Origin of the sequence: Olsenella profusa DSM 13989 (genome assembly GCF_030811115.1) — a bacterium.
GTDB lineage: Bacteria > Actinomycetota > Coriobacteriia > Coriobacteriales > Atopobiaceae > Olsenella_F > Olsenella_F profusa.
In genome coordinates, this window is record NZ_JAUSQK010000001.1 from 1373501 (window position 1) to 1488843 (window position 115343).

The window sequence follows — 115343 nt, forward strand, 5'->3', positions numbered from 1 at the left end:
CGTTGCGCTCACCACGATGCTCGCGGCTCTCGATGCCGTGTACCTCATCTTCGTGGTCGTGCAGTTCCAGGAGCTGTTTGGCGGCCCTGAGATGGTGGGTGCCACCGGTGCGTATGCCAGCTATGCGCGCCAGGGGTTCTTCGAGCTGGTGGGCGTCTCCGCCATCAACCTCGCCGTGGCGCTGGCATGCGTGTGGTGGCTGCGCGGCGGCAGGCGTCCCGTCGTCCTGCTGGTGCTGCAGTGTGGCCTGCTCGCTGCCATTGCCGTCATGCTGGCCTCCTCGGCGCTGAGGATGGGGCTGTACGTCGAGCGCTACGGTCTCACGATGCTGCGGGCCCTCACGTACGTGGGCATGGTGTCCATCCTCATGCTGGGCGTCTTCACGGCCGTGCGCCTGTTCCGACCGCAGTTCCGCCTGTACAGGTGGTCCCTGGCGACGCTGCTCGTCATCTGGCTGGCCTTTGGCCTCTCCGTGCCCGCCGCCCGCATCGCGGAGTTCGACGTCAACGGCTACCTCGATGGCTCCATCGAGGAGATCGACATCGACTATCTGTATGACCTCGGCCCCGACGCGTCTGACGCCCTCGACCACCTTGCCGAGGAACGGCCGGGGCAGGCCACCTTTGGCGCTGTGACCTAAAGGGGTCTCGCAGCCGGGGCCTCGGAATGCGCCTGTCCTCTCGTGTGGGTGCGATTCTCCACCCCTGTGGGTGCCAGTCGGTTCGTGTGGGTGCGATTCTCCCGCACGCGGCCCACAGAACCGCAGGTCGCCGGAGGCCCGCCCGGGAGAAAGGCATCCACACGCGGCATATGGCACCCACATGATGGGAGATGATGGGGGAGTCGCACCCACATGCAGCGGAAAGCGCCCACAGACGAGCGAACGGCACCCCCGCGATGCCCGCGGGCTATCGTTCGCTGTCGCCCGTATTGGGTAGACTGGATGGGCATACAGCGGGCGCCGCCCGGTGGCGCCCCCACTCGGAATTCCGTCACAAGAGGTACCCATGGCATCAGAGTCCATCGTCATCCGCGGCGCACGCGAGCACAACCTGCGTGACGTCGACGTCACCATCCCGCGCGACAGGCTCGTCGTCATCACGGGGCTCTCGGGCTCGGGCAAGTCGAGCCTGGCCTTCGACACCATCTACGCCGAGGGCCAACGCCGCTACGTGGAGAGCCTCTCCTCCTATGCCCGCATGTTCCTGGGCCAGATGGACAAGCCCGACCTCGACAGCATCGACGGCCTCTCCCCGGCCGTCTCCATCGACCAGAAGACCACGAGCAAGAACCCCCGCTCCACCGTGGGCACCGTGACGGAGGTCTATGACTACCTGCGTCTGCTCTTCGCGCGCATCGGCGTGCCCCACTGTCCGGAGTGCGGGCGGCCCATCGAGCGCCAGACCACCGATCAGGTGGCGGACAAGGTCCTGGCCCATGCGCAGGGCAGGCGTGCCCTCGTGCTCGCGCCGGTGGTGCTGGGCCGCAAGGGCGAGTTCTCCAAGCTCTTCGAGGACCTCGCCAAGGAGGGCTTCTCGCGTGTCCGCGTGGATGGTGACGTGCGCGAGCTGGGCACAGGCGAGATCAGGCTCGACAAGAAGTTCAAGCACACCATAGAGGTCGTGGTCGACCGCATCGTGGTGCGCGAGAACAGCCTGGGTCGCATCGCCGAGGCCGTGGAGACGGCCACGCGCATCGCCGAGGGCCGGGTGGCCTTCTACCTGCTGCCCGATCGTGACGCCCCCGAGGGCACGGAGGGCGAGCTGCTCTCCTACTCGCTGGCGCTGGCCTGCCCCGAGCACGGACACTCCATCGACGACCTCCAGCCGCGCGACTTCTCGTTCAACGCCCCGTATGGCGCCTGCCCCGACTGCGACGGCATCGGCACCCGCCGCATCGTGGACGCCGAGGCGCTCATCGAGGATCCCACGCTCTCCGTGACGGGTGGCGTCTTTGGCGCCATCTTCGGCCACTCCAACTACTATCCGCAGATCCTTGCCGCCGTCTGCAGGCATCTGGGCGAGAGCCCCGACACCCCCTGGCAGGACCTCAGGAAGAGGACCCAGCGGGCCCTGCTTGACGGTCTGGGTGACGCCAAGGTTCGCGTCGACTACCACACGCGGGACGGGCGTGACACCCACTGGTTCACCAAGTTCTCCGGCGTGCGCTCCGTGCTCTTCGAGAAGTACCAGGAGACCACGAGCGAGACCATGAGGACGCATCTCGAGCGCTACATCCGCGTGGTGCCCTGCCCCAGCTGCCACGGGGCGCGCCTCAAACCCGAATACCTGGCCGTCACCGTGGGAGACAAGAACATCCAGGAGGTCTGCGACCTCTCCTGCGCCGATGCGCTCGCCTTCTTCAACGGCCTCGTGCTCACGGAGCGCCAGCAGCTCATCGGTGCCGCCATCGTCAAGGAGATCGTCGCCCGCCTGCGCTTCATGGTCAACGTGGGCCTCGACTACCTCACGCTCAGCCGTGCGGCCGCCACGCTCTCGGGCGGCGAGGCACAGCGCATCCGCCTGGCCACGCAGATCGGCGCCGGCCTCATGGGCGTGCTCTACATCCTGGACGAGCCCTCCATCGGCCTGCACCAGCGTGACAACGACCGCCTCATCGAGACGCTGGGGCGCCTGCGCGACCAGGGCAACACCGTGATCGTGGTGGAGCACGACGAGGACACCATCCGCTCGGCGGACTACGTGATCGACATGGGGCCGGGCGCGGGCGAGCTGGGCGGCGACATCGTGGCCGCCGGCACGCCGGAGGAGATCATGGCCAACCCCGACTCCCTCACGGGCGCCTACCTCACGGGCAGGCGCATGATCGAGCTGCCCGAGAGGCGCCGCACCCCGCGCCGTGGCTCCGTCAGGCTGACGGGGGCGCGGGCCAACAACCTCAAGAACGTCTCCATCAAGGTGGAGCTGGGCACCCTCACCGTGGTCACGGGCGTCTCGGGCTCGGGCAAGAGCTCGCTCGTCACGGACACGCTGGCACCCGCCCTCACCAACGCCGTGCATCACTCCAAGCGCCCCGTGGGCCCCTATCGCAAGCTCGAGGGCCTTGTGGACAAGGACGGCCGCAGGATCGTGGACAAGGTCATCGACATCGACCAGAGCCCCATCGGCCGCACGCCGCGCTCCAACCCGGCTACCTACATCGGCCTATGGGACGACCTGCGCAGCCTCTTCGCCTCCGTGCCCGAGAGCCGCGCGCGCGGCTACAGCCCGGGACGCTTCTCGTTCAACGTGCCGGGTGGCCGCTGCGAGGCCTGCAAGGGCGACGGCCAGATCAAGATCGAGATGAACTTCCTGCCCGACATCTACGTGCCGTGCGAGGTGTGCGGCGGCAAGCGCTACAACCGCGAGACCCTGGAGGTCACCTACCATGGCAGATCCATCTCGGACGTGCTGGACATGACGGTCACGGAGGCGCTCGCGTTCTTTGGGAGCATCCCGCGCATCAAGAACAAGCTGCAGACCCTCTACGACGTGGGCTTGGGCTACATCCATCTGGGCCAGAGCGCCACGACGCTCTCGGGCGGCGAGGCCCAGCGCGTGAAGCTCGCCAAGGAGCTGCACCGCCAGCAGACGGGCAGGACCTTCTACATCCTGGACGAGCCCACCACCGGGCTGCACTTCGAGGACGTGCGCCTGCTCGTGCAGGTGCTCGAGAAGCTCGTGGACGCGGGCAACACCGTGCTCGTGATCGAGCACAACCTCGACGTCATCAAGATGGCCGACCGCATCATCGACCTCGGTCCCGAGGGCGGCGAGGGCGGCGGCACCGTCGTGGCCTACGGCACGCCCGAGAAGGTGGCCGAGGTGCCGGAGAGCTACACCGGCCACTACCTGGCGCCCATCCTCGCGCGCGACCGTGCGCGGCAGGGGAGGGGCTAGCCCGTGCCCAGGAGGGAGAGGATAGCCAAGACCAACGCCATGCGCGAGCTGGAGCGTGGTGGGGTGTCCTACACGGCCCACGAGCATGAGGAGGGAGACCTCTCGCGCGGCCTAGGCCTGCGCATGGCCGAGGAGGCGGGCGAGGATCCCGCCAGCCAGTTCAAGACGCTCGTGTGCGTGGCGCCGGGCGGCGGCCATGTGGTGTGCTGCCTGCCCGTGGGCGAGGAGCTCGACTTCAAGAAGGCCGCGGCGGCAGCGGGCGAGAAGTCGCTCTCGCTGCTGCCCACCAGGGAGCTGGAGGCAACGACGGGCTACGTGCGTGGTGGCTGCACGCCCGTGGGCATGAGGAGGCGGTTCCCCACCCTCATCGACGAGACGGCGCAGCTCTTCGAGCGCATCGGCATATCGGGCGGCAGGCGCGGCCTGGGCCTGCGCGTGAATCCGGAGGAGCTGGCGGCTCTCATCGGCGCGACGTTTGCGGACGTCTGCCGGTAGCGAGACCTCCTCAGAGGTGGTGTGTTAGAGATGCTCGCATGGGCTACGACTTGGAATTCCCACGCTGCTTGAGGGCGGTCATGAGGTAGAGGATTACGTTGAGAGCGAGCAGCCCGATGACGCTTGCCATGTCTGGTAGCGCTCCCGGAGTACCAGACAGATAGCGATCAACACTGTTTTTTACCAGTACAAAGTTCATGGGCAGCGTGCAAAGGGGTTGGTCTGTACAATAGGGAATCGCATCCTGATACCAAGAGATACTTCCGCATGTAAGTCAAGCGACCTGGCGGCGAGTATATGGAATGACTCATGCACGGCAATGATTATCCAGGAGAGTACCGTCAAAATAAGCAAGTTCACGGCGCCGCTCTGGGTTACTAAGACGGTTTCATACGTAGGAAAAGGAATGATCCCGAGCACATATGATCCGACGGCCATGGCTAGAAGGGCTATAAAAAGAATATACGCAGGTGTGCAAAAAGGGATGCCTGCATAGTTACTCTGGATATGATCGAACACGTTACTCTTCACCTGTGGTCGGTCAAGAATCTGAGCATCTCTCAAAGTCTTGAGAAACGCGTCTATATCTATGTCTGCACCGAGCCTTTCGAGCGTATGGTCATGAATCTCCGGGATGCTCCGCGTGCCGTCCATCATGGAGACAACTTCGACGCCAATCTCTGGTACTTGTACAAACTTCTGGCCATTCCCAAGGAGGAATACTCCATTCTCTTCCTCAGTGATGATGAGAGATCTCAGGTCTGGATATGTCATTAACACGTTATCTTGTGTCATATTCGTTCACCTACGAACGCCCGAATGATGCCATCAGCAATGCGCTCCACGTCCGATATGCTGACTGTGCTCGCAGCGGGCGCGAGATGGGCCAGTTCGGCGAAGCACTGTGCGCTGCCACCAATCTCTCTTCCGAGAGCGCGCGCCATCTGGGCATATTGAGTTGCTATCGAGAATACGAGTCCGAAATAGCGATCAACCGCCTCGTCTCTGGGCCACTCTTGCATTTGATTGCAAACCGAATGTACGTAGGCGCTATCGCTTGTGCGTCGTTCCCAGAATTCTCTAGGTGACGAAAGGAGCAGGTCAGTGGTTGTACCAGCATTCTTGCGCGGGAAAACTGTGCAGAGATCGTCTTCGAAGTGAGACCATAGAACTTTTAGACGCGCTGCGAACTCATCCGGCATACCGGGGACAAGGGTGGCGTCAAGTGAAAAGAGTGGCAGCTCGATTACTAGTGATTGGCAGGATTTATCTACATATTCAAAACTCGCAGATCCATTTGTGTAGTCTGAGCCGAAGTCACCAACACTCTTGAGGAAATCAATCTCATGCTCAGCGAGAGGTAAGGTGAACACGCCTTTGGCGAGGCGATTGCAGTAGGGAACGGGTGTATGTCGTAGGACCTCAAGGCCGGAGTCAGCAAGGACCCCGGCAATAGCCAGTGCGAGGGATGGGTCAGGACCACCTGCATAGGCATAGGCTGCCCCGACGGTTCCGTTGTGCAATGAGATGAGTCCGTCCGGATGGACATGGTCGATGAGCCGAGCCACGGCAGCCGTTTCCGGTAGCATCGTCTCGTGCTCATAGTCGTTGTAAGAGAGGGGAAAGTCCCATTCCACCTGGTACTTTGTTGCCGCCCTGAACCAGCCTTCGACCATACCAGTAAGCGTTAGGCCATTTGGTTGCGACCACCAAAGCTCGTTCATGTGCGCGCCGTCAACATCCCAGACTGGCACCAGCCACCAAGTGTCCCTGCCTGTTCCAGCCACTATTGCTGCTGTTTCGAGTAAATGGGGGATCACAACCTGCGAGAGTGGCTCATTGGGATGTGGGAAGCCGAGAATCAACAGCTTCCTGGGCGGGCCATCGATGGCGTAGGCGACGATTTCCCGCCCTTGAGAGCTCGTGCCGATTCGCACTCTTCGTATGGCTAGCCCGAAGCCAGCGGCAGTCCTCTCTATATCCGCCAGGTAATCATCGACGGTTTCGAGTCGCATCCTTCTCCTCCCTTGACGAGCAGACGGGGCATGTGTCCATCCGTTGCCATCTCTGTCGAGTTGTCGTATACGTGGCCATATCAAGCATGAGTGACGTACCCATGAGAGAGCATGGAGCATATCCTGACACGTACCTGATGACTTCGTCGCTCGTGATGGCTCCGATCGAAAGGCATAGAGGTCCATAGGACGGAATCTTGCGACCTGCATTCATTGCTATATCATCGACCTCACCGTTTTGCTCAAGGATACATTGGTAGCAAGCGGTTTCCCCCGATACGACAAGAGGGCCTGCGATGCCGACATGTTCGCTGAAACCAGCGAAGATGAATGACGTGCCCGTGCTGACGCACAAGCGATTGACCATCTCCCTAGCGCTTCGTACCGGTCGATCTATTGTGGAGACAACAATATCAGAATCATGAACCGTTTCGGCCAAGAAGCCATCCGTCTTGACTGTTGTCATCAATGCTGAGATGGTAATAGATGGGTTAATGCGCTTCAGCGCATCAGTAGCAGCCTCGACCTTAGGCCTGCCGATATCTGCGTAGGAAAAGAGAGTTTGCCGAATGAGGTTACTTTCCTCAACTTGGTCGTCATCGATAATTGTCGGTCTTCCGACCCCAGCGCGAGCAAGCGTCTCTGCGATAATTGATCCGATGCCTCCAATCCCAAGGATAGTGACATGTGAATGCATGATGGCGCTTAGCATATTTGGCACTCGCAGATAATTGCCCTGCATCGCGAAGTAAAGCGCCTCACGCATAAGCCGACTATTATCGAGAACTCGCGAAGCGGCATCCGCATCGATAAGGTACCCAACATCAAGTAGTTGTTGGATAAGCGACTCTACATTGTCTACGGGCATTCCAAAAGTACTACTCAGGGTAGATGCAACAGCTTTCCTGTCGGCAGGTATCAAGAAATGCGAAAGAATGCCAAGTACTTGAAAGGGCGCATTCTCTATCTTCGTGCCCGTTCCAGGATGATTGCCCAATCGGATATCGTTCGTTTTAGAATTCAGATAGAGTGGTCTAAACTGGTTTATCACACATCTCATTTTCGTTATCCCATAGTAAGAAGCCCGGGATTCCCGCGCGAAAAACAATGGAAATCCCGGACTCACTGTTGATCTAGCAGTGCTGATCAACATGGCAGGTCGTTGAGACCTCCTCTACTGGCTTCACCTCAATGGTAGTCATGACGTCACCTCCTCTGCTTGTATATTGATGGGTTAGGGGGGTTAGCTTTTCGGGGAGGGAGATTCAACCAGGGGGTTGTATCCGAGAGCGAAATAGCAGACTGGGCGATGACAAGCAGTGATTGAATGCCCTCAGACAGGATGTCTTTGGCGCATCGAGCAAGGCATTTCGGATGCGTTACCCTCTGACGCCGTCGGCCTTCGGGCTACTTTGCTGCGCTAGAGTAGCGTCATTGAAATCGCGTCACGAAGGCAGAATAAATGCCGAACCCATGGCTTCCGACTTTTCCCTGCGAGGGGACGGGGATGCAGATTTGGTGGCCTTGGATGTGACCCCCGGACGAAAGGGAAGCAAGTGCTCGTAGGAACCCCCCGTGGCTTTCGTGACATCCTGCCGACGGAGGCACTCGCACGTGAGCGCATCACAGACACCGTTCGTGCCTGCTTCGGCGAGCGGGGTTACCTGCCCATAGAGACGCCCCTGCTCGAGGATCGCGGCTCGCTCGAGGGCGGTGGCAGGCTCGCCGATTCCCTCTTCCAGCTCTTCGACACCGACCGTAGCCTGCTGGTGCTGCGGCCCGACCTCACGTTGCCCGTCGCACGCCTGGTGGCCACCCGCTTCGACGACAGCCAGCTTCCGCTGCGCCTGCGCTACTGCGCGCCGGTCGTGCGCGAGGAGTCCTCGCTCAAGGGCCAGCCGCGTCAGTTCACGCAGCTGGGCGTGGAGCGCTTTGGCACACGGGACGAGGAGCCCGAGGTCGAGACGGTCTCGCTGCTCGCCGAGACCCTCGGTCGACTCGATGTCCCGGCCTGGCGCATCGTCTGTGGCTCCGTCTCCCCGCTGACGGCGCTGCTTGCCGCGTGCTCGCCCTCGCAGGAGTTCACGGGGCAGGTCCTGCGCCTGGTGCACGAGTCGGACCTCGTGGGGCTGGACGACCTCGTCGCCCACACCGACGCGCTGCGCCCGCAGGCGGCCTGCGCCCTTGCCCGGATCGTGCGCCTCGAAGGTGGCGTCGAGGTCATCGACCAGATTGACGCCCTGCTCGACGAGGCGTCCGTGCCCGTGCGGGGCCGTGGCACCTCCGAGCTGCGCGCCCTGGTCAACGGCCTGGCGGAGCTTGTGGAGGCGGGCCGTCTGAGCCTTGACTTCTCCATCATCAACTCGTTCGACTACTACACGGGCATCATCTTCAAGGCCTATTCCGAGGGCATCGCCGCCTCGATCGCCTCGGGGGGTCGCTACGATGCCGTCCTGGCCAACCTCGACCGCTCCGGTGTCTCCGCCTGCGGCTTCATGTGCTCGCTCGAGCGCCTGCAGGAGATCCTGGGCGAGCAGGGAGCGTCGGGTGTGGTGACGCCGGGCGTGCGCCTGGACGCGCGCCCCCTGCGTATCGCCGTTCCCAAGGGGTCCCTCAAGGATGACACGATCCGCGTGCTCGAGGCGGCAGGTCTGCCCGTGGCGGATCTGCGCGACGTTGGCCGCAAGCTCGTCATCCGCGAGGGCGACTACGAGTACGTCATCGTGCGCGCCCAGGATGCGCCCATCTTCGTGGCGCATGGCGGCGCGGACTGCGGCATCTGCGGCAACGACTCCATCATCGAGGCGGGTGTCGACCTGCTCCAGCTTGTCGATTTGGGCTTTGGCGCCTGTCGCTTCGTGGTGGCCGAGCCCCGCGCCAAGGCGGGCGAGGCGGACCGTGCCTATGGGTGGCGCGGCACCGTGCGGGTGGCCACCAAGTACCCGCGCATCACGCGGCGCTACTACGACGCGCTGGGCCAACAGGTTGACATCGTGCAGCTGCATGGCAACATCGAGCTCGGCCCCATCGTGGGCATGACCGACCGCATCGTGGACATCACGGCCACGGGCACCACGCTCGCGGAGAACGACCTCGTCGTCGTGGACGACGTCATGGAATGCGCGGCGCGCTTCTTTGCGGGGCCGGCGGCCTACCGCTGTGACGCCCGCATTCGTGACCTCGCCCGCCGCCTCAAGGCGGTGACCCAACCCTAGGAGCCTCACATGAGAACCATCACCCTCGGGCCGGGACAGGCCCTCACGCAAGACGACCTCCAGCGCTCGGGAGCCCTCCCGCGCGAGATCATGGACGCCGCGCAGGCCATCGTGGATGGCGTGCGGGCCCGGGGTGATGACGCCGTGCGGACCTACTGCGAGCGCTTTGACGGCGCCTGCCCCCAGGGCTTCCTCGTGCCGGACGAGCTCGTCCAGGGCGCGCCCGGCATGGTGGACCCCGCGTTCCTTGCGGCGCTCGAGCGGGCGCATGCGCAGATCCGCGACTTCCACGAGCGCGAGCGCGAGCAGTCCTGGTTCACCACGCGTGCCGACGGCACCATCCTCGGCGTGAAGGTGACGCCGGTGCCGAGCGTGGCCGTCTACGTGCCGGGGGGCCGCGCGCAGTACCCCTCCACCGTGCTCATGGACACCGTGCCCGCCAAGGTCGCCGGCGTGCCGCGCGTGGTGATGGTCACCCCACCGCAGCGTGACGGCAGCCTCTCGGCCTATACGCTGGCCGCCGCCGCGGTCGCGGGGGTCGACGAGGTCTATGCCGTGGGCGGCGCCCAGGCCATCGCCGCCGTCGCGTACGGCACGCAGTCCATTCCCAAGGTCGCCAAGATCGTAGGGCCGGGCAACGCCTATGTGGCGGCCGCCAAGCGCTACGTCTCGGGCGACGTGGGCATCGACATGGTCGCCGGCCCCTCCGAGGTGTGCGTGCTCGCGGACGGGACGGCGGACCCCGCCCTCGTGGCGGCCGACCTCATGGCCCAGGCCGAGCACGACCCCTTGGCCACCTGCTACCTGGTGTGCGACGCGCCCGAGCTCGTCGCCCAGGTGGAGGATGCCATCGAGCTGCTCGTGGGCCAGAGCCCGCGCGAGGAGATCACCCGTGCGTCGCTTGCGCACGGCCTGGTGGTCTCGACGACGAGCCTCGACGCCGCCGTCGACGCCGTCAACCTCATCGCCCCGGAGCACCTCGAGCTCCACTGTGCGGATGCCTTCGGCCTGGTGGGCAGGATCGAGAACGCGGGCGCCATCTTCGTGGGCCCTTGGAGCTCGGAGCCCCTGGGCGACTACGTTGCCGGCCCCAACCACACGCTGCCGACGGGCGGCACCGCGCTCTTCTCCAACCCCCTGGGCGTGTACGACTTCCAGAAGCGCTCGAGCGTCATCTCCTACAGTCCCGAGGGGCTGGCGGCCGATGGCCCTGCCGTGCAGACGCTGGCCCAGGCCGAGGGCCTCTGGGCGCACGCCCTCTCCGTGGGTCTGCGCCGCAAGCTGGTGGGGGAGGGCGCGCGGACCTTCGCCGACCCCCATGCCGCCTGTGAGGACGCCGGCGCCACGGCCTGGCCGCACGTGCTCGACGTGCCGGGCGTGCCCAAGCTGTTCGGTCACGAGGCATAGCCATGGCCGTGCGGATCCCCCCAGACGTGCGCGGCCTCATGCGCCCCTCCGCCGCGGCCCTCGAGCCCTATGACCCGGCCTTCTCGCCGGCGCGCATCAACCTCTCGGCCAACGAGAACACCTATGGCATGCCTGCCGAGGTGCGTGCCGAGGTGAGTGAGGCCCTGGCCGCCGTCGCCACCAACCGCTATCCGTACCCGCTCTCCGACGAGCTCCGCGCGGAGCTGGCACTGTGGCATGGCGTCACGCCCGGGCAGGTCTGTGTGGGCAATGGTGGCGACGAGCTGCTCTTCAACCTGCTGCTCGCCTTTGGCGGCGCGGGCCATGCGCTGGTCAGTTGCCCGCCCACGTTCTCCGTCTACCGCCTCTATGCCGAGCTCTTGGAGACGCCCGTCATGGACGTGCCGCGCGATGCCGAGACGTTCGTGCCTGATGTCGACGGGCTGGTCGAAGCCGCCCGCACGGCACGCCTCGTGTTCGTGACCTCGCCCAACAACCCCACGGGCGACCTCGTCCCTGCCGGGTGCATCGAGCGGCTATGCGAGGCCTGTCCCGGCATCGTGCTCGCGGACGAGGCGTACATCGAGTTTGCGGGTGAGGGCACCTCCGTGGAGGGGCTGCTTGCGGCGTACCCCAACCTCGTGGTGCTGCACACGCTCTCCAAGGCCTTCTGCCTGGCCGGCGCGCGCATCGGCTACGTGCTGGGCAGTCCCTCCATCATCGCCGCGCTGCAGGCCGTGCGCCAGCCCTACTCCGTGAACGTCCTCTCGCAGGCCGCGGCCCTCACCGTGGTGCGCAATCGGGAGGCCTTCGAACCCATCATCGGACGCATCGTCTCCGAGCGCGGGCGGCTCTCCACGGCCCTGGCCGCGCTGCCGGACGTGCGGGTGTGGCCCAGCTCTGCCAACTTCCTGTGCGTCCGCCTGCCCGGCGCACATGAGGCGCGCGCCCGCCTGCGCGACGAGTTCTCCATCCTCGTGCGCGACTTCTCCCAGGCCCCAGGGCTTGCCGACTGCCTGCGCATCACCGTGGGCATGCCGCAGGAGAACGACGCCGTCATCGATTCCCTGTCCGTCATCACTGGGAGGTAGCCATGAGCAGAAGCGCGACGGTGAGCCGCACGACCGGAGAGACCGACATAACGGTGTCGCTTGACCTGGATGGCAGTGGCACCTGTGACATCTCCACGGGCGTGGGCTTCTTCGATCACATGCTTACGGCCTTTGGCCGTCACAGCCTGTGCGACCTCACGGTGCATGCCGAGGGCGACACCTGGGTGGATGACCACCACACCGTCGAGGACGTGGGCATCGTGACGGGTCAGGCCCTCGCCCGGGCGCTGGGGGACAAGGCGGGCATTGCGCGCTTTGCCGACGCCTGCGTGCCCATGGACGAGGCGCTCGTGCTGGCGGCCGTGGACGTCTCCGGTCGCGGCGAGCTCTTCTGGGACGTGCCCATCGCCACGCAGAAGGTGGGCACGTTCGATACCGAGCTGGGACGCGAGTTCTTTGCGGGCCTTGCGCGCGATGCCGGTGTGACCCTGCACCTGCGCGAGCTTGCCGGCGAGAACGCCCATCACGTCCTGGAATGCACGTTCAAGGCGGCCGCACGTGCCCTGCGCCTCGCCTGCCAGGTGGATCCGCGCGTGAGTGGCGTGCCCTCGACGAAGGGGAGCCTCTGATGCGCGACGAGATCGTGGTGGTGGACTATCATCGCGGCAACCTGCAGAGCATGGTGCGCGGCCTCGATGCGGCGGGCGGCATGGTTGCGGTGAGCGATGATCCCGCGCGCATCGCCGCCGCATCCGGCGTGGTGCTTCCCGGCGTGGGCGCCTTCGAGGACGCCATGCTGTACCTGCGCGAGAGTGGCGAGGCGGATGCGGTGCTCGCCTCCATCGGGCGCGGCGTCCCCTTCCTGGGCGTGTGCCTGGGCATGCAGCTACTCGTTGCCAAGGGGGACGAGCGCTCTGCCGCCGATGGCGCGCCCTCATGCTGGGGCGGCCGCTGGGTGCCGGGGCTGGGCGTCCTCGAGGGATCCGTCACCAGGCTGGAGTCCGCATGGCTCAAGGTGCCCCATGTCGGGTGGGACCAGCTCCATCTGAGCGCGCTGGGCGTGCAGTGCCCCCTGCTCGTGGACGTGCCCGAGGGCGCCAACGTCTACTTCACGCATTCGTATGCGCTCGATGACGACATCCCGCAGGACGTCATCTGTGGCACGACGCACTACGTGCGAAGCTTCGCCTCCGTCGTGTGGCGGGACAACGTCTTTGGGGTGCAGTTCCATCCCGAGAAGTCCTCGGGGACGGGCATACGGGTCCTCTCCAACTTCGTCCGCATCGTGAACGGATAGGGGGAGCCGTGATCCTGTTTCCCGCGATAGATCTCGTTGCCGGGCAGGTGGTGCGCCTGCGGTGTGGCGAGCGCAGCCAGATGGACGTCTACGCCAGCGACCCCGTCGCCGTGGCGCGCGACTTCGCGCGTGCCGGTGCCCACTGGATCCACGTGGTGGACCTCTCCGCGACCTTCGGGGAGGACGGGCGGGCGCTCGCCGCCAACCGTCGCGCCATCGAGGGCATCTGCGGCGTGGAGGGCATCTCCGTGGACGTGGGCGGAGGCGTGCGCAGCCTTGAGGCCGTGGAGCGCCTCGCCGATCTCGGGGCCAGGCGCATCGCGATGGGCACGGCCCTCGTGCGCGACCGCACGCTGGCGCGCGAGGCGGCGGCCCGCTTTGGGGACCTGCTCGTCGCCGATGTGGCAGCCCAGGGCGGCGTCGTGCGCGTGAATGGCTGGCGCGATGGCACGGGCATCTCTGCGGACGAACTCGTACGCGACTTGGCGGACATGGGCTTTCGGCGCCTCGTGTTCACGGATGTGGCGCGCGATGGCATGCAGGTGGGCGTCGATGCGGCGGCGTATGCGCACGTCGCCGCAGTCGCAGGCTTTCCCGTGGTGGCCTCGGGGGGCATCGCGCGCCTGGACGACATCCGCGCGCTCGCCGCGCTGGGGTCCTCGGCCGTCGAGGGGGCCATCTGTGGGCGTGCCCTGTACGAGGGGAACTTCACGCTCTCCGAGGCTTTGGCCGCGGCGGGCCACAAGGAGGAGACATGCTCACCAAGCGCGTGATACCCTGCCTGGACGTCCGCGACGGACGCGTGGTGAAGGGCGTGAACTTCGTTGACCTGCGCGACGCAGGCGATCCTGTGGAGTTGGCGAGCGCCTATGACCGCGAGGGCGCCGACGAGGTGGTGTTCCTGGACATCACGGCCACCTCTGACGACCGCTCCACCACCATCGACCTCGCCTCCCGTGCGGCGCAGGAGCTGCACATCCCCTACACCGTGGGCGGTGGCTTCCGCGATGTGGCGGGCATGAACCAGATGATCTCCGCAGGCGCCGACAAGGTCTCCGTCAACTCCGCCGCCGTGCGTGATCCGTCGCTCATCAGCGCGGCCGCCGCGGCCTTTGGCAGCCAGGCCGTCATCTGTGCCATCGATGCGCGCCGTGTCGAGGGTGCGGGCGACCGGTGGGAGGTCTACCTCGCTGGCGGTCGCACGCCCACCGGCATCGATGCCGTCGCCTGGGCAGAGGAGGCCTGCCGTCGCGGTGCGGGTGAGATCCTGCTCACGAGCATGGATCGCGATGGCACGAAGGAGGGGTTCGATCTGGCCCTCACGCGTGCGGTGGCCCGTGCGGTGAGCATCCCCGTCATCGCCTCGGGTGGTGTGGGCACGCTCGAGCACTTTGCCGAGGGCGTCATCGTGGGCGAGGCCGATGCGGTACTGGCCGCGAGCGTGTTCCACTTTGGCACGTTCTCGATTCGCCAGGTGAAGGAATACCTGGCGAGCCAGGGCATCCCCGTGCGGCTGGACTTCTAGGAGGGCATATGGAGCAGGTCGCGCTTGACGAGGTGGCGCTCGCGTTCGACGAGCGCGGACTCATCACCGTGGTCGTGCAGCAGGAGGGCACGGGCGAGGTGCTCATGGTGGCATGGGCAAGCGAGGAGGCGCTGCGGCGCACGCTTGCCACGGGCACGAGCTGGTTCTGGAGCCGCAGCCGCCAGGAGCTCTGGAACAAGGGGGCCACCAGCGGCAACGTGCAGCAGGTGAGGCACGTGCTCGTGGACTGCGATGCGGATACGCTCATCTATGTGGTTGACTCCCCGGGTCCCGCCTGCCACACCGGACGGCGCAGCTGCTTCTTCCGTGAGCTCGTTGTGGACGAGGAGGGCTAGGCATGGGCGTACGCACGGCACACGTCGAGAACGGCAGCATCGGAGAGACGCTGGAGTCCCTTGCGGCGACGCTGCATGGCCGCTGGGACCACGATCCCCAGGGGTCATATACCGCCCGCCTCCTCACGGGCGAGGAGGACGAGCTGCTCAAGAAGCTTGCCGAGGAGGCGAGCGAGGTCATCATGGCCTGCAAGGACGATGACCACGACCACATCCGCTACGAGATGGGCGACCTCGTCTACCACCTGCTGGTGACGGCCGAGCGCTGGCACGTCTCCCTGCCCGAGCTGGCCGGCGAGCTCGATGCCCGCATGAGGTAGCGGGCCAGCGCGTGGCGGTGCGTCCGCGGTGACGGGTCCCTCTTCCTGTGGGTGCCAATCGCTACGTGTGGGTGCCTTTCTCTCCCTGTGGGTGCCAATCGCATGGTGTCGTCGCTGTCGACCTGGGACTTTGTCGGCGCCCTTCGGGAGAAAGGCACCCACACGGCTCAATCAGCACCCACATGCAAGCGAAAGGCACCCACACGCTTGCCGTTGCGGCACAGGGATGCCCACAGGATGGGGGTGGACGCCCCTGTCCCATGGCGTCCCCCTCAAGCTCACGTTGAGGGTGAGGGCTCGTCCCGCTCTTCCGCCTGGTTCATGGAAGCGTCACAAGCATATGAGTGTGCAGGTACAGACGATGTACCGGCCGCACCATCCACGTGCCGCTCGTTCCTAAATCCCAGGCAGTCAAGGCTGCGGGGGTATACTGCTCGCACCACATCTGACCCTGTCAACTCCCCACCAAAGGAGGGTAACGTGAAGGGACTATGGTACAAGGCACCGCTTGCCGTGCTCCTCTCGGCAAGCATGGTTCTCACGTCACCGGGCGTCAGCGCCTCCGCAGAGACCTCCGCGGAGCTGCAGACCAAGCTCGATGCGGCCAAGCAGCAGCTCGAGGATTTGAACGACCAGGCCGAGCAGGCCTCCGAGGCGGTCAACGAGACCGAGGCAAAGCTCGAGGACACCAAGAGTCAGATTGAGGACACCAAGGGCAAGATCGACGATGAGCAGGCGGAGCTGGACAAGGTCCAAGGCACCCTCTCCGCACTGGTGGTGAACGACTACAAGGGCGGCAGCGTCAGCATCCTTGACATCGTCGTCAACTCCTCAAGCGTGCAGGACCTCGTGAGCAACATCTTCTATGCCAATAGGGTCTCCGAGAGCCAGCGCAGCTCCATTCAGGATGCCAAGGCCATCCAAAATGAGCTCCAGAACCAGAAGGACCAGCTCGACCAGCAGGAATCCGAGCAGAGCCAACTGCTTGAGTCCCAGAAGTCCCAGCAAGCAGACCTGGAGCAGAAGACCAGGGATGCCCAGGGGTACGTCGACTCCCTGAGCGAGGAGGTGCAGCAGGCCCTCGCCGCCGAGCAGGCCGCCGCCCAGAGGCAGGCCGAGGAGGAGGCCGCCGCCGCAGCCCGGGCTGCTGCCAACAACGGTGGCTCCTACGTTGACGACAGCGCTCCCAATGGCTCAGCGACCGACGAAGGCGGCACCAACACCACCACGAACACCTCGACCCCCGGCAGCAATGGCTCCACCCCCGCACCTCCCAGCAACAGCAACAGCTCCGGGTGGCGCAACACCGTCGTGTCCGCCGCGTACTCCATGGTGGGCGGCACCTACGTCTATGGGGCCTACAGCCCCGGCAGCCGCACATTCGATTGCTCCGGCCTTGTGGCCTACTGCTATGCGCAGGCAGGCTACAACCTGCCGCACTACTCCGAGGCACAGCATTCCTACTGCACCAAGCCCATCTCCCAGGCCCAGCCGGGCGACATCGTCTGGAAGCCTGGCCATGTGGGCATCTACATCGGAGACGGCAAGACCATCGAAGCCAGGGATCCCCAGCTTGGCATCACGTTTGGCACGGTCGGTAGGTTCAGCGCCTGCGGCTCGCCAGCTGCCTAGCCAGGAAACGGGGAGCGTGAATGGCGCAGGAGGATAGCGAGTTCGCCTCGTCGAGCGAGCGGCAGGATGGGAACGCCAAGGCCAGCCAGGTCGGCCGCTCCGCGGCGATGATGAGCGTGCTCGTCATCATCAGCCGTCTGACGGGGTTCTTCCGCACCTGGGGCCAGGCCTATGCCCTGGGTGTCACGGTGACGGCAAGCTGCTACTCGGTGGCCAACAACCTGCCCAACCAGCTTTATGAGCTCGTGGTGGGTGGCATGCTCGTGACGGCGTTCCTGCCCGTCTACCTCTCCGTCAAGAAGCGCCTGGGTACCAAGGGGGCCAGTGACTACACCTCCAACCTCGTGACGCTCGTCCTCGTCATCATGGGCGCGGTCACGGTGCTGGGCCTGGTCTTCGCCTATCAGGTGGTCTTCACGCAGTCGTTCTCGGCAAACAGTGACTTCGACTCCGACCTGGCCGTCTACTTCTTCCGCTTCTTCGTCATCGAGGTCGTGCTGTACTCGCTCGACTCCATCTTCTCGGGCGTCCTCAACGCGGAGCGCGACTACTTCTGGAGCAGTGCCGCCCCCATCTTCAACAACTTCGTGACCACGGCGTCGTTCTTCGCCTACGCCTTCCTGGTGCCCACGAACCCGCGGCTTGCGCTCCTGATCCTTGCGGTGGGCAACCCCCTGGGCGTCCTCGTCCAGGCGACCGTCCAGCTCCCGATGCTGTGCAGGCACGGCATCCACCTGCGCCTGCACATAGACCTACATGATCCGGCCATCAAGGACACGCTCTCCATCGGCATCCCGTCGCTGCTTGTCATGGTCTGCTCGTTCGTGACGGTCTCCGTGCAGACGAGCTCCGCCCTCTCCGTCACGGCGGAGGGTGCCTCCATCTCGTACTATGCGCGCCTGTGGTACACGCTGCCCTACGCCATCCTGGCGGTGCCCATCACCACGGCCATGTTCACGGAGCTCTCCGACGACGTCGCCCGTGGCGACATGGCCTCCTATCGGCATGGCATCACCTCGGGCACCAGCAACATCATGTTCTTCATGGTGCCCTTCGCCCTGTATCTCATTGAGTTCTCCGTCGTCCTCATCACCATCCTGGCGGCGGGAAGGTTCACGCAGCCGCAGATTGTGCTCACGGCGCAGTACCTGTCAGCACTCGCCGTGAGCCTGCCCGTCTATGCCGTCTGCATGTATCTGCAGAAGGTGTGCTCGTCCCTGCGCAGGATGGGGCTCTATGCGGCGGCCAACGTCGTGGCGGCCGTCGTGCAGGTGCTGGCCTGCATCTACCTCACACCGTTCACGGGCCTGTGGATGGTGGCGTTCTCGTCGTTTCTGTACTTCACGGCGGTCGATGTGGTGACGTTCGCGATGCTCAGGCACGAGCTGGGCCATGTGGGGCTCAGGGGCATCGCCGTCTCCACGCTGCGGTCGCTCGTCTTTGGCGCCCTGGGCGTTGCCGCCAGCTATGTGCTGCTCACCTTCACGCCGCTCGCGCATCTGGCGGACACGCCCTCCATCATGCACGCCCTCCTCTCCGTGGTGATCGGTGGCCTCACGGCGCTCTTCGTCACCTATGGGGCGGCAATCCTGTTCAAGGTGCCCGAGACGGCCGCCATCAGGCGCCTGGGCGGCCGCCTGCTGCACCGCTGACGGGACGCCGTCGACATGGCTGGCGCGTGGCACCACGACGAGCTTGGTGATGACGCCCCCTGTCCTGAGCCGGTCCGTGAACCGGTAGGTGGCCGCAGGTGGGATGATGGCATCCGCATCGCCCAGGATGACCTGGATGGGAGGCAGGGACGAGAGGTCCGCCTGCCCGAGGTTGGCAAGTGGGCTCAGGGACGCCGTGCGTGTGGCCTCGGTCATGCCCTGCTCGCCGAGATAGGAGCGTGCCGAGAGGGCCGAGAGGCCTCTGCCGATGGATTGTCGTTGGACGCGAAGCTCTCGAGGTCGACGATGGGGTAACTCACGGAGATGGAAGCGAGGGGGCGAGTGGGTAGCTCGCCGTGTCCGCGGCATCGCCCTGGGCGTCTGCCACCCCATCCACCTGTTCAAACTCCGTCGTGCGCTTGAGGGCGACCTCAAGGGTGAGGTTGCCGCCGGCAGGGTCGCCCACCAGGGACACCCGCGAGCCATCGCCACCAAACTGAGCAGCATGCCGTTGCGTCCACGCGAGCGCCTGGGCGACCTCGCGCTCGTTGACGTCCGCCGTGTGGTGCGTCGCTGGAGAGGTCATAGGCGATGGGCATCATAGAAGGACCCTATGGTTCCCAGGTAGGGGATGGTGGGGACGGCCACGTCCATCACGAGGACGCAGACCAGTGTCGTTGCGGGCGTCAGGAGAACCTTGAGGGCCATATGAGCAGCTGCCTCGACGTCTTCATGCCATCAGGACGTGGGCAGTGTACCCAGCATCCCCCGGTTGCTTCACATGACGGAACGGCACCCCGGGTCACGCATGACTCGGGGTGCCAACAGGTACGCTTGCTTGCCGTTGGTTGCGCCTAGTTGCCCTGCAACCTATGCACGACCTCGGCGAACTCGTCCTCCTTCTGGCGAGGGCTGCGCTTGTCCTCGCCTCTTGACGTCATCATGTTCGCCACCAGGCCACCGACGAGCCCGAAGGCAGACCCTGCCGCGGTGCGTCCCAGAGGGGCAAACTGAAGGCGGTACTTGTTGCCGTTCATCCTGATGACGTTACCGTTGAAGCCCTTGAGCTTTGCCTCCACCTGCATGATGGGCGCATGGTCGAACTCGTTGCCCTTGTTGTCGTACAGGACGAGCGTGGATGCGGCGTCGATGCCCATGAAGCCATTGGTCGCGCGCTGCCTGAGTCCCTGGACGATGTGCATGCCTCCACACCAGAACTGCCAGGTACCCTCGTTTTCGGCCATGATGTTCCTCCCAGGTTCGTTGGTCCTCGGTCAGGGACGGCATCTCGCTCTCGTGAGCCCTGCCACCCCCACATTGCCGCCATGCAGCGCATTCTGAACACCTGGGCCCGCATCTGGAACCCTCCCACAGCCATCGAAACACGGGGGAAATATTTGTGGAGAATGCAACATCTTGCTTGGGGTCGTCTGATGGGTGGCAGCCAGCCTCAGGGGCATGCGGGCCAGTCCCTGCCATCCTGCCTGCAGACCGCTCCTCACGTATGGGCTTGTCTGTGATGGCGCTGACCTGCTCCGCCCGCCTGGTTGTCCGTCGGTTGCGCCCGTGCTAGCATGGCCGCAACCGAAGGGAACCCTCCAATGGCTACGCTGCTCGAGGCACAGGATCTGTCCTTTTCCTATGGCAGGAAGACGGTATGGGAGGGTCTCGGCCTGTCGCTTGTCAGCGGGGAGGTCGTGTCCCTGCGCGGCGTCAACGGTTCGGGGAAGTCGACCCTCCTGCGCTGCCTTGCGGGACAGCTGCGGCCGCGCGAGGGCGAGGTTTGCTTCCTGGGGCGGGCGCTGTTCTCGTTGGAGCAAGAGGATTTGGCCGGCCTCTCCCTGGTGCCGGATGTGCCTGCGCTCTATGATGACCTCACTGGTCACGAGCACCTGGAGCTGGTCGCGCGCGCCAACGGGGACGAGGGGGCGGAGCGGCGTGGGCATGTCCTTGCGGGGAGGTTCCACATGACAGACGCGCTGGGTGCGCTTCCCTCGGCGCTTTCGCGCGGCATGCGCTACAAGCTCGCCCTCACGCTCGTCCTTGCCATGCGTCCGCAGGCGCTTCTGTTGGATGAGCCGTTTGCCCCCATCGATGACGATGCGGCAGGGGTGCTTGGCAGGGAGTTGTCCGCGCTTGCGGAAGCGGGCTCTGCCGTGCTCCTGAGCGTCCATGGGGACGTGCCTGCCTGTTCCCCCACCCGTACGCTTCGGTTGGGCACGGACGGCCTCAGCGAGGAGACGCCCTGATGGACGGCCGTATCGAGGCCACGCTTCGCGTGCGGGCGCGCCATGTGTGCCGCAACCTTGACTGGCTGCTCTGGGTGGCCGGCACGAGCGTTGGTGACTCAAAGAGACTCATGGGCGCAGGATACCTGGCATACATCCTGGCGTTTGGTATCCTATGGGCGCTGTTCTCGTGGGCTGCGCTGGAACACTTCCTTGCGGGACTGCTGGCGCAGGTGCCCGTCTCGCTTGTGCGCGCACCGCTTGCGGTCGTGTTGGTCGCCTGGTGCACGGTGGCGCTCGTTTGCGCGCTGAGGGCGCTTTGGAGGTCTCCCTTCCGCCTGAGTGCGGCAGACGTCTCGTGGCTCTCGGGAAGCAGACCCGCGCTCGCAACCATGGTCTTCTCGGACGTCACCCTCAGGTGCGTGGGCACCTGCCTGGTCGGTGTGCTGGCGGGGCTTCTCGCCACAAGCGGCATGGGGGCCCTCATGCGCAGGGAGGCTGCACTGTCCTCCGCGCTCGCGGGCCTCTGTGCGGCGCTCCTTCCCTGCGTCGTCGCCGAGGCCAGGCTTGCGCGGGGGAGACGGGACGTTTCTGTCGTCGTCGCGCCTGCGTCGGCCGTCGTTGCCGTGTGCGTGATGGGCATCGCCGTGGCGCCACCCTGGGGGTTCGCCAGAGCGACGGTGCCCCTTCTCCTCCTGGCGTGCCTGCTCATCGTGACCCTCGCGCTGCTGGGGCGTAGGGTCTGCATGCCTGCCCTCGCGTGCGAGGCGGTGCTCGGCACGGAGTCCGACGCAAGCAGGTGGCTGCGCCTCACGAACCGCGACAGGTATCGGGAACTGACCAGGGATGCGCGCCTCGCACGGAGGAGATGGCTTCCCACCTTGCCGCTGGGCCATCGTGGCTGGCGGACGCTCGCGTCGCGTGCCGCCCTCGTGCACCTGCGCCGCTTCGAGGGACTGGGGGACATCCTGCTCTATGCGGGTGTCTCCGTGCCCCTGTTGTGCGCGTTGTGCTTGGGGACGCTGGACGGCCAGCTGATGGTTCCCTGCGCGGCGGCGGTGACCCTCAACTATCGCGCGGCGCGCGAGCTCGTGCGCGTCTTCTGCGCGGACGAGGACAACCGCCTCGTGCGTCCGCTCCTGCCCTTTGGGTCCCTGCAGCTCCTCGTGGCGGACTCCCTGCCGGCGTTGTCACTGGCGATTCTGATGTCATGCCTCGTGTGCGCCGTGACGCTAGGATCTCAGGGACTCCAGGCATGTGTCATCGCCGCTCTCCTTGATGTCGCAACGGTCGTGTGCGGCGGGCTCTCACGCGTGGTGCTCCCCGTGGTGTACAGGCGCGTGAGCTTCGAGCTCGCATTCCTTGCGATGGTCGTCGTGGCGTGCCTCGTCTCGCTCACGGGGGCATGGACGTTCGTCGCCGCGGTGCTCGCGGCCCTTGTCCTTGCGGGCGGCGTGGCCATCGCCCTCGGGCGCGATGCCGGCGTGTGAGGGTGATGGCCGCGTTAGGACTTCCCTTGCTTCGCTTGATTGATGATTCTTCCTAAGGATTTTGCAAGCGAGCGGATACGTCGGTACTCACCTTCGGAGCACACAAAGAGCACGTAGGCATCACTATCTATATCCATGTTCGCTATGAGCAGTGACTTCTCTGAAAGTTCAGGGAGGTCGAGGCAAGCGTTTCCCTCCCACCAGTCGGCAAGTCCAACGTCTCCTTGGCCGGATGTACCTACCACCGAGGCAAAGTCTATGCCTTCTGCGGCGGCACGTCGTGTCAAGCCGACAAGGGGCAGGAATTCATCTGCGGGCTGCTTCCAGTCACAAAGGCAGACACACCCATTGCGTTCAAGGATGTCCACCAGCACCATCCAGTGGTCGTGCGCAAAGCGATTTACATCGTTCTCGTCTTCGAGGCCCCAGTCATACAGATGGTCGACATGCACCGTGCCATATGCGTCTGGTTCCTCGAAACTCCCGGAGAACTCGCTCATGGCGTTTGTGTCTCCGCCAGAGATGATGCGGGCGATGCGCAGGTAGGACTTCTTGTCTTCAAGCCAAGCCATATGGGCATGGTCTATTGCCGTGCTCACCTCGTGACAGGTCTCCCAGTCAAACTCCATGCGGAAGATGTCGCGGTCGACGCCAATGACATCTAACACATCCTGATAGTAGGAGGACTCATAGTAGCGATCGACGAAGTCAAGTGTGCTTTGACGAATGTCGCTACGGGCGAGGGTGAAGTCCGTGGTATCGCGGATGTAGTCGATGGGTGAGAGCTCATCTCCACGCACGAGCGCCTGGTTCTCCTCATCCTGGGGATCATCTGCCATTCCGTCGGGCGTCAACGCATCGTGACATATGAGCCAGTAGACAAAGTAGCCTATGAGCAGACCGGCGGAGACCCATACGCGTGCCTCGTCCTTGCTGGTCATGGTATCTATCGTCTTGTGATGCGCCCTACAGTACGCTTGAGCACAGCTGTCATAATGCCATTCGGCCTTGTCGCATTCAAAGTACTTCCAGGCATACCTGTGCACATGAGTGCCGTCGGTAACGGGGGCTGCTGACATGGTTGGCTTTGCCGGCAGCCGTGTCACCTCCTCTCCCTTGCGTTCTCTCGTCACTCGCACCCCGTGTGGGTATGTGTGCATGAGGAACAGGATTGGCATCGATAGGGAAGCGATGAGCATGAAGAATGTGGCAATCTTGCAGGCTTGGTAGACTGTGCCGAGTGGCGTTGGCTTGATCACGCCGTTCATGCCTGCATAGAGTTCGTTCATATAAAGATAGGCAGGAATCTGCTCTCCTGGGAAGTAGTGGGAGGCATGACCCGTATTGCGAAGCTCGTAGTTGCTGCCGTTGTACCTCACGATGACGGTACTGGTGTAATCGTTTATCCAGCAAAATGAGACCTGGGTCTCCTGCGCGCTGACGACAGTGACCGTAACCGTGCGGTAGTCCGAGCTAGAGGGACTTGCTGGGGAATCTAACATAGTGTTCAGGATGATGAGGAGGGCAAGGGCGATCCAGGAAAGGATCCACACCCTCTTGATTCTCCGCAGGGTGCTCTCACTCCGCGCGCGTGCCCTTGCCTTGGCCGTCATGACGAATGTTCCTCTCACTTTTGGTTTCGGCATCATGTGGTAACGGATGAAGCGCGTGCTGGCAAATCTGGGATTCTCTGAGATCTCCTCATGTCATGGCGCGTCCATTGCAATCAGCTGTGGCCCGTCAGGCGGACGTGGAGTCTGTGCGGCCTACATCTTGATGTCCCCGCCGGCCTGGCGGGCCCACTGGTACAGGTTCACGCAGCGGTCGGCCAGGATGTCCAGGGAATCGTACAGGTAAGGCGGGCGCTCGGGCAGGTCCTGGTAGATGACGGAAAGTTCGGTGCAGCCCACCACCACGGCGTCGCACCCGCTCTCGTGGAGCCGTCGGGCGATGCCTAGGAACGCGTCCACGTCATAGGGCGCGTTGGCCTTCACGCAGTCATAGATGAGGTGCATGACGATCGTGCGATCCTCATCGGTGGGGGCCAGGGTCTTGAGGCCCATGCGTTCGAAGTAGCTCTGGAACACGCCCGATTCGATGGTGCCGTCCGTGGCCATGAGGCCTATGGTGGCCCCATGGCTCACCTGTGCCGCGATGTTGTGTGCCGTCTCCTGCATGATGTTGACCACGGGAATGGTGACGGCCTCGACGATGGCGTCATAGAAGTAGTGTGCCGTGTTGCAGGCTATGGCGATGTAGTCCGCCCCGGCATCCTCAAGCCAGCGGGCGACCTTGGCCATCTCGGGCTGTGGGTTGGGCTTGTCGTGGTCGAGGATGTGGGCCGTGCGGTCGGGAATCTGCGGGTCGTTGAAGACGATCATGGGCATCTGCTCCTGGTCGGTCCTCGCAGGGGTCTTCTTGATGAGAGCCTCCATGAAGTAGGCCGTGGCCAGGGGTCCCACGCCGCCTATGATGCCAAGAATGGGCTTGTTCATGCGCCCTCCGCCGTCTGTCTTGTCTGTGGTAGGCGTCCATTCTACCGCCCCTGTCGCGGTCGCGTTGCTACCATGGTTCCGTTTTTGTGGTGACGCCCCGGCCATGTCCCATGTGAGGGCCGGGAGGATGTGGAGGGGTTCCCCGTATGAGACCGGTCGTTTCCCGTGAGGAGGAGCTTCCCATGAGGCTCCAACCCGTGATCCTCGGCGCGGACTTTGCCGCCTACGCCTACATCCGCTGCTTCTGGGACGCCTATCGCGTGAAGCCCATCGAGCTGGGCTCCGATGACATCAAGTCCATCTCGCGCAGCAAGTTCTCCACGTACCGCACCGTCGCGGGGCTGGATCGGGAGGACGTCCTCCTCGAGACGCTCGAGACCCTGGGAAGCCGGCTCGTCGAGGCAGGCAAGCTGCCCTTCCTCGTGGGGTGCGGCGACTTCTACGCCCGCATCGTCTCCAAGAACAAGCCCCTCCTCGAGCAGTGGTACTACGTGCCCTACATCGACTTCGATCTGCTCGACACCATCACGCAGAAGGAGAACTTCTACCGGATCTGCGATGAGGTGGGCATCCCCTATCCCAAGACGCGCTTCCTCGACTGCGCGGACCCTGCCGCCCAGGTGGATGACTCCGGCTTCACGTACCCGCTCGTGGCCAAGCCCTCCAACTCGGCCGCCTACCACTATGCGGAGATTCCCAACAAGAAGAAGGTCTTCTTCGTCAGGGACCGTGCGGAGCTCGAGGCCATCTTCGGGAGCCTCCAGTCATCCGGCTACGACAAGAGCCTCATCGTGCAGGAGCTCATCGGCGGGGACGACACGCAGGAGCGCATCCTCTCCATCTACACCGATGCCAACCAGGATCCCATCTTTGCCGTGGGAGGCCGCGTCGTGCTGCAGGACCACGCCCCCACTGCCATCGGCAACCCCGCCGTCATCATTCCCGAGCGCGACCAGCAGGTGATGGACGATGCCGTCACGTTCATGCGCCGCGTGGGCTATCACGGCATGGCCAACTTCGACGTCAAGTACGATGCCACCGACGGCCGGTTCAAGTTCTTCGAGATCAACACCCGCCCGGGTCGCAGCTCGCTCTTTCCCTACCTCGCGGGCGTCAACTTTGCCAAGGTGCAGGTGGATGACATCGTCCTGCACAAGCACCTGGACTTCGTCGCGGGCGACAGGCCCTTCGCCTATGTGACCGTGCCACCCCAGGTGGTGCGCGACTACGTGAGCGACGAGGCCATCAGGCGGCAGGTGCTTGCCGCCTTCAAGGATGGCACCGCCTGCTTCGCCCTGCACTGGAGCAAGGACTCCCTGTGCCAGAGGTTCTGGGCGAACGTCAACTATTATCACCAGATCGGCAAGTTCAGGCGGTACTTCCAGGCCGACGAGGAGCGTCGCGGCGCGTAGGGCGGGCATCGGTGGGTGTGCCCAGCGGGGTGAGGATGGCCCGCGGCAACTTGCGCTGCGTGCATGCGGGCCTGCAAAAGGGGTAGCCTTACGGGCATGAGCATCAAGGACCCCACAACGCACGTCCCCGACTTCGACCTCGCGGCTCCGCGTCCCGAGGACGGTGGGCTGCCCTCCATTGCCGAGCAGGTGGCGCAGGTGCCCACCGACCCCGGCTGCTACCTGTGGAAGGACGCCAAGGGTGACGTCATCTACGTGGGGAAGGCCAAGAACCTGCGCAGCCGCATGCTGCAGTACGTGAACCTCACGGACGACCGCGCCAAGATACCCCTCATGATGCAGGTGGTGCGCAGCTTCGACTACCTCGTGGTGGGCTCCGAGCACGAGGCCCTCGTGCTGGAGCGCAACCTCATCGAGCAGTACCATCCCTACTTCAACGTGGACTTCAAGGACGACAAGAGCTATCCCTATATCGCCCTCACGATGGGTGACGTGTACCCGGCCATCAAGTACACCCGCGAGCGCCACCGCAAGGGCACGCGCTACTTCGGTCCCTACACCGATGCCCAGGCCGCCCGCGAGACCATCGACACCCTGCGTAAGGCCGTGCCCATCTGCATCGCCACCTGCGCGGAGTGGAAGCGCTGCCGTCGCTACCTCAAGGGCCATCCCACGGATGCGGCCGTCGCCAACATGGTGTTCGCCGACCGCGGCCGCCCCTGCTTCGACTACCATGTGGAGCGTGGCCCCGGTGTGTGCTGTGGTGCCATCAGCACCGTGGACTATGCCAAGCACGTCCGTCAGGTGGAGCAGTTCCTCGCGGGCAGGCGCGCCGCCATCGTGGGCGAGCTCGAGGGCCAGATGCGCGACGCCGCGGCCAACCTGGAGTTCGAGCGGGCCGGACGCATCAAGCGCCGCCTCGAGGTGATCGAGGGTCTCGACGACCACCAGGAGGTCATGTTCTCCTCGGACGTGAGCCTGGACCTCATCGGTTTCTACCGCGAGGAGACCATCAGCTGCGCCTGCGTCTTCGTGGTGCGCGAGGGCCGCACGGTGCGCTCCAGCGAGTTCATCCTCAACAAGGGCGCCGACGTGGACGAGGTGGAGCTCGCCGCGGGCTTCCTCAAGCGCTACTACGACGAGACGGCCGACATCCCCGCCGAGGTGGACGTGGCCCAGGCTCTGCCCGATGCGGAGCTTCTGGGCGAGTGGCTCACGGAGAAGCGCGGCCACATGTGCCACCTGCATGTGCCCCAGCGCGGCGAGAAGGCGCACCTCCTGGACATGGCCAAGCGCAACGCCCACCATGCGCTCAACCGCTACATGGTGCGCACGGGCTACGCCGACGAGCGCACCAACAAGGCCCTGCTCCAGCTGGAGAGTGCCCTGGCGCTCGACCGCCCGCCCCTGCGCATCGAGTGCTTCGACATCTCCACCCTGCACGGCGCCTTCACGGTGGCCTCCATGGTGGTCTTCACCAACGGCCGGCCCGACAAGGGCCAGTATCGCCGCTTCAGGATCAGGACCGACCTGGACGAGGCCAACGACTTCGTGTCCATGAGCGAGGTGCTGGGGCGGCGCTATGGCCCCAAGAACATGGTCGATGCCGAGTTTGCGAAGGCCGCACCCGACCTGTTGGTGGTGGATGGCGGCAAGCCACAGCTCACGGCTGCCATCGAGCAGCTCGAGGCGCTGGGGCTGGACATCCCCTGCTGCGGCCTCGCCAAGTCCGACGAGGAGGTCTTCGTCCCCTGGGACGAGACGCCCGTGGTGCTGCCCACGGGTTCGCCCTCGCTCTACCTCATCAAGCAGGTGCGCGACGAGAGCCACCGCTTTGCCATCACCTTCCACCGTGAGCTGCGCACCAAGGCGCAGAGCGTCTCCATCCTGGATGACGTGCCGGGCGTGGGGGCCAAGCGCAAGCGTACCCTCATGCGCCACTTTGGCTCCATGAGGCGGCTGCGTGCGGCGAGCATGGAGGACATCGCCGAGGTCAAGGGCGTGCCCGAGGCTGTCGCGCGCGAGGTGTACGACACGCTGCGTGCCTGGGACGAGGAGCGCGACGAGGCGGGCAGGCAGGCGCTACGGGAGCAGGCATAGCCTCCGCACCCTTCCGTTTGGTTCGCCTGCCCATGGTTTGGGATGCGTCGGACCGTCCCTGTTGCAGCTCCCGTAGGGAAACGGGGCCCGGCCTCGTCCGTCACCCCCGCGCTGGGCGCCTTTGGGCGGATGGCTCCTTGACAGGATTGGTGCTTACTCATATATATTCCAAATACGGGCGACGCGACCATACCCCATTGGAGCAAGCGCATGGCACGTGAGACGTTGCATATGGAGATGCAGATCGATGGGTGCTCGCGGCGCATGCGGAAGGTCGAGGAGGCGCTCGAGGAGCTGAGGGCCTTTCGCTGGGAGTTGTCACAGTCGCATGAGAACTTCCATCGTTGGGTGGCTCAGACGGATGCCAGTGCCCTGCGCGCCAGCGAGCTCGCGGGCGTTCGCATGGGCGCCCGCTATGCGCAGCGCGTGCACGATGCCTTGCATGACGAGCTCATGCCGGGCATAGGGCACGGCTTTGAGGGCATCGCCTGCGAGGTGGATGGTGCCGAGCGGCGACTTTCTGACGAGCTTGAGAGGCTGCACGCACAGCGGATGGACCTCATGCACGCACTCGATGCGCAGGCACAGGGGAGGCCCCGATGAACCTCAAGGTCTCCGATGCGGAGTTCTCCCTCGCAACCGACCGGATGACCGCTGGTGTCGAGAGTCTGGTCGATATCTCCAGGGACTACGTGGCCATCGTGGAGGAGCTTACGAGCAGGGGCATCAGCTCGGAGCGCTTCTCGCAGGCGACGGCGTCGGTGCTGCCCATCATGAGCGAGTCGGTGGTGGCCCTGCAGGAGGCGATCGGGCCGCTCGTGGAGAGGACGAACGGGTACATCGATGCACTTGATGCCGATGATGCCGACTTCGACTGAGAGGGGGAGATGTGGCAACGAGTGGACAGATCGCCGTTGCGCCAGAGCGCATAGACAATGCCGTGGGACGGCTCCGAGCGCTCGCCGACGAGGCGGCGGGGGTGCGTCCCTCCCTCACCTTCGAGGCGTCGAGCGGTGGGGGAGCGGATGCGCTCATGGCTTTGGGCCAGGAGATGGATGCCTATGCGCAGGCGCTCTCGGCAGCCATCGGCAGGACGGCGGACTTCCTCGCGTCCGCGCGCGACGAGTTCGTCACGACGGACGAAGAGCTTGGTCGTCAGATGGGGGGCGAGTGAGGTGGCGCGCCGCGCGGCCGCGCTCGCCCTGGCCGCGGCGCTCGCCCTCCCGGGGTGCCCCGGGGGAGGTTGCGCGCTGCCCGGGGGGTGCCGGGGGGCCGGCGGCTACGAGAGGGGGGCGGACATGGGCACCCAGGAGGTGAGCCAGCGCGACGTGGAGGTGGCGCGCCGGCTGGGCGCCCCCGACTACGTGATCGGCGCGCTCGAGCGGGGCGAGTGGCCCTCCCACAACTCGATGTCGTACGTCCGCAGCGCCGAGGCCGCCGAGGACTACCTCGCCCTGCGCTACGCCCTGCGCTTCGAGGCGACCAGGGTGATCGTGGACAAGTCCCTGTTCGTGCCGGGGCAGAGCTACGCCACGTGCCGGGCGGCCGAGGGCCCCTTCGAGGGCGAGGACGTGAAGGTCTCCTGGTGGCCCGGCAGGTCGGGGGACAAGGGCTGGGAGGACGACTACCTCTACGTGTCCCTGCACGGGGAGTGGGAGGCGCGCGTGCGCTCCCTCGCCGAGCCCCTGACGGAGGGCCAGCCGGAGGGGACGATGGTGTGCAAGGCCCTGATGTACGACACGCCAACCGCCCCAACCGTGCGGGGCACCACGCTGGACGAGGTGCGGGCGGACGTCGACGGGTTTGTGAGCATCTACATCTCCGAGAACTCTTCGCTGACCGAGGAGGAGCTCTCCGAGCTCCACGACAGGCTCGTGGACGTTCTGCGGCCGACGGGCATGAGAATTAAGGTCATCACGCGCAAGGTCGCTGACCCCCTGGGCGGCCGGCCCTTCACGGAGGATTTTGCTTATCACGGAAAGAACTTCACGTGGGTACGTGAGACCTATGTGAACAATGTCGGGGCGCTCGAGGGAGGCGAGTGAGGTGGCGCGCCGCGCGGCCGCGCTCGCCCTGGCCGCGGCGCTCGCCCTCCCGGCGTGCCCCGGGGGAGGCTGCGCGCTGCCCGGGGGGTGCCGGGGGGCCGGCGGCTACGAGAGGGGGGCGGACATGGGCACCCAGGAGGTGAGCCAGCGCGACGTGGAGGTGGCGCGCCGGCTGGGCGCCCCCGACTACGTGATCGGCGCGCTCGAGCGGGGCGAGTGGCCCTCCCACAACTCGATGTCGTACGTCCGCAGCGCCGAGGCCGCCGAGGACTACCTCGCCCTGCGCTACGCCCTGCGCTTCGAGGCGACCAGTGTGCTCGTGGACAAGTCCCTGTTCGTGCCGGGGCAGAGCTACGCCACGTGCCGGGCGGCCGAGGGCCCCTTCGAGGGCGAGGACGTGAAGGTCTCCTGGTGGCCCGGCAGGTCGGGGGACAAGGGCTGGGAGGACGACTACCTCTACGTGTCCCTGCACGGGGAGTGGGAGGCGCGCGTGCGCTCCCTCGCCGAGCCCCTGACGGAGGGCCAGCCGGAGGGGACGATGGTGTGCAGTGTGGGAATGCACGACAACATGATCCCCTCCGATGTGCGGGGCACCACGCTGGACGAGGTGCGGGCGGACGTCGACGGGTTTGTGAGTGTCTTCATTTCGGCGGACTCCCCCCTTACCGAGAAGGAGCTCTCCGAGCTCCACGACAGGCTCGTGACGAGTCTACGCTCCTTAGGAATGAGAATGGATGTTTTTACGTGCAAGGTCACTGACCCCCTGGACGGCCGGCCCTTCACGGAGGATTTCGTTAGCAACAACAAAGGGCGCACATGGGAGAGAACGTCTTATGTGAAGCCAGGGGGTGAGTGAGGTGGCACTTGGCCCTAACGAGCTCGCCCAGCTGAACATGCTTATATACCAGCCAGGATTTAACCAAGCGTATAATAGTTTACGGAAAGACTCTCCTGAGAGTACTCCTACGCTTGGGCAAGTCCTTGATGCGATGGCACAGAATGCTGGTCAAGGCGACCAGCACGACGAATGGACGAGCGACGAGCAGTACCGCAACCTCATCGAGTGCCTGCGCAATGGCGGGGCCGCCAACATGACGGTAGCCGATGTGACGCAGCCCGGCACTGAGGTGGGAGGCGCCCGGCAGACGAGCCGCCACATGACGCTCACGGACGAGGACGGCAACATGTACGTCGTCTTCCAGGGGACGGACGGCGGCAAGGGAGAGTGGGCGGACAACTTCTATGGCCTCACCGAGTCGGACACAGAGAGCCAGGAGGCGGCCGCTGCCTATGTGGCCGAGATGCTGAGGCGGCATAACCCTACGGGAAAGGTCGTCGTGAGCGGTCACTCCAAGGGCGGAAACTCCGCCATGTACGTGGCCATCGTCAACCCGCGTGTCGATGATGCCTACTCCTTCGATGGGCAGGGGTTCGGCCCCGGCTTCCTGGGGGAGCATGCGGAGGACATCGCCCGCAACAGGCACAAGATCCACGCCTACAACTACTGCGGCGACTTCATCAGCGCCCTGCTCTATGTCATTGCGGGCGACGTCCACTTCGTCTTTGGCGCCAGCCCGCCCGATAGGATCGACAGCATCTGGGATATCATCACGAAGCTGCATGGCTTCGCCTCGAGCCATGCCCCCTCGCGCCTCTTCTCGGATGACAAGTGCTTCACCATGCGCGATGGGGCCTGGCCAACGAAGTACTGGCGCGCCATCAACCAGCTTACCATCTGGATTGCCAATAACGTGCCGAGGGGGATGCAGCATAAGCTCGTCGAGTTCCTGGGGCAGCTCATGGCACCGAATGCAGATGCGGCCGCCCTCATGGCGCAGAACCCGCGTCTCATGGGTGCGCTGGCCTGCGTGCTCGCAAGCTGTCCGGCGACGGCGGAGGCCCTGGCAGACGCGGGTCCGCTTGCCGACCTCATTGCGAAGTTCGTGAAGGGGGTGATTGACGCCGCGCAGTTTGCGCAGATGCTGGGAGATCTCCTCGGTGTCGAGATCACCCCTGAGTGGGTCGATGAGTTTCTCGAGGGATACGAGGGCATGCAGAAGGACGTCCAGGATGGTGTCCGTGCCGCGGAGGCGTCGGAGATCAAGCAGGTGGACATACGCGACTGGTCGGATGAGCGCATGGAGGAGCTGCTCGCCATCGTCGCGGAGGTGGACGCGGAGCCATGGTGGGACTTCTCGCGGTGGGATGTCTGGTATCGCATCGAGGATCTTACGGGACACCTCAACATCGACGAGTACCGCGATGACATGGAGACCTACATGCGCAAGCAGATGGACATGAACGGCGTGTCTGCCGAACGCATACGTCAGGCATTTGCTGCCGCACAGGCGCATGACGGCGAGTACGCCCGCGTGGTGTCAGACATGACGCCCGCCGTGCAGGGTGCGGCCAAGCGTCTGGGAGACATCCTCAAGGGATAGACACGGTCCTGCCGCCCACGCATGCCGCCCATCGCTCATGTCGCTCGTTTGAAGACAGGCGTCCGTCCTTGTCTGGCGTGTCTGCCTTCGTATATCATTCGTTTGTTTCTACCACGTTCAGAAGGAGACGTGCATGTCCGGACACTCTAAGTGGGCCACTACCAAGCACAAGAAGGCCGCCATCGACGCCAAGCGCTCCGCGCTCTTCTCCAAGCATTCGCGTAACATCACCGTTGCCGCGCGCAACGGTGGCGACCCCAACCCGGACAACAACGCCTCCCTCGCCGCCGCCGTGGCGCGTGCTCGCATGGTCTCCATGCCCAATGCCAAGATCCAGGCCGCCATCGACAAGGCCTTTGGCACCGGGGCGGATGCCGTCGTGTACAAGGAGGTCACCTACGAGGGCTACGGCCCCGCGGGTGTGGCCCTCTATGTGGAGTGTCTGACGGACAACCTCAACCGCACCGCGGCCGACGTGCGCTCCGCCTTCACGCATGCGGGTGGCAACCTGGGCACCACCGGCTCCGTCGCGTTCCAGTTCGAGCGCAGGGGTTCCATCGCCGTGGAGAAGGTCATCAAGAGCGACGACAAGAAGGTCCCCGACAAGGAGAATGCCGCCGACGAGGACGAGTTCATGATGGCCGTCGCCGAGGCCGGGGGCGAGGACTACGAGGATGCGGGCGACCAGTGGATCGTCTACACCGCCTATGACAGGATGCAGGACGTCCAGAAGGCCCTTGAGGTGCAGGGCATCGACGTCAAGGGCTCCGAGCTCACCATGGTGCCCACCACACCGACCGAGCTGGGGCTTGCTGACGCCAAGAAGGTCCAGCGCCTCATCGACCGCCTCGAGGAGCTCGATGACGTCCAGAACGTTTACAGCACCATGAGCGTCTCCGATGAGGTGGCCGCCCAGCTCGACGAGGAGTAGGCTCTTTACCTGCGCCTGTGCGCATCTGGCAACCAGTTGCGGCGACCTACGGGTCGCCGCACTCGTATGGGGTGCCGCGCGCCCCGCCCATGCACGTCTCAGCCGAAAGGTGACCATCACCCATGAGCAGAAGACCGGACATGACCCAGGCAGAGGCCGAGAAGGTCCTCGACCTTCCCGAGCGCTATGGCACAGACGAGCTGCGTCAGGCCTTCAAGGCGCTCGCACAGGAGTACCATCCCGACAACGCGGCCCGAAACGGCATCTCACAGCAGTTTGCCCAGCAGCGCATGATCGAGGTCAATCGTGCCTACGCCACGCTCAAGCGTCTCTTTGACGCCAATCCCTCCCAGACGATTCATCGTGACCTGGTGAGTGGGGCCGCCCACAACAGGGGTGTGGGCGTGCACGTCGCGCCCTCCGGGGACCGTTCCGTGGAGACGCAGCTGGATGACTCGCTGTTTTGGGACGAGAACGGCAACCCCCGTAGCGCCGTCATGGAGAACGAGGCCAATGTCGCTGTCGACGCGCCCGGCCACGGCCTGCGCCGCACGCTGCTGGGGCCCGCGCTGCTGCGGCTCGTGTTCATCACCCTCCTCGGTCTGGTGTGGTGGCGCACGTTTCCGCTGCTGCCCGACAACCGCGCCAACTTTGACATGAGCCCCACGGCTCCGCTCTCCAGCTTGGTAGAGGTGCTGGTGGCAGCGGTCTATCCCAGCTACTTCCTGCTCTACGAGATCTTTGCCGGGGGCTTCTCCGGTGCCGTGCGCGAGATCGTCAACGGCATCGTCTCCAACGTCACGCGCGTGCATGTGGAGGTGCGCCGCAAGGGCAGCTATCGCTCGTCGCTCTCGGGGTTCGTGCGCAACCAGGTGTATGGCCTGCTGGAGCTTCCGTTGGCGGCACTGTCTGCGGTGCGCGGCATGGATGTCGCGGGGACGAGCCAGATCGTCCGCTTCGTCGCCGCTGGCGTGTTGGTCGTGGATGCGCTTCTGGGCTTCTTTGGCACGGGCATCGTGGTGAGTGCGGCGCGCTGGCTCTCCGATCTCATCGAGAAGCACTACGTGACCATGCGTATGGACATGCTCAAGCGCTGCGGCCAATGGGCTAGCGCCCGGCACGGCCGCTAGCCGCGGTGTCCGAGGCCCATGAGCTCGATGCATGCAGGACCCGTCCCATCTTCTGGGGACGTGTGCCTTGTTGCCACCCACCTGCGCTATCCTATACGATGACGGGGATGGAAGGAGTCGCATGGGCATCTTCAAGCGCATATGCATGCTGATCTTCAGCCTGGCAGGGCTCGTGTCGCTGACATGCCTCTCGCTGCCGTGGGTTGGTCCTTGGACGCTCACGATGACGCGCATGCTCCGCGAGTACTGGTACTATGCCACGCTCGAGGTTCTGGTGGTCATCACGGGTGTCGGCCTGCTCGTCTGCCTGCTGGTGGCCCTCCTCACGCGCAATCGCAAGGTCGTGGTGGTGGGCAGGGCCGGGGCCGACGAGATCGCAATCACCCGGGATGCCATCGCAAGCCAGGCCACGCACGTCATCGAGGAGGACGGTACGCTGCGCGCCCGCCGTGTGGCCGTGCGTGCCAAGAGGTATGGCCATGTGTGCGTGTCCTGTCGCGTGCAGCCGCTCCGTACCATCGATACCGTCACCGAGGGCGTTGCCCTGCACGATCGCATCGTGGAGGGCCTTAGGACCGTCTGCGGCGACAACGTGGACAGGGTGGGGATCGAGTTCGTTAACGCCAACGAATACGCCGCCCTCGATTCCCTCGACGAGCAGGCCTCGCACGCCGAGGCGGACGAGGCGGCAGCGCCCGCAGAGGCTCCTGCGGCTCCCACACCGGCAGCGCCCGTCGCGAGCGGCCAGGCCCCGGCGCAGCCAGACACGTCAGAGATCACGCTGCACCTCTCGCAGGGCTCAGATGGTGGGTACGGTATGGACGCTCATGCTCGAGGAGGGGAATAGCCATGGCGGACGACAACCCCACGACGGAGGTGGACACTCGCTCGGATGCGACGTCGCATGACGTGCCGGCCGAGGGGTCCCCGCGCACCTTCTCCGACACCATGCGTAGTGCCTCCCGGTGGTTCAAGGCCACGTTTCCTGGTCGTCAGCACAGCGTCATGGGCGGCATCTGCGGGCTCGTGGTGGCGCTGCTCATCTTTGGCATCGGCTTCTGGCGCACGCTGTTCATCGTGATCTGCGTCGCCATCGGGGTCGCCATCGGCCAGTTCTTCGATGGCAACCCGCGCGTGGTGCGTGCCGTGCGCAAGGTCTTCTCGGACAATCGCTAACACCCTGGGAGGCATATCGTGTCCGACACAACTTCCACTCCCGTTCCCGTGCCCGAGGGCGCCACGTCTGCCCCCGTGCAGGACGTCTCGCTGTCCACCTCGGATGACAACGACCTCGTCACCATGCACGCGGAGGCGTCTGGCGACGAGGGCGCGGAGGATCTCAGCTCCGAGGACTCCCTTACCTTCTCCAATGGCGTCATCGAGAAGATCGTGGCCATCGCCATGCGCGACGTCCCGGGGGTCATCGGCATGAAGGGCAGCTGGCTCAACCGCGTGCAGGATGCCTTTGGTGCGAGCGATTCGCGCAAGGGCGTCACGGTGGAGGTCACGTCCGACTCCTCCGTTCGCGTGAACGTCAGCGTGCTCATCACGTATGGTTCCTATGCGCCCCAGGTCTTCGAGGATGTCAAGAAGGCCGTGGTCAAGGAGGTCACGGGGATGACGGGCCTCTCGGTTGCCGGTGTCAACCTCCGCATCGAGGACGTGCTCACGCCCGAGGAATACGCGGCCGAGAGCGGTGCTGTGGCCGACGAGGACGCGACCGATTCCCCAGAGGCCGAGGCATAGATGGGCATTCGCTCGGGCATCGCCATCGGTGCCGGTCGTCTTGTCCACTGGGGCCTGTCCCATGTCGTGCACAGGAGTGCGTCGCAGCTGCCGGGGCGCGTCGCCCTCTCGATCGACCCCATGCTCATGCGCGAGCTGGCACACAAGCTCACCTGGGGTTCCGTGGTCACGTGTGGCACCAATGGCAAGACGACCACCAACAACATCATCGCCAGCACGCTGGAGCATGCCGGCAGGAAGGTGCTCTGCAACCGTGTGGGTGCCAACATGGCGCCAGGTGTGGTGTCGGCGCTCCTCTCCGGCCGCTCTGCGGATGTGGGCGTCATCGAGGCGGACGAGCTCTCGACCATCAACATCCTGCCGAGCCTGCAGCCTCACTATCTGGTGCTGCTCAACCTCTTTCGTGACCAGCTCGATCGTGCCGGTGAGATCGATCGCGTGCAGGACGTGATCGTGCGCGCCCTTGCCGCCTCACCCGCCACAGCGCTCGTGGTCAACGGGGACGACCCGCTGTCCGTATGGGTCGCGCGTCGTGCGCATGAGGAGGGCACGAAGGTGCTGGCCTTTGGGGTGGCGGAGCCGCTCGATGTGGTGCCCGACCGCGTGCCCGAGGCGCGTTTCTGCCCCAGCTGCGGGGCGGAGCTCTCCTATGGGTACCGCAGCTATGCCCAGCTGGGCGCCTTCTCGTGCCCCCGGTGCGACTTCGCCCGCCCCGACCTCGCCTTCACGGCGACCGCCGTGAAGGTTGGCCGTGAGGGCGTGCGCTTTGTGGCAACGGCGCTCGACGGCGCCTCCGCCACGGTATCCGCCTCGTTCGGCGGCACCTACATGGTCTACAACCTGCTTGCGTCCTTTGCGGCGGCCACGCTCTGTGGTGCCGGTGCAGGCGACCTCAACGAGACGCTCAAGACCTACCACCCCAAGAACGGCCGCCTGCAGCACTTTGACGTGGATGGGCGCGAGGTCGTGCTCAACCTGGCCAAGAACCCGGCCGGCCTCAACCAGAACATCGGTCTCTTGGAGCAGGACACGCGCAGGAAGGTCGTGCTCGTGCTCGTCAACGACAACGCCAACGATGGCACGGACGTCTCGTGGATCTGGGACGTGGACTTCGAGCGCTTCCGCGATGAGGACGACCTGCGCCTCTATGCGGGGGGCACCCGTGCCAATGACGTGCAAGTGCGCCTCAAGTACGCCGGGTTGCCCTCGGAGGTGGTGGGTAGCGTGGAGGAGGCTGTCCGCAGGGCGGACTCGCTCCCCAAGGAGCGCCCGCTCTATGTGCTGGCCAACTACTCGGCGCTGTTTCCCGCGCGGGCCGAGCTGGAGAGGCTGGGGGAGCGCCATGGCTGACGGTGTGCATACGGTGCGCATCGCGCACCTCTTCCCGGAGCTGCTCAACCTCTACGGGGACTCTGGCAACATCCTGGTGCTCAAGAGCCGCCTGGCCTGGCGCCACCTGGGCTGCGAGGTACGCGAGGTGCACGTGGGGGAGCGTCCGAGCTTCTCGGACGTCGACCTTGTCTTTGTGGGCGGTGGAACCGATTGCGAGCAGCGCATCGTGTGCGAGAGCCTGCTCGAGGAGCGCGAGGAGCTGGCGGCCTTCGTGGAGGACGGTGGCGTGCTCGCCGCCGTCTGTGGCGGCTACCAACTGCTCGGGGACTACTATCTCATGGGTGACGAGCGCGTGCAGGGGCTTGCGCTCGTCGATCTCTACACCGATCGCGACGAGCCACGCCTCATCGGCAACGTGGCCGTGAGGAGTCGCATCAGCCCACAGCCCATCGTGGGGTACGAGAACCATGGTGGCCGCACGCATCTGGGGCGGGACGTGGAGCCTCTGGGCACGGTGCTCTACGGAAGCGGTAACGACGGTGAGAGTGGCTATGAGGGCTGCCTCTACAAGAACGTGGTGGGCACCTATGTGCATGGGCCACTCCTGCCCAAGAATCCCGGTGTCGCCGATTATCTGTTGTCACGTGCCCTAAAGCGCAGGTATGGTGAGGGTGATCTCGAGCCGTTGGATGACTCTGCGGAGCATGCGGCCAACAAGGTCATGTTTGACAGGATGATGGCCGGTACCGTGCCTTCTCGCTAGGGTGCGGTCTGCTGAAGGGAGTCTGAGTCTCATGAAGAAGATCATCGTCTACGGCGGCCTCAACATGGACCTTTCGATGGAGTGCGACCGCCTGCCCGTGCCAGGTGAAAGCCTGAGGGGCAGCAACTTTGTGGCAACGCCCGGCGGCAAGGGCGGCAACGAGGCCGTGGCCGCCGCGCGCATGGGTGCCGAGACCTTCATGGTGGGCAAGGTGGGCAACGACCACTACGGTCGCAAGCTCACGTCCGAGCTCGTGGAGCATGGCGTCTCCGTCAACAACGTGAGCGTGACGGCGCGTGACGAGACGGGCGTGTCGCTCGTGCTGCGCTGCGGCACCGAGCGCAGCGTAGTCACCGACCCCGGCGCCAACGCCAAGATGTCCTACGAGGAGGTTCGTGCGGCCATCCATGGCCTGGGGCAGCACAGCAACATCCTGCTCATGTCCCTGGGTGGGGGCATCGACGTTGCCATGCAGTCGCTTGCCTGCGCCAAGCGCAACGATCTGTTCGTCATCCTGCGCGCGTCGGTGGTGGAGGGCATGAAGCTGCCCGACGAGGCGTATGCGGGGCTCGACCTCCTGGTGATCAACCGCACGGACTGTCGCATCCTCAGTGGCCTCGCGCCGACGGACGATGGCGCCTGCGCCAGGGCGCTTGAGTTCTTTGCAGGCAGGGGCGTCAGGCAGTGCGTCATCACGCTCAAGGGCGGTGGCTCCGTGACGCTCGTGGATGGTGAGATGGTGCGCGTTCCCGGCAGGAAGGTCGAGGTCGTCGACCCCTCCTGCGCTGGCGACACGTATGCGGGCACCCTGGCGACATGCCTGGCCGATGACATGCCGCTCAAGGAGAGCATGGAGTTTGCCACGGCAGCGGCGGCGCTTGCCATCACCAAGGTGGGGGCCCAGGAGTCCATCCCCAGCTGGAAGCAGGCGCAGGACTTCCTCAAGGCGGCACAGGAGTAGGGGTGAGGCATCCCTCTCTGCCCTGTCGCTGGATGAAGGACGCTCGTCAGCCAGCAGCTGCTCGTGAACAGTTCTTATGGCTTGAGGCAGCTGGAAGCAAGGGCTTGGGAAGGCCGTCCGCATATGCGGACGGCTCCTCTTGGTGTGTCGGGCATGGCACACACCTAACGGGTGAAAGTCCCGAGTGCGCCTGGCAACGGGACGCGCATAGCCAGTGACAAGGATGCCCGTCGTGAGGCAAAACCTGAAGGAATCCCAAGGCATAACTTCGGCCCGGGAATCATGAACCGTATGAGGCGGATGTAGCGGACAAGGTCACCGAACGGGCTGAAGCCCGATGGCTGCACAGAAGCTGCGGACGTAGATGCGGCGGGTACGCGAGGCGAAAGATGTTGGTTTTACCCCGGGAGGCCTCACGGACGGGAAAAGGACGCAGAGGAGTCAGTCGTCTCAAGAAGGAGCAGTGGCGACAAGGTCGCCTGCAGCAACGGTGAGCTGTGAGGCGCCAGCGGAGGCCATAGTACCTAGAGCGCCAACGGGGAGGGGACAAACCTAGGTGGAGAGAGTCGCTGAGTAGGACAGTGTGCGCGGAGTAGCGAACTCGACGAGGTACAGGTGAACGGGTGGGTGGGCTACTTTCGGCTTGCGGACATGCGCAAGGTGCCACGCACGCTCGACGGGTGGCTGCAGCGTAAAATTTGCTATGTGTAGTGGAAATGCTGGAAGCGTATTCGCACGAAGCTACATATCTGTCACAACACTCAACGGCGCAAGTTCGCAGAGCTGGGTTGGGCTTTCCCCTACAATCGTCACCTGCAAATGCGTTAAGCCTAGGAACTGCATGTACCGAACGGTACACACGGTGGTGTGGGAGGATGGCGCATCGAATAACGGCGCGCCTCCCACCGATTGTTCTCGAGGGAACGAAATGGCCCCAAGTGCGTGCCGACATCGAGGCGCAGGGCGGACTCATCGAGGAATCGAGAGCCATTTGACGCCTTTACGAATCTCAATCCTGGGCTTTTGTCATCCGTGGGCGCCGTCGACGCACCGTAAGCACACGCTCGAGCGCGCACTTGGGGCCATTTCGTTCCATTGCCACCACCACGTGGCTACAACAGCGTCACGATATTTGAAGAAACGCGTCCACATCGAAGCTTCTTTTCCCATAAGCGATGCTTTTATGGAGTGGTATTACAAAAAGATACGAAGTAATACCATAGGGGCAACGAGGCATAAACGAGTACACACGAACCACTGGGGGCTGCATGAAGGAAAAGATGACCCCGATTGTCGCCAAGGTCATGCCCCAGGAGAAAGAGCTGTTCTTTGAGGCAACCGAGCGCATCGGAACCACCCCATCCAACGCCATTCGGATGTTTATCGCAGCGTTTAACAGGGTTGGCACCTTTCCCTTTGAGTTGGGGGTGCCAGCAGGGAGAAGCGTGGGGAAGCACGATGCGACATAAGTGGTTGATGCTCCGACTGGCAAGGATCGTGTATCGTATGGTGCCGTGTCCTCTGACCATGCGCTTTCGAGCGGCTCAGACGAGTGCGTGCATACGGCACATGTGGATGTGAGGTCTGGGCACGATTTCCCTGTGCCACAGGTTGATGTTGCGCCTCCCTATGACATCGTCTATAGTAGCTACCGCCGCTTGCTCGTGAGCGGCAGACATGTTCGGGCGTTTAGCTCAGGGGGAGAGCGCTTCCCTGACACGGAAGAGGTCAGAAGTTCAAATCTTCTAACGCCCACCATGAACTCGCAGGCCAGAGGTTATGTTCTCTGGCCTGTTCTTGTTTAGCGCACTAAAGGGGCCACCAAATAGGACATCAAAGCCAAGGGTTCCTACATGCTCAGCGAACGGACAAGGGTGGTTATTCGCACGTTAAGTGACCGGTGCACCAGCAGTGAGTGCGCCGGTCGAATCATGTGGGAGCCCGCGAGCCACGCGATTGCGACCACCCCGCCCCAAGGCTTCCTGCCCATCACCGAATCGGCGTGCGCGCCACCGCCCATGCAGCGGCGCCACTCGTCCGTGGGGCATCGCGAGCAGAGTATCGTCGACGAGCTGTCGTGGCGCCCCTCGGTGAGCTCGAGCAGGAAGTGCATCTGCTCGGTGGTGGGCCTGTCGACGAGGAGCTCGTCCAGCATGAGCGCCTTGTGGGCCGCGTACTCGTTCAGCACCTCCCCCTCGGATCACCCCGCAGACATCCTCTCCGTCCGGTAGACAAGCATGTCGGGCATGCGCACGTAGAGGGTCTTGAGCCCGCGCTTGCAGGCCCGCTTCCCCAGCGCACGGGCAAGGTGGCCCTTGCCTGTGCCGGTGAGTCCCTCGGCTATCACGTAGGTGGCGGAGGCGACGAGCTGGCAGGTGGCGAGTTCGGTGACCGGCGTGTGGTCGAGCGGCCTGCCGTCGTAGCCGATGTTCGCGACGTCGGCCTGAGGCAGCCGGAGGCGGGCGTCGCGCAGCAGCCTCGCCGCGCGCGCATCCTCCATCTCCTGGTATGCGTGGTCGACGACCGTGCGCAGGCGGTCGTCGAGGGGCAGGGCCGCGAGGGACGCGTCGGACTCGAGCATCTCCACCGCCTCGACCTTCGAGGGCACCCTGGGCTCGCGCAGCTCCCTCCTGGTCTCGGGGTCGAGCATCGCTCGTCATCTCCCCCGTAGCAGCCGGCGCCGCGGATGTGGCCCTGCGCCCCCATCTGCACGTCGGCGAAGACGCGCGACGCCACGGCGTGCGTGTTCGGCCCGACCTCCCCGGCCCAGCAAAGCATCCTGGCGTCGTCCCGCTCGGCCCGCTCGGCGTGCGCGAACTCGGGCGGCATGTGGGCGGGGTCGGTGCGGCAGGGCCACCGCTCGCATGGCCTGAGCCTGGCGTGTGTGGCGACGCGTCCGCTGGCGACCCACGCCTCCACGGCGGAGTCGCCCACCCTGAGGTTCGCCCTCTGACCAACGCACACGTGGGGAACAGGGTGTGGTCGCACCCAAATGGTGACATGGAGGTCGGGAGCCACCTCGCGTCCATAGACCCACTCGCGCGCCTGCGGGCATGATCGCCGTCATGTAGTGGGCGCCCAGGGCTTCCTAGGTCTCGCTGAGGACCACCTCACCGCCCTTGGGGCGAGAGACCGCGCCGGTCTTGAGATTGTCGCAGAGGTCCTGGCCGCCACGCCGCCGAAGAGGTCCCAGGCGTGCGCGTGGCACATGAACCAGGCGCCCTGCCTCATGCCCAGCGTAGCCTCGACGTGGCCGTGCTGCGGGTAAGGTAGGGTCGCCACGAACAGGCGACACTTGGTGGCCTCGCTCCCCTCGCTGGTGGGCCACATGGGTGTGCCGTCCCAGCCGACCTCCATGACCTGAACGGGCTTGCGCTCCAGGTGGTTTGTGACGCCCCCGGCCGCGACGAAGGCCTTGTAGCCCCTGCGGAGCGTGCTGTGGCTCTTGGTCACCAAGCCGTCGCGGATCGCCCCGTCGCGGTGCTCCTCCGGGAGATGTGCTTGGCGGAGAGCGTATCTCCCTCCCGGCCATGCCCCTTGCCGGTAGTTCCAGAGCCGGCTTGGCTCCTATCCCCTTCGCCATCCGCATCACCTCCCCTCGTCATCCGAACGGTGAATGGGACAAGCCTAGGAAGTGGCCTCATTGGCGGGACCGCTCGCACGCGGCGCATGGTCACATGATCGCGATTTGGTGGTCGCATGCCTGTAATTGGTGCCGTTTACGGTGCAAATAATCAATCAATCGTCAGGTGGCCGAACTAGGCTGATTGGGGACTGGAGCCGGGTCGTTCCCGGGCGTGTCAGAATGTGAGCTTTGAAAACGGGACCCGCCCAACCTTACTGGGTGATGCGGGTCCCATGCTGACCGTAGCTGCGGCGTGAGGCGGGGAGTGCCCTACAGGTATACGTCTGCCTCCTCGCGATCAAACTTGTGTAGAAGCTCGTGACAGGGCCTGCAGGCCGCGCAGTCGCAGAACTTGGCGCCGGCGTTCTTGCGCTCCTGCGAGTGGGCAACCATCTTTGCGGCACCCTCCTCGCCAAAGGCCTTCTTGCCCATGTCGGACCCGGCGAGGGCAATGAGATCATCGATGGTGGTCTGGTGCTCGCTTATGGCGTCGAGCAGTGTGTTGGTTGCGGCATCTGCGTCCGCGCCACCTGCGATGGCGTCCTTCCAAGCCTGCGCGGCCGCCTTGGTGTCAGCCGAGGCCGGGGGCGCGGCGAGCATCTCTTCGACCTTGGCCGCAACGTAGTCCAGGAGTTCCTTGTCCATGGGATTCCTTCCTCCTAAAGGGACAGTTGTGACGTGACTGCAGGAAATCCTACCCAAGTCGCGTGCCTTTAAGCGGGGGTTTCGGCCAGGACGCTCAGCCCGGCAGCGCAATGATCCCAGCGCAGAACGACACCTGAACAAACGAGAGATTGGGGAACGTCTCGCGCAGCTCGTCGACGACGAAGTTCTCCTCGCTGTCCCATCTGTCACTGACGGTTTCCCGGCATTCAATCAGCTTGGTGCGGGTCCTAAACATTACGTCGCCAATCAGGACCTTCCCGCCCTCGCCTAGACGGTCGCGGAGGTCGCAGAGAAAGGCTGGCTTCTGCCCATCGGTTAGGTGGTGCAGGGAGTACGTTGCCACGATGTGGTCGTACTGCCGGCCAAGCAGGGGCTCCACCAGACCCTGCGTAAAATCTCCCTGGTACAGGTGGGCACCCGGCATCCTCTTGGAGGCAAGCTCGATCATCTTCGGCGAGAAGTCCTAGCCGTAGACCGTGCGTTATGGTCCAGAACCCCAAGTCCCCACGGCACGAGAGGAGCCTGCACGATGAGCGACGCGCTGCCGGGCGATGCGCCCGGCTTCCTGGAAGCGTCCCTACTATATGACTCTTTCTTTCTGACCAGGCTGTCTCACAGGTGGGGAGCTCTGCCGTGCAACCTGCGCTTGTGTGGTATCTTGCCCAGGAGATCGCATCCCCGGCCGCAATGGATCTTGCCGGCCTTCTGCTAGAAGCCTTGCTCTCGCCTGTGGCGGAAATCGCTGCGGATCGGCACAACAGGAAGCCAGGAAGCGCATCTGCATCGCGTCAGACCTTGCGGCGGGTCCTCTTGGCGTCCCAGATCGTACTCATGCTCGATGCCCATGGGGCTCGTACTCGTCCACGAGGCGGATGGATCCTACCTGCTCGAAGACGTGGAGTTGGACGCCTCAAAGGTGGGCGAGGTCCTTATTCGCAACGTGACATTTGGCAAGTCAAATGACCTTAAACACAGAATATATGACCGTTCCCAGCAAATAATATGCCATTCACAGATTAATTTAGACTAAACAAAAAAATAACCTGTGAAACACAGATATTTGCTTGTATAAATATGACAGGCAAGGACTTAGAAGCTGCGACTCGTCACCAAGTCACTCAAGTTGAATCCGGTGTTGTCAGCATTCTGTCGGGTGATGGTCGTATCAGGGATGAATTACGGATCGTTGGAGGGGAAGCATGAAAGCATTGACTAGGTACTGCAGCGACAAAGGTGAGTTTGGAGGCTATCACTACATCGATATGCCCGTTCCGGAGTGTGGATCCGATGACGTCATCATCCGCCTGAAGGCCGCCGCAATCTGTGGAGCCGACATGAAGCACTGGTATGCGGACCTCGATGGCAAGAACACCTCCGACCAGCTCAATTCCATCCGTGGCCATGAGTTTGCCGGCGTGATCGTAAAGGTCGGCGAGAACGTGACCGATTGGGAGATAGGTCAGCGCGTCGTGTCCGACAATGCCGGCAAGGCCTGCGGCACGTGCCCTGCCTGCGAGCGCGGCGACTTCATGCTCTGCGAGCACAAGACCGGCCTCGGCCTTGACAACAACTACAAGGCGTTCGGCGGCACGGGCGGCTTCGCCAAGTACGCAAAGATCCCGGGGGGCATCCTGAAGCTTCATCCCCATGCCATCTGGGAGATACCAGATGGCATGAAGTACGAGGAGGCAGCTGTCCTCGACCCAATCGCGAACTCCTATAAGGCAATCGCCCAGCAGTCGAGCTTCCTGCCTGGCCAGGACGTCGTTGTCATCGGCACTGGCCCACTGGGTCTTTTTGCTGTCCAGATCGCCCGTGTCATGGGCGCCATCAACATCGTTATGGTCGGTCTCCAGGACGATGTCAAGACCAGGTTCCCCATCGCCCGCGAGGTCGGTGCCACCCACTGCGTGAACGGTTCCACCGAGGATGTCGTCAAGCGTTGCCTCGAGATCTGCGGTCGTGACAACCTCGGTCTTGTCGTCGAGTGCTCCGGCGCCAGCATCGCGCTCAAGCAGTCTCTTGAGATGCTGCGTCCGAACGGCGAGGTCGTCCGTGTTGGCATGGGCTTCAAGCCGCTCGAGTTCTCCATCAACAACATCACCGAGTGGAACAAGAGCATCATCGGCCACCAGGCCTACGACTCCACCTCCTGGCGCGAGTGCATTCGTCTCCTTGTCTCTGGCGCCATCAAGGTCCAGCCAATGATCACCCATCGCCTTGGTCTTTCCCAGTGGAAGGACGGCTTCGCTGCAATGGCAGACAAGTCTGCCGTCAAGTGCATCTTCCATTACGACGAGCCGGACAGGGACGAGAAGGCATACGGCGAGGCCAACTACCCCGACGACTATGACTTCGAGTAGAAGGCTGCGTGCATGCGCACGTCCAGAAAGGATGACTCATGTCTGGCAAGCTCCTGCTAGCGCCTTCGATGGGGTGCTGCGACCTGTTCGATTTTGCCCATCAGGCAACCTACATCGATGGGCGCGCCGATTTCCTTCATATCGATATCAAGGACGGGAACTACGTGAGGACGTACGGCATCGGTCCCGATTTCATGGCAGCGCTCGCTTCCCGTGTGCACACCCCCATGGATGCCCATCTCATGGTCAGGCACCCGCAGTGGATTGTCGAGGACTGCGTCAAGGCGGGTGCATCCTATATCACGCCGCATACCGACTGCATCGAGAGCGATGCCTTCGTCACCTTCAACAGGATCCTCTCTCTGGGATGCAAGGCAGGGGTTGCGCTCAATCCGGCGACCCCGCTGGAGGCGATCCGCTACTACCTGCCCCTGCTTTCGAAGGTGACCATCATGATTGTCGATGCAGGATATGCGGGCCAGGACGTCATCGTGCAGGTCTATGACAAGATCCGCACGCTTCGGAGGTGGCGGGAAGAGAAGCACCTGGACTTCCTCATTGAGGCTGACGGATCGATGAACAAGGACGTCTACCGGCCACTGTATGAGTCGGGGGCCGATGTCGTGGTGCTCGGTGCCCCTGCCCTCTGGAACAAGGATCCCGACATCGAAATGGCATGGGACATCATGCAGTCGGAAGTCAGCGCTGCGCTGTCGGGCGCAGTCAGATTGTAGTGCGCGTCAGCGCAATCGGAGAGGAAGCAAACATGGCAAACACCAAGAGCGCCAATATCGGCGCCAGGCTCGATCGGCTGCCCGATTCCAGGTGGCATGTGAAGATGTGGCTCGTCACTGCCTTTGCCCTGCTGGTCTGCTGGTCCAACGGCATCAGCGGAGCCGTCCAGAACATCCTGCTCAACGAGATCCACTGGCTTGAGCCCGGTACCACCCTGCTTGCCCTCTGGGGCACGACCTACACGATAGGACAGCTCCTCGGGGCCCTCGTTGGTGGCCCCATCGGTGATAGGATTGGTCGTAAGAGGTCAATCATCCTGTACGAGTGCATTCACATTGCCGTCATGATAGGCGCGGCGCTTGCGCCCAATGTCTATGCGCTCTACTTCTTCAGGCTCTGCCAGGGGTTCGGCCTCGGCGCGCTGCTCGTGGTCCTCTTCGCGGGCTTCACCGAGTATGTGCCCGGCCGCAATCGAGGCACTTGGTCCAGCCGGACTTCCTTCATCGGTAACTGGGCGCACCCGATCTGCAACCTCATCGCGCTTCTCCTCATGGGCTCAGGAATGGCGATGAGCATGAACTGGCGCGTCGAGTTCATGATTCCCTCCGTACTCTCCATCATCGCGACCCTCATGGTGTGGAGGAAGTTCCCCGAGTCTCCACGCTGGCTTGAGACGCAGGGCCGCGTCGATGAGGCCGATGCCATTGTCACGAGGATCGAGCAGGAGATTGAGGAGTCTACGGGAAAGCTGCTGCCCCCCGTCACCGAGGAGCCTGCACCTGTAAGGCGTCTGCCGTACTCCGCCCTGTTCCATGGTGAGCTGCTCCGTCGCTCCATCGTTGGCTCCCTCGTGCTCATTGGTATGAACACCATCCAGTACACCCTCATGACCTGGATGCCATCACTTCTGAACGGTCTCGGATACAACACGTCCCAGTCCCAGTTCATGACCGTGTTTGGGCTCTTCGGTGCACCTTTTGGCATCTTCGTTGCCTCCCTCGTCATGGACAGGGTCGCGCGCAAGAGGATGGGCGTCTTACTTCTCATAGGCATGGCGTTCTTTGGCCTACTCATCGGCTTCCTGACGTCTCAGAACCTTGTTGGCATGAACGGCCTCATCGCCCTGACCTTCATCATGAACACGATCATCTACATGTATGTCTGCTACGCGTCTGCCGTCTATGTCCCCGAGATGTGGCCTACGTCCGCGAAGCTTTCTGGCTCCGGCTTCTGCAACGCGATGGGCCGTCTGAGCAACGTCTTCTTCCCGTTCCTCGTGACCGCGCTCGCAGCACAGAGTTCCAGCAATGTGTTCATGCTCTTGGCCGTCGTCGCCGTCGGCATTGCCGTCACCGTCACCTTCTTCGGCGTCGAGACCCGCGGCGAATCCGTCGAGGCCATCGGCGATGTGTAGGGTGCTTGCACCTTTCATCTGGCGTTGTGCATACCCTCTCGTGGCTACCGGCAACCCACTCGGTGATGGCAACCAACTGTCCCCCAGCTACCAGGGAGCTAAGCTGCAGCGGCTCAAGGCTCCATACGGCAAAGGAAGCGAAGAACATGAGGAACTCCAAGGCGATTCTCGTCACGCCCAAGCACTTCGAGATCAAGGAGGCTCCGGTGCCCGAGCCGGGTCCCAGGGAGGTGCTGATCAAGGTGAGCTATGTCGGCATGTGCGGGTCCGACATCCACGGCTTCGAGTTTGGCCCCTTCATCCCGCCCAAGGATCCCACGCAAGAGATCGGTCTTGGCCACGAGGTGTCCGGCGAGGTCGTGAAGGTTGGCAGCGAGGTCACGAAGCTCAAGCCGGGTGATCACGTCCTGGTCGAGCCGGGCGTACCCGAAGGCTCGTGCGAGTACTGCCGCACCGGCCGGTATAATATCTGCCCCGACGTTGACTTCATGGCGACACAGCCAAACTACCGTGGTGCGCTCTGCCAGTACATGACACACCCGGAAGCCTGGGTCTATCCCGTGCCCGAGAGTATGGACATGGTCGAGGCCGCCCTCGTCGAACCCGCAGCCGTCGGCATGCATGCCGCGATCCTCGGTGGCGCCTCCCTGGGTAGCCATATCGTGATCCTGGGATGTGGCACCATCGGCCTCATGACGCTTCAGGCCTGCCGCAGCCTTGGCGCCACGGACATCACCGTCGTCGACGTCATCCCCTCCAAGCTCGAGCTCGCACGGAAGCTCGGTGCCAAGGAGACCATCAATGGCAAGGAGGTCGACACGGTCGCCTACCTCCGCTCCCCGGAGAGGTTTGGCGACCACGGCGTGGACCTCGTCTTCGAGTGCGGCGGCTCTGGCTTCCTGGCGCAGCAGGCTGTCCAGATGGTGGCGCGTGGCGGAAGGATCATGATGGTCGGTACCCAGAGCAAACCGGTGCCCATCGACTTCCTCAAGATCAACCGCGAGGTCACCATCCAAACCTCCTTCCGCTACTGCAACGACTATCCGCGCACCATCGAGGCCATCGTGAGTGGCACGTTCAATGTCAGGGACATGGTCACGAACATCTATGACTACCGTGACGTGCAGCGGGCCTTCACGGATGCCATCGACCCTGAGAAGAAGGTCGATATGGTCAAGGGTGTCGTGAAGGTCGCGGGCACCCCTGGCTGCGAGTAGAGGCCCTCTTCACGGGGCTGCGGGACGGATGCGGCAGGGTCCCTTTTCCCGTATCAGTCCCGCAGTCCCATCGGATGGACATCCTTGTCCCATCGAACCACGCCAGCAATCTGTCTTGACGGATCAAGAACGAAAGGAAGCACAGCATGCTCGCAAACATCGAGTATTGGGAGAACAAGGCAAAGGAAGGCCAGTTTGCAATCCCGCATTTCAACGTCTGGAACGCCGAGATGCTCATGGGCGTCATCGACGCAGCTGAGGAGGACAATGCACCGGTCATCATCTCCTTCGGCACCGGCTTCGTGGGCAACACCTCCTTCGAGGACTTCTGCTGGATGATGGTGTCGATGGCAAAGAATGCCAAGGTTCCCGTCATCACGCACTGGGATCACGGTCGCAGCTTGGAGATCATCCAGAATGCCTACACCCACGGCATGAACTCCGTGATGCGTGATGCCTCCGCCCTGCCGTTTGGGGAGAACATGAAGGAGATCAAGGCTGCCGTCGACTACTTCCATCCCTTGGGCGTGCCGGTCGAGGCCGAGCTTGGCCATGTCGGTAACGAGACGGTGTATGAGGAGGCACTCGCTGCCTACGCCTATACCGACCCATCCTTGGCAGCAGAGTTTGTCGAGCGTACCAGCTGTGACTCCCTTGCCGTTGCGATTGGCAACGTCCATGGGCACTACTCGGCGACACCAAAGCTCAACTTCGAGGTGGTCGAGAGGTGCCGCGACGCCGTGAGCGTGCCTCTGGTCCTTCACGGTGCATCGGGCATTGGCGACGAGGACATCAAGACCGCCATCTCTCTTGGCATCGCAAAGATCAACATCCATACCGAACTCTGCGATGCTGCCATGGCCGCCATCCAAAGGGGCACCGACAAGTCCTTCCTCGAGCTCGAGCGCTCCGTGCGTCAGGCTGTGAGGGAGCGTGCGCTCTACAAGATCGAGCTCTTCGGCGATGCCGACAAGGCCGATCTGAGGTAGTGGATCATGACAGCCAGTTCACATCAGGCACAGATGACAATGCAGATCGTCGCCCCTCCCCTCGACGTGGTCTGCATCGGTGCGGCCATCGTCGACGTTCCCCTGCGGCCGGTCAGCAAGGACATCTTCGACCACGAGTCCTATCCGCTCGATCGAATTGGCATGACCATCGGCGGCGATGCGATCAACGAGTCGACCATCATCAGCAGGCTCGGACACAGGGTCGGCCTCATGAGCATGGTCGGGCAGGATATCATGGGAAACTTCATCTTGGATCACTGCCGCCGCGAGGGCATTGACACGGCAGGCGTCCGCCAGCGTGCAGGTGTCGACACATCGATCAATATCGGCCTTGTCACGGCAGATGGAGAGCGTACCTTCGTCACCAACCGCAATGGCAGCCTCTGGAAGATGTCGATTGACGACATGGACCTTTCCCTTGTGGGACGGGCCCGGGTTCTTTCGCTTGCAAGCTTCTTTAACAACCCACGTCTTGACAACGCGGCGCTTGTCAAGATCTTTCAGGTGGCGAGGGCTGCGGGAATGACGATTGCGGCGGATATGATCAAGCCGCGCCTGGGCGAGACGTTCGACGATATTGCCGAAGCGCTCTCCTATGTTGACTACTTCTTCCCCAACTGCGACGAGGCACGCCTCATGACAGGAGAGGAGGACATCGAGCGCGTTGCCGACAGGATCCTGGCATACGGCGTGAGGCATGTCGTAATCAAGATCGGCAAGTCGGGCGTCTTCATAAAGGCTCACAGGGGCACCGCAATGACCGTCCCCGCCATGAAGGGCATCACGGCTCTCGATACGATCGGTGCGGGCGACAACTTCGCCTCGGGCTTCATCGCAGGCCTTCTTGAGGGGAAGCCCTTGACCGCGTGCGGAGCATATGGAAACGTCGCCGCGTCCCTGGCAATCACAAGCATCGGCGCCACGACCGGTGTGAAGAGCAGGGAGTCCTTCGAGCGCCAGCTCGAAGCGTACCGACGTCAGCAGGCATAGAAGCCAATCGATGAGTCTCACCGCCCCCTCTTGGCGTGTCGGGAGGATTGCACCATCGGACGAGACAGCATGTCTCAGGAAGGAATACGCCATGCGCTACATGGAATTGGGCAGCTCCGGCATCCAGATATCGAAGATGGGCCTTGGCACATGGGCCATCGGTGGAGGCCCTGCCTGGAGCGGCGGCCCTGACGAGGATCGTGCCGTCGACACCATCGTCACGGCCGTCGAATCCGGCATCAACATGGTCGATACGGCCCCAGGCTACAACTTCGGCAACAGCGAGCGCATGGTCGGCAAGGCGCTTGCCAAGCTTGACCGTTCCCAGGTGGTCCTGGTCACAAAGTGCGGCGTCGTATGGAACCGCACGGGTGCGGTCTGGAACAAGGTGGGCGACCGCCAGCTCTACAAGAACCTGACGCCCGCCTCGATCCGTCTCGAGGTCGAGGAGTCGCTTGAGCGCCTCGGTACCGACTACATTGATCTCTATATGACGCACTGGCCCTCTGTCGAGCCGTTCTATACACCAATCAGCGAGACGGCGGCAGAGCTCAACAAGCTCAAGGAGGAGGGCAGGATTCGCGCCATCGGTGCCGCCAACGTCAGCATTTCCCAGATCAAGGAGTATCTGGGCTGCTGCGAGCTCGATCTGGTGCAGGGCAAGTACAGCGTCCTCGATCGCGCCGTCGAGGACGAGCTCATCCCACTCTGTAGGGAGCACAGGATTACGATGCAGGCCTACTCGCCGCTCGAGCAAGGCCTTCTTACGGGCACCGTCTCGAAGGACTACCGGCCCGAGCCGGGCAATGCCCGCGTCAACAAGAAGTGGTGGCAGCCAGGCAACATGGAGCGCGTCATCGACATGCTCGATGCCTGGAGGCCCCTGTCCGAGAAGTACCGCTGCGGCATTCCGGCGCTCTGCCTGGCCTGGATCATGAACCAGGGCGATACCGTGAACCTGCTTACTGGGGCGACGTCTCCCGGCGAGGTGCGCATGAACGTGCCCGCAGCAGATATCGTCCTCTCTGACGAGGACAGGCAGCTGATGCGGAAGATGGCCGAGGGACTGGACGGATAGCGCCGCCCACATCGAGGCATGGGGGTCACGGAGCGTCCCTGTGCCGCTGTCGACTGAAGCTGGAGCTGAGGGGAGGCCGCTATGAGCGACAATGCGACCGGGACAAAGAAGGATGATGCGGGAAGTTCGATAGTGCGAAGGATTTTCATCGCCGTGATACTCGGCTTCATCGTAGGCATCGGTTGCCTGGCACTGCGCGTGCAACTGGGCGAGTCGAGCCAGGCATGGAGCATCCTGTACAGTCTGCTCTTTGTGGACGTCACATCTGCGGAAGGAACCACCGGAGTCGGCCTCTTCTACATCGCGGGTCAGCTCTTCATGCATGCGCTTCAGGTTGCTATCGTACCCCTGGTCCTGACCTCACTATCCCTTGCCATCTGTGGGCTGACCGATCCCAAGAGGCTCAGCAACATCGCTATGAAGACCATCATTACGTTCCTGTGCTTCTATGCGGTGACCGCGGTCCTTGCGGCGACGATTGCCTATTCCGTCAAGATGGCAGGCGGCTTTACCGTGACGCTCCCAAACGGGCAGGCAACCGAACTCACAACGCTCGACGCCTACAACCCGCTCGCCACCATCCTTGGCATCATCCCTCCGAACATGCTCTCTGCCTTCTCGTCGAACAACCAGATCCTTGCCGTCTGCTTCGTGGCAATCGTGCTCGGCATCTGCATGTCGCGCATGGGAGGCAAGGTGCAGCCGCTGAAGGATGTTCTCGAGAACGTCAACGACATCATCAACGCGTGCCTCACGTTCGTCATCAACCACTGCGCACCGTCTGCGATCTTCTGCATGATCGTGCGCGGGCTTGCGCTGTATGGCATCGAGTATGTTCGTCCGACGCTGGTATGGATGGCAACGACGATGTTGGGCTGCATCGGCCTTCTCTTCATCATCTATCCCGTCGGCATCGTCCTGGCCACACGCCTGAGCCCTCTGCCATTCATCAGGAAGACTGGAAAGATCGCCCTCTTCGGCGCTGCCACCCAGTCCTCCGCAGCGACCCTGCCGCTCAATATGAAGACCTGCATGGAGGAGTTGGGCTGTCCCGAGGAGGTCACGAGCTTCGTGATGCCGACAGGGATGACGGTGCACATGAACGGCACCTCTGCCATGCAGATCATCGCGGTCACCTTCATTGCGACCGCAGCGGGCGTCGACATCACACCTGGCATGCTGGTGGTGGCAGCCCTCATCTCCATCTCCTGCGCCTTTGGGACACCTCCTGTCCCTGCTGCCGGCACGACGCTCGTCTACGTGGTGATGTTGGGCCTCGGCCTTGACGCTCCGCCCTGCCTGACCTGCTACTCCCTGGTCCTGGCTATGAACTATCTGCCGGGCATGGCGGTGATGCCGATGAATGTGGTTGGCGATGCCGCCACAAACGTGATCGTGAGCTTCAGGGAGGGCGTGCTCGACAAGGAGATGTATATGGGCAGGACGAAGTAGCGGGAAAGTGGTGGCTGCATTTCTGATATCTCATGAACCGCATGGCAATCTGGGCAGCAGACGGAGCAATCCGGAGCTGCCCAGATGCTTGTGTCAAGGATGGAGGCGGCATAGGATAGGCAACAGCTGACCGGAGATCCGGATGATGGCCGTCAGCTGGGGTGGCTGTTACGCGAGCTCTCTCGACACTACCTTTTCGGACGGGTGCTTCCCTTATGCATTTGAGGTTGGGACATGAAAGCAGCAGAGCGACAGGAACAGATGAAACAGTACATCCAGGCTGCCGACCGCGTGACCGTGGCAGAGCTCAGTGGGCATTGGGGCATCACCGAGGAGACGGTTCGCCGTGATCTTGACAAGCTCGAGTCCCAAGGGTCAGTCACCAGGGTTCATGGCGGGGCGATCTGGAATGGCTTCGTCGATACGGGAGGCGAGCATTTCGTCAGACGCCACAAGATCAATGCAAGGGAAAAGGGCTATATCGCCCTCAAGGCTGCTGAGGTCATCCATCCCTGTGAGACAATCATCGCCGATGCGAGCTCTACAGTCTTAGAGGCCCTGAAGGCCGTCGGCGACGAGCGTCAGCTGACCGTGATCACCAACTCGTCGAAGATTTGTGATGGAAGCTTCGAGCCAGCCTACAACCTAATCTGCACAGGCGGAATCTACAATTGGAAGTCCCTCTCCTTCCAGGGAGAGTCCGCCCTGGAGAGCATCAGGAAGTATCGCGTCGATCTGGCCATCCTAGGCTGCAAGGCGCTTGACCTTGACCTTGGCGTGATGGACTCATACGAGAGCGAAGCGGTCGTGAAGCGCGTGATGGTGGAGCAGGCAGGCAAGGTTGCGATACTGGCCGATCATACGAAGTTCGACAAGGTGGCCCTCCTCAAGTTGATGGACTTGGGAGATATCTCCTACATCATTACCGATAGGGAGCCATCCAAGGAATGGGTGTCGCTCTGCAGGACAGCGGGCGTCGGCCTCCTGTACTGATGCCCACATGGCTAGTTCGAGCCAGCGGAGATGTTGGCCAGCTCGTCGGGATGCCCACTCTGTCTGAGTCGGTAGAGGAACGAACCGTCAACCTCCCCTCCTTCGGGCAAGGCACCCAGAAGTCACCCACCGCGCTGCCCGCGAGTTGCCGGAGAACAGCCCGTTGTGCATGTGGGCGCAGCTTACCCTAAGGCACGTCGGCGGGATAGAAGGGGGTGCCGCCCTTGTGTGCAACATTACCCATCCCTATTTCGACGAAGGGATCTCTCTGGGGTTCGGCAACCGCCGCCTATCGGTGTGAGGGCGCATGGGATGAGGACGGCAAGGCCTGAGTGAGTGGGATTACCTCGATGCGAGGAGCCCCATGAACGTCAACCATACCAGCGGCAGAGTCGCCAGCGATTTCCATCATCGCTCTGCCGAAGACATTGAGCTGCTGTTCGTAGTCGAGGTACCGCTCGACTGCCGCCACGCATCCATACCCGGTCGTCATTCAGACTCCCCTCATCCTCAGCTGGGGGAGCGCACCTGGAGTTTGGGTGTGCAGAAGTGCGGCGGCAGGGCTACTATCATGAGCAGATGCTTCGTGGCATCCGTTGTGACAAGCCTGGGCTGACTACTCGGGGAGATGACGTGCCGTGCGGAAAGACCGTAAGAACGCAATCCTAGACTCCTGGATCATGGTCGAGCGGCTCTCCGAGGGTGATATCAAGCGGCGCTCCAGTGCCATTCTCACGCTGCAGGATCTGCGAGATGGAGACTTTTACTCGTGCTTCAAGTCCCTGATGCAAAAGAGGCATGCAGCTACAGCGCGGCATGGCGGCATAGTCGCCTATGTTGGCGTCTTCGCATTCAAGGAAATGACTTCCCTGCTCCGGACGGCATACGGCCTCAAAGAGACCAATGAGGACGTATGCTCGGGAGACAAATTTCACCTCGCTCTCTACTTTGACAAGAACCTGAACCTCGATGGGGACAAGACCTTCCTTACCGAGAGTGGCTATATCCTGCGAAACAGGGGAAAGGTTCCGGACATAGGCCAGTTTGACGCATATGAGGCTGAACGCAAGACGGAGTTAAAGCAAAAGTTTGATGGCACTGCCGATGATCAATCGGCGTTCAATGCGGCAATCCTCAGCGTGATGGACGACCTTGGAGTCTCCCTTGAGGAATGCTGCCTGCAAGTCGTACACAACCTCGAGTCAGATGCGACGAACCTCCATTCCTTCTTTCTCGATGACCTCCAGAAGGCAAAGGGCCTCAGCACGAACAATCTTGACCTCTATCTGAGCGCAGGCAATGCAGCCGGAAGGGTCAACTTGGACAGCAAATCGGACTCTGTGCACTTCAACCCACATGTCTTCGAAGACATTCTCCAACCGAAGAACTATCCGCTCGGAAGGTTTCCCAGCACTACCGAGCACGTCCTCTCGCTCATGCAGCAAGTCGCAGTGAACCTAGCGACGGGATATGACGACCGCCAGATGAGAAGCGTCAACGGCCCACCGGGCACAGGCAAGACGACACTACTCAAGGACATCTTTGCCGAACTCATCGTACAGCAGGCCCATGACATCGCCGAACTGCCCAGACATCAAATCAAGGGCACCGAAAGCACGCGCTACTACAACGACGCGTCCATTGGCGTCATCCCGAGGCATGTCGTCGAGAGCGGGATAGTGGTTGCGAGCTCGAACAACGGAGCCGTCCAGAACATCGTGAATGAGCTGCCACTGGTGAAGGAGATTGACGACCGTCTGCTCGAAGAGCTGAGAGAGGCGGATTACTTTCGTGAAATCTCCAACTCGAAGTCCTTCCGCGACTGGGAGGGCGGCACAGAGGAAGGGCATCGGGAGAAGCCGGTGCACCAGACCAACGAGGGGGAGAGTTGCTGGGGCCTGTTTTCGCTTGAGGGCGGAAGAGCGACAAACATGACGAACATCGTCACCAACGTGAAGCATGTGCTGGAATACCTGCAGAATGACTATATGCCTGATGAGGATGTCTACGAGGCCTTCCTCGAACAGTACGGTCAGGTCGAGTCCATGCGCAGTGATGTGCAGGCCCTCGCAGACAAGGCGACTGCCTATGAGCATGATCTTAGAAGTCTTGACCAGCTTTCGGAAGAGCGTATCGCCACCCTGGCACAGCAGGATGACGAGCGCAGGAGGCTGGGCGAAGCACGACGAAGGGGGCTGGACGACTGGGAAGCCCGCAGAGACGGCCTGCAAAGGGAACTCGAGGGGACGCGCGTCCAGGAGCAGGCGCTATCGCAGAAGCTCAGCGAGGCAAGACGAGAGCGTGATGCCTTCACTACCCAAAGGCCTGGCCTATTTGCAGGTCGTGCCATCAGAGGGGACTATCGGAGAGGATTGGCCGACAGGAACGACCAGGTTGCTGCAATCAATGTCGAATGGCAGGCATGTATCGACCGTGAGGCTGCGGAGAAGATAGCCCTCGACAGGCTGAACGCCGAACCTGCGAGCTTCGATGCGAGGCAGGCACAACAAGAGCGACACTTCTCTGCCAAGATGGACGAGCTCGAGAGGCAGATTGCTGCAGTGAGGCGACGCATTGGTACGTACGAAGGCGCTGTCAGGCGCCAGGGCATTGTGCCGCTCGACATGAGCCGTCCCTATGATGACCTACAGATGTCCAACCCATGGTTTGGGAGGGATTACCGCATTTCCCAGTCAAGACTGTTCATCATGGCGCTGCGCGTCCGCAAGCAGTTCCTCTATGACAACAGGAGGAACGTGAGGGCGGCCGTAAATATCTGGGAGCATCAGTCACAGTGCGCAAGGAAGAACAAGCAGCTCATAGGTGTGGCATTCAACTGGATACATATGGTGATCCCTGTTATTAGCTCAACGTTCGCCAGCTTCTCGCGCATGTGTGCGAACCTCGGGGCAAACTCGCTTGGGCACCTCTTCGTGGACGAGGCCGGCCAGGCGCTCCCGCAGGCCTGCGTGGGCGCGATACTCAGGAGCAGGCATGTGATGGCTGTGGGCGATCCCCTGCAGATAAAGCCCGTGCTCACCCTTGACTCCAATGTGCTTGGGTTGCTCGGAGAGCACTTTGACGTCACTGAGAGATATCTTTCGGACTCCGCCTCTACCCAGACGTTGGTTGATTCGGCAAGCAGATATGGCTTCTATCGCGAGAAGGACGAGTCGGATGACTCTTGGATCGGCATTCCCCTGTGGGTGCACAGGCGCTGCCACTATCCCATGTTCACCATCTCAAATCGTATCTCGTATGGCGGACTCATGGTTCAGGCCAACAGGGATGGGTTCGGTAAGACGGGGTGGTATGACGTCTCCGGCAAGGCCGATGACAAATACGTTAGAGAACAGGGAGAGTTCCTCTCGAGAAGGATCAAGGAGCTGATGGAGAAGGATCCAAGGGTCGGGGACGAGGACGAGAAGGACATCGTATACGTCATCACTCCGTTTGCCAATGTGGCACGGCACCTGTCCCAGAAGTTATGGAAGATTGGGTTTACTCGCTATGACGATAGTGACAGGCCCACAAATGTGGGAACGATTCACACGTTCCAAGGCAAGGAGGCGCCTGTGGTGTTCATGGTGCTTGGCGCGGACCAGTCGAGCAAGGGCGCTGCTGGGTGGGCTGTGAGAGAACCAAATATGATGAACGTTGCCGCGACTCGCGCCAAGGAAGAGTTCTATGTCATTGGTGACAAGGAGTTGTATTTGAGCATTGGCAGTGACGTTGCGACAGAGACGTACAGAGTGATGCGAGAGTACAAGGCGGAGCATCCCGAAAAGGTGGACGAGGACGTCTCGATTGGGGAGGGCACTACTGGACGAGGAACCCAAGGTGGGCCTTTAGATGACGGTGACGCCAGTGCCGAGCATGTCCGTGCCGGACAGGCAGCCAAGAAGCCAACGGAGAGCCATTCCACGATGACAGCTGCTGGGGGCGTGGTCGCGGATGCCGTTCTCCAAGCTTCAGCCCAAGAGACCTATTCTTGGGGGAGGGCTTGCTCACTATTTGGACGCGATAAGCTCGGCCCACAGATAAGGAACTCTACGAGCGCGAACAGATTATTGGAGAGCGCTGGCTGGATTGAGAGGGTCGATGATGGATGGCGTCCGACGGATCGGGGTCGTGCACTCGGCATCAGCTGTGGAAGCTATGATGGCAAACCACGCTGCAAGTACACGATGAGGGTCTTTGGGGAGTTGGTCACCTTGCTCCAAGATGCCAACCCTGGTGGCTGATGTGGCAGGGCCCCGAGGAGAGATCTGTCTGACTTAGAATGGTATGCTCATGCTCATGCACATCGGCCGTTTGCCAATATGGCCATTCGGTGTCTCGCATGCAAGTGAGACAATCAATCGGCAGCTCGCTTTCGTACCAGACGTGCAATAGCGGCGGAGGTGTGGAATGAGCATGACAGACACCCAATTCACAGGGACGGGCTTCTACGCGGAGTTCGCGGACAAGTCGCTCTTGCGTTCAGGAATGACTGGCAGGCACTCATCGCCGAGCTGCAAGCGGTCTATGGGACCGTTGGCATGAAGCTGCCGGAGCTCGATTCCGATGACGCCCCGGGGGACATCGACCCGTTCACGGTCTTTGGCCTCTTCAACAAGGGCATCACCGATGCCAATCGCAAAAGGATCGCCGTGGGGGTGGCATCAGAGTTTGGCGCGATCGCCACTGCCGTATGACTTCGCGGACATCCCGGTGTTCAACGACCTCAACGCGACGTTCTACGCTTTCTGTGACAATGCCCGTTGCGACGAGGGAGACATCGACAGGCTGTGGGAGGCCTTCGAAACCCGCTTGCCTTTGCGGGCGATCCGAGCGAGGCGGTGTCCTTGTCGGCCTACGGCGTCGTCCTGCACCAGTCTGGCATCAGCTGGAAGATCACCATGGGACCACGGACACGTCCTCATCATCGACGCAAAGTAGGAGGTGGTTGCCGTATGAGCATGCGATGCGGAGGCAGATGTACCGAGATGGCAGAGCAGTTGCGCACCGGCGGCTGCGACAGGCGTACGGTGGAGAAGCTCGTGGGTAAGGACGTGTGACGTCATGGGATTCTGCGGATGGGCGTCTGCCGACGAGCTGGATAGGGCGTACCACGACGCTGAGTGGGGTGTGCCCGTACATAACGACCGACACATGTTCGAGCACCTGACGATGGAGAGCCTGCAATGCGGCCTGTCATGGGTGCTCATGCTGAAGAAGCGAGAAGTCTTCCGGGAATGCTTCGATGCCTTCGACTACGGCAAGGTCGCTGCCTATAGCGAGGAGGACGTCGAACGCATCCTGGCCACCGAAGGCATGATTCGCTCCCGCCGCAAGGTAGAGGCCGTCATCAACAACGCAAGGTGCTACCAGAAGGTGCGCGAGGAGTTCGGTACCTTCTGCGAATACCTGTGGGGTTACACGGGCGGAAAGACCATCCTCTACGACAGGCACGGCGAGGAGGACGCGAGGATACCCGTGAGTAATGGCCTTTCCGCCCGCATCAGCCACGACCTGAGGAAGCGCGGCTTCAAGTACGTTGGCCCCATCACCATCTACTCGCATCTGCAGGCATGTGGCATCGTGAACGACCACGACGAGGCCTGTCCGCGTCGCGCCTTCGTCATAGAGAACTACCCGTGCGTGGCAAAGCGCCGGGACAAGGAGGTGTACTGAGCCATGAAGCACAAGTGCAAGGTGACGGTCATCAATAAGAGGGTCTACCCGGAGCTCCAGGAGAGGTACCTTGCAGACCCCGAGAGCGGTACATGTCCCTGCTTCGAGGTGGGCGATGAGTTCCTGTTCGAGCGCGCGGACGGACATGACGACTTCTGGCATTTTGGGCGCGACCGCGACCCAAAGTTCCCCTGCGCCGAGGCATGGGACTGCATCAGCCGCTATAGTCAGTTGAGCCCCAAGGGCAAGTCCCGCAGTGCAGACAAAACGAGTCGAGTCGGGCGGACAGGGAGAGTCCAGCGCCCTCATGTTGGCCACAGGCGATGTGCGCGTCGCACATGATGCCTGAAGGCAGATGCCAGGCGAGGCTCTACAGTTCGATTAATATCGAACTGTATGACATCCATCGAACGAACCGGAGTATACTCGGTTTCAGGGAAGATGGCGGAGAACGAGGGGGGCGGCATGGTCGGCGATGGCTTCAAGGCGCTCTCGGATCCCACGCGCCGCCGCATCCTTGAGCTCCTCGGCGAGCATGACATGACGGCCAGCGAGATTGGGGTGCACTTTCCCCAGAGCAAGGCAACGCTCTCCCACCATCTCGAGGCCCTGCGCGAGGCGGGTCTCGTGAAGGCGGAACGCCAAGGGCGCCGCGTCCTCTATCAGCTGGACACTACCGTGCTGCAGAGTCTCATCGCCTGGTTCTATAGCTTGGCCGAGTCGGAGGGTAATGATGAGCTCAAAACCTAAGCGTCTCGAGCGTGTCTTCTGGGTTGTGCTTCTGGTGGCGATCCTTGTCCACCTCGCTGTCTACCTGCTGGTAGCCTATCCTGCCATGCCGGAGATGGTTCCCATCCACTGGAGCGTGGGGGATGCGGCCGGTGAATGGAGCCCCAAGTGGGTGACGATCATCACTGCGGCACTGCCCCTGCCCATCCTGCTTCTCGTGTTCCTCGTGCCCCGGATAGACCCCAAGGGGCGCAACTTCGATCACTTCCGTAGCGTCTATCTGGGTGTTTCTGCTGCCATTCCGCTTGTCATGGCCGCCATATCGTGAACGATGCCATTCATTGCCCTTGGTGTCATGCCCGCGGACAGGACGTTTGTCACCACGCTCATTCTCCTCTGTGCTGCCATGCTCATGATTGCGTTCGGCAACTACCTGCCACGTGTCAGGCCCAACTATATGTTGGGCGTCCAGACGCCCTGGACACTCGCGAGTGAAGCCACCTGGCGCCGTACGCATCGCTTTGCCGGTCCTGTCTTCATGACTGCAGGCGTGGCAATGCTCGTTGTGATACCGTTCTCGACCATTGCCCCCACGGTGTCATTCTGGATCGCAATGAGCGCGTTGTTCGCCGCGATTGTCATCGTGTGCGCCTACAGCTACGTGGCCTGGCGACGTGAGGGACGCTAGGCGCACCCGGTGCGGCCCGCCGCCTTGGACATGCCGCTCCTCGATGAGTTGGCGATCGATGCCGACATCATACCGAGCATGGGGATGCGTGGGCCTTTGTCTCCCGCCGATGAGAGGGACCGCGTCACGGTGACACGCCATGCACGGGTCGAGAGACGCCGTCTCCTCGTCCGTGTGGAGCTGGTGCCCGCCATCCTTCATGAGTGACCGTGAGCCTTGCACCGTCCGACCTGCGGAGGCCAGCAGGGCGTCACGGGATGTCATGTCGTCCCTCTCACCCAACAGCGCCTTGGTCGGAACGCTCCACTCCAGCGGGTGCGACCTCACGTGGCACAGGTAGGTCAGGACGGCGCCTCACCGAATGCCGTGGGGAATCTCACGCCTGTCCCGCAGATCATCCCCCTATGGCTGGTGAATACCATCGAGGAAGCAGCCGCCTGCTCACTCATCTCGCGTCCCTCCTCGCGCCGAGGCCTTCAGGGTCTTGGTGATGTCGTGTTTCAATGAGCTGCTTGGATAGAATGAGAGGAGGTCACCTTGGCTAACTATATGGCCGGCATGGCAGGAGGCCGCGTGTGGCACAGCCAAGACGGTGGGAGGCGTCATGCTCGCGTACAGATCGAGGTACTTCAACCTGATCGCACCGTTCCTGTGGCATTACATCGCCAAACGCAATGGTCACAAGCTTGCGGCACGGTGCTATCACGACGCGCGTCCCATCTATCGGGACATGCTTGCGAAGGCGCCGAACGTTGGTGCCAAGAATCCCATGGCGCATAACATCTACATGGCGCTCGTGTTCTTTGCCATGTACCGCGCGTCCGGAGGAGAGCTTACCAAGGAGGACCTGCGAGCTGCGGTGGGTGACTTCATGGACATGCCCCTCATGCATCTCATAGGCAGGATGGATGACCTCAACACGCCACAAACCCGCGCCAGGTTCGAGAGGAACTCCCGCCAAAACGAGCAATGGCGCCTCGATCATCTGGATCAGATCGACGCCAGCTGGGACTTCAACTTTGACGGCGGACCTCAAGGTGATGGCGTCTGGTACTACTTCACCTACTGTCCCATCAATCAGTTCTGCCGGGAGAACGGCCTTCTGGACGTGCTACCCATCATGTGCGACATAGATTACAAGAGCTGTGCGCTCGCCCATGGTGTGCTGCGTCGCGAGCACACGCTTGCCTTGGACGGGAAGGTCTGTGACTACTGGATGGTGGGGGATGGGGGGAAGGGCCCGCGATAGGCGGCCATATGCAACATCTCGCGGTGAATTGAATTTCGAAAAGCAATCCTGTTGCATCAAGTCGTGCAGGGACGGCAGACGAGATTGGGGGCAGGACGGGCTCCGCATCCATCCTGCCCCCGCCTTCCCCTAGCATCCCTTTTGCTGCTGCTGGCTCCCGCCGGAAGGGAGACAGCGATGAGAGACGGCAGGAGGAAGCACATGGACAAGGATAGCAGGGTGATCATAGAGGAAGGCATGGGGAGAGGCGATTCCGCACGGAAGATAGCCAGGGGGGCCGGCACGAGCCCCTCTACCGTGACGAGGGAGGTGAAGGCGAACAGGACCCTCAAGGAGAAGAGGCGCACGCCGGGCGCGAACCTGTCGGTGCGCTGCGCGCGGGGGAAGGAATGCACGAGGGTGGGCTCCGCATGCGATGGATGCAGCAGCCGGGCCGTACGCTGCAGGGACTGCAGGACGAGGAGCTGCATAGAGCACTGCCCGGACTTCGAGCCGCCGATGTGCCCCGTGACGGAGAGATGGCCCTATGTCCGCCCCGAAGGATGCAGGAAGCGGCAGACGTGCAGCTATCCCAAGAGCAGGTACCGCGCAGAGGAGGCGCAGGCCGCCCACGAGGAGAGGCCCGTCTCGAGCCGGAGGGGCATAGGCCTCACCGCAGACGGGCTCGAGCGGCTGAACTCCAGGATTGCGCCGCTGGTGAGGCAGGGATGGAGCTTCGAGGCGATCTGCACCGAGCTGGGCGACGGGCCCGGCGTCTGCCTGCGCTCGCTCTGCAACTGCCAGGCGGACGGCATCCTGGAAATCTCCAACGTCGAGCTGCCCAGGAAGGCGAGGCTCAGGCCCAGGAGGAGGAGGAGGGATCAGGGGAAGCCGCGCATCGACAGGTCCGGCCACGAGTACTCCGACTTCATGGCGCTGCCCCTGGAGGAGAGGGCGAGGGTCGTGCAGGGAGACTCCGTCTGCGGCAGGCAGCGGGCCGCCCGCGACATCCTCACCCCGCATATCGTGGCGAGGCACTTCCAGCTCTACCTGAGGAGGAGGCATGCGGACCCTGCAGCCACCGTCGCGGCATTCGACCGCATCGAGCGCGCCCTGGGGTCCCGCGCGGCCTTCGGGGCCGCGTTCGGCATCATGCTCCTCGACAGGGGCACGGAGTTCGACGACCTGGAGGGCATGGAGCGCAGCTGCCTCGAGCCCGGGGAGAGGAGATGCCGCATCTTCTGGTGCGACCCGCAGGAGTCCAACCAGAAGTCCGAGGCGGAGCGCAACCACGAGCAGCTGAGGCGGATATTCCCCAAGGGGCATGTGGACATGGACGCGCTCACCGACAGGGACGTGGCGCTCGCCTGCAGCCATGTCAACTCGTACCCACTCGCATCGATAGGCGGCTGCCCGTTCGGCGAGCTGGGATCGCTCCTGCCGGAAGGAGCGCTCGCGAGGCTCGGGATCGTGCGCATCCCTGCGGAGGGCGTGGTGCTCAGGCCCTCGCTCGTCCCGCATGCATATCTGAGGTAGCATGGCCGCATGGGCTGCCTGCGGCATGGAGCCGCCGGCAGCGGGCAATATGAATACGTCGGCCGGAGCCGGCAGCAGCATGTACGTCCGGCCCCCTCCGTTGCACGCAGTCATGCAATCGTGGAGAGGGGGCCGATTCTTCCATGGCCGGAGTGCGTGCAATCCGGCGGCCAGGATGCTCCGGAAGGACGAATCGCACGCCTTGCTGCAACGCTTCCGGCACGTTTTGCAGGACTTGCTGCAACCGTTGCGCTTCGGCTTGCAGTGTTGCGCTTACAAATTCAATCCACCTTCATTCATTGGCAGGGGAGATGAGAAGTCGTTCTCGAAGAACAGCTCCCCGAAGGCCATCCTGCCATCCGACCGCAGTGCCCTTCTCATGGCCGACTCGCGCACGGAGCGTTTGGGGGCGGCGTGGCCTATCGGGCTGACGGCTGGCATGACCTCGTCTTCTCCAACCTCCATCGCCCGCTCGAAGGCAGGCCGGTCGATGGTGCCCGCAAGCCATACCGTGCCCAGCCCCAGCGAGGTGGCGTGCAGGATGAGGCGCTCGAAGGCGTAGCCAAACGCCTCCTCCGCATGTGGCTGCCTGACGACCTTTGCGGCGACGTAGGTGCGTGCGCCAAGGATGACGGGGCTGGACAGCCCGTGCTCGTCAGCGTCCAGCACGCGGAACTCGATGGGAATGTGGAAGGGGTTCTCGAGGGAGCCAGCGTAGTCGCTGAGCTCCCCGAGTAGCGCGGGGCCCAGTGACGTGCCGTCAAAGGTTCTCACGCTCCTTCTGGCACGGATGGCGTCAATGAGATCCATTCGGTCTCCTACCGATCGATCAGTAGTAGTATCCCGACTTTAGCAGTAACGAGAGGCCGTTTGACCAACCCCACCTGGTCAAACGGCCTCATTTGCATTGAATGTTTTCCGGCGGCACACCGTCCGTCCCGCTAGCCCCAGCCGATTGTCTTCCCCTTGGCGAAGAGGGCCTTGATGTCGCGCGTCCTCATCCACCTCCTGGGGGCCTCCTCGCCGACGAGCGCGAAGATCTCGTCCGTGAGGTCGGTCCTGTGGTCGAAGAGCCACCAGCCGTCGTCGGCGTAGGAGCAGTCGAGGGCGCGCATGTCGTCGAGGAGCGCCTGCGCCGAGGGGTGCGAGGGAAGCGCCCTCTGGGAGAGTCTCACGATCAGGAGCGCCAGGTAGCAGGTCAGGAAGTGCGCCCTGATGTGCTCCCTGGTCCAGACGTAGACGGGGCGCGACGAGAGGCCGCCGGTCTTGGTGACGCGGAAGGACTCCTCGATCCTCCAGAGCTCGCGGTAGGCGTCGAGTATGCGGGAGTCCTCCCAGTCCGTCTCGCTCGTGACGACGAGGCAGTGGCCGTCGAGGGCGGCGGCGCGGTCGACCGCCTCCCGGTCGATCTCCGGCCTGACCCCGGGGACCTCGACGACCTCCCCGGTCCTCGCGTCGAAGGAGACGCCGCGCACGTACTGGGCGGCGCCGTGGTGGGTGGCCCTGGTGTAGGCGCCCGGCCTCCCCACGAGCTGCCTCGACCTCTCGAGCACGGCCTCCCTCTCGTGCCTCGCGCGCTCTGCGTACTTGCGGCTCCACATGGCCACGACCTTGACCTCGACGTCCACGTCCCTGGCCTCGCCGTCCAGCGTGTCGACGTCCCCGAGGTGCACGCGCCTGTGCCTCTGGGAGCCCTTGGTCCTGAACTCGCCGTCCGGGGAGGAGATGTAGCCCCTCCCCGAGAGCGCCCAGTCGCGCAGCCTCGCGTCGCTCCTGGTGCCGCACATGGACTGGGAGAAGACGAAGCCGTCGCCCTGGGCGACGACGCCCGCCATGTTGGCGGAGCTGTTCATGCCCCTGTCGGCCACGACCACGACGCGGCCCATGCCCCTCTCCCTGCGCCCCTCGAGCACCGGCAGCATCGTCTGGCAGTCGTTGGTGTTGCCGGGGAAGAGGTCGAAGGATATCGGCACGCCGTCCGCGTCCTGGAGGAGCCCCATCTGCACGATCGGGTTGGGGCGGTGCTCCTTCGACACGCCCTTCCTCCTCAGCCCCTCCTCCCCGTCGTCGGGGTCGCACTCGAAGAAGTAGTTGGTGACGTCGTAGTAGACGAGCGACTCGTCCCTCCCCGTGTTCCTCGCGATGGCCCTGTTGCAGGCGCCCACCACCCTGTCCGAGACCCTCTCCAGCTCCGTGAGCGCGCGGTAGGCGTCGGCCTCGGAGAGCTCGGAGCGGAAGAAGTGCCTGTCGGCGTTGGAGACGGCCGCGAGCTTGGAGCCCGGGTCCAGGAGCCTCTCGCAGACGAGGAGGCGGAGCGCGGCGTTCAGGTCGAAGCCCACCTTGCGCCCCCTCATGGAGTTGCGTATCGCCGTCTCCACCCCGAGGGCGTCCAGCCACCAGCAGGCGAGCGCGTCGCCGGCGTGCCTGCGGAGCGCGCGCGACTTCCTCTTGTCGACCCTCTCCCTCGGATGGACCGTGATGGTCGCGGGCGCCTCCTCGCGGAGCCTCTCGGCGTCCATCTCGGCCACGACCCCCCTGAAGTGGGCGACGGGGTCGTCGAACTCCCTTGCGAACTCGTCGACGTAACCGAACGTCCTTATGGTCCTCTGCCTGTTCCTGCCGCTCTCGTCGCGGTAGCCCTGCACGGCCGAGAGGCTGACCCTCCCGCCCTTCGTCGGCGTCCTCTTCAGGTACATCGAAACCCCATCCCGCCTGCGGTTATACACCCCGACAGCATACCACACGTAGCAATACGTAGCAGAAAACAATTGTGCAAAATCGCATTGAAAATGCCCCGAGGGGCCAGCTAGGTCGCTATGTCCGAGTCTCAGGGGGTGGGGTCAAACTGCAAAACCGTGGTGGGAGGTCGGCCAGAGCATGCCCGACGTCGCGCTCCTACCCCGCATAGCGGCCCGGCCTACTTCTCGCTCACGCTCGACGAGCTGTTCGATTACCGCTCCGTGCTCTCCGAGGAGGAGCTGGCGACCCTCTATGCCGAGCTGCGCGCCGAGGCGATGCGCGACCAGCCCGCCGCGCTCGGCTGCCTGCGCGCGACCGTCCGTGATCACTATGCGGACGGTCGGCTCCTGGTCATGATGGCGTCGCTGCTCTTTGAGTGGGCGACCGTGGGGCTGGATCCCCTCGGGCAGGCGGGAAGCGAGACCTCCCGCGTGGCCGCCGAAGATGGTTCCGGCGCGTTGATGGCCGAGGCGGCCGACCTTCTCGACCACGTGATCGACGAGGGTTCCGATTCCGTGGCAGCACGGCAGGCAGTCCAGATGAGGGCTGCGGTACTCGTCCAGTCGGGGTCATATACGGAGGCGGTGGCGCTCTTGGAGCCTGTGGTCTCCCGGCAGGAGATACCGCAGGCGATGCTCCTGGTCACGGCCTATAAGGGGCTGGGACGCAAGGATGACGCCTGGAAGCTCATGCAGGCGGAATGCCTGCGCTCGACCTCGCTCGTCGAGGCGCTCCTGCTGCAGGAGGTCGGCATGGCGGAGGACGCCGAGCACGCCAGGCGTGCCGCCCGGGCGGCGAGCGCGCTTCACGGGACGCTCGACCTGGATGGGATTAACCCGAGCTACCGCGCGACGGTCGCCCTCGAGCTCGCAGGCACGCTCTGGCGGGCGGGCGATACGGACGGCGCCCTCGAGGCGCTTGCGGATGCGGCCGACCTCGCGCGGGAACTCGCGCCCGCCGTGCCCTTCTCGTCCCAGAGCTCGCCGCTCTATGACCGCATCGCCCCCGACGCCAACCCCGGGCGGTTTGGGGAGGCGTGGGCCGGGCACAAGGAGGGCCAGGCGTCCGACCTCGTCCGCGCCGTGAGGGAAGCCGTCGTCGCCGCGGTGGCCGACCCCGCGTGGGGCAGCCTTGCGGACGACGAGCGCTTTCGGGAGCTTGCCACCTCTACCGCCACGCTCGTGGACGGCGGGCAAGGCGCGAGGTGAGGGACCCGCTCTCGGTGGCGCTGCGCCTCATGGCCCCGTTCGTCCGTGCCCGCGCGGGCGCGCTCGTGGGAGCCGCCGCCCTGCTCGTCGCATACTCGGCCGTCGCCGTCTCGCCTGCGCTCATAACCCAGCGGCTTATCGACCGGGACCTCGCCGCAGGCGACGTGTCCCTCGTCGTCGCCCTCGCCCTCCTGCTCGTGCTCGCGAGCGGCGCGCAGTCGGCGCTCTCCGTTCTCTTGGTGCGTCTCCTCTCCGCGATGGGCGAGGGCGTGGCCGCAGACGTATCTATTTTGCTCATTGTACTGAGCAAAATTACTCAGTACAATGAGCAAAATTACTCAGTACCATGCGGAGGAGCAGTATGTACGAGCGCGCTCAGGTAGACACGATGGCTACGAGGATGCATGAGCGAGAGAATCCACTGATGCAGGTTGTGGTTGGCTCACGACAGACGGGCAAAAGCACCATGATCGCCCAGGCATTGCGAAAGGCGGACGTCCGCAATCACTTTGTGTCGGCCGATGACGCCATCATTCCCTCTGAGCAGTGGCTGCGGACGGAATGGCAACAGGCGCGCAACGAGGCCATGCGTGACTCCAGCTCCATGGTGCTGATCGTGGATGAGGTGCAGAAGATCCCCTCTTGGCCGCGGGTTGTCAAGTCGCTCTATGACGCCGACCAGCGGACGATGAGTCCCCTTAAGGTGATTCTAAGCGGATCCTCATCGCTCCTGCTCCATAAGGGGCTTGAGGACTCGCTCATGGGAAGGTACGAGCTTATCCGTTCGCCACACTGGAGCCTTGCGGAGTGCACCGAGGCATTCGGGTTTACGCTTGACGATTACCTCTATTACGGCGGATATCCAGGGGCGGCACGGTTCGCGGGCGATGACCTTCGATGGGGCTCCTATATGCGCGACGCCATCATCGAGCCAACCATCTCCCAAGACGTGCTCGCGCTCGAGGATGTGCGCAAGCCCGCGCTCATGCGTGCGCTGTTCAGGCTGGGCGCGACGTATTCGGCGCAGGAGCTCTCGTACACCAAGATGCTCGGCCAGCTGCAGGATGCGGGAAACACCGTCACGCTTGCCCATTATCTCGACCTTCTCTCAAAGGCTGGAATGATTTGTGGGCTGGACAAGTATTCCGACAAGGAGCTGGCTCGCCGCAAGAGCTCGCCCAGACTCATGGTCTATGACACCTCCCTCATCTCTGCCGTCTCTCCCAAGGGGAGGGACAGGCTGCTGGGAGAGCCTGACATACGTGGGCGAATCGTCGAGTCCTCGGTGGGTGCGCGCCTGCTCGCGCGCTCTGCGGACGAGGGCTTCGAGGTCATGTGGTGGCGTGAGGGTGTTCAGGAGGTTGACTTCGTCCTGCGAAAGGGTTCGGCACTCACGGCCGTGGAGGTGAAGTCTGGTGCGGAATCCGGGCAAAGCGGCATGGGGACCTTCCTCGCCAGGCATCCGGACGCACGACGTATCGTCGTTGGTGGCTCGGCGTCAGGAGCCTGCACCGTGAAGGACTTCCTCCTCGATGGCGTGCCGCTCTTCTAGACCGGGGTGAAAGCGATAACGATACTGCGCTGGGGACCCCGGGGCATGCCGCGGGGTCCCCAGCGCACGTGGTTATGCCAGCTCGCGCGCGGCAGCGAGGGCCCGGTCGTAGTCGGGGTGGTTGCCGTTGTCGGTCACGTACTCCACATAGCGCACCACGTCATCCCTGTCGATGACCACGATGCCGCGGTTCTCGAGCATGAACTCCTTCATGAGGAAGCCGTAGCCCTCGCCAAAGGAGTGGCCGTTGTAGTCGGACACGACGATGGCGCTGTCGATGCCCTTCGCGGCACAGAAGCGATCCAGGGCAAACGGCAGGTCGCAGCTGATGGTGATGACGACGGTGTCGTTGAGCGTGGAGGCCTCCTTGTTGAAGCGGACGGTCTGCAGCTCGCAGACGCCCGTATCGATGGACGGCACGACGCTGATGAGCTTGACCTTGCCCTCGACCTCCTTGAGGGAGAAGGACGAGAGGTCGGGCTTGACGCAGGTGAAGTCGGGGGCCTTGTCTCCCACCTTGACCTCGGGTCCGAGAAGGGTGACGGCCTGTCCGGCAAACGTGGTGCCCGTGCGTTCTTCCATGAGAGCCCCTTTCTGTGGTCATAAATACGATACTTGTGTTGTAGCACTTTTAGGGGGTGGACACGCCCACAAATGACGGAACGCAGACGATGCGCACTCCCCATCCCCAATCGTGCGCGGTCTCCAGACGATTCCTGTCCCGCATGCCGACTTGAGTCCGCATGCGGGGCGGAGTCCGCGTGCGGGGTGGAATGAAGCAGCACCCGTGCACGATCGAGGGGAGCAGCAGGGCCGGCGAGGGGGTGGCGCCAACGACCCAGCCCTATCCCAGCCCCAGTGCCATGCCAACCAGGCGTACCAGCCAGGCCACGAGCCACGCCACCGCGCACTGGAAGGCGACGATGCCTGCCGCCCATCTGCCCCCCAACTCGCGTCGGATGGCGGCGATGGCCGCCACGCACGGCGTGTAGAGCAGGCAGAAGACCAAAAGGGCAAAGGCGGTGAGGGGCGTCAGCACGGCGAGCAGCTCGGTGACGGACCCAAACAGCACGGAGAGCGAGGAGACCACGACCTCCTTGGCCATAAAGCCTGCGACCAGCGCCGTGACGATGCGCCAGTCGCCAAAGCCGAGCGGCGAGAAGGCCGGGGCCATCCACCGGGAGAGATGCGCGAGGATCGATTGGCTGGGGTCGCTGACCATCTGCAGGGAGGGGTCGAAGGTCTGCAGGGCCCAGATGACCACGGCCGCCACGAGGACCACCGAGAACGCGCGCGAGAGGAAGTCCTTCGACCTCATCCACAGCAGCCTCACCACGCTCTTGGGGCTGGGCAGCCGGTAGTTGGGCAGTTCCATCACGAAGGGGACCGCCTCGCCGCGGGCCACCGTCTTGTGCGTGACGAGGCCCGTCAGCACGCCCAGCGCAATGCCCAGGAGGTACAGGCCGCACATCACGAGCCAGCCGTTCTGGGGGAAGAATGCCGCCGTGAAGTAGCTATAGATGGTGAGCTTGGTGGAGCAGCTCATGAACGGCGTGAGGAAGATGGTGAGCTTGCGGTCGCGCTCCGAAGGCAGGGTGCGCGCCGCCATGACGGCCGGCACGGTGCAGCCGAAGCCCACGAGCATGGGTACGATGGAGCGGCCCGAGAGGCCGATCCTGCGGAGCAGCTTGTCCATCACAAAGGCCACGCGCGCCATGTAGCCCGTGTCCTCCAGGAGTGACAGGAAGAGGAACATCGTCACGACGATGGGCAGGATGGGCAGCACCGTGCCGATGGCGTTGAAGATGCCGTCCACCACGAGCGAGCGCACGACGTCGCTGGCCCCCGCCGCCACAAGTCCTGCGGCCACGATGCCCGTGAGCCACGTGACCCCCGCGTCGACGAGGTCACCCAGGAACCTCCCCACCACGGCGAAGGTGAGCCAGAAGACGAGCGCCATGATGCCCGCGAAGGCGGGGAGGGCCGTCCACCTGCCCGTGAGGAAGCGGTCCGCCCGGCGGCTCCGCTCCCGCTCGCGGCTCTCCCGGGGCTTGACGACGCAGGAGTCCACGATGCGCTGTATGAACGAGAAGCGCATGTCGGCGATGGCAGCGGCACGGTCGAGCCCACGCTCGGCCTCCATCTGCGCGACGATGCGCTCCATGGCCTCGCGCTCGTTCGTGTCGAGCCCGAGCGCATCGATGACGCGCCGGTCGCCCTCCACGAGCTTGGAGGCGGCAAAGCGCATGGGGATGTGTGCCCGGGCGGCATGGTCCTCGATGAGGTGCATGATGGCGTGCAGGCAGCGGTGCACGGACCCACCGTGGTCCTCGGGGCTGCAGAAGTCCTGCCGCTCAGGGAGCTCCTGGTAGCGCGCCACGTGGATGGCATGGCTCACGAGCTCGTCCACGCCCTCGCCCCGGATGGCCGAGATGGGCACCACGGGGATGCCCAGGAGGTCCTCCATCTCGTTGACGTGCACGGAGCCACCGTTCTTTTGCACCTCGTCCATCATGTTGAGGGCAAGGACCATCGGCAGCCCCAGCTCCATGAGCTGCATGGTGAGGTAGAGGTTACGCTCGATGTTGGTGGCGTCCACGATGTCGATGATGCCCGTGGGTCGCTCGTCGAGGATGAAGCGTCGGCTGACGAGCTCCTCGGGGCTGTAGGGCGAGAGGGAGTAGATGCCCGGCAGGTCGACGACGTTGGTGTCGGGGTGCCCCCTGATGGCCCCCTCCTTGCGGTCCACCGTCACGCCGGGGAAGTTGCCCACATGTTGGTTGGCGCCCGTCAGCTGGTTGAACAGGGTGGTCTTGCCGCTGTTCTGGTTGCCGGCGAGGGCAAAGGTGAGCGTGGCTCCCTCCGGCAGGGCGTGGCTGTGGTCGGCCGTGCGGGGGTCGGTGTGGGAGGGCGTGGTCCTCTCGCCAAGGCCTGGATGCGCGACGCCTGTGGGGAAGATGGGCTGGGAGGCGCGTCCCTCACCTGGGCGCACGGGCTCCACGTCGATCCGTGCCGCATCGTCCACGCGCAGGGTGAGCTGGTAGTCGTGGATGCGCAGCTCCATGGGGTCACCCATGGGCGCATACTTCTCCAGGGTGACGGTGGCGCCGGGTATGAGGCCCATGTCGAGGAAGTGCTGGCGCAGGGCACCTGTGCCGCCCACCCTCGTGATGCGAGCCGTGTCGCCTATCTCAAGCTGCCTGAGCGTCATGCCGTGCGCCATGTGTGATCCTCCCTGACAAGAGTTCATGATAGAGGATGCGACGTACCGCTGACGAAGACGGATCCCACGGCGCATTGCCCCGTGTGCTGCGGTCATTCGCCCGTTACCGTCTCGCGCGTCGAGAACGGGAGGCAGATGCCCACGAAGCCCGTGCTCGATGGCATGCTCTCTCGTCTGGGAACCAACACCTATCAGCTCTGTGACGTCTACTACACGACCGAGCGCGACAACGAGTTTGCAGAGGTCATCGAATGCGCCGGCGCAGCGTTGCGTCGGGGCGATCTGGGCGAGGCGCACAGACTGCTGGACACCGTGGACGAATCGTCCCGTGAGAGACCAACGTATCGACAGCCCTACCTCATGACGAGTGCCCGTGCGCTCGTTACTCCGCGCGGCGAGCGTTTGGACGAGGCGCTACGCCTGCTTGAACAGTCCGTCAGCCTGACGAGGCCGTCTCTCCGTCTGAACGACTTCAGACATACGCTCTTGTCGCTGACCGAGGCCGCGTGCATCGGTCTCATGACCCCGACGCTGTGCTACCTGGGGCGTTACCCAGATGCGTCACGCTTGGGTGAGGAGCTCGTCAGGTCGATGGACAACCAGAGCAACAAGACGCAGGAGTGGGTCGACGAGAGGATAGGCTGTGAGCTCAATCTTGCGTTGAGCCTTGAGTTCGAGGGACGCTATGAGGATTCGCTCCGCTACCTCGACCGCGCCAACGATGAGGCCATCGATAGTGGCATCCTGACATACATGCCAAACATCCTCCATGCGAGGGCACGTGTCGCATATCGGAGAGGACAGATGGACGAACCCCATGTCCTCAGGGTTGTTGCTCCCTCTATGGATCTGACGGGACAGTGTGACCATGCCGAGGCGGTGCGGCAGTGGGTCCGGGAGAACATGGGCGTAGAACTTTGATGCTGGCACGTGCGTTGATGCCGACACGTGCGAGCCATGCCACGTGTCGTTTCGTGAAAGTTCAGACATACATCCATCGATATGGCATCATGGTCGCCTCCCTGCAATGATGCATACATCAACGCAGGGAGGCGATTTTCATGGCGAAGCAGTCGGGGCATCTGATGAGGCGGGGCAACGGGGATGTGGTTATTACCGTCGTCCTCTAGCTTTCAGCAGTATGGCCGCCGACCGGGGTCCTCCCTCTGTCGGCGGTCCGCTTGTCACATGCCTGCACCCCTCAAGACATAAGGATCACATTGCCATGCGTGGAACGCATCTCATCAGGCGATACATCAGCCTCGACAGACTCATATGCTTCTGTGTGCTCGATATCTTAGAGTCCGCCTTCAAAATAATCATAGGATGCGTGCTGCTCGTTCTGATTAACCCCCTTGTCGCTCTCGTCTCCCTCGTTGGCATGGCCCTGCCGACGCTCGTCCCACATCTGTTCGGCAGCCGTTTGTCCGACCAACAGCGTCGGATCGTCAGCGATGCCGCAACCTACAACGGACGCGTGCGCGATGCCGCGCAGGGCGCTGAGGTCATACGGTCGTTTCACGTCGAGAAGGGCATGCTTGACAAGATGAGCAGGGCTATTGGGCAGTATCAGGGACGAAAGGCCGTCCTGGGAATGATGACGGCGTGCATCGGAAGCGTCTCGAGTGCCGTGGGCGTCATCATGCAGTTTGCGTTCATGGGCATGACGGGCATGGGTGCGGTGTGGGGATATATGTCTATTGGCAGCATCATAGCCGTCACCCAGCTCTCGGGCAGCGTCATATCACCAGCGACGGAGCTCTCAGGCAAAGTTGCCAAGCTCAAGTCGACCTATCCTCTCCCTGACGCGTCGAATGAGTCGAAGAGGGCATCGGAAGTTGGGCGGATGGGCGCGATATACGAGGTGAGGCACTCCATCGAGCTTGACGATGTGAGCTTCTCGTATGGCAGTACAAACGATGCCCTGGACGGGTCTGCTGGCATGCCCAAGCTGCTGCACGACTGTTCGCAGCGCTTCGATGCCAGCAGGAAGTTCGCCATCACCGGTGCGAGTGGCTGTGGGAAGTCCACCATGTTGGAACTCCTCGGAGGACGCCTGCACCCTAGCTTGGGTAGGGTCCTTGTGGATGGTGACCCATACCTCGTCCCTGATGCCGCCTGGGTTCATCAGCATGTCTTTCTGTTCGATGACACGCTGCGTGAGAACATAACCCTTGGAGAGCCATTCGCCGACGAGCAGGTGAGGGACGCCGTGCACCTTGCTGGCTTGGATGGCGTCGTGGCGTCGCTACCCGATGGGCTTGACACGCCAGTTCATGAGGGGGGCGCACGCTTCTCAGGTGGAGAGTGCCAACGCGTGGTCATCGCCCGGGCTCTCCTCTACGGCAAGACGACGCTCCTTGTGGATGAGGCGACGTCGGCTTTGGATGGCGAGACCGCTGCGCGCGTTGAGGACACCCTGCTGTCACTCGATGGGGTGACGCTCATAGCCGTGACGCATCACCTGGACTCGAAGCATGCCGCACGCTACGACGAGGTGCTCGAGATGAGCAATGGTGGCCTCACTCCCGCGGACAGGGTAGCCTGATCGCCGCGCCTCATTGCCCTACCGGTACCGGACCGCAAACCCGCTCTCGCCTTCCACGGGCTCGATGTCCTCCTTCTCGTCTATGCGATAGTTGATGGGGAAGCGTGCATACGACCCAGACAGCCCACCAAACCAGGCGCTGATCTGATCGTCCGTCCCCTGGAGCTCCATGGAGACGCTGCCATCGTCCTCGTTGCGCACCCAGCCGGTGCAGCCCACGCGATCCGCGACAAGCTGCGACGTCCAGCGGAATCCCACGCCCTGCACCTCGCCGCGGAAGCGCATCCTGAGACGCCTCGTTCCCGGCTCCAGCGGGCGTGACTCCCTCTTGGCCTTTGTGGTTGTGGACTTCTTGCGGCCCAGGCCAAACATGGCGGCCCCCATTCGCCTCTATTGTTCGCACGCAACACTCCTAAGCGTACAATATCACCTAGCCTAAGTCCTTGAGGGCGTGGGACGTGAGCGTTCTTGCCCATCGGTTCGCGTCGTGTCGGGAGGATGGATGAGCACAACCAGGAGAAGCTTTCTTGCCGCCACAGGCGTTGCCCTTGGGGCGCTCGGCCTTGCCGCCTGCACGCCTCAGCAGCAGGACGACCAGCAGCCCGCCGATACCTCGACGGACAGCAGCGAACAGCAGGTTGACCCCAGCGAGTTCAAGGACCTCGAGCTCAACGACTCCTCATGGCAGTACGATACGGACAACGACTGCTACTACCAGCTGGGCCTCAAGTACTGCCTCAAACCTGCGAGCGAGAAGTACGAGTCGCTTGCCATCTTCGTGCCGGGCGCCTACTTCGATGCCGAGAAGTCCGGTGACGCCTACAAGTGCACGCCCAAGAAGGATGGCGTGGTCGGCTCGCTCAACCCCGCCTCCGCACCGGCCGTGATGCCCATCAACTCCGTGCGCCTCTCCGCCCAGGCGTGTCCCGAGGCCTACGGCTACGCGGGGCTGGAGCGCTACCTTTCCGCGGGCATGGTCTACGTGTACGCCGGCTTCCGCGGCCGTTCTGCCGGCATCGAGAGCGGCTCTAAGGAGATGTACCCGGGCGGCGCCCCCTGGCCGGTCGTTGATCTCAAGGCCGCCGTGCGCTACCTACGCTATAACGCTGGCAAACTGCCCTTCAACCCCGATCGCATCATCTCGTTTGGCTATGGCATGGGCGGTGGCGCCAGCGCGGCGTTGGGCGCCCTGGGCGACAGTGACCTCTATGCCAAGTATCTTACGGCCATCGGCGCGGCCACGCACGATGCCGAGGGCAATACCCTCTCCGACAGAGTCTATGGATCCGCCACCTGGTGCCCCCTCACCTCGTTTGACACGCAGGATGCTGCCTACGAATGGATGATGGGCCAATTTGCCTCCACGGACACGCGCGCGGACGGAACCTGGACCAAGCTGCTCTCCACACATCTTGCCGCTGCCTATGGCGACTACGTCAACACCATGGACCTGCGGGGCGATGGGGGAGAGGCGCTGACGCTCAACGCCGTGAACGATGGAACCTACCTTGATGGCAGCTACTACGAGTACGTGCTCAGCGTCATCACCAACGCGGCAAGCGACTTCTTCAACAGCACGAGCTTTCCGTACACCTACACGCCCAGCCAGCTGGGTGACCCCTGCTTTCCGGGCGATCCCAACCTCGTGGCCGACAGCGCCGAGGCGGCGGATGCCGCCACCACCGAGGAGGGCACGACGTCCTCGAACCAGGGCTCCCAGCAGGGTGAGGGCTCCTCCTCGTCGCAACCGCAGGAGCAGAATGGTGTCTCATCCGTGAACTCGACGGTCTACGATTCCATCGACAGCTACCTCAACTCCCTCAACAGCGGTAACCGCTGGATCACCTACAGTTCGGGCAGGGGTGCGGCGCGCATCTCCAGCCTGTGGGACTTCGTCACGCACTGCCGTCCGGCGTCGCGCTCGGTGTGTGCGTTCGACATGATCGACCTCAGCTCCAGCATCAATCAGCTCTTCGGCATTGGCGAGGAGTCCACCCTCCACTTTGACCAGACGGTGTCCGATCTCCTCAAGGACCATCAGGACGAGTACGCAAAGATCGTGGGCTTTGACAAGGCTCTGCCCGATGCTTGGGAGGCTGACCTCCAGAAGATCGACGCCGAAGAGGCAAGCATGGCGGATCGTGTGAGCGCCATGAACCCGCTCTACACCCTGAGCGGCCATTACGACGGCTATGGCAAGGCTGCCGTCGCACCCTATTGGCGCATCAACTCGGGCCTCGCCCAGACCAATGCCGCCATCTGCGGTGAGCTCAACCTTGCCCTCGCCCTCAAGCAGTATGATGGCGTCCAGAGCGTGGCCTATCAGCCGGTGTGGGGTTGCGGCTTCGAGCTTGCGGAGCGCAGCGGCGACGCCCAGGACAACCTTGTCGCGTGGATTCTCTCATGCTGCCCGCAGGTGGAGAATGCCGGCGCTGATGAGTCGGCTGACCCATCCGATGAGGATAGTGACGGTTCTGCCTCGTAGCCTGCATGTCAGGGCTGCCGGTCGTTCCACGTGGGATGCGGGTGTCCTGTTTCCGCACGAAGAACCTCTGGGCGCACGGGGCAGCCCAGGCCCTTGCTCGAATACAATGAACATCCCACTGAGCGATCTCGTCCCGTGTGCGTACCCGAAGGAGCACTCATGGCAGATAGCACCGATACCTCGAAGTCTCGTATCATCATCACCGTCTTGGGCAGCGACCGCTCTGGCATCGTGGCCGCGGTGGCCGGCGTGCTTGCACGGCATGACGTGAACATCCTCGATATCTCGCAGACCATCCTGCAGGGCATCTTCACTATGACCATGCTCGCCGATCTGGGCGATCATACCGAAGACTTCCTGACCATCCAGCAGGAGCTCGATCAGCTCGTGGGTGAGCTGGGCGTGCAGATCTCCATGCAGCGCGAAGAGGTGTTCAACTTCATGTACCGCCTGTAGGCCCATGGCGCGGGCGCGGCGGGTAGGCATGCGTGTGAGGAGGGGCGATGTCCACAGAGGATCAAGAGCGGCACGGGAGGTAGTCTCATGAGCATTGGCAGAGCCGTGGAAGGCCGTAGGCAGCGCAAGCTGTTTCTCACGCGCAAGGACACGTCTGCGCTCACGCACATTGCCGACGCCTATCCCATGCCGTCGGAGGGGTTGGGTCGCCCGCCCGAGTCCGATCAGCTCTACGAGGGCATGCAGAACATGGATCGCGTGCCCGACCAGCTCTATGAGGAGCGCAACGTCAAGCGCGGCCTGCGCAATGCGGATGGTTCGGGCGTGCTGGTGGGCCTCACCACCATCTCGGACGTCCATGGCTACACCAGGGTGGACGGCAGGGTCGTCCCGGATGAGGGACAGCTGAGATACCGCGGCTATACGATTGACGACCTGGTACGAGGCACGCACGATGCGGGTCGCTTTGGCTATGAGGAGGTTGCTTACCTGCTGCTTTCCGGCTCGCTCCCCACACGGCCGCAGATGGATGACTTCCGCGCGCGCATCGGTGTCCGTCGCCAGCTGCCCGAGGGCTATCTGGACATCTTCCCGCGCACCACCTACAGCCATTCCATCATGAACGTCCTGCAGCGCGCGACGCTTTTGCTCTACGCCTTCGATCGCGACCCGGACGACACGGCTCCCACACACGAGATCGACGTGGCACTCTCCCTCCTGGGTCGCTGGCCGCGTGCCGCATCCATTGCGCATCAGGCCTATGTCGCCGAGCAGGAGGGCACGCGCCTGCGCATCCCGCCCGCACGCGAGGGCTACACCATGGCCGAGACGATCCTGGATGTCATCCATGCCGACGAGGGCTTCTCGCGCGAGGAGGCCATGCTGCTCGACGTCATGCTCATGCTGCATGCGGAGCATGGTGGTGGCAACAACTCCACGTTCTCATGCCGCGTGCTCTCGTCCTCGGGAACCGATGCCTACAGCACCTATGCGGCGGCCCTGGGATCGCTCAAGGGGCCTCGGCACGGTGGTGCCAACGCCAAGGCCGGTGCCATGATAAATGACATCGCCGGCAACGTGCGCGACTGGACGAGTGACGACGAGGTGGCGGGGTATCTCGCGCGCATCCTCAGGGGCGAGGCCTTCGACCACTCGGGCCTCATCTATGGCTTGGGCCATGCCGTCTATACCGTGACCGACCCACGCGCCGAGATCGTGAAGGCCTATGCCCATGAGCTTGCCGAGAAGAAGGGTCAGCTGGACAAGCTCGAGCTCATCGAACGCGTAGAGCGCCTGGGGCCGAAGGTCATGCGCGGTGTGCGTCACATCACCAAGCCCATCTCCACCAACATCGACATGTATACGGGCTTCGTATACTCCATGCTGGGGATTCCGGAGGATCTCTACACGCCGCTCTTTGCACTCGCGCGCTCCGCGGGCTGGGCGGCTCACCGCATGGAGGAACTCTATGGACCGGCACGCATCATCCGTCCCGCGTACAGCACCTATATGGATGACCGCCCCTACGTTCCCATCGAGGAGCGCTAGATGCATCCCCCCTGCAGGGGATCAAGCTGTTCCGAGTAGTCTGCTTTCGTTGTTGCGATCGCCTGACGCATCTTGTGCAGAGTCTCGGACACCTGGGGCAACCTGAACATCACTGCGGTGTAGAGCGTGTCGACCAGAGCAAGCTGGGAAATGCGGCTTGAGAGCGACTCAGAGCGATAGCCTGTCTCGTCCGAGATGGAGACGAGGGCCACATCCGCATTGTCTAGGAGCTTGCTCGAGGGATAGCTGGTGATTACAATTGTGTGCGCGCCGGCGCCCTTTGCGATGGCAGAGAGATGAATCATCTCTCTGGTGAGTCCTGTATGGCTGATGATGATGGCACAGTCATCTGGCCCCATGACGGATGCCTGCATGAGCTGCAGATGATAGTCCTGGGCGAACTGCGAACGAAGGGGGGAGCGGAGAAACTTCTGGTAGGCATCGTAAGCGACCGCATTTGACTCTCCGCAGCCATGGAACGACACCCTCGTAGACGCCAGGAGGATATCAATGGCGTTCGACATCGCCTTGGGATCCTGAAGGCGCAGCGTGTCCTCGAGAGATTTGATGCTCGACTGGAACACGTGTTGAGTTATGGTCGAGATATCGTCATCCGGGCATATGTTCTCGTGAACGGACGTCTGCGGATCGTAAGCGTCGGCGAGTAAGTCGTCGCGAAAGTCTCTGAACCCCTGGTAGTCCAATCGCTTGGCGAACTTGAAGATGGTTGATTCTGCGAGTCGAAGCTTCGAGGCCATCTCGCTGATCGTCATGCGAGAGGCTTCGACCGGGTTGTCAAGGATAAACCGGGCGATTTTCTGCTCCTTCGGTGTGAAAACTGACGAAGAAGACTTGATTTTGAGAAGCACTGCCGGGGCTGCACTCATCGTGCTCATCCAATCTCAAAAAAACGTTGTTTTTACTAAAGCCAATTATAGAAATGATCGGCTGGTTATTAAATGATTGGCTGGTTATTGTCAGAAAGACCAATACCGCAAATTGAAACAAAAAATTTCGACATTAAAGCTACAAATTAGAAAAAAATAGTCTAGAATAAGACGAGCTTTAAGAGTTCCTGTGTATTGCGTTGTCCAGAGAAGTCTCTTGAAAGGGGAGTGCTATGGGCAGTTATGTCGGCGTAATCGGCATGGGGGTCATGGGACAGAGCTTGGCGCTCAACATAGCTAACCATGGCTATACTGTCTCGGTTTACAACCGTCACGGCGAGGCTACCAAGGACTTCATGGAGAGTCGCGTCAAGACACAGAAGGATAAAGTCACCGCCGTATACGAGCTCAAGGACTTCGTTGACTCGCTTGAGGCTCCCCGCAAGGTTATCCTCATGGTCAAGGCAGGACCTGTGGTCGACGCAGTTGTCGACAGCCTTCTTCCCTTTCTCAGCGAGGGTGACATCGTTATCGATGCCGGCAACTCCTATTACAAGGACACGAGCCGTCGTATGGCGGACTATGCCAAGAAGGGAATCAGCTTCTTCGGTATGGGCGTGTCTGGAGGCGAGAAGGGCGCCCTCGTCGGACCGTCCATCATGCCCAGTGGCGACAAAGAGCTTTATGACAACTACCTCAGTAAGCTGCTGACCGACATCTCGGCCCATACCGATGACGGCAGCCCCTGTTGCGACTACATCGGCCCGGAGGGCTCCGGCCAGTATGTCAAGATGGTGCATAATGGTATCGAGTACGGTGATATCCAGATCATCGACGAAGCATACTTCATCATGAAGAACGTGCTTGGCATGAGCAACGCCGAGATGGCGGACATCTTTGAGAGCTGGAACAACGGCCGCCTGGACTCCTTCCTGATAGAGATAACCTACAAAATTCTTCGCGAGAAGGACCCTGATACGGGCGATGACCTCATCGACCACATCTTGGACGAAGCGGCCCAGAAGGGTACGGGCATGTGGACGGCAATTGAGGGCCTCGAGATGCACCTGGCCATTCCTACCATGGCAGAGGCTGTTTTCGCACGTAACCTATCGGCCGTGAAGGACGAGCGCGTCATTGCCTCCAAGGTATTCACTGACAAGCCCGTCGTGAGTGTCGAGGACAGGGGGGCACTGCTCGTAGATCTTGAGCAAGCTGTATACGCGAGCAAGATTATGTCCTACGCGCAGGGGTTCCAACTCTTGAACAGGGCATCCCACGAGCATGGCTGGAACCTCAAACTTGGAGACATCGCCCTGCTCTGGCGCGAGGGCTGCATCATCCGCGCGAAGTTCCTCGGCCGTATCAAGGCGGCATACGATCAAAGTGACGGTAAGGTTCAGAACCTCATGCTCACCGATGAGTTCCGTGACGAGATTAAGATGTCCGTGCCTGGGTGGCGTCGCGTGGTAGTCAAGGCAATAGAAGCTGGCGTCTATGCTCCGACCCTTGCCAACTCCCTCATGTATTTCGATGGCTATACGTGTGAGTTCCTCTCCGCCAATCTTTGTCAGGCACAGCGGGACTGGTTCGGGGCTCACGCCTATCACCGTGACGACCAGCCTCACGATCTCTCCTTCCACCATAAGTGGGAAGAGCTGGACTGAACAGAGCAACCTTCGTCGAGAAAAATGGGAGCAGACAGATGCTTGAGAACTGGTTGAATAAAGAGTGTATCGCCCTGAATGTTGATGCCCAGGATTGTCGTCAGGCAATACAGGTCGGTGGAGACCTCCTTGTTGCAAATGGAAAGGCAGAGAAATCATTCGTTGCTGCCATGATTGATGCTGTTACCGAATTAGGGCCGTACATGGTTGTCGCCCCTGGGATTGCGATTCCCCACGCACGTCCCGAAAGTGGTGCCAAGGCAGTTGCCCTCAGCCTGGTGACATTAAAAAATCCGGTTAGCTTTGGCAATCCGGAAAATGACCCCGTGTGGCTCGTGACCTGCCTGTGTGCATTGGATTCGGAGTCACATATCGAACTCCTGCAGCGCCTTGTAAACCTCCTTGCTGACGATGAAGCGGTGAGTCAGATAAGAAATTCTAAGGATATTGAATATGTTATGAATTTGATTTCAAAGTATTAGGGAGGAGGAATTAAACCCGCTGGTGCACATCCGAGCAAAGGAGAGATTCATGGGAAAGAGATATAGCATCACCGCACTCTGTGGCATGGGGCTTGGCACGAGTAGTCTTGCTCGCATGGCAATCATGGATTATGCCAAGAGCCGTGGAATTGATGCGAACGTGACCGTCGCTGACATTGGTAGCGTCAAGGGAATCACGAGCGACATCATCATAACCACTAAGAGTATGGCGAGCCATATTCCCAACTCTGTGAGCGAGCAATCCACCGTCATTCTCGTTACGAACCTCATCAAGAAGGATGAAATCAACTCGAAGTTGGACGAGTACTTCTCCTCAATCAGCTCATAGCGCATCTTATGTCCGAGCGAACTCACTTAAAGGAGTAGCCATGGAATTGCTTAGCAGTGTTGGTAACTTCATTATTTTTCAAATACTCGATCAGGCACCTATTTTCCTTGGCCTCATCACCCTCGTGGGTATGCTTCTCCAGAAATCCAAGGGGTCCGAAATCTTTGATGCCGTCATCAAGACCGTTGTTGGCATGCTTATTCTGAGCGCAGGTGCCAACCTCATTTCTGGAACCATCACTCCGGTCATGCAGCTTCTCAATAATGTGGTCGGCGTCAGCGGCGTCATGCCCATGAACGAGGCTGCTTTCGGTGTTGCCATGGCATCAATGGCTGAAACCGCCGTGACCATCTTTGTTTTCGGCTTCCTAATCCATCTTGTCCTTGTTTATCTCATTCCCAACAAAGGCATGAAGAATGTGTACCTCACGGCGCACATGATGCTCTACCTTGCCATCTTCCTGGCCCTTACTGTGAATTCCACGCTAGGTATCGAGGATATCCCTCTGATTGTCGTTTCTTCTGTCCTCGCGGCGCTTTATTGGACGTTCACGCCTGCGATTCCGCGCGCCCTTGGTAAGAAGTACTTCGGTGAGGACTTTACCCTGGGTCATGCCCAGCAGTTCGGCACCCTTATCGGCGCTCTCTGTGGCAAGCTATTCAAGAGTCGTGCCGAGGAGGAGGATGCTGACAATATCGTTCTTCCCGGTGGCCTCTATCTTTTCCAGGACGTAACCCTGGCGCTCTCCCTCATCATGCCTATCCTTTTTGTGATTATCGGTGTGGTGGTTGGCGAGGATCAGGTCATGACTCTTGCGGGTACCCAGAACTGGATCATCTTCCTCCTGATGCAGGGCCTTCAGTTCGCCGCTGGCGTTGCGGTAATGCTCTATGGAGTGCGCATGTTCTTGAACTCAATCATTCCTGCCTTCAAGGGTATTTCCGAGAAGCTCATTCCTAACTCGGTTCCTGCACTTGACTGTCCCGTCTTGTACCCTTACAGCCCTTCTGGCGCAATGTTCGGCTTCCTGGGCTCCATTCCCGCAGGTATCCTCGTGTGCCTGCTTACGGTTGTACTCGGCTCCTCGGTAGTCGTCTTTCCAAGTCCCATCATCCTCTTCTTCGATGGGTGCACCATCGGCGTGTTTGGTAACAAGTATGGTGGTTGGAAAGGTGCGCTATTGGGTGGTTTCGTCTCCAGTCTTATCGCACACTTTGCCATTATTCCGCTGTATCCAATGATGGGCTCTCTCTTTGGCTCTGGTCTCATGTTTAGCAACATCGACTATGCGGTTCTCTGGTTGCCTCTCCTTCTTATCTTCAAGTTTATCGGTAGCCTCATCTGACTGAGGCCCTGTCGACGCGATGCTTGAGCGGAGGGTGACCATGAGATATGTCCAAACAGTTCTCGGGAAAGTGCCAGTTGATGACCTCGGAATGACAGATGCCCATGACCACCTCATTCGTGTTGGTGGCGTCGAGGTGATTAGTAATGGTTCTGACTTTGAAATGACTGACGAAAGCAAGGCGCTAGAGGAACTCGAACTGTTCAAGGCGGTGGGCGGAAACATGCTGGTCGAGATGACCCCCATCGGCAGTGGCAGATCGATTGAAAACCTGAGGTCCCTCAGCCGCGAGTCAGAGGTGAATATCCTAGCAACGACGGGCTTTCACAAGTCAGAGCTCTATGATAAGTCTCACTTCTTGTGGAAATATGACCGAGACACACTTGCTCAACTCCTGATCGATGATGTGACTCAGGGCATAGACATTTACGACTATGCTGGTCCAGTCGTAAAGCGCTCAGAGGGCAAAGCCGGACTTATCAAGGCAGCCTGTAGCCTTCAGAGTATCACATCGATTGAGAAAAAGGAGCTTGAGGCAGCAGCGCTTGCCTCAAGTGAGACGGGCGCACCAATCTCCCTTCATCTTGAGAAGGGAACCATGGCGCTTGAGGCGATTGATATCCTCATGAGTAATGGGGCTAGCCCCGACAGCATCATTCTTGGCCACATTGACCGCAATCCCGACCTCTACTACCACAAAGCGGTAGCTGAGAGGGGAGTGTTCCTGGCCTACGACGGTGCCGCGCGGGTCAAGTACTACACGGATTCCGTGATAGTCGATCTGTACAAGAACATGATTGACCTAGGCTTTGAGGATCAGCTTCTGATGGGTGCAGACCTCGGTGGAAAATCCTATTTCAGGGCATACGAAGGTGGTCCGGGGCTGGGTTACAACTTCGGCACCTTCGTTCCAAGGCTGGTTGACTGCGGCGTGCCTGAGGAAGTTGTGCGCAAAATCACAATTTACAACGCTAGGAACGCCTTCTGTAACAAGAGATACGAGATTTAGCCCTTCAAGCTTGCCCTGCAAGATATCGCAGAGAGAGACTGGGATTCATGAACTATCAAATTGCGATCGTTAATTCATCTTCTTTTGGCCAGTACTATCCAGAACATTTGAAGAGGTTGGAAAAGATTGGCCAGGTGGCGTATGTGTGCATCGCCGGAGACGCCCATGGGCGTGAGCTTGCCGACGCTCTTAAGGGCTTCAATATGGTCATTTCGTCCGTTACCCCATTTTTTGATGCTGAGTTCTTCACGCACAAGACAGATCTTCTTCTTCTGAGCAGGCATGGCATTGGGTTCAACAATGTGGATGTTATTGCCGCAAAGAGAGCTGGTACTTTGGTGACGACCGTCTCTCCGAAAGTCGAGCGCAGTGCGGTCGCGGAAGGTGCTATCGCAACGCTGATGGATATCATGCGGAGGGTCAGCGATTCTCATATTGCGGCAGACGAAGGTCGGTGGGCTGACAGAGCCAATTTCATTGGGTCAGGTCTAAGCGGAAAGACACTTGGCATCATCGGCTGTGGCAACATCGGCTCTCGTGTGGTCGAGATTCTGAGCCGTGGTTTTGACATGCATGTTCTTGCCTGCGATCCTGTCCAGCATGAGATGTGGGCTGACGTTCTCGGTGTGAGGTACTGTAGTCTCGATGAAACTGTCTCTCATTGTGATGTGCTCACGCTCAACGCCGATCTCAATGAGAGCTCCTATCACATTATCAACGAGCGGACTCTGTCGCTTATGAAGAAGGGGGTTTATATTGTTGACAATGCCCGAGCTGACCTCATTGATCAGGAGGCGATGCTGAGGGCACTTGATGACGGTACCGTTGCCGGTCTCGCTCTTGATGTCATGCATGATGAACCACCGGCATCGGACGACCCCTACTTTAAGCATCCAAAGGTTCTGGTTACAACACATATTTCTGCATACACCATGGAGTGCCTGTATGGAATGGGCGAGAAGTGTGTCAGCGATGTTGAGAGATTTGTACAGGGAAAAGCTCCTGTTAACGCAAGAAACTAGAGTAGATTTCTTGTTAGTTTAAATGTCGATGGCTGCCCATCTGCTTCTTTGGGCAGAGGAGGAATCGTTTTTTTGTGTACAGAAAAAAATTCTTGTCTATATCTATATTAAAAAAATAATTAGTTATACTTTGCTCGTACACAAAGGGGTTTCGAAAGAAGTGAGGGGGACCGATGTCTAGTTCAGAATACATGAGGGAAAACGGCTTTTACGAGGACGTAGCCCGATGTGGCGTGATGCCCGTCGTGGTGCTGGACGACCCAACCGATGCCGTTCCTCTGGCCCGCGCACTCGAGGAGGGCGGGCTTCCTGCGGCAGAGGTGACGTTCAGAACCGATGCGGCACCAGAGTGCATCTCTCTGATTGCCCATGAGTACCCGAACGTCCTGGTCGGCGCAGGCACCGTCCTAGACCTTGAACAGGCAAAGCGTGCCGTTGACGCGGGGGCAAGGTACATCGTCTCACCTGGCACGGATTGTGATGTCGTCGAGTGGGCCCTCTCCGAGCGCGTGAACGTTATTCCTGCCGGCGTCACGCCTACCGAGGTCACCTGGTTGAGGAATCAGGGGATCGAGGTCTCTAAGTTCTTCCCGGCGAACCTCTTCGGAGGCGTAGAGGCGATCTCTGCGCTTGCTTCGGTTTTCGTCGGACACAGGTTCATGCCCACGGGTGGTGTGAACTTGGACAACCTTGGAGAGTACCTCTCCAATCCTGCGGTGATCGCAGTGGGAGGCACGTGGATGGTTAAGCCGACCTTGTTCGCGGGCGGAGACTTCGACGAGGTGGAGCGCATTGCGAGAGAGGCGTCGGAGAGAGTGTCAGAGATTCGCCTCTAGGGGTTTTGAGGGACTTCTGTCGGACTTACCGTGCGGATGGAGATGAGTGACATGGCAAGCAGCACGACCGAGCTGGATACCGCTATCAAGTTTGGGGCAGGCAGGTATCGTCAGGAACGGGGTTTGTTGGCGGAGTGCGGTTCCGAGATCGCCCGATTCGGAAAGCGCCCCCTCGTTGTCGCGGGCCCCAACTCCTGGGAGGTGATGGGAGACTCCCTGATGCTCAGCATGGAGGGGGAGGGGCTCCAGCCTCAGGTGGAGGTCTATGGGGGATGGTGCTCCTTCGAAGGTGCCGAGGAGCTTGCCGAGAAGGCAAGGCAGTTTGGCGCTGACGAAATCGTCGGCGTGGGAGGCGGAAAGATCATGGACCTCGCCAAGGCCGTCGGCGAGACTGCGGGTCTGGGAACGGTGAACATCCCCACCGCCGCCTCAAGCTGCGCCCCTTTCACCTGCATGAGCGTCATGTATACCGCCGAGGGCGGAAAGAAGCTCAGCTGGCGCTTCGACCATGAGATCGATGCCTGCCTGATGGACATGGACGTCATCGCGAACTGCCCCATCCGATTTACCGCCGCCGGCATCGTCGATGCGATGGCCAAGCGCATCGAGATGCTGAACGGAAAGCCCTCCCTCAGCCTGTCGGACACCCCCGTTGACATCTTCAGCGCCTACAGCATCGCTGAGTACACCTATGGGGCTCTCAGGGACAACGCCCTCGTGGCCATCGAGGACAACCGTAGGCACGAGGCAACTAAGGCGCTCAATGACGTGGCGTTCATGAACGTTCCCATTACGGGCGTTATCGCGAACACTACGAAGAGCTTCAAGCAATCCGAGCTCGCCCATGTCATTTATGACGGAGTGAGGACCATCTTTACCAGTGAGGGCCAGAAGGCCGTTCATGGAGAGATCGTTGGAGTCGGGCTCTTCTGCCAACTCTACTTCAATGACCAGCAGGACCAAATGCAGGAGCTTCGGGAGTTCATGCATGCGATGGATATGCCCCTTAGCTTCGATGACCTGGGGATCGAGTCGAGCGATAAGAACCTTGACTCCATCGAGGAGTACATCGTCAACTCGAGGCACTACAACAGTGATGACCCAGATGATCGCCGTCGCCTTCACGAGGCCGTACACCAGATGGCCTAGACTTGATGACCTAGGGATTTGGCTGGCGAGAGGGGAGTACGATGACCGAAATGCCGCGAATGGTCTTCTGTGATTTGGACGGCACCCTTCTCGATAGCGATAAGAAAATGAGCGACCGTACCCGGAGGGCCTTGCGGGTGCTCGCCAGGTGCGGCATCGGCTTCGTTCCGAGCACAGGCCGTTCCGTAGTGGGCATTCCGCGAGAGGTCATCGAACTCTCTGGTGCTTGCTATGCGATTACGGCCGATGGGGCCACGGTCTGTCGGCTTACCTCCGATGGACACGTGGATCTCCGCGTCAGCACGATTCCGCAGGATGCGGTTATCGGTCTCCTGAACCTCGTTGACCCCTCTCCCTCGTACATCGATCTCTTCAGCGAGGGAGAGGCATACGTTGAACGAGGGAAGATGCGCAAGCTCGACAGCTTCGGACTACTGCCTGGCGACGTGGCGTATATCCGCTCCGTCCGTCATGAGATTGACGTAACTCTGGCGGACTTCGTGGCCGAGGGGCGTCCCGTCGAGCGACTTACGGTCTTCTATGCGGATGAGGCTATACGTGATGCTGTCTATGACTACTTGCAAGAAAGGGGGGACTTAGCCTGCTACACCTCTCAGCGGAGGAACATCGAGATTACGAGTGCCACTGCTAGCAAGGGCAGTGCGCTGCTCTGGCTCTGTGACCATCTTGGTATATCCGCAGGAGAGACCATCGCGTTCGGCGACTCCCTGAATGACGTCTCAATGCTCAGGGAGGCCGGAGTCGGTGTTGCCATGACCAATGCGGAGGAGAGGGTAAGGCGCCAGGCAAACGATGTCACCCATCTTACCAATAACGAATCCGGTGTTGCTGAGTACCTCGAGAGGTTCCTGCCGGCCTAATCAGAGGAGACCCTGTTGCCTAGGTCGCATCACGTTAAAGGAGGCCAACCGTGTCCTGCAAAGCGCTCCGCCTGCATGAGGAGGATGACGTCGCCACCTTGCTTTCGGACGTCGCTGAGGGCGATCACGTCGTTGTGGAAGACGATGCTGGCAGATGCGTGTGCGACCTCGTATCCCATGATTCGATTGGCGCCTTCCATAAGATTGCCCTGCATCCCATTGGTGCATGCGAGGTAGTCCACAAGTATGGGGAGGCGATAGGCAGGGCCACCGAGGACATCCTTCCCGGCAGCCACGTCCACGTGCACAACCTGGAGAGTATAAGGACGAGGAAGCATGATTAGCGGATACCTTCGCCCCGATGGCAGGATGGGAATCAGGAACCACGTGCTTGTCCTCTCGAGTGTGGGCTGCGCCAACGCCGTGGTGCGGCGCATATCCCAGCAGGTCGAGGGGGTGGTGGGCGTCGAGAACACCAAGGGTTGCGGTCAGGTGGGCAAGGGCATCGAGACCATGCGGCGCAGCCTTGTCAACCTGCCCCAGAACCCCAACGTCTTCGGGACCCTGATCGTGGGCCTAGGCTGCGAGAGCACCAGGCCGTTGGATCTTGCCGAACAGATCTCACGTATGAGCGACAAACCCATCCGTGCCATCATCATCCAGGATTGCGGTGGGTCGCTGGGGGCCATTGAGGAGGGCGTACGGGCTGCACGTGAGCTAGTTGCGCATGCCGCTCTGGTCCAGCGCATTCCAATGCCTCTGGACAAGCTGGTTTTGGGGACAAACTGTGGTGGCTCGGACGCCACGAGCGGTTTGGCTGCAAATCCCACGATTGGTCTCGTGAGCGACTGGGTCATCAATGGCGGCGGTACGGTCCTCATGGGCGAGACGACCGAGCTGATAGGGGCGGAGCACATCCTTGCGCACCGAGCCGTTACCAAGGAGGTCGCCAGCGACATCCTGAGGATGGTAGATCATCTTGAGGAAGACTTCCTCTCCAACGACATAGACGTGCGTGGCGCAAACCCCTCGCCTGGAAACATGCGGGGCGGCCTGTCGACGCTCGAGGAGAAGTCGCTGGGTGGCATCTCCAAGGGTGGCAGCCACCCCATATCGCAGGTGGTCCGATACGGAGAGGTGCCCTCCAAGAGGGGCTTCGTCCTCATGGATACCCCGGGCTACGATATCGAGTCGGTCTCGGGCATGTCTACCGGGGGAGCCCAGGTCATGCTTTTCTCCACAGGCAGGGGTACCCCGATAGGTAACCCCCTCATGCCCGTGATCAAGGTGACGGCCAACGCCTGGACCTATCGGCGCATGAGGGATAACGTCGACTTCGACGCCTCGGGCGTCATCACGGGTCTTGCCACGATGGAGGAGCAGGCCGCTTTGCTCAGGGGTATGCTCGTGAATGTCTGCAACGGAGAGCTCACCAGGGCCGAGGCTCTTGGTTTCGATGACTTCACCATCTACCATGGGCAGGAGTACTGGTGCAGTTGTGAGTTTGAGTCATAGGCACAGCCGAACCGTGCGTCGGCGTCCCAATGCCATCATGTACCAAGATATGAGACTGTGGCCCGGTACTACTCCTCGCCATCCTCCTCCACGGTGGAGCCATCATCAGGCTCCCCCTCCGTCTCCTCGTCGAGGACGAGGGGGGCAAACGTTGCGGTGTCGCCGCCAATGAGCTCGTGTTCTGCTTCCTTTGCCGATTCGGCACGGTCGTCGGCCATTTCGGCCGAGAAGATGTCCTCCTCCTGGGGCGTCGGCTCCTCAACCGAAGGCGTCGCGATGGGCAGGGAGCCGGTGCCATTGTCGCTTGGCAGCTCCAAACGCGTGAGCTTGTGCTGGCGCTTGCTCTTTCCAAACAGGGGAACATACTCGAAGAAGATGCTGGAATTCTCCAGACCGTACCAGCGTGCAGGCGAGCCGGCAAAGCGGCGGATGGTGTACTTGGCCGTCATGATGGTGCGGTTGAAGCCCGAGATGTCCGACTCGGGCGAGAGCACCTTGCGGATGAGGCAGAAGCGGAAGTCGCCCACCTTGCGATGGTCGCGGTAGATCGAGTACTTGTGGTCCTGCGGCGCCAGCTGATGATGGCGCATGAGGTCGTCGACGATCTGGTAAAGGTAGGTGTTCACGCGCTGATTGACGCGGAAGCCGAGTCTCAGCTGAATCTTGAAGGCAAAGTCGGTGTCGAAGTCGTTCACATAGTACTCGTGCGTATAGGGCTCGTTGGTGACCTGTACGTTGAGGAAGTAATACGCCCGGGCACGCTTGGGGCGCTTGTCCAGGATGGAATAGAGGATGTCACGATCGAGGCGGTCGGGGGAGGAGTCGTTGGTCAAGAACACCAGGTTGTCGGCCACGTAGGGGAAGCTGTCATCGTGAGAGAGCGCGTGGAGTTGGTCGAGGTAGCCCTCGATGGGCAGGTAGATGCTCTGGGTGCGCTCGATGGCGGTGCCGCGCCTCCAGATGTACATGACGGCAAAGATGGTCGCCGCCATGAGCACGGTAAACCAGCCACCGTGGAAGAACTTCGTGAGACTCGAGAAGAAGAACATGAGCTCGATGGCGCCAAACATCAACACGAAGACAACGGCCGCGGACGTCCTGCGACGGATCTTCGAGAGGTAGGTACAGAGCAGCACCGTGGTCATGAGCATGGTGACGGTGATGGCAAGGCCGTACGCTGCCTCCATGGCGCTGGAGCGCTGGAAGAGTAGCACCACAAAGATGCAGGCGACCCACATGATGGAGTTGACGAGCTGGATGTAGATCTGGCCGCGTGCCTCGGAGGGGTAGTTGATCTTGACGTGGGGGAGCAGGTCGAGGCGGATGGCCTCGGAGACGATGGAGTACGAACCGGTGATGAGCGCCTGCGAGGCGATGATGGCCGCCGCGGTGGAGAGGATGACGGCGAGGGCCCGCAGGTTCTCGGGGATCATCTGGAAGAATGGGTTGATGTCCGGAATGTCGACCATGGCGGGGTTAGCCTGGTTGTGGAGGATCCATGCCCCCTGCCCCAGGTAGTTGAGGATGAGGCATGTCTTTACGAACGGCCAGGTGGCATAGATGTTCGGCTTGCCTACGTGGCCCATGTCGGAGTAGAGTGCCTCGGCGCCCGTGGTGCACAGGAAGACGTTGCCCAACACCATGAGGCCGGCGGCATTGATGTTGTGGTCGAACAGGAACGTGATGCCGCGCACGGGGTTGAGCGCCCGGAACACGCCTGGGTTGAAGCCGATGTTGGCAAGACCGGAGATGCCCAGATACAGGAACCAGATCGTCATGATGGGGCCAAAGAGCTTGCCAATGGTGGACGTGCCGGCCCGCTGGATGGCGAAGAGGATGCACAGGATGATCACCGTGATGAGGATGACGATCTGCTGATCGTCCCCGATGGCAGCGTAGATGACGTCGATGGTGCGCAGGCCCTCGATGGCCGTGGTCACCGTGACGGCGGGGGTGAGGATGCCATCGGCGAGCAGGGCCGCACCACCTATCATGGCGGGGATGATCAGCCATTTGGCGCAGCGCTTCACGAGGCTGTACAGGGCAAAGATGCCGCCCTCGTTGTGGTTGTCGGCCTTCATGGCCACCAGCACGTACTTGACGGTGGTGATGAGGGTGAGCGTCCAGATGATGAGCGAGAGGGCCCCCAGCACGGTGTCTTGGCCCATGGTGGCCAGGCCGCCGTTGCCACCGATGATGGCCTTGAGGGTGTACATGGGGCTCGTGCCGATGTCGCCGTACACGACGCCCAGGGTCACGAGCATCATAGCTGCCGAAAGGGAAATGCCCACGTGCCGAGCCACCTTGCCCCTGCGTGGGCGAGCGGTCGGGGTGGAAGTGGAACTCGTCATGTCTGTGGTCCAATCTACCCGTGTGTGGCACCTCCGTGGAGATGCCAAGGCATTCACATAGTGTAGCCATCTGCCCACGAGGATGCCATGCTTTGCCTACCATAGGGAGAGCTGGGACCTGCCCCCACCACCCGTGCGTGGCAGGGGTCCCACTCACGTTACCGTTCCATGGGTCATGCGTGCGACCCTCGATTCCGTAGGAGGTTCTCTTGACAGAAGAAGGTACCGCTCCGGTGGCCCAGCAGGCCACATCCGCTCCAGCGTCGGCATCGGGCATGGCACCCACGGACGCGTTCGTGACGGTTCCCGCCGACGCGCGCATCGCCACGCCCGAGGTGGCAACCGCACGCCTCGCGTGGGACGGCTCGGGTCTCTCGGCGGGCGAGCACATCGACTACGGCTGCACGGCTGCCCATCTGGACGTGCGCAGCGACACGGGTGCGCTTGTGGGCAGGATGTTCTCGCTCACCTACGTGGCGCTTGATGGCGAGGGCAGGCCCGACCCCACCCGTCCCGTGACCTTTGCCTACAACGGCGGCCCTGGCTGTGCGAGCGTGCCCATCAACTTTGGTGGCATCGGCCCGCGTCGCGTGAGGACTGACGGCGTGAGGCACCTGGGCCATCCCATCGAGGTGGAGGACAATCCTGCCACCCTCCTGCGCCAGAGCGACGTGGTGTTTCTGGACGCCTTGGGCACGGGCTTCTCGAGTTTGGCGGAGGGAGCCGACACCACCAAGGTCTTTGGCGTCGATGGTGACGCGGACGCCTTCTGCCGCGCCATCTCCACCTGGCTCGAGGAGAATGGCCGCTGGACGAGCCCGGTCTACCTCTTTGGCGAGTCGTACGGCACCGTGCGCAACGCCGTGCTCATGCGCCTTCTGGCCGAGCGTGACGTGCGCGTGGCGGGCGTCACGATGCTCTCGGCCATCTTCGACTGGGTGCAGACCATCGAGGGCGAGGACCTCTATCACCTGGGCATGATGCCCACCATGGCCGCCGCAGCTCACTTCTTTGGCAAGGCGGGTGAGGGCGTCCCGGTGGAGGAGTGGTTCGATAGCGCGATGGCGTGGGATGAGGAGTCCCTGGCGCCGGCGCTGCTCATGGGCGACCGCCTGCCTGTGGAGTGGGAGGCAAGGGTTGTCGAGGGACTCTCCGGCTTCATCGGCCTGCCAGCACGGAAGCTTCGGCGCCAGCACCTGCGCGTGACGCTCGACGACTTCCGGCGCACCATCCTGGCGGACGAGGGCAGGGTCTGCGGCAGGCTCGACATGCGCTTCTCCTCCGACGCACCCCTCTCCCTGCAAACGAGCAGCACTTGGTTCGAGGCCGAGGACGCCGCCGACGATGCCGTGGAGGCCAGCTGGACCTGCGCCTTTCGCGCCTTTCTCCACGACGAGCTGGGCTATCGTCCGCCGGCGCGCTACCTCTCCAACAACTACGAGCACGTGGGCGTCAACTGGAAGTGGAGGCACAAGGAGCCAGGCAAGGACTGGGAGAACTCCTGCCCCAACGTCGCCTATGACATCGCCGTGGCCCTGCGGCGCAACCCCCGCATGAAGCTTGCCATCCTGGGCGGGCGCTATGACGCCGCCACCACGTTCTGGAACGTGCGCCACGACATGAGCAGGCAGTTCCTCTCCGACGAGCTCAAGGAGCGCGTGGAGTGGCACCTCTACAACTGTGGGCACATGGCCTATGCGGACGAACCGACGCTTGAGGCGATGGCGGGGGACCTGCGCGCATTCTATGAGAAGCGCTAAGCCCCCTCTCTCACAGAGGAGCGTGCCATGCATATACCAGAAAATTACCTGAGCCCCTCGACCTGTGGTGTCATGGTCGCGGCGATGGCACCCGTGTGGGCGCATGCCGCACGACGTGTGCGCGACGACCTCCCCGCCGAGAAGGTCTCGCTCCTCGGCGTGGCGGCAGCGTTCAGCTTCCTCGCGATGATGTTCAACGTCCCGATCCCCGGCGGAACCACGGGGCACGCCGTCTGCGGCACGCTCGTGGCCATCCTCTTCGGGCCCTGGCCGGCGCTGCTCGCCATCTCGATGGCCCTGGCGATGCAGGCGTTCCTCTTCGGTGACGGTGGCGTGCTCGCGCTCGGCGCCAATTGCTTCAACCTGGCCTTCGTGCTGCCGATGGTGGGCTTTGGCGCCTACCGCCTCGTGCGGCTGCACGCCCGCGGCGCCCATGGCGAGCTCGTCGCGGCGGGAGTGGGCTCCTATCTCGGCATCAACGCGGCAGCCCTCTGCGCGGCCACCGAGCTCGGCGTCCAGCCGCTCCTCTTCGTGGACGCAGCTGGCCAGGCGCTCTTCTGCCCGTACCCCCTCTGGGTCTCGGTGCCGGCGATGCTCGTCGGCCACCTGACGGTGTGGGGCGCGGCCGAGGTCGTGTTCACGGTCGGTATCCTCGCATACGTGCGGCGGGTGGCGCCGTCGTTCGGCGCCGGCGTCACCGTCCCGGACGGCCGTCGCGGCACGGCTGGCGTCGCGGCGCTGCTCGCCGCGCTCGCCGTGGCGACGCCGCTTGGGCTCCTCGCCACGGGCGACGCGTGGGGCGAATGGTCCGCGGGCGACCTCGCCGCCCGCGTCGGCTACATGCCGGGCGGCATGGGTGGCTGGCAGTGGGCTGCACTCCTGCCCGACTACTCTTTGGGAGGCCTTCCGGGGTGGGTGGGGTACATGCTCTCCGCCGTCATCGGGGTGGCGCTGCTCGTGGTCGTGTTCCGGCTGGCCGTGGGCCTCGCGCGGCCGGGGGTGGACTTCGATGGTCGCGCCTGAGCGCGACATCCCGGCTTGGATGTGCCGGCCGGAGGGATACGAGCCCCCACGCGACCGTGACGGCTTCATCACGCGGAGCATGCTGCAGCTCGTCTCGGCCCTCCGCGCCCTGCGCCTCGATGCGGGGAGTCCCTCGCGCCTCTCCCCGTCGCCGTCGGTCAGGCTCGTGGTGACGCTCCTTGCGGTGGTGCTGGTCTCCCTGGCAAGCAACTTGGCCTTCGTTGCCGTGATGCTCGCCCTCGTGCTCGTGCGGGCCTGCGTCCTGCCCCGCAAGGCGCTCCGGCGCGTCGTCACGACGTCGGTCGCGGCGGCGAGCCTCGCCCTCGTCGTGATGCTCCCCGCGACGCTGCTGGGGCAGACGCGCGCGGCCGTCTCGATGGCGCTGCGCACGCTCGTGTCGTGCGGCCTGGTCACGTGCATGGTGCAGACCATGGCCCCCGGCGGCATCTCGTCCGCGCTCCGTGCGCTCCGTGTGCCCGGCGTCACGATCCTGACGCTCGACCTCGCCCTGCGTAGCATCGTCGATCTCGGCCGCGTGGCCCTCGAGGTCCTCACGGCGCTCAGGCTCAGGAGCGTGGGACGCAACCGCGACAAGGGCGGCTCGGTCGGCGGCGTCGGCGGGGTGCTTCTCCTGAAGGCCAGCGAGGCCTCGCGCGACACGTACGACGCCATGCGTTGCCGTGGCTTCGACGGCAGCTACGATGCGGGCGGGCGCCGCGGGCGGCCTCGTGGCGCGGACGCGCCCTGGGTCGCGGGCGCCGCCCTTCTCCTCGCCCTGTTCTCCTACCTTCAGGCGGTGGTCTGACGTGCACCAGGACGTCCACCCCGAGGCGCTCCACCATCCGCACGGAGGTGGCTTCGGCTCCGCCCTCATGCGCTTCGAGGACTACTGCTTCGCCTACGACGACGTGGCGGTGCTCTCTCACGTCGATCTCGCGATCCGTGCGGGCGACTCCGTCGTCCTCATGGGCGACAACGGGTCGGGAAAGTCGACGCTGCTCAGGGCCATGGCCGGGCTGGCCCTCCCGCAGCAGGGCAGCTACCGCTTCGACGGCGAGGCGGTCGATGCCGCCTCTATGGCGGACGCCGCCTTCGCAAAGCGCCTCCACCAGCGGGTGGGGCTCGTGTTCCAGGACTCGGACGCCCAGCTCTTCTGTGCCACCGTGGCGGACGAGCTCGCCTTTGGGCCGCGGCAGATGGGGCTTTCGGAGGGGGAGGTGGACGGCCGCGTGTCGGACGTCTGCGACCTCCTGGGCACAGGCGGACTTCTCGCCCGTGCGCCCTACAACCTCTCGGGTGGCGAGAAGCGCAAGGTCGCCATCGCCTGCACCCTCACGATGAACCCGGATGTGCTCTGCCTCGACGAGCCGATGGCGGGCCTCGACGCGAGGTCGCGCTCATGGCTGCTCGACCTGCTGCGCGAGCTCAAGCGCGCGGGCAAGACGCTCGTCATCGCGACGCACGACCAGTCGCTCGCCGACGAGCTGGCGGACTACTTCGTCTACATGGGCGACTACCACGGCTATGCCGACCGCCCGCACGTCCACGTCAACGGATGAGGCGGCGTGGCGACGCCTGCGCGCTTGCCGCCCCCGTCCTCGTCCTCGTCGGGACGCTCCTCGCTGCGACGCTCGTGGCCTACGCGCTGGTGCTCCTGGACCGCGTCCTCGTCGGCGAGAAGGCCCAGGCCTAGGCCCGTCGGACGAGGTAGCAATGGTGCACCTTGGGATTGCGCGCGAAGTCCTCGGGGATGGTCTCTTGCGTGATGTCCTCGATGGCGACCCCCGCCTTCGCGAGCGCGTCGACGTCGGGCCTGAAGCTGCGCAGGTTGCAGGAGAACACGGCGACGCCATCGCGCGTGAGCAGGCGTGAGAGGCCGATGAGCAGCTCCACATGGTCGCGCTGCACGTCCCAGCTGCCGCGCATGCCCTTGGAGTTGGAGAACGTGGGCACGTCGCAGAACACGAGGTCCCAGCGGTTCTTGGTGTGGCGCTGCTCGCCGATCCAACGGATGACGTCGGTCCGCACGTACTCATGCTCGGGACCCGTAAAGCCGTTGCGCTCCATGTTGCGCCGGGCCCACGAGAGCGAGGGGGCGCTCATGTCCACGGTGGTGGTGTGCCTGCAGCCACCGTCCGCCGCATAGCAGGTGGCGGTGCCCGTGTAGGCGAACAGGTTGAGGAAGCGCCTGGATCCCTTGGTCCCTTTGGCCATCTCGCGCAGCAGGGCGCGTGTCTCGCGGTGGTCCAGGAAGATGCCGCAGTCCAGGCGCGAGGCGAAGTTGACCTCGAAGGTGAGTCCGCCCTCGTCGATGAGGTGGGCTCCCACGGGGAGAGGGACGTTCCCTGGCCGTCGTGCGGGACCTGGCCGCTTGGGCCTCTCGCGCACGCCCGTGCCCTCGTTGGCATACTGGGTGCCGCCGCGGCCCTTGGTACGCACGCGCACGAACACGTCCTGGGGCTCCACGCCCAGGGCGACGGGAGCTATGGCCAGTGCGTCGAGCAGGCGCTCGCGGGCCAGGGTGGCGTCCACGTCATGCGGCGCGGCATATTCGTAGACCGAGAGCCAACGGCCTCGGCCATGGCGAGTCGGCATGAGCTCGGATCCCTCGAAGAGGTCGATGGTGACGGCGTAGTCCGGCAGATCGGCATCATAGACGCGGTAGCAGCTCACGTCCTCGTGTCGGGCCCACCTGGCACGCGCCTTGGCAATCTTGGCGAGGCGCCGGGCGAACTGCTCGGACGCGGGCAGGAGCACGGGTACGCGCACGGGAGCCCCGCCCGTGCGCGAGGGGAGCTCCACCACCGGCCTCTCGCCAGAGAGCGCCGCGCCATCATAGCTGCGGATGGTGGCAGGCGCCCGACCCATGAACACCGGGAGCGTCTCCGCAGGGCTGGCGCCCAGCGCCACGTCGAGCGTGGCATTCGCCGTCAGCGCGACGGCGCAGTCGTAGCCTGCACTTGTCAGGCCTGAGCAGGTGGCGAGTGCCCTTGCCTGCTGGGCGACCTCGTCCGCACGCAGCCATGAGAGGTCGCAGACGAGGAGCGCCTTCCGGGTGTCGGCGGGGTGTGGCACGACGCCCTGCCGCACGAAGCTCACGGGGACGTCCATGCCCGCCGCACGCAGGAGCTGGCGGGCGGCACTCTCGGCGCCAGGACGCGTGTCCATCGCCACGAGGGAGAGGCTGCGCCGACCCTCTTCGAGCTCCATCCGGGCTGCCTCGGCCCGTGCCTGCGCCTCGTCCATCAGCCCGTTCCAGGTCGCCTCGTCATGTCCCAGCCAACCGGCGAAGCCCCACGGTGCGTGGAGCAGCCCCGGGGCTCGGTCCAGCAGCTGTGCCGCTGCCTCCACTACGACGCTCCCGGCACCCGCAAACGCGCTCACGAGCGCGGCATGCCTCTGGCGCACCTGCCGATACCAGCCACCCTCCGCTAGGAGCGCGGCGGCGTAGTCGGCCCGCAGCGGGGCCATGGGCACGCGGCGAGAGCCGCTTGGGCTCTCGTACCCGCGACGGAAGAGCGGTGCGCCCGAGAGGTCGATGCCCACGGTCGCCCGCCCATGGGAGACGCGCACGGCCACGCGCACGTCCGGCCGGGCGGCGTTGACGTTGGGGCGGCTCCCCCGTTTGGCGAGCAGTCGGTCGACGATGGCATCCTTGCTGCGAAGTGCCACGAACTGCGTGCTCCTGAGCTCGGCGTTCGTGCCGTGCGCATCCACGGCCAGGGTGGCACCCTGGCCCAGGTGCTCCTCCCAAGCGATGGCGGAGAGGCCCTCGTAGAGCGCATCGGCGTCATGGGCATCCACGTGGGAGAGCACGAGCACCACGCGCGAGGCGAGGCGCGACCACAGGCAGACGCGGTAGGCGTCCGCCAGCTGACCCGTGAAGGCCACCTGCCCGCGCAGCGGCCTCACGCCCGGGGTACTCAGGGCCCCAAGCTCGTTTGCCAGCAGCGGCTCGAAGCTCTTGGGACAGGTCGCGAAGAGCTCAAGGGCGTCGTTGGATGCGTCGTGCGCGTTCATCGGGACACCTCTCGCCCGTGGTTGGTCAGCCTCTCCATTCTTGCATAGGGAGGTTCGGCACGGGCCGGGGTGTACGTGACACCTACGGCCCGTAGGGCCGGACGCCTCGGCCGTTCGGGAGGTATCGGTCATCCTTGCCGGCCTTCCATCTCCCAGGTGACAGAATCGTTCCGCGTCAGATCGCAAAGCCCCTGGCCGCCCTGCACAGCCGTCTCCTCGTCCCATCCGGGGTCCTGCTGGTACGTCGGATGGCCGAAGGCCTGCGTCTTCGCCTACCGGCCCTTGCCAATCTCCACCGTCCATCCATGCGCAGACCATTGGGCTGACAGCAATGACTATCATGATAGGCAGATTTGTCATCCCGGCACGCATCGCAGGGACGCGCGCCATTTCCATGCGAGAGGAGTCACACATGGATCAGCAGACGCAGGCGAGGGTTCAGCACTGGAAGGACAACGTCACCGAGCAGGACCTCAAGGAGGAACTCGAGAGCCTCCTGGCCGGTGAGGAGGAGAAGCTCAACGATGCCTTCTATCGTGAGCTCGCCTTTGGCACGGCGGGTCTGCGTGGCGTGCTGGGCGTTGGCACCAATCGCATGAACGTCCATGTGGTGGCCCAGGCAACGCAGGGCCTGGCGGACTACCTCAATGCGCACTATGACAAGCCTACGCTGGCCCTGGCGCGCGACAGCCGCCTCAAAGGCGAGGACTTCCAGAAGGTGGCCGCTGGCGTGCTTGCCGCCAATGGCATCCACGTGTTCGTGTATCCCCGCATCGAGCCCGTCCCCACGCTGTCCTTCGCGGTGCGCTACCTGCACACCTCCGCAGGCATCGTGCTCACGGCCTCCCATAACCCCGCCCAGTACAATGGCTACAAGGTCTACAACGACAACGGTGGCCAGATCACGGACGAGGCGGCGGCGGAGATCAGTGCCAACATCGAAAGGGTCGACCCGTTCAAGGACGTCAAGCGCATGGACTTCGACGAGGGCCTCTCCCAGGGCCTCATCGAGTGGACGCCCGAGGAGGTGCTTGACTCCTTCATCGACAACGTCAAGAAGGTCTCCATCCCCGGCTTCAAGGCCGACCCCTCCTACTCCGTGGTCTACACACCGCTCAATGGCACGGGCATGGAGTGCGTGAGCCGCATCCTCAAGGAGATCGGCGTTGAGAACGTCTCCGTGGTCAAGGAGCAGGCCGAGCCCGATGGAAACTTCCCCACCTGCACGTATCCCAACCCCGAGTTCCGTGAGGCGCTGCAGCTTGCGCTCGACCTTGCCGAGAAGGTCAAGCCGAGCCTCGTGGTGGCCACCGATCCCGACGCCGACCGCATGGGCACCGCCATCCCGCACGAGGGGGAGTACAAGCTGCTCTCCGGCAACGAGATGGGCGTGCTGCTCATGAACTGGCTCGCCGAGATGGCCGCCCAGAACGGTGAGGACGTGCGCCGCAAGGTGGCTGTCACCACCATCGTGTCCTCCACCATGCCTGACGTGCTGGCCCGCGACAAGGGCTTCGAGCTCAGGCGCGTGCTCACGGGCTTCAAGTACATCGGCGACCAGATCGACCAGCTCAAGGATGAAGGCGAGGAGGATCGCTACCTCATGGGCTTCGAGGAGTCCTATGGCTACCTCATCGGCACCCATGCGCGCGACAAGGACGCCATCGTCGCCGTGGAGATGTGCGTGGAGATGGCCGCCCACTATGCCGTCCAGGGCAAGGACCTCTACGAGGCCATGGAGGACCTGTACCAGCGGTACGGCTATTACCTCAACGGCACCGTCAGCTCCCAGTTCCCCGGTGCCGCGGGTGCCGAGCGCATGACGCAGATCATGGACGGACTGCGCACGAACCCGCCCACCGAGATTGCCGGCTACAAGGTGCTGGGCAGCACCGACTACGCCACGGGCCCCGAGATGCCACGCGTCTCCGGTCTGCAGAAGGAGGCCGCACAGGTGCTGCCGCCGGCAAACGTCATCGAGTTCCGCCTCGAGGACGACAACAAGGTCATCTTCCGCCCGTCCGGCACCGAGCCCAAGGTGAAGGCCTACCTCTTCTCCAAGGGTGCCACGCGTGCCGAGAGCGAGGCCGTGCGCGACAGGCTCCAAGCCGCATCGGAGCGGATCCTGTCGTAGTCATAGGCACGTCTCACCTGTAGAATGATGTCGGAGCCGCATCAGAAGGTGCCGTCCTGCATGAGGTGGAGTCAGGGATGGCTCCACCTCTCTTTGATTAGGCGCTGAATGGGCCAGGTTGCTGAGGCAAGTCAAACATAGGCATCTACCAATGGACATGCCGGCGTCTGCTAAAACGGGAACACTCGAGGGCCTTCGAGACGGCGCGCGTCGAGCGCGGGTCTGCTCTCAGGAAGCGGCGCCCCGTCGATGTCGAGGCCGTCTTCGGTGGCATCAGGCGCAGCTGGCGCCTCGCGAGGTTCTGCCTGAGAAGCCTGAGGGAGGGAGACCACGAGCTCAGGCTCGTGGCTGCGGGCCGTAACCTCAGGAAGCTCGCCCTGGCCCTCACTGCGTAGGAGGGCACTCCCCTCCTTTTCCAAGAAAGGACCCACTGGCTTGGGCTGGATGCCTCTACACCAATGGGTTCTTGTCTCATGGGGCCTTTGATACGGCCCCTTTGTAATCAACATTCCTGTTGACGGCCGGCCTGCAGGCTCAGTTGCTCAGCGCGTACAGGTCGCTTGCGCCGGCGGCGATGCTGCCGACGTCCCAGGGATGGCTGGACGCGGCGCTGCAGGCGGGGTCATACAGCGTCACGGAGCCATCGTCGTTCCGCTTCACGATGAGCGCCCAGTGTGCGGAAGAGGTGTCGAAGCCCTCCTTGAGCCTGACGATCGCCACGGTTCCCTTGGTGGCGAGCAGCGAGGTGATGCTGTCCGCGCTGGGGTCATACTGCTTGATCTTGAATCCAAGCTGCCTTGCCTCGTAGGTGAAGAGGTCGGCCGTGGTGCCCTCGTCGCCCGTGGAGGTGTATCCCTTGTCGGTGGCATCGGCGGCAAAGGCCGCGGCGGTCTTGTCGGTCTTTCCGGTGAGGCCCATGTAGGCCATGGAGAGGGCGGTGGGGCCCGAGCCGGTCACGCCCAGGACGCTCCCGGCATACTCCACGTAGGCCCAGCGCGTGTCCCAGTCAAAGAGCATGGGATAGCTGCCCTTGGCGTTGTCCTGACCAAAGTCCGATGCCTTGCTCTCGGCCGTGGGATAGCCGGCAACGAAGTCCATGGCGTCCGGCTCGCTCAGGGCAAGCTCGGGGATGCGCTGGTCAGGATACTTGTCAAGGTTCTGGGCGATGGTTGCCAGCTTCTCGTTGCGGTCGAGCTGGGTGGAGAACCTCTGGGTGAGGTCCTGCGACGCGCTGGCCGACACGCGCGCGTCCCACTGGTTGCCCGTGCCCTGCTGCTCCTGATCGCTCTGCGTCCCCTGCTGGGAGGAGCCCCGCGTGCAGGCATAGGCGAACGCCGCGATGAGGATGAGTATGGCCATCACCACCCCCAGGGTGATCCTGTTGGTGGTGAGCCCAGGACGGAAACGGCCGCCGCGACCCTCGAAGTTGATGTAGCGGGGGTGGTTGCGCGCGTTGTGGATGGAATAGCCGGTATCCTTGCCCGTGAGGGTGCGGTAGTTGTGGTCGCTCCGATATCGGGTGTTCCCACGTTGGCCCTGGACGGGTCGTCCGCCTCGCCTGCTGTTGGCACCACGCGATTGGGATCCCAGCTTTGTGCGGCGTGGGTCATCGATTCCCACGCGTGTGCTGGGAACATAGCCGTTGCCGGTGCCATGCGGCCGGTGTTCCCTCTCGTAGTATGCCATGCTCATCTCCTGCAGCATCTCGCCTGTGCATCGACCATGATATGCCAAGCATGGGCCCGCATTTTGCGCATGGGGGTGTGCACCGGGTGAGCGTCCTAAACCTTAGGGTATTGTAACGAACCTGTGCATTTAAACATGAGAGGGCAACAACGCTTGACATCCTTTCCCCTTTTGCATAAGTTCAAAGATATAGTCAGTTTGACGCATGTATGATTGTCCCGTGGCAGTTCTTTTGGAGGGCATCGCCTATGGTGAAGCGCAGAAACGGCAGACAAGAGGCCATCAAGGAGATTGTGAGAGGCAAGTCCGTGCGTACCCAGCATGCGCTCGTGGACGAGCTTCAGCAGCTGGGTTACAACTGCACCCAGGCGACGGTCTCACGTGACATCGCAGACATGGGTCTGCGCAAGCTGAGCGAGGGCATCTATGTCCTCGCGGAGGATCTCCATCTGCAGCGTATGGTCTCCGAGTTCGTCACCTCCATCGATCGCGCGGAGAACCTTGTCGTCGTGCGCACGCAGCCAGGCACCGCTCCGGGCGTTGCGGCTGCCGTGGATGCGGCATCCCTGTCTGAGGTCCTGGGTTCGGTTGCGGGGAATGACACGGTGCTGGTGGTGTGTCGGGACATCGATGCCGCCATGGTCGTTGTCGACCTCATCGACAAGCTGCATGCCTCGAGGAAGTAGGCAGTCTCAGGAAGGTGCTTCACGGCTCTGGTGGGCGAATCCGAGCAGGAGGGGGTTGGCCAAATGACCAACCCCCTTTGTTCTTGTGTGCCCTGTCCTGAGACAGAGCTGTGAGGTGCTAGTGGCCCGTTCCGCCTGTCCCTCCGCCAGAGCTGCCGGAGCTGCCGGAGCTGCCGGAACCTGAGTTGCCGCCATTGCTGCCACCCGAACCGCCGCCGGAGGTTCCTGTGCCCGTGGAATTGGTGTTTGTGGTGGTACCACCACCGCCATTGCCATTGGTGCCGTTTGGCGTGTTAGGTGTCGAGGTGGAGTTGGTGTCGGGTGTGTTCGTCGTGCGTCTGCCATTGGTCTTGGGAGTGCTCTTGACCGTCGTGCCCTTGAACTTCCATGATCCATTGGACTTGTACTGGGGTTTCTCCGTTGTGGTGGGGAACTCCTGACGTGCCTGTCCTGCCAGGGCGGAGTTGATGAAGGAGACGAAGATGGGGACCGAGGTGTTGTAGGGGTGGCCGGCACTGCCACCCACGCGCACGCTGCCCTCCTCTGCGTAGCCGCACCACACGGCGACGGAGTACTGGGGGGTGATACCACAGAACCACAGGTCGCGGTAGTTTTCGGACGTGCCGGTCTTGCCGGCGACGGGGGTGTTGGCCTTGAGCGTGCTCGCGATGGCGTTCGCCGTGCCGTTGCCCTTGCAGACGCCCTCCATGACCTCGCGTGCCGCCTGGGCGACAGGGGCGTCTATGACCTGGGTGGGCTCGTCTTGGTGCTCGTAGACGGTGTTGCCATTGCGATCCTCGATCTTGGTGATCGCCACGGCGTCTCGATGCACGCCATTGGTGGCGACGGTCGCATAGGCCTCGGCCATCTGGAGGGGCGGGATGCCCACGGTGCCCAGCGTGATGGAGTCGTAGGCGGGCATGTCCTCGTCGATGCCCATGGACTTCGCGGTGCTCACGATGCTCTCGGCGCCGACCGCCTGGGCAACCTGGACGAAGCCCGTGTTGGACGAGACGGCGAACGCCTGCATGAGGGATATCGAGCCGTAGCTGGTGTTGCCGAAGTTCTGCACCTTCCACGTGGGCGATATCTGCATGGGCGACGAGCAGTTGATGGTGATGTTGGGGTTCATGCCCTGGGATATGGCATCGACCAGCGTGAAGGTCTTGAAGCTCGAGCCCGCCTGGCGCTTTGCCTGCGTCGCCATGTTGAACTGGCTCTCCGAGTAGCTCCTGCCACCCACCATGGCCTTTACGTAGCCCGTCGTGGGGTCGACGGCGACGAGCGCCGCCTGGAGCTTGGAGTTGCCGATGGCCTTGAGCCTGCTGGAGACGGCATTCTCCGCTGCCTTCTGGGCCGTGGGGTCGAGCGTGGTGTACACCTGCAGCCCGCCCTTCATGACGGTGTCCTGGTCGAAGTCCTCCAGCAGGAGCTGCTTCACGTAGTCGGTGAAGTAGGGATAGGTGGTGTTGGTGTCGGAGAAGGAGCCCTCGTTGGTGACGAGTGGCTCGCCCACGGCCTCGTCATGTTCCTCCTGGGTGATGTCGCCCTCGGAGAGCATCCAGTCCAGGACGAGGTTGCGGCGGGTGGCGGCAGCGCCGGGGTTGGAGAACGGGTCGTAGGCGGAGGGGGACTGCGGCAGGCCCGAGAGCGTCGCAGCCTCGGCCAGCGTGAGGTCGCTCGCATGCTTGTTGAAGTAGGTCATCGAGGCGGCCTCGATGCCATAGGCGCCGTGACCGTAGTAGATGGTGTTGAGGTACATGTTGAGGATCTGGTCCTTGGTGTACATCTTCTCCATCTGGATGGCGATGTAGGCCTCGCGCACCTTGCGCTTGAGGCTCTGCTCGAACTGCTCGTCGGAGAGGACGGTGTTCCTCACGAGCTGCTGGGTGATGGTTGAGGCGCCCTCGGAGCCACCGGCGAGCTGCACGAAGACGGCACGCACGATGCCCTGCGGGTCGACGCCGTTGTGCTGGTAGAAGCGCCTGTCCTCGATGTCCACGGTGGCCTGGCGCACGTAGGGCGAGATGGCGTCGAGCTCCACGCTCCTGCGGTTCTGCAGGTAGTACTCCGCTATGACCGAGCCGTCGGATGCGTAGACCGTCGTGGGCTCCGCCACCAGGTAGGCGTCTGCGGAGGAGTAGTCGGGCAGGTCCTGCAGCCAGCTTGAGACGAGAGCGCCCAGGGATGCACCCATGGCGATCATGAGGAGCGCCATGAAGCCGAGGATTCCCACCAGGCTGAAGCCAACGATATGCGTGCGTGAGCGCTTGCGTGCCCTTCGGGTGCGAATGCCCATTGCGACCTCCTCGAGAACATACAGACACCTCTCATTATAGGGAAGGGCGCCAGCAAAACCGCGTTGGCTCCCGTTTTCCTTGAGCCGTCATGGGTGACGCCCGATCGCCGCCGGCCCTATCCCTGTCGGTCGATGCGGTACAGGCGCATGTTCCCTTCGGAGAGAGCCACCGTGAAGCCGGGCGTGTCGTCCGTGATGTCCTCGATGCCCCGCCACATGTCGTGGTCATTGAATCCAGCGAGGTAGGAACCCTGGGCGGCATCATGGTCGAGGATGAGGACGTAACGTGCGTCCGTCGTGGCAACCGCCTCCCGCACGGAGCGGTCGTCGGCCAGATGATCGAGCCGATAGCGGATGACCAGGCTCTCGTGCGACTGCTCGTACTTGTAGAAGCCGTCAAAGTAGCGATAGAGGCACCTGATGCCAAACTGGCCATAGACCTGTGCGCTGCCGTCGGTGGGGTCGTTGATGACCACGTCGGTTCCCACGATGGCGCGCACCTGCCTGAGGAAGTCGATCTCCTCGGGGTTGATGGTGCCGTCCGTGCGGTATTCGTGCGCGAGCACATCGTGATAGGTGCCCATGGGGGTCTCGATGGTCCCGTCGCGGGGGATGGTGGCCCGCGCATCGGAGGGGTGGTCGGCGTTCACGGGTGTGTTGAGGGACCTGTCGTAGGGCAGGCCGACGCCCGGCCAGAAGGTGAGGGCCACGAAGGCGACCGAAAGTGCGGCGCCGCAGGCGATGGGCGTGGCGGCGTGCGGCTCGCGTGCACCGCGCCTGCCGCCCCAACGCTCGGCCAAGCCAGCGATCCACACGCGGGTGCGGTCGAGCCCGATGGCGAGCAGCGCCACGGCGGGAATGGCCGCCATGGCAGATATGCGGGCGGGGTCGTTGTACCAGAAGCCCGTGAGCACCTCGCGCGCGGCGCCGTCCAGGTGCTGCGCCGCCAGGACGAGCACCACGGCCAGGCCATATGAGCCGCAGAGCCAGCGATCCGCTCGCTCGCGCAGCAGGCGGACGAAGCCTATGAGCACGAGTGCCCCCGCGGCGAGCTCGGGAGCCATCGGGTGGAAGGGATTGAGGTACGAGAGCGTCAGCACACTGATGAGGGACTGCGGCATCGTCGCAAACGGCGCCCACTGGAACTCGGTGATGGGCCTGAGTGCGGACGAGGTGGCGAGTCCGTTCCAGACGAAGGCGGCAAGCGCCACGAAGGTGAGCACGATGAGGGGATTGGGCAGGTGCAGCCTGCCCACGCGCACGGTGCCGAGGGAGCGGATGTTGTGAATGATCCAAGGCACCAGCAGCAGTCCGAGCGTGAAGAAGGTGTTGGGGTGCAGGAAGGTCATGCCCGGAACCATGAGGGCCAGGACGGTGGCACAGCGGGCCCAACGGCCGCCCGTGGCCGTACGATGCGCCACACGCGTGAAGAGCGCGAAGGCGGCAGGGAGCATGCACAGCCCGGCGAGGTTGGGATAGAGCGGACCGTAGGCGAGCAGCTGCCAGGGAAACGCCGTCACACCGATGGCGGCCAGTGCGCCAAACGCCCTGATGCCCCGGCGCTGGGGGAAGAGCGTTGTCAGGGCAAGGAGCGTCGAGAGGGGAAACGCCACGAAGGCAAAGCAGAGGTTGACCGCCAGAAAGCAGAGGGCCATATCGATGTCCGAGACGCCTGCCACGAGTGCCACCACGATGTTCCAGGCGGAGGGATAGAAGCCATGGGGCCCGGGCATGACGTTGAGTGCCTCGTCAACGGCGTAGACCGAGACCCCGCGCGGATCCATGACCTGGGCATCCATCATGGCGCGCGTGGTGTTGAGATGGCTCACGACGTCCCAGGCCTGCATGGGGATGTCGATCTGCGGGAGGGCGGCGGCAAAGAGCACGAGGCCGGCCGCGAGGCCAACGGCCGCATAGAGGAGGACGAGCCGCCAGGGGACGCCCTCGGCGAGGTAGCCGGTCGCCTGTCCGCCTGTCCCGTGCGCCTTCCGCTCATGCCAGGTGCGCACGACGCAGCCTGCGACGAGGAGGAGCGTCGGGACCAGCAGCATGGTCAGGGGCGTGGCGGGGACACCCAGCAGGTGGTAGGCCAGCCCCAGCATGCAGTAGAGCGTTGCCGAGAGGGGGGCGCCAACCAGGAGCGCCCCCTTGCTTGTGAGACCCATGGTGCGCCCCAACATAAGGCCAGGGGCGAACAGGACGGCTGCGGCGACGGCAAGCGCCATGTACAGTGAGAGCCACATGCTAAGGGACGCCTCTCTCGCGATGGAACGTGCGACGCGTGCGGACCAGTGCCTATGCATCACCCCCATTGTATGGCTAGATGGTGCTGGCGGCGGGGCTCTAGGGTGGGGCACCGCCGCCTGTCCGCAGTGTCTAGCTCATGCTGTCCAGTCCGAGCAGCGCCGCCCCGATGGCCCCGCAGAGCTGTGACTCCTCATGGGTGCGCACGGGTGCCCCCAGCACGTCCTCCAGGGCCCTCACCACACCGGCATTGTTGGCGACGCCGCCGGTCATGAGGTAGGGCGCCTCCCCCCTCACGCGCTTGGCCAGGGTGGCGGTCTTGCGCGCCACGCTCTCGCAGAGGCCGTGGATGATGTCGGGCACAGGCGTGTCCTGGGCCACCAGCGAGACGACCTCGCTCTCCGCGAACACGGTGCACATGCTGGAGATCCTGACGTCCCTCTTCCATGTGAGCCCTGTGGCGCAGAACTCGTCGAGCGGCATCTCCAGCGCGCGGGCCATCATCTCCATGAAGCGACCGGTGCCGGCGGCGCACTTGTCGTTCATGACGAAGTTGAGGACGTTGCCGTTCTCATCCAGATGGATGACCTTGGAGTCCTGCCCGCCGATGTCGATGATCGTGCGCGCCTCGGGCGCCAGAAGGTGCGCGCCGCGGGCGTGGCAGGTGATCTCGGTGATGGAGCTGTCCATGTCGGGGATGCTGTCACGCCCGTAGCCGGTGGCAACCTTGAGGGCCATGTCATCCTCGGAAAGGCCCGCCCTTCCGAGCACCTCGGCCTTTGCACGCCGGGCGCTCTCGGTTGCCTTTGCACCCGTGGGCACGATGACGCTCGCCACCACCTCGCCCGCCCCATCCACGATGGCCGCATCGGTGGAGGTGGAGCCGGAGTCCACGCCGAGCACATAGGTCTGCCCTCCTGGTGCCGTGCGTGTCGTGGTGGCATCCGCGTCGGTGCCGCGCAGCGCCTCGCCAAACGCCTCGAGCCGCGTGCGCAGCTGGCCGGCGCTCTGCGAGCTGCCGTCCGTCTCGACCTTGACCATGGGAACGTCCTCCCTCGTGGTGAGTGCGGCGTACTCGAAGCCGTAGTAGTCGCAGAACTTCATGGTGTGATAGATGATGCCACGCTGGCCCTCCGCCCCCACGAGCCGCGTGCGTGCGCTGGCGTCCGTCATGCGCATGCAGGGCATCTGGTCGAGGAGCGCATCGGCGTACCAGTCCAGGAAGTCGTCCAAGGGTCCCCCGTCCGCCTCGCGCGCCTCGCAGGCGGCGCATGATGCCGGGGACTGGGCGCGGGCCAGGCGTGCCGGGGGAGACGCGAGCACATGTCGCTCGGTGCAGGTGCGGTTCTCCACGGGTCGATCGATGGCGGAGGAGATGGCGTCGAGCAGGGAGGACGTGGCGTGCGCCCCCAGCAGGGAGATGGGCGCGTGCTCGCGGGGCAGCGGCGGCACGAACGCCGCGAGGGCCGCCCCGGCGTCAAAGCCGCGTCCGCTGTAGGCGGCATAGCGCTCGGCAAGGTCGGCCAGGCGCGCGCGAAAGAGCCTGCGTGCCGCCGCGTCACGGTGATGGGGCAGGTCGAGCAGATAGGCAAAGTCGAGGTTCCCGCGCTCACACACCACGTCGTAGGCACGGCGGATCACATCACAGCAGGTGACGAGCACCACCTCGTGCACGTCTGACGCCAACAGCCGCTCTATGAGTCCCTTGCCGTAGCCACAGAGGTTGGGATGGGCGAGGCGATCCGCCTCGTCAAAGGAAGGCACGTCCGCCTCGGCCAGGCGCGCCTGGGCACCAAGGCCCGCCAGCAGCTCCGTGGGCGTGTACTTGCAGGCATAGTAGACCGTATGCGTCACGGTATCGGCGCATGTCGCCGTCATGTCCCCTCCCTCCGCGTGCGCAGCAGTTCCAGGAAGGCCGAGAGGCGCGTGGACATCTGGCCCTCCATGCAGTTGGCGCGCTCGCAGGCATCCCCGTCAAGCACCAGCACGGGCAGGCCCTCGGCCTCGAGCCTCGTACGCATGAGCTGGGCGGCGCCCGCCGTCTGCTTGCAGCCCCAGTGGCAGAACACCACCACCCCGTCGGCCCCGGTCTTTCGGGCCAGCCTGCTCAGGCACCTGACGCGACGCTCCGCGGGTCCGTTGAAGCAGCTCCTGCTCACGCGTTCCGCCATGGCCTCAAAGGGGTGGTCGGCACCGAAGAGGCGCTCCTCGCCGGGGGCGGGCACGTGATTGAACATCATGTCGGAGGCGACGATCTGCGCCTCCTGCGAATGGTCTATGTGCTCTGCGATGGACCCCAGGAAGTAGGGGGAGACGTGCGCCCACACCAGGTTGATGCCCCGGTAGGCGGGTGCCTCCCGGTAGTCCTCGCACATGTGGCTGGCAAGCCGCGCCGCCTCGGGCGTGCCCAACGAGAGCATGAGATCCAGCATCTCCATCATGTCGAGCGTCATGGTGTTGGCCAGGTACCTCCCGCGCCTCAGGGGCAGGCTCTCTGCGAGGGTGTCCTGTGTCGCGAGGGAGCGCGTCACCATCTCGTGGAGCAGCTCCTCGTCCAGCGTACGCCCATAGGCCTCCCCGACGTCGCGGGCGACCGCGCGCAGCTGGTCGGCCACATACCCGATGGAGTCGCGCGTGGTCTCATAGGGCACATCCACATAGGCAAAGGGAACGTCCCACCTTCGGGCGAGCTCGCGAAACGTGAGGTTGTTGGCATCGCAGGCGACGGAGGTCGCCGCCAGGTACCTGCGCGGCCGCAGGATGCCGGAGGTGGCCAGCCCCATGAGCACGCGGTGGTACGAACAGTACGTCTCGGGAAAGCCCGCCCCCTCGGCCTGTCCGATGAAGGCGCTCTCCGCCTGGGCACCGCTCACGAACGATGCCACGGCCTCGGCCGTCACGGGCATGAGGTGCAGGGCACGAAAGAGCTCGTTGGGCATGAAGATGCTGGTGATCACGGAGTTCTCCGCGTCGGCCATGGCATCCACCACGGAGTTCATGAAGAGCGCATAGCCCTCCCTGCCCGAGCGCAGGAATCTCCCGTCGGGCAACAGGCGGGACTTTCGCGCCATGAGCTTGAAGCCCATCATGAGCCACTGACGTACCCTGTCGGGCCGTGACTCCAGGTTGCGTGCGGCCACATCGCCGTACCACCCTATGATGCGGTCGCCCACGCTCCGCTGTGCCATGACCCTCCCCACATGTCGCTGCGTACGATGCGGCCCTAGCTTACGAGTTCGGTGATCTCGAAGGTCTGCCTGCTGGCCTCGATGGCCTCCCGCGGCCCAAACACGCATACGGCATGGTGGTGGGGAAGCCCCTCGAGCGCCTTGGCCGCCGCACGGATGTCATCCGCCGTCACCGCCAGCATCTGTGCGCGCATGCGGTCGCGCCACGTGGCGGGTCTGCCGGCGAAGTAGTCGCCGTCCTGCCTGCGCGCGAGGGCGCGCGCCTTGAGTGGCGCGTCGTGACCGGCGACGGTCGACACGATGTAGCCCTCGAGCTCCTCCGGGCCGCCATCCCAGGCGGCAAGCCAGGATGCCGTGCCCTCGTAACGGGCGAGCGTGTCATCGACGCTGGGGTCGCGATACGACCAGAACTGCCTGAGCCCCAGGGGCGTTCGCCTGAAGCCCACCCCATAGGCGCCGCCCCTCACGCGGACGGCATTCCATAGGTAGTCATAGGAGAGCACGCGCGAGATCACCTGCCAGGTGCCCAGACCCAACTGGTCGCCTGTGGCCCGGGCATCGCCCTCGCAGACGTAGCTTACGGTGGAGGGAATGACGAAGGCCTCGTTGGTGGGGGTGGGCTGCGGCATCTCGAGCCGAGTGTCACAGGGTGCGGCCGCGCTCAGGCCCAGGGTGCCCCCCAGCTCCCAGAAGCGCGTGCAGTCGGCCATGGAGCCGGTGAGGCTCACGGTCACGCCATCGGCCACGAAGATGCGGCGGCAGAGGTCGCCCAGCCGCTCGGCCAGGTCATCCGCGCGCTCGTCCCAGTGGGCGAGCAGGTCCTTCACGAACAGGTAGTAGTCGATGCCACTCATGCGATCCGAGAGCGCGGCGCCGCGGGAGTAGTGCGTGGAGAGCCGCGCCATGCCTGCGGAATGGCCCGCCCCCGTGAAGTACTGGTCGAGACCCACACGCTGCTGCATGAGCTGCTCGAAGATGCGGTCGCCATCGGCGAACGACGTGGTGCCCCACACCTCGGTGGGCAGCGTGGCCAGCGCGTCCAGATGTTCGGAGAGCGCGCTCGCGCTCGCCACCATGAAGGGCCGCGTCTCATCGGCCTCGTCCGTCGCGTAGACGTTGGTGAAGAACGAGAGGTCGCCCAGCTGCTCCTCGACGAGCATGTCCAGCTCGGCGGCCGTGTGCGCCGCCGTGTCCAGGTTGCCGAGCAAGGTGGCCAGCACGCCCACGTAGGGGAGGTCATCCAAGGAGAGGTGTCTCAGGTCGAAGTAGTGATAGGCATAGGTGATGCGGTGTGTCCTCAACTCGTGATAGAGGCAGGGGAGTGGCGCCTGCAGCTCGCACAGCGCCTGTTCGGCAGGGGCATCCCCGATGTCCGTCACGCTCAGGCGGGGGAGCTTGGCCAGGTCCTCCGGCGCGTCTGGCGCCTCCTGCTCGTCGCGCAGTGCCGCCACCTCGGCACGCACGCGCTCGAGCCCCTCTGCGCCCATGCTCGCGGGACCCGCCGTGCCGTCCTGCTTCGCCTGCTCGACGGGATCCAGCTCCACCTCGGCATTGTGGGCGCTCTCGGGCACCAGCTCGCGCAGGAGCGTCTCGAAGTAGCCCTGGTCCAGCTGGTCGCGCATGTGGTCGATGGCGTCCTGGTACCGCAGGTAGTCCACGGGTCGGTCATCGTCGTAGAGCCAGCTCGAGAGCGCCGCCATCGAGAGCGCGAC

The 115343-nt window shown here is 63.1% G+C and carries 106 protein-coding genes, 1 tRNA gene and 1 pseudogene (2 of these 108 running past the window's edge); 81 read left to right on the forward strand and 27 right to left on the reverse strand.

Annotated features, from left to right (window positions below):
• From J2S71_RS06360 to J2S71_RS06370, 3 genes are all read left to right on the forward strand, one after another.
• A protein-coding gene (locus J2S71_RS06360) for a DUF4153 domain-containing protein (RefSeq protein WP_307389837.1) crosses the window boundary here: on the forward strand, positions 1-640 show its 3' portion. 338 nt of this gene lie to the left of the window's left edge; 640 of the gene's 978 nt are visible here — the last part of the coding sequence; its start codon lies beyond the left edge, outside the window; the stop codon is at positions 638-640.
• A 367-nt stretch (positions 641-1007) separates the two neighbouring features.
• Positions 1008-3899, forward strand: coding sequence for an excinuclease ABC subunit UvrA (gene uvrA, locus J2S71_RS06365; protein WP_307389840.1), 2892 nt, complete (start codon positions 1008-1010; stop codon positions 3897-3899).
• Between the two features lie 3 nt (positions 3900-3902).
• A complete protein-coding gene (locus J2S71_RS06370; protein WP_307389843.1) occupies positions 3903-4394 on the forward strand; it encodes an aminoacyl-tRNA deacylase in 492 nt (163 codons plus the stop codon).
• 43 nt (positions 4395-4437) lie between these two features.
• Here J2S71_RS06370 and J2S71_RS06375 read toward each other — a convergent pair whose 3' ends face one another.
• Genes J2S71_RS06375 through J2S71_RS06390 form a run of 4 tightly spaced genes read right to left on the reverse strand, consistent with a single transcriptional unit; the run spans position 4438 to position 7460 of the window.
• Positions 4438-4593, reverse strand: coding sequence for a hypothetical protein (locus J2S71_RS06375; protein WP_307389846.1), 156 nt, complete (start codon positions 4591-4593; stop codon positions 4438-4440).
• Positions 4590-5189, reverse strand: coding sequence for a hypothetical protein (locus J2S71_RS06380; RefSeq protein ID WP_307389849.1), 600 nt, complete (start codon positions 5187-5189; stop codon positions 4590-4592). Before J2S71_RS06380 ends, J2S71_RS06375 begins: the two co-directional genes overlap by 4 nt.
• Positions 5186-6409, reverse strand: a complete 1224-nt coding sequence (locus J2S71_RS06385; protein ID WP_307389851.1) for a M14 family metallopeptidase — start codon at positions 6407-6409, stop codon at positions 5186-5188. Before J2S71_RS06385 ends, J2S71_RS06380 begins: the two co-directional genes overlap by 4 nt.
• Positions 6387-7460: a HesA/MoeB/ThiF family protein gene (locus tag J2S71_RS06390; protein ID WP_307389853.1), complete on the reverse strand. Its 1074-nt coding sequence runs from the start codon at positions 7458-7460 to the stop codon at positions 6387-6389. The genes J2S71_RS06385 and J2S71_RS06390 overlap by 23 nt, the downstream gene beginning before the upstream one ends.
• Positions 7461-7965: 505 nt before the next feature.
• Here J2S71_RS06390 and hisG point away from each other — a divergent pair.
• From hisG to murJ, 11 genes are all read left to right on the forward strand, one after another.
• Positions 7966-9624 (forward strand): ATP phosphoribosyltransferase, encoded by a 1659-nt coding sequence (gene hisG, locus J2S71_RS06395; protein WP_307389856.1) that lies wholly within the window; start codon positions 7966-7968, stop codon positions 9622-9624.
• 9 nt (positions 9625-9633) lie between these two features.
• The gene (hisD, locus tag J2S71_RS06400; RefSeq protein WP_307389859.1) at positions 9634-11031 is read left to right on the forward strand and encodes a histidinol dehydrogenase; all 1398 of its coding nucleotides are present in this window, start codon (positions 9634-9636) and stop codon (positions 11029-11031) included.
• A gap of 2 nt (positions 11032-11033) precedes the next feature.
• On the forward strand, positions 11034-12122 hold the full coding sequence (gene hisC / locus J2S71_RS06405; RefSeq protein ID WP_307389863.1) for a histidinol-phosphate transaminase: 1089 nt from the start codon (positions 11034-11036) through the stop codon (positions 12120-12122).
• A gap of 2 nt (positions 12123-12124) precedes the next feature.
• Positions 12125-12712, forward strand: a complete 588-nt coding sequence (gene hisB, locus J2S71_RS06410) for an imidazoleglycerol-phosphate dehydratase HisB (protein ID WP_307389866.1) — start codon at positions 12125-12127, stop codon at positions 12710-12712.
• Positions 12712-13380, forward strand: a complete 669-nt coding sequence (gene hisH, locus J2S71_RS06415; protein WP_307389868.1) for an imidazole glycerol phosphate synthase subunit HisH — start codon at positions 12712-12714, stop codon at positions 13378-13380. The genes hisB and hisH overlap by 1 nt, the downstream gene beginning before the upstream one ends.
• A gap of 8 nt (positions 13381-13388) precedes the next feature.
• Complete coding sequence (locus tag J2S71_RS06420) at positions 13389-14153, forward strand: 1-(5-phosphoribosyl)-5-[(5-phosphoribosylamino)methylideneamino]imidazole-4-carboxamide isomerase (protein WP_021725626.1); 765 nt, start codon at positions 13389-13391, stop codon at positions 14151-14153.
• Positions 14135-14905 carry an imidazole glycerol phosphate synthase subunit HisF gene (hisF, locus tag J2S71_RS06425; RefSeq protein WP_021725544.1) on the forward strand — a complete coding sequence of 257 codons (771 nt, stop codon included), beginning with the start codon at positions 14135-14137 and terminating at the stop codon, positions 14903-14905. Before J2S71_RS06420 ends, hisF begins: the two co-directional genes overlap by 19 nt.
• Before the next feature lie 8 nt (positions 14906-14913).
• Positions 14914-15261, forward strand: coding sequence for a phosphoribosyl-AMP cyclohydrolase (gene hisI, locus J2S71_RS06430; RefSeq protein WP_021725625.1), 348 nt, complete (start codon positions 14914-14916; stop codon positions 15259-15261).
• Between the two features lie 2 nt (positions 15262-15263).
• Positions 15264-15581 (forward strand): phosphoribosyl-ATP diphosphatase, encoded by a 318-nt coding sequence (gene hisE / locus J2S71_RS06435; protein ID WP_307389876.1) that lies wholly within the window; start codon positions 15264-15266, stop codon positions 15579-15581.
• Positions 15582-16061: 480 nt separating this feature from the next.
• Positions 16062-17213, forward strand: a complete 1152-nt coding sequence (locus J2S71_RS06440) for a coiled-coil domain-containing protein (protein ID WP_021725575.1) — start codon at positions 16062-16064, stop codon at positions 17211-17213.
• A 20-nt stretch (positions 17214-17233) separates the two neighbouring features.
• Positions 17234-18865 carry a murein biosynthesis integral membrane protein MurJ gene (murJ, locus tag J2S71_RS06445; protein ID WP_307389880.1) on the forward strand — a complete coding sequence of 544 codons (1632 nt, stop codon included), beginning with the start codon at positions 17234-17236 and terminating at the stop codon, positions 18863-18865.
• Positions 18866-19181: 316 nt separating this feature from the next.
• Here the strand turns inward: murJ and J2S71_RS06450 are convergent, their stop codons facing one another.
• The 3 genes from J2S71_RS06450 to J2S71_RS06460 all read right to left on the reverse strand — a co-directional run bounded on the left by J2S71_RS06450 (position 19182) and on the right by J2S71_RS06460 (position 20109).
• Positions 19182-19451, reverse strand: a complete 270-nt coding sequence (locus J2S71_RS06450; RefSeq protein ID WP_307389884.1) for an alpha/beta hydrolase fold domain-containing protein — start codon at positions 19449-19451, stop codon at positions 19182-19184.
• Entirely contained in the window at positions 19448-19573 is a 126-nt protein-coding gene (locus tag J2S71_RS06455) for a hypothetical protein (RefSeq protein WP_307389887.1), read from the reverse strand. The genes J2S71_RS06450 and J2S71_RS06455 overlap by 4 nt, the downstream gene beginning before the upstream one ends.
• Before the next feature lie 146 nt (positions 19574-19719).
• Positions 19720-20109 carry a hypothetical protein gene (locus J2S71_RS06460; RefSeq protein WP_307389889.1) on the reverse strand — a complete coding sequence of 130 codons (390 nt, stop codon included), beginning with the start codon at positions 20107-20109 and terminating at the stop codon, positions 19720-19722.
• 357 nt (positions 20110-20466) lie between these two features.
• Between J2S71_RS06460 and J2S71_RS06465 the strand changes: the two genes are divergently transcribed.
• Positions 20467-21114 (forward strand): ABC transporter ATP-binding protein, encoded by a 648-nt coding sequence (locus tag J2S71_RS06465; protein ID WP_307389892.1) that lies wholly within the window; start codon positions 20467-20469, stop codon positions 21112-21114.
• Complete coding sequence (locus J2S71_RS06470; RefSeq protein ID WP_307389894.1) at positions 21114-22583, forward strand: hypothetical protein; 1470 nt, start codon at positions 21114-21116, stop codon at positions 22581-22583. Before J2S71_RS06465 ends, J2S71_RS06470 begins: the two co-directional genes overlap by 1 nt.
• Before the next feature lie 14 nt (positions 22584-22597).
• On the opposite strand, the gene J2S71_RS06475 is transcribed toward J2S71_RS06470, so the two are convergent.
• Both J2S71_RS06475 and cuyB read right to left on the reverse strand, forming a co-directional pair.
• Complete coding sequence (locus J2S71_RS06475) at positions 22598-24196, reverse strand: DUF6630 family protein (RefSeq protein WP_307389898.1); 1599 nt, start codon at positions 24194-24196, stop codon at positions 22598-22600.
• Between the two features lie 153 nt (positions 24197-24349).
• Positions 24350-25078: a cysteate racemase gene (cuyB, locus tag J2S71_RS06480; RefSeq protein WP_307389901.1), complete on the reverse strand. Its 729-nt coding sequence runs from the start codon at positions 25076-25078 to the stop codon at positions 24350-24352.
• 182 nt (positions 25079-25260) lie between these two features.
• Between cuyB and J2S71_RS06485 the strand changes: the two genes are divergently transcribed.
• The 19 genes from J2S71_RS06485 to J2S71_RS06570 all read left to right on the forward strand — a co-directional run bounded on the left by J2S71_RS06485 (position 25261) and on the right by J2S71_RS06570 (position 41697).
• On the forward strand, positions 25261-26490 hold the full coding sequence (locus J2S71_RS06485; RefSeq protein ID WP_307389904.1) for a carboxylate--amine ligase: 1230 nt from the start codon (positions 25261-25263) through the stop codon (positions 26488-26490).
• Between the two features lie 96 nt (positions 26491-26586).
• Positions 26587-28590, forward strand: a complete 2004-nt coding sequence (uvrC, locus tag J2S71_RS06490; protein ID WP_307389907.1) for an excinuclease ABC subunit UvrC — start codon at positions 26587-26589, stop codon at positions 28588-28590.
• 210 nt (positions 28591-28800) lie between these two features.
• Entirely contained in the window at positions 28801-29193 is a 393-nt protein-coding gene (locus tag J2S71_RS06495) for a hypothetical protein (protein ID WP_307389910.1), read from the forward strand.
• A complete protein-coding gene (locus J2S71_RS06500) occupies positions 29190-29468 on the forward strand; it encodes a hypothetical protein (protein ID WP_021725600.1) in 279 nt (92 codons plus the stop codon). Before J2S71_RS06495 ends, J2S71_RS06500 begins: the two co-directional genes overlap by 4 nt.
• 11 nt (positions 29469-29479) lie before the next feature.
• A complete protein-coding gene (locus J2S71_RS06505) occupies positions 29480-29764 on the forward strand; it encodes a hypothetical protein (protein WP_021725603.1) in 285 nt (94 codons plus the stop codon).
• Positions 29739-30635: a hypothetical protein gene (locus J2S71_RS06510; protein WP_307389917.1), complete on the forward strand. Its 897-nt coding sequence runs from the start codon at positions 29739-29741 to the stop codon at positions 30633-30635. The genes J2S71_RS06505 and J2S71_RS06510 overlap by 26 nt, the downstream gene beginning before the upstream one ends.
• Positions 30607-31491: a hypothetical protein gene (locus tag J2S71_RS06515; RefSeq protein ID WP_307389919.1), complete on the forward strand. Its 885-nt coding sequence runs from the start codon at positions 30607-30609 to the stop codon at positions 31489-31491. Before J2S71_RS06510 ends, J2S71_RS06515 begins: the two co-directional genes overlap by 29 nt.
• Positions 31492-31624: 133 nt before the next feature.
• Complete coding sequence (locus J2S71_RS06520) at positions 31625-33076, forward strand: Mbeg1-like protein (protein ID WP_307389921.1); 1452 nt, start codon at positions 31625-31627, stop codon at positions 33074-33076.
• Positions 33077-33209: 133 nt separating this feature from the next.
• Positions 33210-34007 carry a YebC/PmpR family DNA-binding transcriptional regulator gene (locus tag J2S71_RS06525; RefSeq protein WP_307389924.1) on the forward strand — a complete coding sequence of 266 codons (798 nt, stop codon included), beginning with the start codon at positions 33210-33212 and terminating at the stop codon, positions 34005-34007.
• Between the two features lie 122 nt (positions 34008-34129).
• Complete coding sequence (locus J2S71_RS06530; RefSeq protein WP_307389927.1) at positions 34130-35137, forward strand: J domain-containing protein; 1008 nt, start codon at positions 34130-34132, stop codon at positions 35135-35137.
• A gap of 121 nt (positions 35138-35258) precedes the next feature.
• The gene (amaP, locus tag J2S71_RS06535) at positions 35259-35984 is read left to right on the forward strand and encodes an alkaline shock response membrane anchor protein AmaP (RefSeq protein WP_021725572.1); all 726 of its coding nucleotides are present in this window, start codon (positions 35259-35261) and stop codon (positions 35982-35984) included.
• 2 nt (positions 35985-35986) lie between these two features.
• Positions 35987-36313, forward strand: a complete 327-nt coding sequence (locus J2S71_RS06540; protein ID WP_307389930.1) for a DUF2273 domain-containing protein — start codon at positions 35987-35989, stop codon at positions 36311-36313.
• Between the two features lie 18 nt (positions 36314-36331).
• The gene (locus J2S71_RS06545; RefSeq protein ID WP_370873210.1) at positions 36332-36883 is read left to right on the forward strand and encodes an Asp23/Gls24 family envelope stress response protein; all 552 of its coding nucleotides are present in this window, start codon (positions 36332-36334) and stop codon (positions 36881-36883) included.
• On the forward strand, positions 36884-38233 hold the full coding sequence (locus tag J2S71_RS06550; protein ID WP_307389933.1) for a MurT ligase domain-containing protein: 1350 nt from the start codon (positions 36884-36886) through the stop codon (positions 38231-38233).
• Positions 38226-38978, forward strand: a complete 753-nt coding sequence (locus J2S71_RS06555) for a type 1 glutamine amidotransferase (RefSeq protein WP_021725585.1) — start codon at positions 38226-38228, stop codon at positions 38976-38978. The genes J2S71_RS06550 and J2S71_RS06555 overlap by 8 nt, the downstream gene beginning before the upstream one ends.
• A 31-nt stretch (positions 38979-39009) precedes the next feature.
• Positions 39010-39939, forward strand: a complete 930-nt coding sequence (locus J2S71_RS06560) for a ribokinase (protein WP_307389937.1) — start codon at positions 39010-39012, stop codon at positions 39937-39939.
• Between the two features lie 627 nt (positions 39940-40566).
• Positions 40567-40650, forward strand: coding sequence for a hypothetical protein (locus J2S71_RS12300; RefSeq protein ID WP_370873233.1), 84 nt, complete (start codon positions 40567-40569; stop codon positions 40648-40650).
• Between the two features lie 557 nt (positions 40651-41207).
• Entirely contained in the window at positions 41208-41408 is a 201-nt protein-coding gene (locus J2S71_RS06565; RefSeq protein WP_307389940.1) for a type II toxin-antitoxin system RelB/DinJ family antitoxin, read from the forward strand.
• 214 nt (positions 41409-41622) lie between these two features.
• Positions 41623-41697 (forward strand) — tRNA-Val (locus tag J2S71_RS06570).
• 91 nt (positions 41698-41788) lie between these two features.
• Here the strand turns inward: J2S71_RS06570 and J2S71_RS06575 are convergent.
• The 4 genes and pseudogenes from J2S71_RS06575 to J2S71_RS06590 form a co-directional block, all read right to left on the reverse strand.
• Positions 41789-42127 carry an ATP-binding protein gene (locus J2S71_RS06575; protein WP_307389943.1) on the reverse strand — a complete coding sequence of 113 codons (339 nt, stop codon included), beginning with the start codon at positions 42125-42127 and terminating at the stop codon, positions 41789-41791.
• A gap of 12 nt (positions 42128-42139) precedes the next feature.
• Positions 42140-42589, reverse strand: a complete 450-nt coding sequence (locus J2S71_RS06580) for an ATP-binding protein (RefSeq protein WP_307389946.1) — start codon at positions 42587-42589, stop codon at positions 42140-42142.
• A 1245-nt stretch (positions 42590-43834) separates the two neighbouring features.
• Positions 43835-44209: a 3-hydroxyisobutyrate dehydrogenase gene (locus J2S71_RS06585; protein WP_307389950.1), complete on the reverse strand. Its 375-nt coding sequence runs from the start codon at positions 44207-44209 to the stop codon at positions 43835-43837.
• 94 nt (positions 44210-44303) lie between these two features.
• Positions 44304-44681, reverse strand: a pseudogene (locus tag J2S71_RS06590) (class I SAM-dependent methyltransferase); the annotation flags it as partial.
• A 748-nt stretch (positions 44682-45429) separates the two neighbouring features.
• On the opposite strand from J2S71_RS06590, the gene J2S71_RS06595 reads away from it, so the two are divergent.
• The 19 genes from J2S71_RS06595 (at position 45430) to J2S71_RS06685 (ending at position 65339) form a co-directional block, all read left to right on the forward strand.
• A complete protein-coding gene (locus J2S71_RS06595) occupies positions 45430-46593 on the forward strand; it encodes a zinc-binding dehydrogenase (RefSeq protein ID WP_307389953.1) in 1164 nt (387 codons plus the stop codon).
• 38 nt (positions 46594-46631) lie between these two features.
• The gene (locus J2S71_RS06600) at positions 46632-47327 is read left to right on the forward strand and encodes a beta/alpha barrel domain-containing protein (RefSeq protein ID WP_307389956.1); all 696 of its coding nucleotides are present in this window, start codon (positions 46632-46634) and stop codon (positions 47325-47327) included.
• A 32-nt stretch (positions 47328-47359) separates the two neighbouring features.
• A complete protein-coding gene (locus J2S71_RS06605) occupies positions 47360-48742 on the forward strand; it encodes an MFS transporter (protein ID WP_307389960.1) in 1383 nt (460 codons plus the stop codon).
• A gap of 146 nt (positions 48743-48888) precedes the next feature.
• A complete protein-coding gene (locus J2S71_RS06610; protein WP_021725615.1) occupies positions 48889-49959 on the forward strand; it encodes an NAD(P)-dependent alcohol dehydrogenase in 1071 nt (356 codons plus the stop codon).
• A gap of 146 nt (positions 49960-50105) precedes the next feature.
• A complete protein-coding gene (locus tag J2S71_RS06615) occupies positions 50106-50948 on the forward strand; it encodes a ketose-bisphosphate aldolase (RefSeq protein ID WP_021725622.1) in 843 nt (280 codons plus the stop codon).
• A 33-nt stretch (positions 50949-50981) separates the two neighbouring features.
• A complete protein-coding gene (locus tag J2S71_RS06620) occupies positions 50982-51959 on the forward strand; it encodes a carbohydrate kinase family protein (protein ID WP_307389966.1) in 978 nt (325 codons plus the stop codon).
• 91 nt (positions 51960-52050) lie between these two features.
• Positions 52051-53037 carry an aldo/keto reductase gene (locus J2S71_RS06625; RefSeq protein ID WP_307389968.1) on the forward strand — a complete coding sequence of 329 codons (987 nt, stop codon included), beginning with the start codon at positions 52051-52053 and terminating at the stop codon, positions 53035-53037.
• Between the two features lie 81 nt (positions 53038-53118).
• On the forward strand, positions 53119-54489 hold the full coding sequence (locus tag J2S71_RS06630) for a dicarboxylate/amino acid:cation symporter (RefSeq protein ID WP_307389971.1): 1371 nt from the start codon (positions 53119-53121) through the stop codon (positions 54487-54489).
• Between the two features lie 234 nt (positions 54490-54723).
• Complete coding sequence (locus J2S71_RS06635; RefSeq protein WP_307389974.1) at positions 54724-55482, forward strand: DeoR/GlpR family DNA-binding transcription regulator; 759 nt, start codon at positions 54724-54726, stop codon at positions 55480-55482.
• 215 nt (positions 55483-55697) lie between these two features.
• Positions 55698-55814: a family 1 glycosylhydrolase gene (locus tag J2S71_RS06640; RefSeq protein ID WP_307389976.1), complete on the forward strand. Its 117-nt coding sequence runs from the start codon at positions 55698-55700 to the stop codon at positions 55812-55814.
• 348 nt (positions 55815-56162) lie between these two features.
• The gene (locus J2S71_RS06645) at positions 56163-59726 is read left to right on the forward strand and encodes a DEAD/DEAH box helicase (RefSeq protein WP_307389978.1); all 3564 of its coding nucleotides are present in this window, start codon (positions 56163-56165) and stop codon (positions 59724-59726) included.
• 159 nt (positions 59727-59885) lie between these two features.
• A complete protein-coding gene (locus tag J2S71_RS12420; protein WP_503122923.1) occupies positions 59886-60179 on the forward strand; it encodes a hypothetical protein in 294 nt (97 codons plus the stop codon).
• A gap of 367 nt (positions 60180-60546) precedes the next feature.
• Positions 60547-61158 (forward strand): DNA-3-methyladenine glycosylase I, encoded by a 612-nt coding sequence (locus tag J2S71_RS06655; RefSeq protein WP_307389986.1) that lies wholly within the window; start codon positions 60547-60549, stop codon positions 61156-61158.
• Between the two features lie 3 nt (positions 61159-61161).
• Complete coding sequence (locus J2S71_RS06660; protein ID WP_307389989.1) at positions 61162-61500, forward strand: TIGR04076 family protein; 339 nt, start codon at positions 61162-61164, stop codon at positions 61498-61500.
• Positions 61501-61599: 99 nt separating this feature from the next.
• Positions 61600-61908 carry an autorepressor SdpR family transcription factor gene (locus tag J2S71_RS06665; protein ID WP_307389991.1) on the forward strand — a complete coding sequence of 103 codons (309 nt, stop codon included), beginning with the start codon at positions 61600-61602 and terminating at the stop codon, positions 61906-61908.
• Positions 61909-61942: 34 nt separating this feature from the next.
• Positions 61943-62215 carry a DUF1648 domain-containing protein gene (locus tag J2S71_RS06670; protein WP_307389993.1) on the forward strand — a complete coding sequence of 91 codons (273 nt, stop codon included), beginning with the start codon at positions 61943-61945 and terminating at the stop codon, positions 62213-62215.
• Positions 62216-62218: 3 nt separating this feature from the next.
• Entirely contained in the window at positions 62219-62575 is a 357-nt protein-coding gene (locus J2S71_RS06675) for an SdpI family protein (protein WP_307389995.1), read from the forward strand.
• A 604-nt stretch (positions 62576-63179) separates the two neighbouring features.
• On the forward strand, positions 63180-63824 hold the full coding sequence (locus J2S71_RS06680; RefSeq protein ID WP_021725570.1) for an L-2-amino-thiazoline-4-carboxylic acid hydrolase: 645 nt from the start codon (positions 63180-63182) through the stop codon (positions 63822-63824).
• 201 nt (positions 63825-64025) lie between these two features.
• The gene (locus J2S71_RS06685) at positions 64026-65339 is read left to right on the forward strand and encodes a helix-turn-helix domain-containing protein (protein ID WP_307389999.1); all 1314 of its coding nucleotides are present in this window, start codon (positions 64026-64028) and stop codon (positions 65337-65339) included.
• 273 nt (positions 65340-65612) lie between these two features.
• Here J2S71_RS06685 and J2S71_RS06690 read toward each other — a convergent pair whose 3' ends face one another.
• Positions 65613-66149, reverse strand: a complete 537-nt coding sequence (locus J2S71_RS06690; RefSeq protein ID WP_021725623.1) for a nitroreductase family protein — start codon at positions 66147-66149, stop codon at positions 65613-65615.
• Positions 66150-66280: 131 nt separating this feature from the next.
• Positions 66281-68035 carry an IS1634 family transposase gene (locus J2S71_RS06695; RefSeq protein WP_307390003.1) on the reverse strand — a complete coding sequence of 585 codons (1755 nt, stop codon included), beginning with the start codon at positions 68033-68035 and terminating at the stop codon, positions 66281-66283.
• 120 nt (positions 68036-68155) lie between these two features.
• Between J2S71_RS06695 and J2S71_RS06700 the strand changes: the two genes are divergently transcribed.
• From J2S71_RS06700 to J2S71_RS06710, 3 genes are read left to right on the forward strand one after another with little or no spacing between them, the layout of a single operon-like run.
• Positions 68156-69286 carry an XRE family transcriptional regulator gene (locus J2S71_RS06700; protein ID WP_307390005.1) on the forward strand — a complete coding sequence of 377 codons (1131 nt, stop codon included), beginning with the start codon at positions 68156-68158 and terminating at the stop codon, positions 69284-69286.
• Positions 69283-69669, forward strand: coding sequence for a hypothetical protein (locus tag J2S71_RS06705; RefSeq protein ID WP_307390007.1), 387 nt, complete (start codon positions 69283-69285; stop codon positions 69667-69669). Before J2S71_RS06700 ends, J2S71_RS06705 begins: the two co-directional genes overlap by 4 nt.
• Positions 69670-69710: 41 nt before the next feature.
• On the forward strand, positions 69711-70838 hold the full coding sequence (locus tag J2S71_RS06710; protein ID WP_307390009.1) for an ATP-binding protein: 1128 nt from the start codon (positions 69711-69713) through the stop codon (positions 70836-70838).
• 72 nt (positions 70839-70910) lie between these two features.
• Here J2S71_RS06710 and tpx read toward each other — a convergent pair whose 3' ends face one another.
• Together tpx and feoB are read right to left on the reverse strand one after the other, a co-directional pair.
• On the reverse strand, positions 70911-71420 hold the full coding sequence (gene tpx, locus J2S71_RS06715; RefSeq protein WP_307390011.1) for a thiol peroxidase: 510 nt from the start codon (positions 71418-71420) through the stop codon (positions 70911-70913).
• A gap of 262 nt (positions 71421-71682) precedes the next feature.
• On the reverse strand, positions 71683-74061 hold the full coding sequence (gene feoB, locus J2S71_RS06720) for a ferrous iron transport protein B (protein ID WP_307390013.1): 2379 nt from the start codon (positions 74059-74061) through the stop codon (positions 71683-71685).
• A 135-nt stretch (positions 74062-74196) separates the two neighbouring features.
• Here feoB and J2S71_RS06725 point away from each other — a divergent pair, with 135 nt between their 5' ends.
• Together J2S71_RS06725 and J2S71_RS06730 are read left to right on the forward strand one after the other, a co-directional pair.
• Positions 74197-74982: a hypothetical protein gene (locus J2S71_RS06725; RefSeq protein WP_307390015.1), complete on the forward strand. Its 786-nt coding sequence runs from the start codon at positions 74197-74199 to the stop codon at positions 74980-74982.
• A gap of 304 nt (positions 74983-75286) precedes the next feature.
• Complete coding sequence (locus tag J2S71_RS06730) at positions 75287-76609, forward strand: ATP-binding cassette domain-containing protein (RefSeq protein WP_307390017.1); 1323 nt, start codon at positions 75287-75289, stop codon at positions 76607-76609.
• Positions 76610-76627: 18 nt separating this feature from the next.
• Here the strand turns inward: J2S71_RS06730 and J2S71_RS06735 are convergent, their stop codons facing one another.
• The gene (locus J2S71_RS06735; RefSeq protein WP_307390020.1) at positions 76628-76981 is read right to left on the reverse strand and encodes an acylphosphatase; all 354 of its coding nucleotides are present in this window, start codon (positions 76979-76981) and stop codon (positions 76628-76630) included.
• A 130-nt stretch (positions 76982-77111) separates the two neighbouring features.
• On the opposite strand from J2S71_RS06735, the gene J2S71_RS06740 reads away from it, so the two are divergent.
• From J2S71_RS06740 to J2S71_RS06750, 3 genes are all read left to right on the forward strand, one after another.
• Complete coding sequence (locus J2S71_RS06740; RefSeq protein ID WP_307390022.1) at positions 77112-79094, forward strand: subtype A tannase; 1983 nt, start codon at positions 77112-77114, stop codon at positions 79092-79094.
• A 159-nt stretch (positions 79095-79253) separates the two neighbouring features.
• Positions 79254-79550, forward strand: coding sequence for an ACT domain-containing protein (locus J2S71_RS06745; protein ID WP_307390025.1), 297 nt, complete (start codon positions 79254-79256; stop codon positions 79548-79550).
• 87 nt (positions 79551-79637) lie between these two features.
• Complete coding sequence (locus tag J2S71_RS06750) at positions 79638-81098, forward strand: citrate synthase (RefSeq protein WP_307390028.1); 1461 nt, start codon at positions 79638-79640, stop codon at positions 81096-81098.
• Here the strand turns inward: J2S71_RS06750 and J2S71_RS06755 are convergent.
• Positions 81095-81994 (reverse strand): MurR/RpiR family transcriptional regulator, encoded by a 900-nt coding sequence (locus tag J2S71_RS06755; protein ID WP_307390031.1) that lies wholly within the window; start codon positions 81992-81994, stop codon positions 81095-81097. The genes J2S71_RS06750 and J2S71_RS06755 overlap by 4 nt on opposite strands.
• A gap of 224 nt (positions 81995-82218) precedes the next feature.
• Between J2S71_RS06755 and gnd the strand changes: the two genes are divergently transcribed.
• The 11 genes from gnd to J2S71_RS06810 all read left to right on the forward strand — a co-directional run bounded on the left by gnd (position 82219) and on the right by J2S71_RS06810 (position 92240).
• On the forward strand, positions 82219-83652 hold the full coding sequence (gene gnd / locus J2S71_RS06760; RefSeq protein WP_307390034.1) for an NADP-dependent phosphogluconate dehydrogenase: 1434 nt from the start codon (positions 82219-82221) through the stop codon (positions 83650-83652).
• A 38-nt stretch (positions 83653-83690) separates the two neighbouring features.
• Entirely contained in the window at positions 83691-84134 is a 444-nt protein-coding gene (locus J2S71_RS06765; protein WP_307390037.1) for a PTS sugar transporter subunit IIA, read from the forward strand.
• Between the two features lie 49 nt (positions 84135-84183).
• On the forward strand, positions 84184-84483 hold the full coding sequence (locus tag J2S71_RS06770; protein ID WP_307390039.1) for a PTS sugar transporter subunit IIB: 300 nt from the start codon (positions 84184-84186) through the stop codon (positions 84481-84483).
• Between the two features lie 40 nt (positions 84484-84523).
• A complete protein-coding gene (locus J2S71_RS06775; protein ID WP_307390042.1) occupies positions 84524-85828 on the forward strand; it encodes a PTS ascorbate transporter subunit IIC in 1305 nt (434 codons plus the stop codon).
• Positions 85829-85868: 40 nt separating this feature from the next.
• Positions 85869-86837: a phosphotriesterase family protein gene (locus J2S71_RS06780; RefSeq protein WP_307390044.1), complete on the forward strand. Its 969-nt coding sequence runs from the start codon at positions 85869-85871 to the stop codon at positions 86835-86837.
• Positions 86838-86884: 47 nt separating this feature from the next.
• Positions 86885-87859 carry a D-isomer specific 2-hydroxyacid dehydrogenase family protein gene (locus J2S71_RS06785; RefSeq protein WP_307390047.1) on the forward strand — a complete coding sequence of 325 codons (975 nt, stop codon included), beginning with the start codon at positions 86885-86887 and terminating at the stop codon, positions 87857-87859.
• Positions 87860-88032: 173 nt separating this feature from the next.
• Positions 88033-88695, forward strand: a complete 663-nt coding sequence (locus tag J2S71_RS06790) for a bifunctional 4-hydroxy-2-oxoglutarate aldolase/2-dehydro-3-deoxy-phosphogluconate aldolase (RefSeq protein WP_307390051.1) — start codon at positions 88033-88035, stop codon at positions 88693-88695.
• Between the two features lie 51 nt (positions 88696-88746).
• Positions 88747-89844: an iron-containing alcohol dehydrogenase family protein gene (locus J2S71_RS06795; RefSeq protein WP_307390054.1), complete on the forward strand. Its 1098-nt coding sequence runs from the start codon at positions 88747-88749 to the stop codon at positions 89842-89844.
• 41 nt (positions 89845-89885) lie between these two features.
• A complete protein-coding gene (locus tag J2S71_RS06800; protein WP_307390057.1) occupies positions 89886-90725 on the forward strand; it encodes a Cof-type HAD-IIB family hydrolase in 840 nt (279 codons plus the stop codon).
• A 50-nt stretch (positions 90726-90775) separates the two neighbouring features.
• On the forward strand, positions 90776-91069 hold the full coding sequence (locus tag J2S71_RS06805) for a UxaA family hydrolase (protein ID WP_503122924.1): 294 nt from the start codon (positions 90776-90778) through the stop codon (positions 91067-91069).
• Positions 91062-92240, forward strand: a complete 1179-nt coding sequence (locus tag J2S71_RS06810) for a UxaA family hydrolase (protein WP_307390062.1) — start codon at positions 91062-91064, stop codon at positions 92238-92240. Before J2S71_RS06805 ends, J2S71_RS06810 begins: the two co-directional genes overlap by 8 nt.
• A 68-nt stretch (positions 92241-92308) precedes the next feature.
• On the opposite strand, the gene J2S71_RS06815 is transcribed toward J2S71_RS06810, so the two are convergent.
• On the reverse strand, positions 92309-94591 hold the full coding sequence (locus J2S71_RS06815; RefSeq protein WP_307390064.1) for a KUP/HAK/KT family potassium transporter: 2283 nt from the start codon (positions 94589-94591) through the stop codon (positions 92309-92311).
• 209 nt (positions 94592-94800) lie between these two features.
• On the opposite strand from J2S71_RS06815, the gene J2S71_RS06820 reads away from it, so the two are divergent.
• From J2S71_RS06820 to J2S71_RS06840, 5 genes are read left to right on the forward strand one after another with little or no spacing between them, the layout of a single operon-like run.
• Entirely contained in the window at positions 94801-96351 is a 1551-nt protein-coding gene (locus tag J2S71_RS06820; RefSeq protein ID WP_307390067.1) for a S10 family peptidase, read from the forward strand.
• Positions 96352-96378: 27 nt separating this feature from the next.
• Positions 96379-97374, forward strand: coding sequence for a cobalt transporter CbiM (gene cbiM, locus J2S71_RS06825; RefSeq protein WP_307390070.1), 996 nt, complete (start codon positions 96379-96381; stop codon positions 97372-97374).
• Entirely contained in the window at positions 97361-98179 is an 819-nt protein-coding gene (locus J2S71_RS06830) for an energy-coupling factor transporter transmembrane component T (protein ID WP_307390073.1), read from the forward strand. The genes cbiM and J2S71_RS06830 overlap by 14 nt, the downstream gene beginning before the upstream one ends.
• 1 nt (position 98180) lies before the next feature.
• Entirely contained in the window at positions 98181-98933 is a 753-nt protein-coding gene (locus J2S71_RS06835) for an energy-coupling factor ABC transporter ATP-binding protein (protein WP_307390077.1), read from the forward strand.
• Positions 98930-99067: a hypothetical protein gene (locus tag J2S71_RS06840; protein WP_021725306.1), complete on the forward strand. Its 138-nt coding sequence runs from the start codon at positions 98930-98932 to the stop codon at positions 99065-99067. The genes J2S71_RS06835 and J2S71_RS06840 overlap by 4 nt, the downstream gene beginning before the upstream one ends.
• On the opposite strand, the gene rlmKL is transcribed toward J2S71_RS06840, so the two are convergent.
• The gene (gene rlmKL, locus J2S71_RS06845; RefSeq protein ID WP_307390080.1) at positions 99064-101394 is read right to left on the reverse strand and encodes a bifunctional 23S rRNA (guanine(2069)-N(7))-methyltransferase RlmK/23S rRNA (guanine(2445)-N(2))-methyltransferase RlmL; all 2331 of its coding nucleotides are present in this window, start codon (positions 101392-101394) and stop codon (positions 99064-99066) included. The genes J2S71_RS06840 and rlmKL overlap by 4 nt on opposite strands.
• 412 nt (positions 101395-101806) lie before the next feature.
• Between rlmKL and J2S71_RS06850 the strand changes: the two genes are divergently transcribed.
• Together J2S71_RS06850 and J2S71_RS12305 are read left to right on the forward strand one after the other, a co-directional pair.
• A complete protein-coding gene (locus J2S71_RS06850) occupies positions 101807-103528 on the forward strand; it encodes a phospho-sugar mutase (protein WP_307390085.1) in 1722 nt (573 codons plus the stop codon).
• 167 nt (positions 103529-103695) lie between these two features.
• The gene (locus J2S71_RS12305) at positions 103696-103923 is read left to right on the forward strand and encodes a transposase (RefSeq protein ID WP_370873234.1); all 228 of its coding nucleotides are present in this window, start codon (positions 103696-103698) and stop codon (positions 103921-103923) included.
• Between the two features lie 139 nt (positions 103924-104062).
• On the opposite strand, the gene J2S71_RS06855 is transcribed toward J2S71_RS12305, so the two are convergent.
• Positions 104063-105214, reverse strand: a complete 1152-nt coding sequence (locus J2S71_RS06855; RefSeq protein WP_307390088.1) for a cysteine peptidase family C39 domain-containing protein — start codon at positions 105212-105214, stop codon at positions 104063-104065.
• Positions 105215-105462: 248 nt separating this feature from the next.
• Here J2S71_RS06855 and J2S71_RS06860 point away from each other — a divergent pair, with 248 nt between their 5' ends.
• Positions 105463-105900, forward strand: a complete 438-nt coding sequence (locus J2S71_RS06860) for an arginine repressor (RefSeq protein ID WP_021725312.1) — start codon at positions 105463-105465, stop codon at positions 105898-105900.
• A 118-nt stretch (positions 105901-106018) separates the two neighbouring features.
• Here the strand turns inward: J2S71_RS06860 and J2S71_RS06865 are convergent, their stop codons facing one another.
• The 5 genes from J2S71_RS06865 to J2S71_RS06885 form a co-directional block, all read right to left on the reverse strand.
• Positions 106019-108199 carry a transglycosylase domain-containing protein gene (locus tag J2S71_RS06865; protein WP_307390092.1) on the reverse strand — a complete coding sequence of 727 codons (2181 nt, stop codon included), beginning with the start codon at positions 108197-108199 and terminating at the stop codon, positions 106019-106021.
• A 116-nt stretch (positions 108200-108315) separates the two neighbouring features.
• Positions 108316-110442 (reverse strand): DUF6541 family protein, encoded by a 2127-nt coding sequence (locus J2S71_RS06870; RefSeq protein WP_307390095.1) that lies wholly within the window; start codon positions 110440-110442, stop codon positions 108316-108318.
• 133 nt (positions 110443-110575) lie between these two features.
• Positions 110576-112321 (reverse strand): acyl-CoA dehydratase activase, encoded by a 1746-nt coding sequence (locus J2S71_RS06875; protein WP_307390100.1) that lies wholly within the window; start codon positions 112319-112321, stop codon positions 110576-110578.
• Positions 112318-113631 carry a 2-hydroxyacyl-CoA dehydratase subunit D gene (locus J2S71_RS06880; protein WP_307390103.1) on the reverse strand — a complete coding sequence of 438 codons (1314 nt, stop codon included), beginning with the start codon at positions 113629-113631 and terminating at the stop codon, positions 112318-112320. The genes J2S71_RS06875 and J2S71_RS06880 overlap by 4 nt, the downstream gene beginning before the upstream one ends.
• Before the next feature lie 35 nt (positions 113632-113666).
• Positions 113667-115343, reverse strand: the 3' portion of a protein-coding gene (locus J2S71_RS06885; RefSeq protein WP_307390106.1) for an insulinase family protein. 1176 nt of this gene lie beyond the right edge of the window; 1677 of the gene's 2853 nt are visible here — the last part of the coding sequence; the start codon falls outside the window, past its right edge; the stop codon is at positions 113667-113669.

Coding starts and splice junctions, on each gene's coding strand:
- uvrA (WP_307389840.1), top strand. CDS start 1,008: ATGGCATCAGAGTCCATCGTCATCCGCGGCGCACGCGAGCACAACCTG.
- J2S71_RS06375 (WP_307389846.1), bottom strand. CDS start 4,593: ATGAACTTTGTACTGGTAAAAAACAGTGTTGATCGCTATCTGTCTGGT.
- J2S71_RS06380 (WP_307389849.1), bottom strand. CDS start 5,189: ATGACACAAGATAACGTGTTAATGACATATCCAGACCTGAGATCTCTC.
- J2S71_RS06385 (WP_307389851.1), bottom strand. CDS start 6,409: ATGCGACTCGAAACCGTCGATGATTACCTGGCGGATATAGAGAGGACT.
- hisD (WP_307389859.1), top strand. CDS start 9,634: ATGAGAACCATCACCCTCGGGCCGGGACAGGCCCTCACGCAAGACGAC.
- hisC (WP_307389863.1), top strand. CDS start 11,034: ATGGCCGTGCGGATCCCCCCAGACGTGCGCGGCCTCATGCGCCCCTCC.
- hisB (WP_307389866.1), top strand. CDS start 12,125: ATGAGCAGAAGCGCGACGGTGAGCCGCACGACCGGAGAGACCGACATA.
- hisH (WP_307389868.1), top strand. CDS start 12,712: ATGCGCGACGAGATCGTGGTGGTGGACTATCATCGCGGCAACCTGCAG.
- hisF (WP_021725544.1), top strand. CDS start 14,135: ATGCTCACCAAGCGCGTGATACCCTGCCTGGACGTCCGCGACGGACGC.
- hisI (WP_021725625.1), top strand. CDS start 14,914: ATGGAGCAGGTCGCGCTTGACGAGGTGGCGCTCGCGTTCGACGAGCGC.
- hisE (WP_307389876.1), top strand. CDS start 15,264: ATGGGCGTACGCACGGCACACGTCGAGAACGGCAGCATCGGAGAGACG.
- murJ (WP_307389880.1), top strand. CDS start 17,234: ATGGCGCAGGAGGATAGCGAGTTCGCCTCGTCGAGCGAGCGGCAGGAT.
- J2S71_RS06450 (WP_307389884.1), bottom strand. CDS start 19,451: ATGACCTCTCCAGCGACGCACCACACGGCGGACGTCAACGAGCGCGAG.
- J2S71_RS06455 (WP_307389887.1), bottom strand. CDS start 19,573: ATGGCCCTCAAGGTTCTCCTGACGCCCGCAACGACACTGGTCTGCGTC.
- J2S71_RS06460 (WP_307389889.1), bottom strand. CDS start 20,109: ATGGCCGAAAACGAGGGTACCTGGCAGTTCTGGTGTGGAGGCATGCAC.
- J2S71_RS06465 (WP_307389892.1), top strand. CDS start 20,467: ATGGCTACGCTGCTCGAGGCACAGGATCTGTCCTTTTCCTATGGCAGG.
- J2S71_RS06470 (WP_307389894.1), top strand. CDS start 21,114: ATGGACGGCCGTATCGAGGCCACGCTTCGCGTGCGGGCGCGCCATGTG.
- J2S71_RS06475 (WP_307389898.1), bottom strand. CDS start 24,196: ATGACGGCCAAGGCAAGGGCACGCGCGCGGAGTGAGAGCACCCTGCGG.
- cuyB (WP_307389901.1), bottom strand. CDS start 25,078: ATGAACAAGCCCATTCTTGGCATCATAGGCGGCGTGGGACCCCTGGCC.
- J2S71_RS06485 (WP_307389904.1), top strand. CDS start 25,261: ATGAGGCTCCAACCCGTGATCCTCGGCGCGGACTTTGCCGCCTACGCC.
- uvrC (WP_307389907.1), top strand. CDS start 26,587: ATGAGCATCAAGGACCCCACAACGCACGTCCCCGACTTCGACCTCGCG.
- J2S71_RS06495 (WP_307389910.1), top strand. CDS start 28,801: ATGGCACGTGAGACGTTGCATATGGAGATGCAGATCGATGGGTGCTCG.
- J2S71_RS06500 (WP_021725600.1), top strand. CDS start 29,190: ATGAACCTCAAGGTCTCCGATGCGGAGTTCTCCCTCGCAACCGACCGG.
- J2S71_RS06515 (WP_307389919.1), top strand. CDS start 30,607: ATGTCGGGGCGCTCGAGGGAGGCGAGTGAGGTGGCGCGCCGCGCGGCC.
- J2S71_RS06520 (WP_307389921.1), top strand. CDS start 31,625: ATGGCACAGAATGCTGGTCAAGGCGACCAGCACGACGAATGGACGAGC.
- J2S71_RS06525 (WP_307389924.1), top strand. CDS start 33,210: ATGTCCGGACACTCTAAGTGGGCCACTACCAAGCACAAGAAGGCCGCC.
- J2S71_RS06530 (WP_307389927.1), top strand. CDS start 34,130: ATGAGCAGAAGACCGGACATGACCCAGGCAGAGGCCGAGAAGGTCCTC.
- amaP (WP_021725572.1), top strand. CDS start 35,259: ATGGGCATCTTCAAGCGCATATGCATGCTGATCTTCAGCCTGGCAGGG.
- J2S71_RS06540 (WP_307389930.1), top strand. CDS start 35,987: ATGGCGGACGACAACCCCACGACGGAGGTGGACACTCGCTCGGATGCG.
- J2S71_RS06550 (WP_307389933.1), top strand. CDS start 36,884: ATGGGCATTCGCTCGGGCATCGCCATCGGTGCCGGTCGTCTTGTCCAC.
- J2S71_RS06555 (WP_021725585.1), top strand. CDS start 38,226: ATGGCTGACGGTGTGCATACGGTGCGCATCGCGCACCTCTTCCCGGAG.
- J2S71_RS06560 (WP_307389937.1), top strand. CDS start 39,010: ATGAAGAAGATCATCGTCTACGGCGGCCTCAACATGGACCTTTCGATG.
- J2S71_RS06565 (WP_307389940.1), top strand. CDS start 41,208: ATGAAGGAAAAGATGACCCCGATTGTCGCCAAGGTCATGCCCCAGGAG.
- J2S71_RS06580 (WP_307389946.1), bottom strand. CDS start 42,589: ATGCTCGACCCCGAGACCAGGAGGGAGCTGCGCGAGCCCAGGGTGCCC.
- J2S71_RS06585 (WP_307389950.1), bottom strand. CDS start 44,209: ATGGACAAGGAACTCCTGGACTACGTTGCGGCCAAGGTCGAAGAGATG.
- J2S71_RS06595 (WP_307389953.1), top strand. CDS start 45,430: ATGAAAGCATTGACTAGGTACTGCAGCGACAAAGGTGAGTTTGGAGGC.
- J2S71_RS06600 (WP_307389956.1), top strand. CDS start 46,632: ATGTCTGGCAAGCTCCTGCTAGCGCCTTCGATGGGGTGCTGCGACCTG.
- J2S71_RS06605 (WP_307389960.1), top strand. CDS start 47,360: ATGGCAAACACCAAGAGCGCCAATATCGGCGCCAGGCTCGATCGGCTG.
- J2S71_RS06610 (WP_021725615.1), top strand. CDS start 48,889: ATGAGGAACTCCAAGGCGATTCTCGTCACGCCCAAGCACTTCGAGATC.
- J2S71_RS06615 (WP_021725622.1), top strand. CDS start 50,106: ATGCTCGCAAACATCGAGTATTGGGAGAACAAGGCAAAGGAAGGCCAG.
- J2S71_RS06620 (WP_307389966.1), top strand. CDS start 50,982: ATGACAATGCAGATCGTCGCCCCTCCCCTCGACGTGGTCTGCATCGGT.
- J2S71_RS06625 (WP_307389968.1), top strand. CDS start 52,051: ATGCGCTACATGGAATTGGGCAGCTCCGGCATCCAGATATCGAAGATG.
- J2S71_RS06630 (WP_307389971.1), top strand. CDS start 53,119: ATGAGCGACAATGCGACCGGGACAAAGAAGGATGATGCGGGAAGTTCG.
- J2S71_RS06635 (WP_307389974.1), top strand. CDS start 54,724: ATGAAAGCAGCAGAGCGACAGGAACAGATGAAACAGTACATCCAGGCT.
- J2S71_RS06645 (WP_307389978.1), top strand. CDS start 56,163: ATGGTCGAGCGGCTCTCCGAGGGTGATATCAAGCGGCGCTCCAGTGCC.
- J2S71_RS06655 (WP_307389986.1), top strand. CDS start 60,547: ATGGGATTCTGCGGATGGGCGTCTGCCGACGAGCTGGATAGGGCGTAC.
- J2S71_RS06660 (WP_307389989.1), top strand. CDS start 61,162: ATGAAGCACAAGTGCAAGGTGACGGTCATCAATAAGAGGGTCTACCCG.
- J2S71_RS06665 (WP_307389991.1), top strand. CDS start 61,600: ATGGCGGAGAACGAGGGGGGCGGCATGGTCGGCGATGGCTTCAAGGCG.
- J2S71_RS06675 (WP_307389995.1), top strand. CDS start 62,219: ATGCCATTCATTGCCCTTGGTGTCATGCCCGCGGACAGGACGTTTGTC.
- J2S71_RS06680 (WP_021725570.1), top strand. CDS start 63,180: ATGCTCGCGTACAGATCGAGGTACTTCAACCTGATCGCACCGTTCCTG.
- J2S71_RS06685 (WP_307389999.1), top strand. CDS start 64,026: ATGGACAAGGATAGCAGGGTGATCATAGAGGAAGGCATGGGGAGAGGC.
- J2S71_RS06690 (WP_021725623.1), bottom strand. CDS start 66,149: ATGGATCTCATTGACGCCATCCGTGCCAGAAGGAGCGTGAGAACCTTT.
- J2S71_RS06695 (WP_307390003.1), bottom strand. CDS start 68,035: ATGTACCTGAAGAGGACGCCGACGAAGGGCGGGAGGGTCAGCCTCTCG.
- J2S71_RS06700 (WP_307390005.1), top strand. CDS start 68,156: ATGTCCGAGTCTCAGGGGGTGGGGTCAAACTGCAAAACCGTGGTGGGA.
- J2S71_RS06710 (WP_307390009.1), top strand. CDS start 69,711: ATGCAGGTTGTGGTTGGCTCACGACAGACGGGCAAAAGCACCATGATC.
- tpx (WP_307390011.1), bottom strand. CDS start 71,420: ATGGAAGAACGCACGGGCACCACGTTTGCCGGACAGGCCGTCACCCTT.
- feoB (WP_307390013.1), bottom strand. CDS start 74,061: ATGGCGCACGGCATGACGCTCAGGCAGCTTGAGATAGGCGACACGGCT.
- J2S71_RS06725 (WP_307390015.1), top strand. CDS start 74,197: ATGCCCACGAAGCCCGTGCTCGATGGCATGCTCTCTCGTCTGGGAACC.
- J2S71_RS06730 (WP_307390017.1), top strand. CDS start 75,287: ATGCGTGGAACGCATCTCATCAGGCGATACATCAGCCTCGACAGACTC.
- J2S71_RS06735 (WP_307390020.1), bottom strand. CDS start 76,981: ATGTTTGGCCTGGGCCGCAAGAAGTCCACAACCACAAAGGCCAAGAGG.
- J2S71_RS06740 (WP_307390022.1), top strand. CDS start 77,112: ATGAGCACAACCAGGAGAAGCTTTCTTGCCGCCACAGGCGTTGCCCTT.
- J2S71_RS06745 (WP_307390025.1), top strand. CDS start 79,254: ATGGCAGATAGCACCGATACCTCGAAGTCTCGTATCATCATCACCGTC.
- J2S71_RS06750 (WP_307390028.1), top strand. CDS start 79,638: ATGAGCATTGGCAGAGCCGTGGAAGGCCGTAGGCAGCGCAAGCTGTTT.
- J2S71_RS06755 (WP_307390031.1), bottom strand. CDS start 81,994: ATGAGCACGATGAGTGCAGCCCCGGCAGTGCTTCTCAAAATCAAGTCT.
- gnd (WP_307390034.1), top strand. CDS start 82,219: ATGGGCAGTTATGTCGGCGTAATCGGCATGGGGGTCATGGGACAGAGC.
- J2S71_RS06765 (WP_307390037.1), top strand. CDS start 83,691: ATGCTTGAGAACTGGTTGAATAAAGAGTGTATCGCCCTGAATGTTGAT.
- J2S71_RS06770 (WP_307390039.1), top strand. CDS start 84,184: ATGGGAAAGAGATATAGCATCACCGCACTCTGTGGCATGGGGCTTGGC.
- J2S71_RS06775 (WP_307390042.1), top strand. CDS start 84,524: ATGGAATTGCTTAGCAGTGTTGGTAACTTCATTATTTTTCAAATACTC.
- J2S71_RS06780 (WP_307390044.1), top strand. CDS start 85,869: ATGAGATATGTCCAAACAGTTCTCGGGAAAGTGCCAGTTGATGACCTC.
- J2S71_RS06785 (WP_307390047.1), top strand. CDS start 86,885: ATGAACTATCAAATTGCGATCGTTAATTCATCTTCTTTTGGCCAGTAC.
- J2S71_RS06790 (WP_307390051.1), top strand. CDS start 88,033: ATGTCTAGTTCAGAATACATGAGGGAAAACGGCTTTTACGAGGACGTA.
- J2S71_RS06795 (WP_307390054.1), top strand. CDS start 88,747: ATGGCAAGCAGCACGACCGAGCTGGATACCGCTATCAAGTTTGGGGCA.
- J2S71_RS06800 (WP_307390057.1), top strand. CDS start 89,886: ATGACCGAAATGCCGCGAATGGTCTTCTGTGATTTGGACGGCACCCTT.
- J2S71_RS06810 (WP_307390062.1), top strand. CDS start 91,062: ATGATTAGCGGATACCTTCGCCCCGATGGCAGGATGGGAATCAGGAAC.
- J2S71_RS06815 (WP_307390064.1), bottom strand. CDS start 94,591: ATGACGAGTTCCACTTCCACCCCGACCGCTCGCCCACGCAGGGGCAAG.
- cbiM (WP_307390070.1), top strand. CDS start 96,379: ATGCATATACCAGAAAATTACCTGAGCCCCTCGACCTGTGGTGTCATG.
- J2S71_RS06830 (WP_307390073.1), top strand. CDS start 97,361: ATGGTCGCGCCTGAGCGCGACATCCCGGCTTGGATGTGCCGGCCGGAG.
- J2S71_RS06840 (WP_021725306.1), top strand. CDS start 98,930: ATGAGGCGGCGTGGCGACGCCTGCGCGCTTGCCGCCCCCGTCCTCGTC.
- rlmKL (WP_307390080.1), bottom strand. CDS start 101,394: ATGAACGCGCACGACGCATCCAACGACGCCCTTGAGCTCTTCGCGACC.
- J2S71_RS06850 (WP_307390085.1), top strand. CDS start 101,807: ATGGATCAGCAGACGCAGGCGAGGGTTCAGCACTGGAAGGACAACGTC.
- J2S71_RS06855 (WP_307390088.1), bottom strand. CDS start 105,214: ATGGCATACTACGAGAGGGAACACCGGCCGCATGGCACCGGCAACGGC.
- J2S71_RS06860 (WP_021725312.1), top strand. CDS start 105,463: ATGGTGAAGCGCAGAAACGGCAGACAAGAGGCCATCAAGGAGATTGTG.
- J2S71_RS06865 (WP_307390092.1), bottom strand. CDS start 108,199: ATGGGCATTCGCACCCGAAGGGCACGCAAGCGCTCACGCACGCATATC.
- J2S71_RS06870 (WP_307390095.1), bottom strand. CDS start 110,442: ATGTGGCTCTCACTGTACATGGCGCTTGCCGTCGCCGCAGCCGTCCTG.
- J2S71_RS06875 (WP_307390100.1), bottom strand. CDS start 112,321: ATGACGGCGACATGCGCCGATACCGTGACGCATACGGTCTACTATGCC.
- J2S71_RS06880 (WP_307390103.1), bottom strand. CDS start 113,631: ATGGCACAGCGGAGCGTGGGCGACCGCATCATAGGGTGGTACGGCGAT.